Below are 113464 nucleotides of genomic sequence, written 5' to 3'. Positions count from 1 at the left end.
ACGACGGTGTCCCCTGGACCGAACTCCGTCACAGCGCTTCCGACCTCGACGACTTCGCCCACCGCCTCGTGGCCGAGCACGATCGGCGTGTCGGACTCGAAGGTTCCATCCATCTCGTGCAGGTCCGAATGACACAGACCGGCGTACGCGATCCGGACCAGCACCTCGTCGGGTTCGGGGTCGTCGATGACCAGCTCTTCGATATCCAACGTACCTGGCGCGGCGTTGAGCACTGCCGCCTTGATACGCGTGCTCATACGAGTTCGAAGTAGCGGTTGAGTTCCCAGTCGGTGATCCCGCAGTCGGGGTCGCCGCCACCCATGGTGTGGAACGCCAGCCATTCCCAGCGTCGGGTTCCGATCCAGTAGTCGACGAATTCCTGCCCGAGTACCTGGGCCAGTGCCTTGTCGGCTGCGAGCGCATCGGCGGCGCGGGTGATCGTGTGCGGCAGCGTCTCGGTGGCGGCCGGGTTGCACCAGGCCATGCCGACGAACGGGGCAGGCGGCTCGACGCCGTTGACGACACCGTGGAGTCCGGCTCCCAGCACCGCCGCAGCCACCAGGTACGCGTTGGAATCTGCTCCCGGCGTCCGGTATTCGATGCGCGAGTACTTCGGGTGACGGGTCACCGCACGGACGGCGGTGGTCTTGTTGTCGATGCCCCAGGTGACGGTCGTGGGCGGGCCTTCCAGCGGAATCTGCCGCCGGTAAGAGGTCATGAACGGCAGTGCCAGCGAGGTTGCCCCGGGCATGGTTTGCACGACGCCGCCGATGAAGTTTCGCATCACGTCGGACGGTCCGTCCTCGGCGAAGAACGCGTTGCCGTCCTCGTTCGCCAACGAGATGTTCAGATGCGAAGCCTGGCCCCACGCGTCGGACCACTTGGCGATGAACGTCACCGACCGACCCAGCTCGTTCGCGACCTCACGAACGACCTGTCGGGTCCGGGCCCAGTTGTCGGCCGTGGTGACGATGTCGGCGACGGCGACGTTGATCTCGATCTGACCGACGGCCGCCTCGTCGTTACACGCCTCCCACTCCAGTCCCAGCTCTTCCAAACGGTGCTGCACTCGGTCCAGGAACTGCCACCAATCGCCGGACTTGGCGTGCACATAGGCTGAGCCGGCCAGACCGCCGAGCGGGGTCAGATCCTTGTATCCCTTGCGGCGCGCTTCGTGAACCGACTCCTCGAAGAGGGTCGCTTCGATCTCGATCGCCGCCTTCACCGAGTAGCCCTCTTCAGCAGCCTGCCGCTCCACCTTGCGCAAGAGGTTCCGCGGACATACCGACACCGGGGCGCCGGTCTTGGTCCAGAAGTCGCCGATGACGGATGCCTTGCCAGGCTCCCATTCGATCAGCGTACTCAGGTCGGGACGCAGGAAGATGTCCAGCAGATCGCCGCGCCACTCCGGAAAGGCGAAACCGAACTGGGGAAAGTTACCGAGATCGTTGCCGAGGACGACATCGGCGAACGGAAATCCCGTCTCGAGTCCGCTCAGGAACTTCTTCGGGGAAATCGACTTTCCCACGAACGTCCCGTCGAGGTTCGTCGCCTCGATTCGAATCGACGTGATGGCCCGCTCGTCCAGCCACCGCCGGACCCGGGCACTCGTTGTTTCAGCCATTGAACCGCACCTTCCAGTGTGCACCGCACATCACAGAGACCTGCGCAGCCGAGCCGACCATCGTGACGGCACCGACACCCAGTGCGATGAGAAATGAATCGAACCAGCCGCTGAGGACTGCAGACAATGACTCAGCCGATCCGTGGATCTCGAAAGTGGCCCCGCCGTCACCGAAGACGACACGCTCGTCGTCGTCGGTGCACACGATGACCAGCTGCTCGGGGAATCCAGCCGAGTCTGCGTTGAGTTCCCAGAACTTCTGCGCAGCGACATTCCAGTCCGGCAGCGGCGGCGAGAGCAGCCGGCCGACCGCCTCCCCGAGCTCACCTCCTCCGACGACCGTGTATTCCGGGTAGAAGTGCAGTTGGAGAGGCTCGACACCGCCGGCGACTCCGTGCCTCACGTGAACGCGACCGTCGACGAAATCGAGCGTCACCGCCTGCGGATCGGCGACCGACTTCAGCGCCACCGTCCCGGTAGTGCCGCCGATCAGCGCGCGCAACTCGGGAACCTCGGCGCTGGCCCTCAGCGTCCGCGCCACCGACAACACCAGCGGCGTCGGATCCGGCTCGACCGCGACCAGCACATCTTCTGCAGTCAGAGAACTCACCTACTCGACCTCCTTTCAAAGACTGACCAAGACCTCTGCCTAAGTCATATGATCAGTAGTGTGGCGGGTGTCACCGGTGACGTCAAGGGTCATTCGCCGGGTCGCGACTCGTTCACCGACCCGGTTGCGCGACCCCGCCCACGGAAATTGCAGGTCAAATCGACGAACGGACTGTTCGCGGCGCTACGATTCGGCTCGCACTGTTGACGCGGATGCCGTTCCTACTGCAAACTAGTTAGTCAGATCATTTGATTAGGTCAATAGATTTTTGCCTCGGTTCAGATACGGGTGCTCCACGGCCGGCAGCACGCCCCGTGGCATCCGATCGAGCCCCGACAACAACCCAACTGACATCAGTAACGGCCGGCCCGTTCGGTAGGGAGTGACTTCATGGAGCCAACAAATTCGCACGTCGACGTCGTAATCGTGGGAGCGGGACTTTCCGGCATCGCCGCCGCGGTCGAACTGCGCACCACCCATCCCGAGCGGACTTTCGTCATGCTCGAGAAGCGCGACAACCTCGGTGGCACCTGGGACCTGTTCCGGTACCCGGGCATCCGGTCCGACAGCGACATGTTCACCCTCGGCTACAGCTTCAAGCCGTGGCGGGACGAGAAGACGATCGCGGCCGGGGAAACCATCCTCGCATACCTCGACGAGGCGGTCGAGGAGCATCATCTGCGTCCCTTCATTCGCGTCGATCATCGTGTGCTGAGCGCAGATTGGTCCAGCGAGAGCAGCACCTGGACGGTGCAGGTCGGGTCGTCCGCCGGATACGAAACGATCACGTGCTCGTTCCTGTACATGGCCTCGGGCTACTACGACAACGAGAACGGCTACCGACCACGATTCCCGGGCGAGGAGAACTTCGAGGGCCCGATCGTCCACCCTCAAGAATGGCCGGAGGATCTCGACTACGCCGACAAGAAAGTGGCCGTCATCGGTTCCGGTGCCACGGCCATCACGCTGATCCCGGCGATGGCCGGCACCGCCACCAAGGTCACGATGGTGCAGCGTTCGCCGTCGTACGTCGCGATCGACAGCGACGTCGACGAGGACGCCATCACGTTGCGTGCGGAAATCGGCGACGAGGCCGCGTTCGACGCGGTCCGCCTGCGCAACTTGGAACAGCAACAGATCAACTATCAGTTCGCACGCAAGCATCCTGACGAGTTCAAGAAGCCGCTGTTCGACGCGATCGACGCGATCGTCGGATCCGAGTTTCGTGAGAAGCACTTCACCCCGTCCTACGAACCGTGGGATCAGCGCCTGTGCCTGGTCCCAAACGGCGACCTCTTCGAAGCGATCAAGGCCGGCCGGGCCGACGTGGCGACCGGATCCATCGCCGAGTTCACCGAGCACGGCATCCGAATGGAGTCCGGCGAAATGGTGGAGGCCGACATCATCGTCACCGCCACCGGACTGAACCTGTGCACACTCGGCAAGGTTGCGTTCACCGTCGACGGGCACCCGGTCGACTTCAGCACTACCTACACCTACAAGGGTGTCGCGTTCAGCGGCGTCCCCAACCTGGTGCAGGCACACGGTTATCTGAACTCGTCGTGGACGCTGCGACTCGAACTGGTCAACCAGTTCTGGAGTTCACTGCTCACCACAATGGACAAGCTGGGCGCCAAGTCGGTGACCCCGGTGTTGCGTCCCGGCGAGGAGAACATGCCCCGCGATCCCTGGATGACCGGCGTGACCTCGGGATACTTCCTGCGGTACCTGGATCACATGCCGTCGCAGGGCGATCGGCTCCCGTGGCTGAACCCGCAGGTACACGAGCTCACCAAGGAGATCCTCGGCGCCGATCCCGACGATGGGGTGCTTCAGTTCGCCTAGTGCGCCCAGCGGCGCTCCGGCGACCTCCGAAGCCGGCGGGGCCGAGGCGAGTTCCCGATCGGGGCGGCTCCGCCCGCGGGACAAAGACTTGTTTCGTCTGTTCTGTTCGGTTGACAAGAGGAGTGTGCGCATGGATGTGACGAATCAACTCGATGTGGCCGTGATCGGTTGCGGAAACATGGGGTCCGCGATAGCCCGGGTTGCGCTCGCGAAGCAGTATTCGGTCGCAGTATGGAATCGCAGCCCGGAGCGCGCCATGCGACTGGTCGATGCAGGCGCCACCGTCCTCACCGAAGTCAGGTCGGCGTTCGAGAACGCCGACCTGACCATCGTCTGTGTCAGCACGACCGACGACGTCCGCGCCCTGCTCACACAGATCGACCCCGCCCGGGTCGCCGGCACGATCTTGAATCTGACGAGCGGCTTACCCGACGAGGCCAACGAACTCGCGGCGTGGACGGCCGAACACGGCGTGCCGTATCTGGACGGCGCAATCCTCTGCTTCCCCGAGCAGATCGGCAGCGCCGAGGCCCGTATCCTGGTCGCCGGCCCCGAGCAACTCTGGACGGCGCACAGCGACATCGTTCGGGGGCTGGCCGGAGGGGCACTGCATGTCGGCACCGTCCACGGCGCCGCCAACGTCATGGACGCCGGCTTGGTCGGCGCCTTCTACATGTCCAGCATGGTGGCGTTCATCGAGGCGGCCCGGTACATGGGCAACGCCGGTGTCAGCACCGACGCGCTCCGGTCCCTACTGCCACACACCCTCGATCAGTTCTCCGAGGAGATCCACGACATCCTGAACCGCTTGGACACCGGCACTTTCGCCACCGAGCGGGCGACACTCACCGTCTACCAGGAGGCGGTCAGACCTTCCTCGACACCATGGCACCGCACGGACCGGCCAACATGATTCGGGCAACCACCGGTGTGTTCGACCGGGCAGTCGCCGCCGGCCTCGCGAACGAGGACCTCGCCGCGATCGTCAAACTCTCAGCCGAATAGCACTGATGCCGTGCAGTTCCGATCGGGAACTGCACGGCATCCGCAGTGGTATCGATTCGTTCGAACTCGGGGCAGGTACTACGCCACAGCCGTGGACTGGATTCGATGGGCACCTTTCGACGCGACCGCCGCAACCGGAAGATCGGCCATGGTGCGTAGGCCCGGCGCCGCGTCGACGATCGCCGTGATCGCGTTCGACGCGACCGCGACAGTCGACTGCAGGCTGTCCAGCCCACGTGGCGCGATGAACTCGAGAGTCTGCTCCTCACCCTCGATCAGCCACCGGTCGCCGGGCACGACTGGATCGCCGTCTTCGAAGAAGCCGAAATGGACGGCGACCTCGATGAGGGGTTCGCCGTCCCGAATCCCCCGGGCGGCATGGCGGACCGCTGCAATTGTTCCCGGCGCCACAATGACATTGTCACCGATCCGCTCACTGTCGGTAAGAAATGCCGGTGCCGGACTGTCGACCTCGATCGTGTCCAGCACCCACCCCAGTCCCGCCGCCAATGCGGCGATGCTCTCGGTGAATCCGACGTGACCGATGACCCGCCCCTCGTCCTGGGCCTGCACGAACTCCAACTCGGTCAGGCCGATACCGAACTTTCCGAGGATGTGGCCGTAGTGCACCATCTGGGTGGCCCGCTCGATCTGCACGCTCTCGACGCGCTGAGTCAAACTGCTGAGCAGCAACGGCAGGGTGTCCATCAACATGCCTGGATTACATCCGGTGCCGACCACGCTGCGGCCGTTTGCGCGTGCTACCTCGTCGACCCGCGCCGAGAACTCGGGATGAGCGTGCGCCGGATACCCCAATTCCTCACATATCGACACGACGTTGTAACCATGCGAAAGCAAGTCCGTGACCAGCGGCTCGATCGGCTCGACGAACGACGTGGTCGCGACGAACGCCACGTCCGCCTTCGGCAATGCGTCGATTGAACCGACCACGACCCCTCTGGAGCTACCCACGCCGAGCAACTCGCCGACACCGCGGCCATGCAGTGCAGGCTGGATGTCCAGCGCGCCCACCACGGCGCAGTCCTCACGTCGGCTGAGCGTCCGACCAACGTCGACGCCAACGCTGCCGAGCCCCACGAGGACAACCGATACAGTTCGCATTCTCTCTCTCCCGAATCTGTGTAACCCAAGTCGATCTCACGCGCCGGGTCGCCGGACCCGGCATGTCTTCGCCGTAGCGGCCTGGTAGGTCTCCAACACGAAACGATGACCCCGCCTACTTGGCATCGGCGCCTTCCTTCAGCAAGAAGATCGGGTCGGCCATCATGCCCTCGTGGCCCACGAATCCGGTACTGGGTGGGCAGGTCGAGTAGCCCAGCAGCTTCTGAATGTCCTCGTCGAACGTCCTGGCAATCTCCGGCGGGTAGGTAAGGAAGGCGTTCTCTTCCTGACGCAGAAATCCGAGATCCAAGCCCATGGTGAATCCGATCCGGTTGCTGTCGGAGTTGTTGGTGCCGCCGCCATGATAGGTACCGCCCACCCAGATCAACGCCGATCCCGCGGCCATCTCCGTCGGCAGGGCCTCGCCGATCTTCGGCGCCCGGGTGTCGTCCCACCTGTGACTGCCCGGAACCACCATCGTTCCTCCGTTTTCTGCGGTGAAATCGGTGATGGCGACCATCAACTGGACGCGGGCCTGGTTGTACCCGTCGTGGTGGCGCCATTGCCACACACTGTCATCCCGATGCAGCGGCTGCGCGCCCTCGCCGGGGTGGATATCAATGATCGAGGTGACCCCGATCTGGTAGTTCGGCACCATCTCGACCTGATCTTCACCCAGCAGGATCGGCCGGGTGCGCTCCAGGTAGTGCGCCGCTACGCCGTTGTAGATCGGGTGACGTGCGGCCGTAGCGGCATACGTGGCGTGCTTGAAAACGCCATACAGACGCTTGGTCCGTTGTCCGGAGAAGTCGTCCTGGCCCCAGGCCGCTGTCTCCAGCGCGGCATCGGTCTCCGCTCGGGCTTCCTTCAGTGTTTCGCCGTCGAAATAGTCGCGGATGATAACGCCGCCGTCACGCTCGATGTGCGCGATCACGTCGTCCAGGGGGGCGCTTGCCTCCAGGGTGGTCAAACCTGCCACGATGGCTCCTTCAAAGATGTGCGGACGGAATTGTTCTTTCATGGGCTCGATACAAATTTCAGCCACTCGACTACTCGGAACTGAGGACCTCGAGGTGGCCGTCGACGAACTGCTGCCGAAGCCGCTTCTTGTCGAACTTGCCCACACTGGTCTTCGGCACTTCGTCGATGTAGACCCAGCTGTCGGGCAACTGCCATTTGGGTAGATTCCCACTCAGATGGTCGCGGAGCACCTTCGGATCGCGTTCCACACCCTCCTCGAGGACGACCACCGCACATGGCCTTTCGTCCCACTTCTGATCGGGGATACCGAACACGGCCGCCTCTGCGACATCCGGATGTGCCATCAGGTCGTTTTCCAGCTCGACCGACGAGATCCATTCCCCGCCGGACTTGATGACGTCTTTGGCGCGATCCACCAGAGTCAGATACCCGTCCGGCGACACCCGGCCGACGTCGCCGGTCCGCAGCCAATCACCGTCGAAACTCCCGGCGTACCGCTCCCGCTCGACGTCATCGCGCGCGTAGTACGCCGCCGTGACCCACGGACCCCGCACCTGAAGCTCACCCAGTGAAACACCGTCGTTGGCGACAACGTCACCGGCATCGTTCTTCAGCCGGTAGTCGACCAGCGACGCGAACTGGCCCTGCGTCGCGCGATACGCCCACGGATCGTCACCGGAGTGACCCGCGGGCAGTGCCGCGGTGGCAGAGACCGCCGATGTCTCGGTCATGCCCCACCCCTGGATCATCGTGACACCGAGCTCGTCCTCGTAGGTTTGCAGCAACGACAACGGTGCCGCCGATCCACCGACGAAGACCCGCTGCAGGTGTGTGAGGTCCTGCGGCGTACGCGCGAGGGTCTGCAGTATGGCGGTATAGATCGCCGGCACGGCCGCGGCGATGGTCGGGCGTTCGGCCGCCAGCATCGCCAGCAGCGGCTCCGGTTGCAGGAAGCGATCGGGCATGAGTAGCGACGCGCCGGAGAGCATCGACGCATACGGCAAGCTCCAGGCGTTGACGTGGAACATGGGCACGATGACCAGGCAGGTGTCCCGGGCGCTCAATCCCATGCCCATGGACGTGGTGACGTGCAGCGCGTGCAGGTAGAGCGAACGATGCGAGTAGACAACACCCTTCGGATCTCCGGTGGTCCCGGAGGTGTAACACATGGCGGCAGCCGATCGTTCGTCGATATCCGGCCAGCAGTAGGTCTCCGATCGGTCTGCGAGCAGCTCCTCGTAATCATGCACCGCGACGTGCGCGGGCGCCTGGAAACTCTCGGCGGGCGCGCCCACCACGACGACGTGCCGCACCGTCGTCATCATCGGCAACGCCTGTCCGAACGCGGTCAACAGCGAAGCATCGACGATCACAACCCGATCTTCGGCATGGTTTGCCACGAAGCCCACTTGACTGGGCGAGAGCCGGATGTTCAGCGGATGCACCACCGCACCCATCGCAGGCACCGCAGCATACACTTCGAGGTGCTCGCTGTTGTTCCACATGAAAGTGGCCACTCGATCCGACCGTCCCACGCCGAGGCCCTGTAACGCGTTCGCCAACTGCGCCATTCGGGGAGCCAGCTCGCCGAGGGTTCGGCGCCGACAGCCGCCGCCGGTCCAGGTCGACACTACTGCTGCGCTGTGCGCGGTGGTGGCATAGCGCAGCAAGCGTGCGAGCGATAGCGGTCCGTCATTCATTGTGCTGCGCATGATCGTCCTTCAGAATTCGTGCATCGCGGGTGCTACGACGCAGTCGCGGGCTGGATCAACCGGGCGCCCTGTCGACGTGTGTGCGTCTGCGCGCCGTTCATCACGTTTCGGGGTTTCACCTCTCGACAACGTCTGATCATTTGCCCAAGTCTTATGATCAGACGTTAAACGGCTCACAGCGATTTTGTCAACGGTCAGCCGACATTGTCGTTTCCGCCGACACGCGCTCCCCCATCGCCGCGTTGCCGTCACCCCGGAAGCCGGCTTCACCGCCTCCCCAGCAGGCAGATCGCACAGCTCACGAAGGTCGCAAATGCTCGGCCCCTCTGCCCTCATCGCACCCGACCAGCCCGTGCGGCGAGTAATATCGACTGTGGCATTGACCACAGCCGGACATGCTGCAATCATCTGGATGTCTTCCGACCGAATCGTTTGAACAGTTTGGCACCGGTCGTCGAGGATTCGCTGCACCGACCCGGAGGGCCGCCCGCGGGGCCGCCCCCATCGACGCGACGTCTGTCGCGAAACCTTCTAGGAGTAGTCGCATGGTCGATACTGCATCGCCCCATGGCAACGAGCACCCCCATCAGTCGGGAGTCGGAGATCTCGACACCGGTCATCTCGGGCGGATACCACTGGTTTCGTTGTCCCTTGCCTCGTTCGTTCCAGCGGTCGGCATGGCACTCGTACCGCTTCTGATGTTCGAGACCGCCGGCACGGCGGCGTGGCCGTCCGCCCTACTGGGTGCGCTTGCGGTGATCTTCGTCGGGCTGTCCGTGATCACCTTTGCTCGCCGATTTGTCAGCACCGGCTCGCTGTACAGCTATGTTGCCGAGGTCTTCGGACCGTGGGCCCGATATCTCACCGCAGCAGCACTCTTCGTTGGGTTCGTCCTACAGGTGGGTGGGATCGGCGGAATCGTCGGCATCTTTACCGGTAGCTTCCTCATCTCGCGGGGATTCGAGAACGCTCTCGATTTCGGCCCGCAATCGGCGATCATTCTCGGCGCGATCGTTATCGCGGCTATCGTCGCTATTCGCGGTCTGGACACGTCAGTGCGGGTTGCGGTCGGCCTCGCTGCGCTGTCGATTCCACTCGTCCTCATCATCACCATCGCGAGCGCAGTGCATACGGGACTCGACCTGTCCCACCAGTTCGACTTCGACGGCATCAGCGTCAGTGGGATCCTGCAGGGTGTGGCCGCCGGCACCACGTTCCTTGTCGGATTCGAAAGTTGCACGGCATTGGCCGCCGAAACCCGGGATGCTCGACGCAATATTCCACTTGCGGTGATGTCCGTGCCCGTGGTGCTGGGTGTCCTGTACTTGCTCTGCACCATCTTGCAAGTGCCCGGGCTCATCGCCGCTTCGTCCGATCTCGAAGCCGGAATGTCGGCGCCGGCAGCTTTGGCGCTCAATGCCGGGCTCGGATCCGCGGTCGCCACGGCAACAGACCTGGTGCTCGCCGTGGCGTGCTTCGCGGCGCTCATCGGGTTCGTCAACTACGGTGCCCGCTTCGTCATGACGCTGGGAATCGACAAGCTGCTGCCTGAACGAATCACCGCGGTGAACACCAAGTTCCAGACTCCGCATGTGGCGATCATCGTTCTGTCGGTACTCGGGTTCGCCGACATCGCCGCCGTCATGGCCGTCACCGGAACCGTGACAGAGGCGTACTACGCCGGCGCGCCACTGATCGTGTACGCATGGGTCGCCCCGTACATCCTCATCACCGTCGGCGCCATAATTCTGATGCTGCGCACCAGGACGAAACATCCCCTCATCCTCGTGTGCTCTGCACTCGGCGGCATCACGATGGCCTGGGTCTACCTCAACGGGGTGATCAATCCTCCGGCACCACCGAGCGATGCCATGTCATGGGTGATCATCGTCGTGATCGCACTCGTGCTCGCGGTCTTCGTGATTTCCGGCCGACGCCGGCGCCCCTCCACCTCCGCACCCGCCCCCATCCGAGGCGAGGAGGAAATTGCACTCTGACCCGCTGGCCACCTGAGCCAGCCCTCACAATCCGGGGTTCACAGTCGGACGGTAGCCGGAATCTTGCTGGGTTTTCAGCCGGCTGCCGTCGTCTGCGGGATTCGGTGCGCGTCGGCGAGGCGTTCCAGGGATTCGGCGATGACATCGACAGTCGTGTCACGCATGACCGGATCCTTGAAGGTCAGCCATTGTGGAACCAGACCATCTGCGACCGAAGCGAGCGCTCGAGCCAGAACCTCGACCAACTTGACGTCGTCGTCGGGCCTCAACCCCTGACGCAGCAAGCCTTCAAGCCTGTCGAGATGGACTTGATACACCTGCTTCCCCAGGTCGCTGTCTTGCCTCAAGACCCAGAAGAACAATTCCAATTGAGCCTGCGCGTATACGTCCTCCGTCGCGAACCATGCTGCGATCTGACGCAGAAGTCCAGCCGCCGCCCGGCCGAGTCCTGAGCCTTCACGTACGTGAAAACCATCCCTCATCTGCGACGCAGCCATATCGTCGTAGATGGCGAGGAACAGCTCCTCTTTCGTATGGAAGCAGTAGTGCAAGCTCGCAAGCGGTGCCTGCGCACGTTCCGCGATGCGTCGAGTGGTCGCGCCATGCACACCGCGTTCGGCAATAATCTGCACCGCCGCGGTGATGTAGTCCTCTCGGCGTTGCCCGGCCGGCAGACGTGCCATCTTCGCTCCTCGCTTCTCCGATACATCCGTAACCACCAAGGCTACCGGATAGTAGATCTATTGACTTGGTCAGTGCGATCCGCATGGCCTACTCGGCGGCACGATCGCGGTAGCCCCGCCTCCTACTGCAGGGCCGACGCGAGTTGCGGGAGTTCGCGCAGAGCGTTGGTGCGTTCGATCTGCATCCGGTCGGCGGTGTCGAAAGTCTCCGAGAGCGCGCATCAGTGGCTCGAACCGTGGGTCGCCGAGATACACACCGTCGTAGGCCGACAGCAGTACCACTCCGTCGAGGTGCAGGGTGTCGAGCGCGTACTCGACCTCACGGACGGCAGCGGCGACGTCGTGCATGGGCAGAACGGCGAGCCGCCGAAACGCATGGGGTGAGAGGTGAACAATTCAACGGCGTAGGTGTTGCAGTACCGCGCCATGCCGTTCGCCTCCGTGCCCGGCGCGGAATTCGACACCGGGGGTCGGAGATCGACAGGGCCTTGCGTTCAATCTGGTCGTCGCCACCGGCGCACGGGACCCCTTCGACGCGCTGGCCGACTTCGCGGATTTCTGTTACGAAACCGCGCTGTCCGGTAGTCCCGCGGCCCTTCCGAGCCTGCTCGCATTCGCCAATCCCGGCCACGTTCCGTACCGCAGCGACTGGCCGTTCGCCCCCGTCGCCGCGGGCGCCTACTTCAATGCCCTCCTCGACGGCAACGACACCCTGCGTGACACTGCGCGGGCGGATATCAACCACCTCGACGCCGAAGCACCGTTTCCGTCCCGCCCGCTGAGCAGAATGCTCAGCTCTCAGCCGTAAGGTCGGGCATACTGCCCTACATGACAAGACTCGACCGGACCGATGCCCGCCTGCTGATCGCCCTGTGCGACGCTCCGCGGGCCACCGGGGTGCAGTTGGCGTCCCTGCTCGGCATGGCCCGGAATACCGTGCAGGCACGGATGTCTCGCTGGGAGGAACAGCGCGTGCTCGCACCCGTCGACCGCTGCGTGTCACCCCGCGATCTGGGATACCCCCTGCAGGCGTTCGTCACCGCTGTGGTCGACCAGCATCGCCTCGAGGACGTCATCGAGCACCTGCGAGACATCGCCGAGGTCGTCGAGGTGGTCGGCATCTCTGGGGTGGCAGACCTGCACATCGGTGTGGTCGCCGTCGATGCCGACGATCTGTACCGGGTCGCCGGTCTCATCCTCGCTGTGCCCGGGATCGAGCGCACCACGGTGGCCGTCGCGATGCGGGACGCCATTCCCTACCGAACCCGCCCACTGCTCGAGCGGATCGCCGAGGAGAAATGAGGACGGGTGGACCCCACCCGCGTTCTGAGCACGAGCACCGGCATCACGGCGACGAGCATGGCCGCCCCCACGACCCACGGCCCGGCGCGCGAGTTGGCGTCGAACAGCCATCCGGTGACATACGGGCCCCGAAACCGCTCAGGTTGCCCACCGAGTTGACGACGGCGATGCCCGCCGCGGCGCCCGCACCGGTCAGAAAGTGCTGGGCAGGTACAAGAACACCGACAGCGCGCAGAACACCCCGACCGCATTGATCGTGATCGCGATATGGCTCCGATCAAGGTGGGGACGGCGACGTGCCAGATCCGCTCACCGGTGCGGTCGGAGTGCCTGCTCCACAACACCATTGCGACGGCCCCGACCGCGAACGGGACCGCGACGATCAACCCCGTGGTGAACAGGGTGAGGTCGGTGTCGAACGTCTTCTTGAAACCGGCGACGATGCTGGGCAGGGAGGCCATAGCCGCCGCGACGATTCCCCACGTGAGCATGATCCGGGCGATCCACCGGCGTGCCCCCAAACCTGTGCAGCGCGAGTTTGCTCGGCATCTCGAACAGGAGGTGCCCGATGAAGAAGACGCCGGAGGCGAGACCGAACATGGTCTCGGTGAGTCCGAGTTCCTCGCTCATGGTCAACTTCGCCAGTCCGATATTGGTTCGATCAAGGTAGTGGACGAATTACGCGAGGCCGAGGAACGGAATGAGCCGTCGAGCGACCTTCCGGACCACTGTCGCCTCGATCTCGGATTCCTGCAGTACGAATGACATGGATGACTCGACTTTCCGGTAAGGGGGTACGGGTCGGTCCGCCGTGTCGCGCAGGATGGAAAGCTCTGCGCGACAGGCATTCACGGCTTGGGATGGGTTACGAGAAGATCTTGCCGGGGTTCAGAATTCCGTGCGGGTCGAGGGCGTTCTTCACCGATCGATGCATCTCCAGCACCACCGGATCGAGTTCCCGGGACAGGCCGTCCATCTTCAGGAGACCGACTCCGTGTTCGCCGGTGACGGTGCCGCCCAGTTCCAGTGCGGCGTCGATGATCTCCGCGAAGGCGACCTGCGCCCGGGCGCGGGCTGCCTCGTCGTCGCGGGGGGTGATGAGCAGCGGGTGTAGGTTTCCGTCACCGGCGTGGGCGATGTTGGCGATGGTGGTTCCATGGGCGATGCCGATGCGTTCGATGCGTGCAAGCATCTCGGGGACAGCCCGTTTCGGGACGCACACGTCTTCGGTGAGTACCGGACCGAGCCGCTCCATCGCGGGGTAGGCCAGACGGCGTGCCGCGAACAGTGCGTCCGCCTCCTCCTGGTCGGTGGAGACGGCAGACCACGTCGCCCCGGCTTCGGCGAAGCACGACAGCATCTTCTCCGCTTCCTGATCGCCGACCACCCCAGCCGTGTCGACTCGACCGAGGAGCACGACGTTCGCCTCCACCGACAGCCCCATCTTCTTCCAGGCGTCGACGGCGACCAGGCATTGCTTGTCCACCAACTCGAGCGCCGACGGCGTGAGCCCCGCCGCAGCCACCGCGCTGACGGCCCGACCTGCGTCGACGATGGAGTCGAAGTATCCGGCGACCGTGCGCTGGGGGTCCTGGAGCGGGCGCAATTTGACGGTGATCTCGGTGATGACGCCGAGCGTTCCCTCGGAACCGACGAGGAGGCCCGCCAGATCGTAGCCGGCCACTCCCTTGGCGGTTCTGCGTCCGAGGCGCACGAGTTCACCGGTGCCGGTGACGATCTGCATGCCGAGGACGTAGTCGCGGGTGACGCCGTACTTGACGCAGCACAGACCGCCCGCGTTGGTGGCGACGTTCCCGCCGATCGTGGACCACGGCGAACTGGCCGGGTCCGGCGGATACCAGAGTCCGTACTCGGCGCACGCGGTGCGGAGATCGTCGTTCACCACACCCGGCTCGACCACGGCGTACCGCTCGAGCTGATCGATCTCCTTGATCGCGCTCATGCCCTCGAGCGCGAGGACGATGCAGCCGTCGGTCGCGTTCGCCCCGCCGGACAGGCCCGTTCCGGCACCCCGGGTCACGATCGCGGTGTCGTGGTCGAGGCACGCGCGCACCACGGCCTGGACCTCTTCGGCGGTACGCGGCCTGACGACGGCGAGCGGGGCGGAGTACGGCGCCCACTCGGCTTCGTCGTGCTGATATTTCGCGACGACGTCGGGGTCTTGGACCACGCGATCCGCCGGGAGGGATGCCAACAGTGCATCGATCAACATGGCGAAAACCAGTCCTTTGCAGGCGAGAAGGTGATGTCTCGAACATAGCTGTGATCTGAATCTCGGCCAATGTAGATTTCACCGACCGAATCCGGGAATGCATGGGCAGAGACACCAGTGAGTACTGGCGACCGCGGCTGGCTGGAACTGCTGCTCGACGACGCTCTTCGCCACCCGAACCCGGTGATGCGGCTCAGGCGCTGATGCCGCCCGTGAGAATGGCGGCGAGTTCGGCGTACGCGTGCGCGTCGTCGAGTCCGGTGCTGTCGCGGACCCCGCGTTGCTGGATGCGCACCATCATGGTGGCGGCGAGGTCGGCGGCGAACGCGGCATGCACGTCGCGGAAGTCCCCGCCGGCGACACCCTCGGTGATGAGCTCCTGCACCCGCGCCGCCGCGAACCGCGTGTTCCGTTCGTACACCTCCCGCGCCGGCGGGAAGGCGTCGAGGTCGGCCATGAACTGGTCGGATGCGGCCGCGAGGGCATTGCCGACGGCCGACAGGTAGGCGGTGATCCGCTCGCGGGCCCCGGTGATCGGCTCGATGCGCGACTCGACGTCGTCGGTCGCGCGGCGGAAGAAGTGCACCGTGGCGGCCCGGACCAGCTGTTCCTTGCTGCCGGCGAGCGTGTACAGCGTCGACTTCGAGCAGCGCAGCCGGTTCGCAATCTCGTCGAGGGTCAGGTGCGCGAACCCCTCGTCCAGGAAGAGGTCGACGAGGGCGTCGAAGAGCTGGGTGCGCCGTCGGGTGGCGAAACCGGGTCGGGTGGGCTGCTCCATGACCGAAATAGTACTGGGAGGCGCCTTGCAGTACTATTCCGTAATCAGTACTGTGGGTCGTAATCCAGTACTGCTTTCCGTAGTCCTTCTGCGAGGAGAAACCGTGGCCGTCGATCGTTTGCTGCCTACTGACGAAGCCCGTGATCTGATCCAGCTCACGCGCGACGTCGCCGACAAGGTCCTGACGCCGATCGTCGACGAGCACGAGAAGTCCGAGACCTACCCCGAGGGCGTGTTCGCCACCCTCGGCGAGGCCGGACTGCTGAGCCTGCCGTACCCGGAGGAGTGGGGCGGCGGCGCGCAGCCCTACGAGGTGTACCTGCAGGTGCTCGAGGAGATCGCCGCCCGTTGGGCCGCCGTCGCGGTCGCGGTGAGCGTCCACAGCCTCGCCTGCCACCCGTTGATGGCGTTCGGCACCGACGAGCAGAAGCAGCGGTGGCTCCCGGACATGCTCGGCGGCAACACCATCGGCGCGTACAGCCTGTCCGAGCCGCAGGCCGGATCCGACGCCGCCGCACTGGCGTGCAAGGCCGCCGCGACCGACGACGGATACGTCGTCAACGGCGCGAAGGCGTGGATCACCCACGGCGGCATCGCCGATTTCTACAACCTCTTCGCCCGCACCGGTGAGGGATCGAAGGGCATCTCCTGCTTCCTGGTCCCGAAGGACACCGAGGGGCTCACGTTCGGCAAGCCCGAGGAGAAGATGGGCCTGCACGCCGTGCCGACGACGTCCGCGCACTACGACGACGCCTTCGTGCCCTCGGAACGACGCATCGGCGCCGAGGGGCAGGGTCTGCAGATCGCTTTCAGCGCACTCGATTCCGGCCGGTTGGGCATCGCCGCGGTCGCCGTCGGTCTCGCCCAGGCCGCGCTCGACGAGGCCGTCGCCTACGCCCAGGAGCGGACCGCGTTCGGCAAGAAGATCATCGACCACCAGGGCCTCGGCTTCCTGCTCGCCGACATGGCCGCCGCCGTCGACTCCGCGCGCGCCACGTACATCGACGCCGCCCGCCGCCGCGACGCCGGACTGCCGTACTCCCGCAACGCGTCCGTCGCCAAGCTCGTCGCCACCGACGCCGCCATGAAGGTCACCACCGACGCCGTCCAGGTGCTCGGCGGCTACGGCTACACCCGCGACTTCCGCGTGGAGCGGTACATGCGCGAAGCGAAGATCACCCAGATCTTCGAGGGCACCAACCAGATTCAGCGTCTCGTCATCAGCCGCACCCTCGCCGCGAACTGACGAACCCACACCCGAAAGGCCTTTTCGCACATGACCACCTCCGTGATCGTCGCCGGCGCCCGCACTCCGATCGGCCGGCTGCAGGGCTCCCTCGCCGGGTTCTCCGGCGCCGACCTCGGCGCCATCGCCATCGAGGCGGCGCTCGGCAAGGCCGGTGTCGCCCCGGACCGCGTGCAGTACGTCATCATGGGTCAGGTGCTGACCGCCGGCGCCGGGCAGATGCCGGCCCGTCAGGCCGCCGCGAAGGCTGGGATTCCGATGAGCACGCCGTCGCTGAACATCAACAAGGTGTGTCTGTCGGGGGTCGAGTCGATCATCCTCGCCGACCAGTTCATCCGGTCCGGCGCGTTCGACGTGATCGTCGCCGGCGGCATGGAGTCGATGAGCCGGGCACCGCATCTGCTGCCCGGGTCCCGGGGCGGCTTCAAGTACGGCGACGTCACCCTCGTCGACCACATGGCCCTCGACGGTCTGCACGACGCGTTCACCGATCAGCCGATGGGCCTGCTCACCGAGGCCGGCAACGACAAGGACGTCATCGCCCGCGAGGACCAGGACGCGTTCGCGGCCCGCTCGCACCAGTTGGCGGCCAAGGCCTGGGACAACGGAATCTTCGACGACGAGGTCGTCCCCGTCGAGATCCCCGCCCGCCGGGGTGAGAGCACCTGGTTGCGCCGCGACGAGGGCATCCGCCCCGACACCACCGCCGAGACCCTGGCGCGACTGCGCGGCGCCTTCCGGGACGGCGGCACGGTGACCGCGGGCAACGCGTCGACGATCAACGACGGCGCGTGCGCCGTGGTGGTGATGAGCAAGGAACGCGCCGAGGCAGAAGGCTTGACCTGGCTGGCGGAGATCGGCGAGCACGGCATGGTCGCCGGGCCGGATTCGGGTCTGCAGTTCCAGCCGTCCGGCGCCATCTCGAAAGCCTGTGACGCAGCAGGCATCTCACCCGCCGAGCTGGATCTGATCGAGATCAACGAGGCGTTCGCCGCGGTCGGGATCGCCTCCACCCGCGAACTCGGCGTCGACCCCGACCGGGTCAACGTCAACGGCGGCGCCATCGCGCTCGGGCACCCCATCGGCATGTCCGGCGCCCGGATCACCCTGCACCTCGCCCTCGAATTGCAGCGCCGCGGCGGGGGCACCGGCGCGGTCGCGCTCTGCGGCGGCGGCGGACAGGGCGACGCGCTGATCCTGCGCGTTCCTCAGGCGTAGGGCGCTCGGTCGCAGTACTCCGCCGCGCGACGGTGCCGCCGGGTGGTCAACCGGATAGACAGGGCCAGCACCCGGGGCACCACGAGATACACCGCGGTGGGAACGACGACGCCGGTGAGCATCAACGCGCGCAACCAGGTGGGCCAGGCGGCCGCACGCGGACCCAGCAACGTCATCGCGGTCATCCCCAGCGTGACGAGCGGGAAGATGGACACCCAGGTGACCGCGACCCTGACGTGGACGGACGGGGCGGCGACCGGGACGGACTCGTGGTGACGTCCAGCCTGACTGCTGCCCCGTACCGCGGTGGGTGCGAGTAGTTCGACCACGGCAGAGGCGAGTGCGAGACATTCCATCCTGCGGCAGCCCTCCTCGAGGAAACTCCAACCATATAGTTGCGGTTTGCAGCGTAGGGGACGGACTGCCCACTTGCAACCAAACAGTTGGAGATTGCCCTAGGATCGGCCCATGGCATGGGACACCGCACGAACCAAGCGACTTCTGCTCGAGGCGGGTGTCACCGAGTTCAGCGCGTTCGGACTGTCCGGTGCGCGCGTCGACCGGATCGCCGAGAAGGCGGGCGTCAACAAGGAGCGCATCTACCAGTACTTCGGGAAGAAGGAAGCGTTCTTCAGTGCCGTTCTCGAGCGCGAACTGGCGACGTCCCTGGCCGCGGTCGCACTCTCCGGTCGCGGGGCCTCGGCCATCGCCGACTACGCCGGCCGCAGATTCGATCACCAGCGCGCGCACCCCGCCTTCTCCCGCCTGCTGTTCTGGGAGGGCCTCGAACTCGAGACACCGGTCGCGGAGGAATCACGGCGGCGGCACGCGCAGTCACTGGTATCCGCCGCCCGGGAGGCGGTGCCCGAACTTTCCGAGACCGCCGCCCAGGATCTGCTGATCAGCGTGATAACCCTCGTCGACGGATGGGTCGCGCTCCAGACCGCGGACCAGCTGTTCACGACCCCGCCGCCGGATCGGCGCGAGCGGGACGCCCGACGACGGGAGTTCGTCGTGATGACCGTCGAGGCGGCGACGCTCGCCGCACTCGATCGGCTCACCGCAATGGGATGAATCGCGGCAGCTTCCCCGTGGCCTGGTGACGTTCGAGACGGTCGACGACCCGGATCGCAATCTTCGGATCGCTCAGACCGTGCCGTCGCACCGCGGCGACTACCAACTGCGTCAACCGGTCCACGTCGGGGGCGCCGACGGCGAGGATGTCCGCGCCCGCTCCGGTCTGCCGGACCTGATATTCGGACACGTGCGGATCCGTGCCGAGGACGTGCCGGAAGACGCTCGCGGGGATCGTGCACGTCGGGAAGCGAAAATCGTCGTCGCGCCGGCCGCCGATGTCGGCCAGGCGCGCGAAGGCGCTTCCGCACGGACACGTGCCGGGCAACCAAGTGACCTGGTCCCCGAGGTCGTAGCGAATGAACGGAAACGTGCGGTTGGCGAGGCCGGTGGCCAGCGTGCGTGCGGCGGGCGCGTCGGGGGCGACCGGCGCCCCGTTCTCGTCGACACGTTCGAGGACGACCTCGTCCTCGCAGACATGGAGCCCCTCGCCGTGCCCGCACCCCACCGCCTGCACCCCGATCTCGGTCGATCCCCACAGGTTGTGCACGGGCACGTTCCACGCCTCGCGAATCGCGTTCCGATCCTCCTCGAGCAGCGGTTCGGAGTTGGTGCTCACCCGCACCGGACTGATGCGCAGTTCACCGGCCACCGCGGCGCGGGCCAGGCGCCCGATCACCGTCGCATAGCCGACGAGGTGGGTGGGTCGCGCGGCCGCCACGGTCGCGAGGACCTCGTCGAACGGTGCGCCCGCCGGAATCACGACCGTGCTCATCCCCGGCGCGGTCGGCACATCGAACAACGGTGTGCTCGCATGCGGTGGACCGCCCGCCGTCAGCACGGCGAGGCGCGCACCCGGCATCGATTGCCCGCGACGCTCCTCCCGCGCCTGCGTCCGCCAGGCCAGGCATCCGGCGGAGACGAAGAAGTCCCAATCCCACACGTACACGCCGCGCACGCCGCTGGATCCACCCGAGCTGAAGATCTGCTGCCCCCCTCGTGTGTACGAAAACCATTGCTGCTCAGCCAGTGTGCGTTCGGCGCCCTGCCGGTCCAGGTCGGCCACCGTGACGATGGCATCCCACTCGTCCTGCGCGTCGCGTTTGGTCATCATCGGTAACCGGGCGAGGTCGGCAACCGTGGCAGAGGAGGGATCGAGACCACGCAATCGGCGCGCGTGAAACGGCGACCGCTCAGCGGCGAAGGCGAGGAGGGCACGCAGCCGCTGGTCTCGGTACCGCTCGATCTGCTGACGCGTCCACTCCAGCCGCGCGACGTGGTCTTCGAGAGCTGCCTGCACCTCATGCAGGTGGGCGGCACGGATGCGCGTGTACACCTCTCGCGCGCCCTCGGCCGAATCGTCCCCGAAGACCGAACGCACCATCGTTGCCCTCCGCATCATACGGTGGTTTTCGCGCGCCAACTTACGGTGTCGAGTCTCGCACAGCTGCGTGGGCGCTGCGGCGAATCCCCGTGAGGGTCGTTCGCTCATCGACTGGAGTCGGGTTTCTTCGAGGTCGAGGGGTCGCTGTGCCGCGTTGAGAGTTTGCGAGCTGTACACGCCGCGTTCCGCGGAGATGGTGAGCAGTCGCAGGCGCAGGTATTCCTCGCGCCGGGTGTCGTGGGAGATGCTCGGCGGCGCGTCGTTCGCCACGCTCGAGCATCGCGACGAGCGGCACCACGAACAGCATCCGGACGGCGATCACCAATGCGGTTGCCGCGAGCCCGATCAGCAGGCCCTGCCCCGACGGCAGACCGGCATCCTGCACCTCGTCGAGGAGGCGCTCGAGGCTCAGACCCATGACGAGGAAGATGGCGGACTCGAGCAGGCGACGAACGGGAGGACGAACGAGACGGCGGTGTTGAGCACCGTGTCGTTGAACCAACCGCGGACCCGCACGTTGACGAGTCCGATGACGGCACCGACCGTGGTCACGACCACCAGCAGAACCGCGAGCCCGCTGATCGCCTTGAAGTTCCGGCGAAAGTCCTGAGCCGGCATGGTGACGGCAGCGGAGGGAGCACCCCGGCGAGGATCCACTCGGGCTCGATCTCGACGTCCGGAACTGCGGGCACGAATCTCAGACCGATTCCGACGACGACGAGACTCAGCGGAGCGGCCGGCCCGAGGCGCTGCGAAAAGGCTGCGACGGCAACGATGCTGGCTACGACCACGCCGCGATCAGCGTCAATTCCATCCGCCGATTGTCCCGCATCGGACGGGAGAGCGGACGACCGACGAGTCACCCGGTCTTCGTGCGGCTCGGCAGCAGTTCGTCTTTTCGCCGGAGGATTTCTTCGTGCAGCACTCGCCGCACAGCCTGCACGGCGGGGTTGGTCAAACTTTCCCGGCGCGCGGCGAGCGAGAAGGCCAGCCGGACGTCGACCGTATCGGCCATGATGCGCCGCAGGTCGGGGTGCTGGTCGGCCATGAATGCCGGCAACAGGCCGATGCCGCCGCCCGCGCGGGTGGCGGAGAGGTGCGCGAAGATATTGGTGGACATGAATTTTGCGGTCACCCCGGGCAGGTGACGCTGGAGGTCGAGGTCACCGACCTGCAACAGGGAATCGACGAAGAAGATCAGCGGATGCGCCGTCAACTCGTCCATCGTGGTCGGCTCACCGTAGTCGCGCAGGTATTCTTCGCTGCCGTACAGACCCAGCGAGTAGTAGCAGATCCGTTCGGACACGAGCCGGCTGCTGATGGGTGTTCCGACCGCGACCGCGATATCGAATCCCGCGGGCTGGAGGTTCAATTGCCTTGTTGCTGTAATTAATTCCACGACGAGGTGCGGGTGGTTCATGCGCAACTTCGCCAGCGCGGGAGCGACGAACATCGGCCCGAATCCGTCCGGAGCGGTGACCCGAATGGTTCCGCGGAGGGGGTTCTCGCTGATGCCGGAGACGACGTCTGCGGTCTCCTGGACGGCCTCCTCGATCAGTCGTGCCTTCTCCGCCACCGACCGCCCGACGTCGGTCAATTCCCAGCCGTCGGCGCTGCGTTGCAGCAGGCGGACTCCCAACGCCTTCTCCAGGGCCCGCACCCGGCGTGAGACCGTGGTGTGGTCGACGCCGAGATCCATCGCGGCCGATCTGCGTCGTCCACTGCGCGCGACCGCGAGCAGAAACCGGAGATCGTCGGACCGGATACTACGGGCATCGATGACGGCGGGCTTGACGGGCGAATTCCCGCCGTCGACTCGTGCTCCCGTGGTTCCCTCCGCGCCGATGCCGGTCATGATGCGGCGCGCTTCGCGTCACGTTGCCCGAGAGGCGAGTTCGGGGGTCTGTCACCGATCGCGGCCTCGGCTGCCGAGCAGGCAATCAACGTGCGCAGATCGACGCTCAGTCGGCGCATGAGGTCCGCGTCCGCCACGGGGACCTGATCGATGGCACGCGCCGCCGACGACGCCGTGCCGCGACCCTTGTCGGTGATCGTCACGAGCGTCTCGCGCCGGTCGGCGCGATTGGTGGCCCGGGTGACCAGACCCGCCCCCTCGAGCCGATCGACCAGCGATCCGATGGTCGTCGGATGCCGATCGAGGGTCCGCCACAGGCGGACCATCGGAACGACGCCGTCGGGAGCGGCACCCACCAGCGCGAGAACTTCGTATCGCGGGAAGGACAACCCCAGCGGGCTCAGCACGGCATCGAGTTGACGCAAGATCGTCTTCTGCGCCTGCAGCACGGCCGCGACCAACGTGGTGGCCGACAGATCCGATGCGTCATCGCACTCCAGCGTGTCGCGAGCAGTGCTCATGGGGCCTCCTCGCCGTTTCCGCCTGCATTCGATGGCAGATGAAAGTACAACTGGATTATTGCATGGATGTCCAACTATAGTACTTCCAACTTACCTGATCTGAAAGGATCGATTCGTATGTTCACGTTGTCCGATGACGAGCGGGCGATTCGCGACACTGCTCGTGATTTCGCGGCCGAGCATCTCGCGCCGTATGCGGTGGAGTGGGATCAGAAGAAGCATTTTCCGGTGGATGTGCTGCGGAAGGCGGCGTCGCTGGGGATGGGCGGGATCTATGTCCGGGAGGATGTGGGTGGGTCGGAGCTGACCCGGGTCGATGCGGCCCGCATCTTCGAGGCGTTGGCGACGGGGTGTCCGTCGATCGCCGCCTACATGTCCATCCACAACATGGTGACCTGGATGATCGACCGGTTCGGCACCGACGAGCAGCGCCGCACCTGGGTGCCGGGGTTGTGTGCGATGGATCAGCTGGGCAGCTACTGCCTGACCGAACCCGGGGCCGGGTCGGATGCGGCGGCGCTGAGCACGAAGGCGGTCCGCGACGGCGACGACTACGTGCTCACCGGGGTCAAGCAGTTCATCTCCGGGGCCGGGGCGTCGGATGTGTATGTGGTGATGGCCCGCACCGGCGACCGCGGACCGCGGGGGATCTCGGCGTTCATCGTGCCGAAGGACTCGGCGGGGCTGTCGTTCGGGCCGAACGAGGTGAAGATGGGCTGGAACGCCCAACCGACCCGGCAGGTGATCTTCGACGGCGTCCGGGTGCCGGCGGCGAATCTGCTCGGTGCGGAGGGCGGTGGGTTCCGGATCGCGATGGCCGGCCTGAACGGGGGCCGGTTGAACATCGCGGCCTGCTCGGTCGGCGGTGGGCAGGCGGCGCTGGACAAGGCGGTCGCCTATTTGGCGGACCGGAAGGCGTTCGGGGCGCCGCTGCTCGAGTCGCAGGCGTTGCAGTTCCAGTTGGCGGACATGCGCACCGAACTCGAGGCCGCGCGGACGTTGTTGTGGCGGGCGGCGGCGGCCCTCGACGAGGGCGCCCCGGAGGTGGTGGAGTTGTGTGCGATGGCGAAGCGGTTCGCCACCGACACCGGGTTCGAGGTCGCGAACCGGGCGCTGCAGCTGCACGGCGGGTACGGCTATCTTGCCGAGTACGGAATCGAGAAGATCGTCCGGGACCTGCGGGTGCACCAGATCCTCGAAGGCAGCAACGAGATCATGCGGGTGGTCATCGCCCGCAGCGTCGTCGCCGGACACGGAAAGGGAGCGGCATGACCGACACCACCACCATGCGGCCGGATGTGCTGATCGACAGCCACGACGGGCTGGGCCGGATCGTGCTGAACCGGCCGAAGGCGATCAACGCCCTCAACCACTCGATGGTCCGGCAGATCGCGGCCGCCCTGGATCGGTGGTCCGGCGATGATGCGGTGCGGGCGGTGCTGATCACCGGCGCCGGGGACCGCGGGTTGTGCGCGGGCGGGGACATCGTGTCGATCTACCACGACGCGCAGGACGGCGGCACCGGGTCCCGGGAGTTCTGGCGCGACGAGTACGTCCTCAACGCGGTGATCGCGAACTATCCGAAACCGTATGTGGCGATCATGGACGGCATCGTGATGGGCGGCGGGGTCGGGGTGTCGGCGCACGGCAGCGTCCGGATCGTGACCGAGCGGTCGATGATCGGGATGCCCGAGACCGGGATCGGGTTCGTCCCCGATGTCGGGGGCACCTTTCTGCTGGCCCGCACCCCGGGCGAGTTGGGTACCCACATCGCGTTGACGACGGCCCGGCTCAGCGCCGGCGATGCGATCGCGTGCGGGTTCGCCGACCACTTCGTCCCGTCGGGGAAGATCACCGCATTCATCGAGGCGTTGGCGTCGACGTCGGTGCAGGAGGCGCTCGACGCGTACGCCGAGCCGGCCCCGGCGTCGGAGTTGCTGGCCCAGCAGGGCTGGATCGACGCCGCGTATTCCGCCGACAGTGTCGCGGAGATCGTGTCCCGGCTCGAGAACAGTGCGGTGCCGGAGGCGGTGAAGGCGGCCGGGCAGGTGCGGTCGAAGTCGCCGACCGCGTGCGCGGTGACCCTGGCCTCGTTGCGGCGGGCGCGGCGGGCGGGCAGCCTCGAGGAGGTCCTCAACGACGAGTTCCGGGTGTCGGTGGCCTGCCTGAACTCCCCCGACCTGGTCGAGGGCATCCGGGCGCAGGTCGTCGACAAGGACCGCAACCCGCAGTGGTCACCCCCGTCCATCGACGACGTGCACGACGACGACGTCGCACAGTTCTTCACACCACTCGGAGACCTCGAACTCGGTCTCCCCCACCCCACCACGACGACCGGAGCACAGCAGTGACCGACTTCGAGACCATCCTCCTCGACCGCAAGGGACGGGTCGGGATCATCACCCTCAACCGTCCGAAAGCACTGAACGCGTTGAATTCCCAACTTCTCCGTGAACTCGTCACGGCGATCGAAGACCTCGACGGCGACAGCGAGATCGGTGCCATCCTCCTCACCGGATCCGACCGCGCCTTCGCGGCCGGCGCGGACATCAAGGAGATGCAGACCAAGACGTACATGGACGTCTACCTCTCCGACTTCTTCTCCATCGGAGATCGCATCGCCGCAGCCCGCAAACCGATCATCGCCGCGGTCGCCGGCTACGCCCTCGGCGGTGGGTGCGAACTCGCGATGATGTGCGACATCCTCCTCGCCGCCGACACGGCCAAGTTCGGTCAGCCCGAGATCAAGCTCGGTGTCATCCCCGGCATCGGTGGGTCGCAGCGCCTCACCCGCGCCGTCGGCAAGGCCAAGGCGATGGAACTGTGCCTGACCGGCCGGAACATGGACGCCGAGGAAGCCGAACGCGCCGGACTCGTCGCCCGCATCGTGCCCGCCGCCGACCTGTTCGACGACGCGCTGCAGACCGCCACGACCGTCGCCGAGATGTCGCTGCCCGTCGCGATGATGGCGAAGGAAGCAGTCAACCGCTCCTTCGAGACCACGCTCACCGAGGGAATCCGTTTCGAGCGCCGGGTGTTCCACTCCACCTTCGCCACCGAGGACCAGAAGGAAGGCATGACCGCGTTCGTCGAGAAGCGGTCGCCCGCCTTCACCCATCGGTAGTTCGGCGTCGTCACTCGTTCCGGACCAATACCCGTGTGGTCGACTGAAGTAGTCGACCTGTACCGACAGTAGGAGAAACCTCAAAGGTGAAGATCGCACATTCCGCCGCCGTGGTCACCGGGGCCGCCTCGGGCCTCGGTGCCGCCACCGCCAAGCGCCTCGCCGACGCCGGTGCCACCGTGTTCGGACTCGACCTGCCGCAGTCCATCGAGCGCGCCGGTGACAACGTCCCCGACGGCGTCACCCTCCTCGCGACCGACGTCACCAGCGGCGACGAGGTCCAGGCCGCGATCGACAAGATCGTGGAATCGGCTGTGCCGCTGCGTATCGTCGTCAACTGCGCCGGTGTCGGCTGGGCGAGCAGGATCCTGTCGAAGAAGGGTCCGCACGACCTCGAACTGTTCCGCACCGTCATTACGGTGAACCTGCTCGGCACGTTCAACGTCATGCGCCTCGCCGCCGACGCGATCGCGAAGACGGACACCGTCGACGAGTCGGGGCAGCGTGGCGTCGTCATCAACACCGCGTCCGTTGCCGCGTTCGAGGGCCAGGTCGGACAGATCGCGTATTCGGCGTCGAAGGGTGGCGTGCACGGCATGACCGTTCCCGCCGCCCGCGACCTGGCGCAGTTCGGGATCCGGGTCAACACCATCGCCCCCGGCATCGTCGACACCCCGATGCTCGCCGGCGTCACCGACGAGTACCGCCAGGGTCTCGAGGCCGGAGTGCCGTTCCCGTCGCGGCTGGCCCAGCCCGCCGAGTACGCGAAACTCGCTCAGATGATCGTCGAACACGACTATCTCAACGGTGAGACCATTCGTATGGACGGTGCCTTGCGCATGGCGCCGCGGTAGGCGGCTCCGCCGCCCGTGCGCCTTTCTGGTTGCTCCAGCTACCAAAAGGGCGCACGGGGCGCGAAGCGCCCTACCTGCGGCGATGCAAAAATGCGCCACCCCGTTGCAAAAGAGATGATTCCCCCGCCCGTACGTCCACGGCACACTGGCATTCAGCCCCGCTGCGCAACTGAGCACGGCCAATCCTGTTCTGAGACTTCTGCAATTCGTCGTTTCCCGATCACGATCCGGCTGCAGCACTCTCGGGCGCCACACTGCTAGGAGGACACGATGAGCAAGATCGCCTTTCTCGGTCTCGGGAACATGGGCTTGGGCATGGCCACGAACCTGGTGACCGGTGGTCACACGGTCACCGGCTTCGATCCCGCGCCGACCGCGGCGGAGAAGGCGGCCTCGCGCGGCATCACGCCGGCGGCGTCCGTCACCGATGCCGCGCGGGACGCCGACGTGATCATCACGATGCTGCCGAGCGGCAAGCACGTGCTCGACGTATACGCCGATCTCGTGGCCGCCGCAGCACCCGGCACCCTCTTCCTCGACTGCTCGACCATCGATGTCGCAGACGCGCGTTCGGCCGCAGATCTGGCCGTGAGCGCCAGCCATCGGGCCGTGGACGCCCCTGTCTCCGGTGGCACCGGCGCCGCCGACGGCGGAACCCTCACCTTCATGGTCGGGGGCCCGGCCGAGTCGGTCGACCACGCCACCCCCTTCCTCGAGGTCATGGGGGCCCGCATCGTCCGGTGCGGCGACTCCGGCGCCGGCCAGGCGGCGAAGATCTGCAACAACATGATCCTGGGAATCTCGATGATCGCGGTCAGCGAGGCGTTCGCGCTCGCCGAAAAGCTCGGGTTGACCGATCAGGCCCTGTTCGAGGTCTCGTCCACCGCCTCGGGTCAGTGCTGGGCGTTGAGCACGAATTGCCCCGTCCCCGGTCCGGTTCCGACGAGCCCGGCCAACCGCGACTACGCGGGTGGCTTCGCGAGCGCCCTCATGCTCAAGGATCTTCGGCTGGCACAGGCCGCGGCTTCGGACAACGGCGTAGACACCGTCCTCGGGCGGCGGGCGGCCGAACTCTACGAGCAGTTCGTCACCCACGACGGCCCCGGTCGCGACTTCTCCGCGATCGTGACGGCCATTCGCTCCGGTGCGCTCGGCTCCGAACCGGCGCAGTCGTAACCACGAAAGGAACCGCTCGTGCGCATCGTCCTCATGGGTCCTCCCGGAGCGGGTAAAGGAACTCAGGCACAACGGCTCTCGGCCGCACTCGATCTTCCGCACATCTCCACCGGCGACCTGTTCCGCCACAACATGGCCGTCGGCACCCCGCTGGGGCAGACCGCGAAGTCGTACATCGATGCCGGTGAACTCGTACCGAGCGATGTCACCGTCGACATGGTGCGCGAGCGCCTCTCCGACGGCGACGCGGCGTCAGGATTCATCCTGGACGGGTTCCCGCGGACCGTGGAGCAGGCGATCGCCCTCGACGACATCCTCAACGATCAACTGAGCCAACTCAATGCGGTCCTCGATTTCGTCGTCGAGGACGAGGAGGTGGTCACCCGGATGTTGGCACGCGGTCGTGCCGACGACAACGAAGCGGTGATCCGCAACCGTCTCCGGGTCTACCACGGCGAGAATCAGCCTCTGCTCGCCCATTACGCCCCCATCCTCGTCCAGGTGCAGGCCCACGGCACCGTCGACGACGTTCACCAGCGCGCCATCTCCGGTCTGCACCCGTGGGCGTTGTCCGACACCGGCAACGCAGACCCCCGTTCCTGACGTTCACCAGATTTTCCGTTCCGGTTCGCCCCGTGCGACGGAGCACCACAGACCGTTACCACCCGCTTTCGATTCCGCGCAGCGGATCTCAAGGAGCCCCACCATGACCTCTACCCAAACCTCCGTAACCGAACTCGGCATTCCCGAGGCCCGCGACTACCCGATGTTCGTCGACGGCGCGTGGGTGGAAGCGCAGTCCGGCGAGTGGACGGACGTGACGACCCCGGTCCTGCGTGAGCACGTCATCGGCCGGGTTCCCTCCTCCGACGCGGCGGACGTCGATCGCGCGGTGCGCGCCGCGCGTCAGGCGTTCCCGCAGTGGCGTTCGCAGCATTTCACCGCCCGTGCCCGAGTCCTGGCGCAGATCGCCGACGCCATCGACGCCCGCTCCGAGGAGCTCGCTCGCCTCACGGCGCTGGACACCGGCAACGCGCTGCGCACCCAGGCCCGCCCCGAGGTCACCACCCTGGCGAACCTGTTCCGCTACTTCTCCGGCGTCGCCGGCGAGATCAAGGGCACCGTACTGCCCGCCGGGGACGACCAGCTGCAGTACTCGCGGCAGGAGCCGCTCGGCGTGATCGGCTGCATCCTGCCGTGGAACTCCCCGCTGATGATCGCCGGCTTCAAGATTCCCGCCGCCCTTGTCGCCGGTAACACCGTTGTCGTCAAGGCCGCCGAGGCTGCCCCGCTCAGCGTCCTGCTGCTCGCCGAGATCTGCGCCGAGTACCTGCCCGCCGGTGTCCTCAACGTCATCACCGGATCCGGCCGGGTTGCCGGTGAAGCACTCGTGCAGCACCCGGCCGTCGACAAGGTTTCCTTCACCGGGTCCACCGAGGTCGGCCGCCACGTGGCCCGCGAGGCCGGCGGCCGCCTGGCGCACGTCTCCCTCGAACTCGGTGGCAAGAATCCCTCGATCGTCTTCCCCGACGTCACCGTCGACGACGATTTCATCAACCAGCTGCTGCTCTCGACGCGCGTACACCGGCAGGGCCAGAGCTGCACCGCCGGCTCCCGCCTGTTCCTGCACCAGGACATCTACGACCAGGTCCTCGACCGGCTCGTCACCACCCTGGACGGCCTGACGGTCGGCAACCCGCTGGACGAGGCCACCGACATGGGCGCGATCATCAACGACAAGCAGTTCGCGTCGGTGTGCGGATTCCTCGACGACGGACTGAGCTCGACGAAGGTCTCCACCGTCCTCGACGGCTCCCCCGGCAAGGTCGGCAACTCCGACGGCTACTACATGGGCCCGACCGTGTTCTCGGGCGCCGACAACTCCTGGCGTCTGTCGCGGGAGGAGATCTTCGGACCCGCGCTCGTCGCGATCCCGTGGACCGATCACGCCGACGTCATCGCGATGGCCAACGACTCCCACTACGGCCTCGCCGCCTACGTGTGGACGCACAACCTCGACCTCGCCCTGTCCACCGCGCACGCCCTGGAAACCGGCTGGGTGCAGGTGAACCAGGGCGGCGGCCAGATGGTCGGCCAGTCCTACGGCGGATACAAGCAGAGCGGACTCGGCCGTGAGGTCTCCCTCGAGGGCATGATCGCCGGCTTCACCCAGACCAAGCAGGTCAACGTGCGCCTGCGCACACTCTGAGAGGGCAACGCATCATGACTGTCGGACCACTCAGCGACATCCTCGTCCTCGACCTCTCCCGCGCATTGGCCGGCCCGATCGCCGCGATGATGCTCGGCGACCTCGGCGCCCGCGTGATCAAGGTCGAAGCACCCGGCACCGGCGACGACTCCCGCACCTGGGGGCCGCCGTTCGTCGGACCCGACGACGACCCCCAGTCGTCGTACTTCATGTCGGCCAACCGGAACAAGGAATCGATCGTCCTCGACCTCAAGACGGAGGACGGCAAGGACGCGCTGCGACGGCTGATCCGCCGCGCGGACGTCCTGATCGAGAACCTCCGGCCCGGCGCATTCGACCGCCTCGGGTTCCCGGCCGACGTGCTCGAAGAACTGAACCCGCGGCTGATCACGTTGTCGATCACCGGGTTCGGGCACGACGGTCCGGAAGGATCGCGGCCCGGCTACGACCAGATCGCCCAGGGCGAGGCCGGGCTGATGTCGGTCACCGGAACCCCGGACGGTGAGCCCACCCGCATCGGCGTGCCGATCGCGGACGTGCTCGCCGGCGTCCACGGGACCGCCGGCGTGTCGGCGGCGCTGGCCAACCGGGAGAAGACCGGCAAGGGCATGGTGGTGCGCACCTCGCTGCTGGCCGCGGCGGTCAGCGCCCACACCTTCCAGGGCACCAAGTGGACGGTCGGCGGCCAGGTCGCCCAGCGGTCCGGCAACCACCACCCGCAGATCGCCCCGTACGGGTCGTTCCGGTGCGGGGACGGGTTCGTGCAGATCGCGGTCGGCAGCGAGGCGATCTGGGCCAAATTCGCGCCCGTCGCCGGGTTGTCGGCGAACGATCCGCAGTTCAGCGTCAACCGGGACCGGGTTGCCAACCGCGACAAGCTGATCGCCGCCATCGAAGCGGATTTCACCAACCGCACCCGAGCCGACGTGCTCGCCGCCCTCGAATCTGCCGGCGTGCCTGCGGGATCGATCCGCACCATCGACGAGGTCTACGAGTGGGAGCAGACCCGCAGCCAGGGACTGCTGCTCGAAGTCGAGCACCCCGTCGTCGGTCCCGTGCAACTGCCCGGCCCGTCGCTGCGGATGGAGAACGCCGACGGCCAGTCACTGGTGCGGACCGAGCATGCTCCCCCGCCGGTCCTCGGGCAGCACACCGAGGAAATCCTCGACTGGATCGGCACCAGCGACACCGCGGACCCCTACGACACCCGGGTTCCCGCCCAGGCGTAGCCGGTTCGTGCCGGTGCGGGTGACGCCATCCCGCACCGGCACGTCGCGTGACCCATTTCCGAGTCGCCCCTGAGGCGAGACCCTTGCCGTATCCGCCCACGGGAATTATGGTCAGTCCAAATGCCGGAGCGGCTGTCACCGGACGGTGACGACTCGCCACCTCGGTGCGCCTGATCGGGAGAGGAGTCATGACTGCACATCTGCCGACGATCCCGCCGTATCTGCGCCTGCTCGACGAACTGCTCAGTCGCACAGCATCTCAGTCCGGGTTCGCGTCCGCGCGTGTGCTGGTGGAAGACGGGGCCCGTGGTTTGTTCATCCCCCTTCCATTCAGCGGATCCCGAGCCCCCGGACTACGGGTGCCTCCGGGCGAACCGCTCGTGTGCCGAGCGTTGAAGTCCCCCGAGCCGGTCTTCGGCGGGGGTCAGGAACTGGCAGGTAGCTGCTTTCAGGATTCCGCGCGGATCGTGGTGCTTCGGCTGTCCGATGCCCGATCGGATCCCGTCCGGATCCTTCTCCTCACCGACCCGGGGCCCGATGCCGAGTTCACCACCGTGCATTCTGCTGCGCTCGACTCGATCCGCTCGCTGGTCGATTCCGCAGCGGCTACCGTCCTCGACGCCGAGGAGCAGCGCCGTCGCAGGCGGGACCTCGAGCACGGCAGACTGCTGACCGACGAGCGTGCCGCGGTGGTCGAGCGACTCGACGATGCAGTCGCCGTTGCCGACACCATGTCCGCGATCGTGAAGGTCTGCGCGGAGTTGACGGGGAAGTCCGTGGTCCTGTTCGACCGGCGGGAGCGAACGATCGCCGCTGCCGGTCCACACTCGACTGGGCGAACGTCGATGCCCACGCTCGCAACAATTCTCCAGTCCTACCCGTCGGACGCGGCTGCGGGATCGAAACCCGTCGTGCTCGCCGCCGGAGCGTCGACCGAGATGATCCGCCGAAAGATCGTCACCCGGATTGCCGAGCGGGGTGAGCATTTCGGCTGGCTCGTGATCGATGAACATCCGACGCCGCTCCGCCCGACGGACGAGTACACCGCGGCGCGGTGTGCACGTCGTATCGGCGCCCAGTTCCTGAGCCAACGACGCATCGCCCGCGTCGCGTGGAACGCGAAGTCCGCGTTGACTCGACAACTGATCCTCGGAACGGGCGCTCACGAGGATCTCGCGGCGAGCGGTGAGTACCTCGGCGTCGATACCGAGGCACACCGCGTGCTGGTATTCGTACAGGCTCCGGACGGGGAGCGCGAGGGATTCGATCAAACGATCACCGAACACATCGAGCGTTCCCTCGGTGTCGAGGTGCTGTCGACCCGGGGGTCGGAAGGGGTGATCCTATTGGTCGAAGCCTCGAGCGATGTCGCGTCCGTGATCGTGGTATCGCACGTCAAGGATGCGCTCACTCGCGCAGCAGCGGCGGTGTGCCGGTCCCCGGGAATGATCGCCGGTGTGTCATCGGTATGCGAACCGGCCGGACTCTCGCGCGCATACCGTGAGGCCCGCGAAGTCGTCCAGTGCGCCGACCGCTTCACCCCACCCGCGACGCACCGGATCCTCGCGGTCGACGATCTGGGCCCGGCCCGGGTGTTTCTGGCCAACGGTGACCTCGACGCCCTGCGGCGGTTCGTCGGCGACCTCCTCGGACCTCTCCTCCGGGATGCGCCCGGAACGGACGATCTGCTGCGTACCGTGCAGTGCTGGTTCGACGCCGGCCGGAGTCCTCGTGGTGCCGCACGCCGTCTCGGCATCCACGAAAACACCGTGCGACTTCGCCTCTCGCGCGTACACGCCGTGACGGGCCTCGACATCGTCGGAGACGCTGCGGATCAGTTGAGCATCCAGACCGCGTTGCTGATTCTCCGCTTCCAGGGCCACCCCGCGCTCGATGTCGTCGAGGAAACGACCACGACGGCCGGCGAGGACGTCGACGTGCTCTGTCTCACCACCACGGTGCGACCGCGTTCGGCCGGGAACGCACCGGCCTCACATGCGACACCTCACCCGCATTCCGGTCCGCCGTCTTCGCCTCCAGGATCGACAGGTACGCCGCCGCCACCATCGACAGGGTGACGTGTCGATACCACGCTCTGTACCCGCGGACCTGATAGTCCGCGAGACCTGACTTCTCCCGTGCCGCGCGGAGGCACCCCTCGACTGCCCGATGCCCATCGGCTATCCGGGCGAGTTCGGACAGGATGCTGCCGACCGGCCCGAAACACAGGTGATAGGTGACGTCGGACTGATCGGTGATCAATCGTCCGGCCAGTAACCAGCTCCCGTGCCGCTGTCCGGACCTGTGCAAGTCGACGGCCGCCCAGTCCCGAACGCGATGTCCGGTGGCTCCGTCACCGTGACTGAGCCGGTGCCACACCGTCTCCGACAGTTCATCGATCACAGCATCGACATTGCGGACCTGCAGGTTCGCCGTGGTCACCCGGCAGTCGCCTGGAACTTCGACGATGTGGGGAACACCGCGCTCCTCCAGCCATCTCCGGAGAGGTTCCGACCGGCCATAGGTCGCGCCGGCCGTGACCCAGACGAACGGCACCCCCGCGTCGAGGGCCCGGTCGATCATCGCCCGCGCCAAGTCGGCCGGGCTCTCGTATTCCACCGAATCGTCGATACCCGCTGTCCGGCAACGGTTCCGGTCATCTGTCCATTCCCTCGGCAGGTACAGCTCGCGGTCGATCAGGCCCACGCCCGCCTCGGATGCGTACGCCAGGAATATGCCGGACTGGGCGTTTTCGGCCCGCCCGCTCTCCTCCGACACCCGAGGGGCCGCCCCCGCAGACCGGCTGCCTCGCTTGCGGAAACACAGGTCGCCGACGATCAGCCGACCCTGCCAGACATCGCCGACCGCCTGGACCACCACCTCGCGCGTGTCGTCGCGCACGCCGTCCTCGTCCCAGGATGCCGCGTTCAGCAACCGTTGCATGCCCTCCGGGCCGGCTTCTCCCGCCGCGTCTGCCTGCGTCCACCCGTTCTTGCGCCAGGCGCCATCCAGCAGTCCGTATACGTACGCCGTCATCCGTCGACGGGGCTCGACGCGGGGGAATCGAGCGGCGAATTGCGCACAGAAGACCGCGAACCCCCGCGGGAGGGCACGCGCCGTTCCGCCGTCGCGACTTCCGGCGTCGTGCGCCGAACTCGATTCGTTCATCACGATCTGTCGTTGTAGTGCATTCGGCGTAGTTTCGGAACACCCCGCCACTACAGGTGATGTCGAGCACTCAACAGCTCGGATGCATGCGTGAGCGCCCCACCAGCCCCACCGGCCTCACAAGTTGAGACCGAAGCGCGAATCTGCTCACCGACAGGACGGATTCGCTAGTACTGCATCCACCACTGATTGGCAAGCATCCCCGCCGGGCCGCGCTGTCGGCAACCACAGCGCCGATTCACCCGCGAAACCGGTAGGGGCCGGGCAGAGCGTTGTACTGCCATTCCCGTCGTTCTTATGGTTCGCGGTGACGTCGTCACTTCCGCTGGGATCTGCACCCAGTCCGCGATTTCCCCCTCAGAAGGTTCAGGTGACCATGGACAACCACCCTCGGCGAAACCCCGCCGAACAGACAACCGACTACGCTCCCGGTTCGAGCATTTCGCGAAAGATCTCGTTCCGGATCGTTCCGATGTTGTTTCTCGCTGCGTTGCTCAGCTATGTGGACCGCACGAACATCGGTGTGGCCAAACTGCAGATGCAGACCGATCTCGGCCTCTCCGAAGCCGCTTTCGGCCTCGGCGCCGGAGTCTTCTTCATCGCCTACGTCCTCTTCGAGGTTCCCAGTAACATCGCACTCCACCGCATCGGGGCCCGGATCTGGATTGCCCGCATCATGATCACGTGGGGCCTGGTCACAGCCTTGATGTCGCTGGTCGAGAACATCTGGATGTTCTACGGGATGCGCTTCCTCCTCGGCGCCGCAGAAGCCGGCCTGCTACCGGGAGTGGTCTACTACCTCACGCGATGGGTACCGTCGGCGAACCGGGGACGGATCCTCGGCTTGTTCTTCCTCGCCATTCCCGTCGCCTCGGCGGTCGGGTCGCCCCTGACCAGCACTCTCATGTCGCTCAACCCGTGGGGTCTGGCCGGATGGCAGTTCATGTTCATCGCCGAAGGCCTGCCCTGCCTGCTGCTCGCCGTCGTCATCGTCAAGTTCCTCCCGAACGAGCCCGGCGACGCGCGTTGGCTCACTACCTCTGAAGCGCAGTGGCTTACCGACACGATCAGCCAGGAGGATCCCACCGATACCGACGACGGCACCAGTCGTCCGCATTGGTCGGACGGGCTGAAGAACTACCGAGTCCTCATGCTCGCTGCCGTGTACTTTTCGATGGTCGTGCCCATCTATCTCATGGGCTTCTTCCTCCCGTCGATCATCAAGGAGATGACCGGCGGCACCGTCGGCACCACCGGGATCGGTTACCTGGCCGCGGTGCCGTATGTCTTCACGGGAATCGCCATGGTGCTGATCTCCCGGAGTTCGGACCGCACCCAGGAACGCATGTGGCACTTCGTCGTTCCGACCCTGGCCGGAGCCTGCGCATGGGTGATCGCTGCCGCTACGGTGTCCTCCAGCCCGTACATCGCAGCGATCGCGATCTGCGTCGGCACCATCGGTTCGATGGCCACCATCCCGACGTTCTGGACCACCGCACCGAAGATCGTCTCCGGCGCCGCCGCAGCGTCAGGGATCGCGTTGATCAGCAGCATCGGCAACATCGGCGGGTTCGTCTCGCCGTACATGTTCGGCATCATCCGCGACGCCTTCCCGGGCGAGGCCGGCAACAGGCTGTCGTTCCTCGTCGGCGCGATCGTCCTCGGCGTCGGCGGCCTGATCATGATCGCCGTCTCGAAAACCCTTCGCACGAGCACCCCAATTCACTCGAACACCAAACAGCTGCAACACGACTGAGCGCACAGACAGACCCCTACGACCACACGATTGGACAACGCAGTGATCACGCACTCCGATACCGAATTCCACTCCCGAGACCTCACCGACAAGACCTGGACCGAAACCACCGTCCTGATCATCTCCGTGCCCGAAGCACGAATCTTCGGCAACGCCTACGTACTGGCCCGGCCGAACCTCGGCGTCACCCTGTCCTCGGTCATCCTGGCCGAGGGATTCTGCCGCCAACCGTACGAAGTCGACTTCACCGACCCCCAGATGCACCTGCCCTGCCCCGACTCGTTCAGCAACTACACCCTCGACAACGGCCTCACCGTGTCCACGGACGGACCGCGGAACTACCGCATGCAGTACAAGAACGCCCTGGGGGCAGCAAGTTTCGACCTCACCTTCGAGGGACTGCACGAACCGTTCGACCCACACGACCCGAACCAGAATCCGCTCCTCGACCTGGACCGCGAAACCTCGCACGACCCACGCAAGGGCAACGAGTGGGAGAACGGGCACTTCGAAGTCAAGGGCCGCATCCGCGGCGAACTGGAACTGCGCGGCAAGACGTACCAGGTCGAATCGTACGAGGGAATGGACCACAGCTGGGGACCCCGCCCAGAGGTCGGCACACGGTCGGTCTCCTGGGTCTCGATCAACTTCGGTGAGGACTTCGCGATGCACATGGCGGTGCCGATGCGAATCGAACGAGGCCAGGTGTTCTACGACAAGATCCGGTTCGGTTACGTCGTCGAGCACGGCGAGGTCTTCGGCCTGATCGACGGAACGATCGAGGCGGAGCGCGTCGACATGCTCGCGTTCAGCAACCACGTCACGGCCACCGATGTCCGCGGCAGAAAACACGAGTTCTTCGGCAGCGCGATCGCGGGGCACCCGTGGTACACGTTCAACCCCTCCCACGTCTGCTACCAGTCGTTGTTCCGGTACGAGCGCGGTTCCGCCGTCGGCTACGGCGAGATGGGCGACATCTTCGGATTGGACTATCTGGCCGAGCGGATGTCCCGTCACGGCCGATTGAAGTAGGGGGAAATTCCGATGACCAGCACTTCTTTGTCCTTGCCCGAGAGGGACTGGGCCGACGCCCCGACCAACGCACAGATCGAGCGTCTCCGCGCGCGGTACCCCACCGAACCCGAAGTCGATCGGACATTGACCCGCAAGATGAACCGTCGCGCACTCGGTTCGTACCGGCGAATGGACCTGGACGAGTTCACCCGCTGTGTCGAGACGTTTCTGTCGGCTCACCTCGACGGCCCCTTCCGGGTGTCCGATGCCCGATGGTTCACCGGCGGTGTGTCCAAGGTCCAGATGGGATTCACGTTGCACCGCGAAGAGTCCGGATCCTGGACGAGTGAGCGATTGGTCGTTCGCATGGACCCGGCCGAGGGGTCGAACGCCACCAGTCGCCTACGCGAGTTCGAACTCGTCGGCGCGGTACGGGGCACCGTTCCCGTTCCGGAACCACGCTTCATCGACATCGACGGCGAGTATTTCCCGGAACCCGCGCTCATCTACTCCTACGTCTCGGGAGTCACCAAGCCGTCGGCGACCACCACCGGCAGGATCAGCGGCCTGGGAACGAATTTCGGTGCCGGCACACGCAGCCGTCTCGCTGATCAGTTCGTGTCCTACCTGGCCGCCCTTCACACGTTCGATCTGTCCGAGGCGGAGTTCACCAGCCTCGCCCGGCCTCGGGTCGGGACCGATGACGCGGCGCGGTGGCTGCTCAATCAGGCCCGCCGGACCTGGGTGGAGGACCGCGCGGCCGACGTGCCGCTGATGGACGTGGCCGAGCACTGGATGCTCGGTCATCTGCCCGTCCTCGATCACGTGAGCGTCGTCCACGGCGACTACCGCAGCGGTAACTTCCTCTACGACGAGGACACCCTGGCGATCACGGCCTGGCTCGACTGGGAACGCGGCCATCTCGGCGACCGGCACCGAGACCTCGCATGGACCACGCAATCCACGTTCGGCCACTACGACGAGCAGGATCGGTACCTCGTATGCGGGCTGATCCCGGAGGACGACTTCTACCGACGCTACGAGGCCGCCACCGGTTTGCCGGTGGACTCCGAGAAACTCACCTTCTACAAGATCCTCAACGCGTATCAGATCGTCGTTTCCACGATGGCCTCCGCACACCGGGTCGCGAAGCTGGGCAAGTCGCATCAGGACGTCGTCCTGTGTCGCGTCAAGGGCATGTCTGCGGTCGCAGCGGACGAACTGAACACACTCCTGGAAGAGGTGCTGTGATGGACCACTCGCGCAACACACTCGGAGCCCTGCGCAAGTCGCTTCTCGACTCGGTCGCGCCGGCCGTCGACCGGGCCGATCCGCTCGCCTCCGAGCAACTGCCCCTCGTTGCCGACTACCTGGAGTTCCTGCGCACGCGGATCTATCGGATCCACGAAAGGTCGAGATTCGAACTCGGCGAGTACCTCCGGATGGCCGACGGCGTGCTGGCGCGAGTCCCCACGCGATCGATCCCGGCAATCGGTGAGCTGACCAAACACATCGATACGGCCCGGAGCGCACGAGAATCCGCGTCCACCGGCACGACGGAGCTCATCGAGCTGGGCGCGACCCTGGCCGCCGCTGTCAGCACCGTCGTCCAGGACGAGTCACTCCCGGACGACGTCCGCCTGGCAGTGGGCAAATGGGTCACCGAGGCGTCCCGCAACCTCCTCGCGTTCGAGCGGTCCTGGTACGCACCCTTCGGATTCGAAGCCGCCCCGGAGCAACTCCGCAGTATCGACGAATTCCTGTAGGCGGGCGGTCTGGACCTCACGCCGCTGAGGACGTGAGGTCCAGACGCCGCGTCCTCACGGCGTCACCGTTACCGAGCACGCCGTCGCACCTGACAGCGACCCTTGCCGCACCCCACGCTTTGGCTTTATGATCAGTCCAAAGATGTGAGAAGGAAGCCGCGTCGATCGACCGCGCGGCCTGGAAGTTCCTGCCCGCAGGTCGCAGGACCCCGCAGGAAATGAGTATCCCGATGAACCCACCATCCGACGGCGAACTCGCTCCTCTGTTCGACCTCGCCGTCCGGAGAGGCAACTCGCAGGCCGCAGCGGAACTGGCGGTGCAATCCGGCGAAGACCCCCTCACTCTCGAATGGACCCGTCAGGCCCTGCTCTCGCGCCTGCGATCAGGGGCGAGAGATTCCGGCGAAATCCGCAATGCCGCTGAACTTCTCCAGGAGATCGAGGCGATCCAGCGTCGGCGACAGGCGCGGCGGATTGCGGACCATCGATCTCAGCTCACGGGCTTTCGCGCGTTTCTCACCAATCTCCGCGGGGTGTCGCGGGCCGAGCGTCCGTATGTCGTGACCGACCGGTTGTGCCGGGACCTGGGCTTCAAGAAGTCTGTGTACTCCCCGGCCACGACCTCCGGCTGGTCTCCCACCACGATCGCGATTCATCCCGAACTGGACGACTCGTTCGCTCCTCTGCGGCAGGCGGTGGCGGCGCTGTCACTCCCCGCTGGTGCCGCGCCGCGAGAGGAAGAGGTGTTCCGCAGCGGACGCGGAATCGCCGTGGATCCGATCGACATCTATCGGAACACCTATCGCCCGCTGGTCGAACTGTCGCGGCCACGCGGCTATCTCGCGGTACCGGTGGTTGCCGCGGGGCGAGTCACAGCACTACTTCATGCGGACCACGACGATGTCGAGGTCGACGAGTCCGACATGACCACCCTGCAGACTGCGGCCGCGGTTTGCGCGCTGACCGCGGAACAGGAAACCCTCCGATCCGCCATCGCGACCCGCCGCCACCGGATGACAGAACAGATGACGGCGATTCAGTCCGCCCTCGACGACCTCGAGCAGTCACAGCTCAGTCTCGCCGAGGCGCTCGGCGCCGAACCCGATCGCGCCGACTGCACGAGCGGCCCGGCCGGGACCTCCCACTGCGCTGCCCTCACCGTGCGAGAACACGAAGTGTTCGAGCTCGTCGCCCACGGCACACCGAACGCCGACATCGCCCGAGCACTGTTCGTCTCCGAGGGCACAGTGAAGTCCCACGTCCAGCGGATCTACCGCAAACTCGGTGTGTCCACCCGCGCCGAAGCGGCGGTCCTGCACAGGAAATTGCACCGGCCCGGGCGAGAAACGTGCTGAGGTTCGCATGACCGACCAGAATGCGCTGACCGACGAGATCGACCGTATTCTCGCCGATCTTGCGAATGATTCCGCTGCCGAACCGCACGATGCGGCGATCCGGCTCGTCGAGCTGATCGAAGCACAGGACCGGACACACGCCGACGACCTCGACCGGCTGGAAGCCGCAACGCACCTACTGCAGTCCGCAGTATCCGTCCTGCAGCGTGCCACCACGGTCGACGACATCATCCGCGCGGTGTGCCCCGGCGCGGCCGCCATAGCCACGTGCAAGGACGTGTTCTTCTCCGAACTCGACGGTCCGGAGGCCACCGGAATCCCCGAAGTCTCTGCGCACAAGAGGTATACAGCGTTCCGGGTCGATATCGGCGGCCTACCGGCCGGCGTGATCCATGTCGGCTCCACTCCCGACGACGTCGTCATGGATGCTCTGCTCGCTTACGCGGGAGTGGTCGGCACCTGTCTCGACTGTGCGGCCCTGGACCGGCGGCACCACCGTCAGCAAGACCTTCTGCACACGCTCGCGAGTCTCGGGGACTCCGCCCACACGCGGGCCACTCCTGCTCCCGCCCCGACTCCGGATCCGCACTCGTCCATCGCACTCGAACCGCTGACCACGCGAGAACGCGACGTCCTCGCACTCGCTTTGACAGGTGCCTCGAACGCCGCGATCGCCGCCAACTTGGTCGTCTCCGTGGAAACCGTGCGGTCTCACGTCAAAAGGGTTCTCCGCAAGTGCGGCGCCGCCAATCGAGCCGAACTCATCGCGCGCTTCGATGCCGGCAATTCTTAGCGGCCCCTCCGTGCCGCGGCCAGGTCCATGTCATTCGCGCCGCTGGGCCCTCAGTACCTCGCCGACGTTCGGCACGTCACCCTGGGGGAAACCCGTCATACGGCACCACGCGAGTTCCCGCTCGGTCTGCCGGGCTGCGGCCTCGGCCACGATGCGAAGAGCCGATTCGGCGCTGGGCCCTTCCGCAGCGGCGAGATCCCGATACCCGCGCGCAACGAGTTCCTTCAAGCCACGCACCTGCTGCCGCAATTCCAGGGGGTTCGTCGCGGGCGAGGCCGTCTCGTCGAGCAGCGCGCGGCACTCGACGGCGAACTCGGAGTTCAGTTCCGTGAGGGCCATGAGGGTGTGCCGAGCGTCTACGTGCTCGGCGACCTCGTACGGGTATTCGAACGCCTGAACGTCCAGTACCCAATCCAGGCAGGCGAGTACGAGTCCGGCCTGCTCCGCCGCGAACGAATCGTCCGGATCGAGAGCGGGTAACACCGACTTGCGGATCGTGTTGCGAACTGCGCTGATCTGCTGTGCCACAGTGGGAATCATGGGAAGCTCCTAGTCCTTGCCGACAATTGCGAGCAACTGGTCGAGATAGAAGGCGCCGAGTCCGCCGAGAAATGTCTGCATCGAATCCAGGTGGGTCAGGCGTTCGGCCGCGTTTCGCGGCCCCGTACCGACCAGAGCAACCGCCGCCCAATACATGTTGAGCACCGTGTAGTACTCGAGTCGCGCTGAATCCACCGGCAGACCCGAAACCTTCTCGTACTCCGCGATCATGTCGTCACGGGTCACCAGCGCCGAGCAGTAGAACTGTCCCGTCGCCGGGTCGTGCTCACCCCATCCCTCCATCATCGCGTAGGCGAGATCGTGGTGTCTGTCGCCCAGATACGTCAGTTCCCAGTCCAGCAAGGCGGTGATCGTCCCGTCATCCTCGTCGAACAGGAAGTTGCCGTTGCGGTAGTCGCCGTGAATCACCGACACGTGATCGACCGGCGGACGTCGTTCCCACAACCACCGTTGTGTCAGGGCAATCACCGGGTGCGCCTCGAACGAGTCTTCCTGCCAGGCGCGGTCGGTGGCCGCCAGTCTCCAATCGATCGCGTCAGTCGTCCCGGCCCGCGGTCGTTCGAACGAGGGGAGATCGTGGGGAGTCCAATCGAACCGATGCAGTTCGGCGAGATGACGAACGAACTGGGGTCCCAAGACCGGACGCAGCGCCGCGCCGTACACGGTTCCGAGCCCCGACGCCGTCTTCACGGCAGCCTTCGCGCTCGCCGATCCTGGAACGTAGCCGCAGATCATCGACGGCGCACCGAGTTCCGCGGGATCCTCGGTCGCCCAGAACACGCGCGGCACGGGGACCACACCGTCGAGCATCGTCAGTACTTCGAACTCGCGCAGCCGCGGAGTCTCGACCATCGACCCAGGCGGATCCATCCGCAACACCATGCGGTCCCGCCTGCGCTGCCCGTTCCGCACCCAGCCCAGATCGAAGACGAACTGCTCTTTCGACGCACCTCCCGCAAGTCGGCCGATGCCCTCGATGAGGAATTCTCCGTCGATCCGTTGGGAGAGGAACTCCCGCAGTCGTTCCGACACGGCGTCGATTGCAGGCTGCTCATGGATCATGGCCCCCCGCCGTTGCATCTTGCGACGCAGGACGGCGTCGATCGTCGACTCCACGCGCGCGGCCGCGCGGGTGGAGGGCGTTGTCATCACCATGAATCATTCTCCGTTCGAGTGGGGTGTGGGGTCGGCGCCGTCCTGGATCAGGACCACTTTTGCGACTTCGCCACGCAGCTGTGCCTGTACCGCAGCCTCGATGTCGGCGAACGGGAACGTGCCGACGAGCCGGTCGAAGGGGAATTTTCCGGCCCGATAGAGGTCGAGCAGGTAGGGGATGAACGTGCGAGGATCGCTGTCCCCCTCCGTGATGCCCCGGACGGTCAGCCCGGCCACCATCGCCGGCACGAGAGGCAGCGCGAGCGTGGCCGCCATGTCGTGCGGCACACCGACGAAACCGAGTGTGCCGAGCGGGGCGAGAGCGCCGAGTGCCTCCACCATGACGGCCGGGACTCCGGTCGTGTCGAATGCGTAGTCCACACCCGCAGGTACCGCTGCACGGACTTGGTCGACGAGCGGTCCATCGCCCGGATCCAGAGTCGCGGTGGCACCCAGGTCGGCGGCGAGCGTACGGCGGCGTCGATCCGGGTCCGAGACGATAATCGATTCGCAACCAAGCACTTTCGCCGCCATCACGGCGGACAGCCCCACCGGTCCGGCACCGAGAACCAGCAGCGACTCGCCTTCCTTGCAGTCGAGGCTGTTGAACACCGCACCGGCACCGGTCTGTATACGGCAGCCGAGCGGGCCGATGAGTTCCACCGGCACATCCACGTCGACCTTGACGACGTTGCGTGCGGAGACGAGGGCGTGGGACGCGAACGACGACTGTCCGAAGGACGCCGCGGTCACGGGGGCGCCCTGCAGGCTGATCGAGCTGGTGCCGTCCGCCTCGAGGCCACCGCCGTAGTTTCGTGCCGCGAACTCGAGGCAATAGGCGGAGTGGCCGTCGTCGCACGGGCCGCACTTCCCGCACGAAGCGAACGACAGCGCGACGTGATCGCCGGGCCGTACGGTCGTCACTCCTACACCGACCTCGACCACTATCCCGCTGCCCTCGTGCCCGAGAACCATCGGATATGTCAGGCCGAAGGGTCCGTCGCGGGCGGCGATATCGGTGTGGCACAGACCCACGCCCCGTATCTCGACGACCACCTCGTCGGGGCCGGGATCGACGAGTTCGACCTGGTGGGTAATGAATTGACCGCCGGGTTCGGTGACCACCGCGGCCGTGATTGTTCGTTGCATGGAATTGCCGGCCTTTCGTCGTCGGAGAAGACCAGGACCGTCAGGGACGGGCCCCTGCGCGCAGCCGGCCATGACTCGACAGTCGCTCGGCGAGAAACTCCAGTCCCAGCACATCCGTCGCCTCGGCGTATCCGACCCGGTTTCCGACCTGGTAACGGAACAGGCTCTGGCAACTGACGTAGGCGGGGCTGAAGCTGTACCACGGTGCGCCACCGACGGCGGTACCGAAGAATTCGTGCTTCTTGCCGCGGACGTCGACTGCGGTGATGTGATTGTTGACAGCGATCAAGTCGACTCGGGAGGCCTCGACGGTCGCGTGGGTGATCCCGAAGACTTCGCCGTCCTCGACGACATAGCCGAAGCGCAGACCCTCGTAGACCACCTCGCCGTTCCGGATGCCCAGGGCCATCCCCAGGTGCAGTCCGAAGTCGGGGCCGAGCGTCACGTGGATCCAGGCGGCACCACTGTGTCCGAGCTCCGCGCGGGGCCCCCAACTACGGTCCATGCCGTCGAAACAGTCGACCTGGTACTCCTTGCCCCGCAGTTCCAGGGTGCCGGTCACGTGCCCGATCATGTCGTAGTGCCCGTTCGCCCACACGTCACCGAGCCCGGTGTCGATGGGGCCGTCAGCACCGGCTACGAGCGGATTCTGGCTGGCGTCGTGGACGTCGAAAGGTTCGTGCAGGCCTTGGAATTGGAGGTCGAAACGACAGACCCCCAGTGCATTCTCGTACGAGACACGGAAATCGCGGGGCGCGTTCGTCGCCTCGAGACTCAGCCCGCTCTCCAGCGTGAACTTCGAGAACACCTCCGGGGCCGGTACGTGCATCTGCGGGTCCGTGAAATCGATCTGGTAGGGCTGCGTGCAGAGCCCGGAATGCACGACCACCGACGAGATGGTGGCCCCGACATTAGGCCGAGACAGAACGTAAGCGTTGCCGAGGATTCCGGCCTCCGGAACTGAAAAGACCAACACAATGGTCTCAGCCCAGGTCCGAGCCGACGGCTCACTCGGGTGGTAATCGACATCAGCAGCGGTGATCACAACGGCTCCTCAATTTCGCGGCGCAAGATCGGTCAGGGCGACCGTAAGCAACGCGATGTGATCGACGCTACAAATTCTGCCGGAAATACCCCGTAAGGAACCAGGATTATTCCCTCCGGGTGAGGGGAAGGAGTCGAGGGAACCGTTGATCGCGGCGTCACCGGCGCACTGCACCCCGACGGCCACATCCCCGGCTGCCAGACGAAGCCGACCCTCGCGGATTCAAGTGTCCACGATCTCGCTCACGAGTTGTTCGAACGCTGCCACGGCGGGGTTGGTGTCGTCTGCGCGAGCGCAGAGGAGAACGTGCGTGGGGGCGAGGTCTTCGATGGCGACGTAGCGAACGCCGGGGTGCGCGTAGAACTGGGGAACCGATTCCGCGGTCGTGGCGATGCCGCAGTAGCCGGCGGCGCATTGTTCGGGCATCCACGACGGTCGATATCGCCGGGCCGGTGCGAGCGCGTGACCCATCCGGGCGCGGGTTCACCAACCAATAGTCGGTCGGTCCACTCCGCCGGCCCGGTCGCACTGGGCAGGAAGACCTCGTGCGCGATTTCGTGGAACGCGACGGTTTTCCTGTGTCGGCACGGCAAACATCGGGGCTGTCCGATCGCTGTGACTGGGACCACTGCGCCGCCGTTACCCGCCCGATACCAGGTCGTATCGTGGGCCCGCCGGTAAGCAACACTTATCGATCGACTCCTCCTTCGTCAACGGAGCCGTCTACACCGCCGACGGCGGAATCACCGCATAACGGCCGCGGAGTTCCGGCCGTTCGGTCGATTTGCGCGTGGTCAGAGCGACTCGAGCGTCATGGCGCGCTCGGGGCACATCACGGCCGCCTCCTCGGCGGCCGTGATGTGCTGGTCGAATTCGAGTGGGTCCTGGAGGATCACCGGAAATCCGGAATCATCGCAGTCGACGACCTCGGGTGAATGGCCGTAACACACACCGTGCCCGGCGCACACCGACCGATCAACGACGAGGCGGCGCGGGCCGTTCCGCGGTGCGTTGTCGTGGGCAGTCATGACGGTCACTCCTCGCCGGTGACGATGGGGGGGAGGATTGTTGCCGTCTTCCGGGAACATCATCGCCACGCGAGATAACGTGCCACCATCGGTGGTCGGCAGAGTCACGCCCGAGATATACGCCGAATCATCGGACACCAGGAACAACGCGGCCCGCGCGTTGTCCGACAATGACGGCGGACGATTGAGCTTCAGCGGAATCGGCGACACCTCGGGATCCCAGGGGCCGGCCACCTGCTCGTAGGACTGTCCAACCACCGGCGCACCCGCAGGCGCCAGGAAGTTCGGTGACATACCGTGCGTCGGTGCGATGGCGTTGACTCGGATCCCGTACTTCCCCAGATCCAGACTCAATCCCCGAACCATCCCGTTCACACCGGCTTTCGTCGCCGAGTACGCCGCGATGCTGTGGTAGGCCACGAACGACGCCGCCGACGACGTCGCCAGAATGACACCACCACCATTGGCCCGCAGTGCCGGCACCGCGGCCTTAGCGGTGTAGAACACACCCGACAGGTTCACACCGACCACGTCCTGCCAGTCCGCATCCGTCAGATCCTGGAACTCGACCTGTTCACCGCCGGCGACCGATGGCACTCCGCCGCGTGAGACGATTCCCGCATTGGCCCAGGCGATATCGAGCTTGCCGAACGCCGCCAGCGTCGCCGCCACGGCGTCGATCACCTGCTGCTCGATCCGCACATCGGCGGTGATCGCGACAGCTGAACCACCGTTCTTTTCCACCAGCGCGACCGTGCCCTTTGCCCGCTCCGGATCGATATCGACCACCGCCACCTTCGCGCCCTCCGACGCGAACAACTGGGCCGCCTCGCGCCCCAACCCGGATCCGGCACCTGTGATCAGCGCGACCTTGCCTTCGAGTTTCATGAATACTCCTCTGTTCGAACATGTGTCGGGTCTAATACGCGATGAAGAGGATCTCGTCTCGCGAGTACTCCATTCCGGGATGCGACTCGGCCAGGTGCAACCGCGTCCTCGCAACCAGGTCGTCTTCGTCCGTGCCGGTGATCGCGGTTCCACACGGGCACGTCAGTCTTGTTTTCGTCGTCACTTCGGTGGACCTTTCTGTGTCACCACGCCTCGGATCGAACGTGGCGTTTCTGCGGGAGGAACGAGCCCGCACTCAGGCAAGTTCTGCGGCCTTCTCGACGGTGGAGGGCGTTCTGGCCGCGGTCTTGTTCGCTCGGGGTACCGACGAGACCAGCACTGCAGCAGCTACTCCGGCGAACGCGAAGGCGTAGTAGGCCCAGTTCGATCCCAACGCCGAACTCATGATCAGGCCGGCGAGAATGGGACCGCACACGCCACCCAACCGCCCGAGGCCGACCGCCAGCCCGAGCGCCGTGCCACGCGCCGCGGCCGGGAAGTAGACCCCGACGAATCCGTAGACACCCGTCGTTGACGAGGAGCAGAATCCGATCAGGAGAACCAGTCCGAAGACAACCGCCTGTGCCGGCTGCAGGGTCAGGGCAGACACTGCGAGCGCACCACCGATGAAGCTCACCGAGATCACCGGACGCGATCCCACCCGATCCGCCAGGCCCGTGATCACCACCATGCCGATCGCGCTGCCGAGGTTGAACGCGAGCAGGAACGTCAGAGCGGATCCGAGGTCGTAACCGGAAGCCCTCAGCATCTGCGGAATCCAGGTATTCATGCCGTAGGAGACGAGGAGTCCGAAGAAGGTGATGAGCGGGAACATGATCGTCGCGACCCGGTAACCCGGCGCGAACAGGAGCTTCAGTCCCGACTTCGTTTCACTGCCAGTATCTCTCGACTGCTCGAGCGCCATTCCCGATTCGGCGCTTGCGTCGATCGAGTAGCGCTGCGCCAGCGCGCCGGCCTCATCGTGCCGCCCCTTGCTCGTCAGGAAGGTAATCGATTCGGGCAGCTTCCGGTATGCCGTCACAAACAGGACGACGCCGAGAAGGCCACCCGCGGCGAACATCGATTTCCATCCGAAGGCGGGGATCACGAAGATGCCGGCAACGGCGACCAGACACCCGCCGATCGGGAAGCCGGTCTGAATGACACCGTTGTAGAACTGTCGTCGATCGACCTTGACGTATTCCTGGGTGAGCGCAATGAGGGTGGGGAGTGCTCCACCGAAACCGAGTCCGGCCAGCAACCGGAATAGTCCGAAGGCCTCGACGTTCGGCGCGAGGGCGCACAGTCCGGTGAACAGGCTGAAGCTCACGATGCAGGCGAGTACGACGGGTCGCCGGCCGATGCGATCGGTGATGTAGCCGGCCAGCATGGCACCGGCCATCATTCCGACCAGCGACAGACTTCCGATCAAACCTGCTGTTGCGGTTGTAATTCCCCACTGTTTGGTCTCCAGCAACGTCGGCAGGACGGCACCGAACATGATGAGGTCGACGCCGTCGAGGATCGTGATGGCCAAGCAGGTGAGGACCACGGATCTGGCACCCGAGGCGGTACCTTCTTTCACCGGACCGGAGTTGTGCGACATGCGATTCCTTCGGGTTTGTGAATGTTTGGGCTCGATGACGGCAGGGCGGGGGTGGCGGATATAGACGCCATATGGCGTACGTCACATGAGCGTTAATCTAATGGTTGTTGGTACTCGTGACAAGCCGGAACGAACTATTGCTTCTATCGAACCTTCTGGCGCGCTGCGCAATTACGTGCGACGTCGACCAGGGCGGCGATGGGCGGCCGACAGAGGTCGACCGCCCATCATGTCTTCGGAGCTCAGCCCCACCTACGCGGATCCTCGAACGCCCGCGCCATCCACTGATGAAAGTGCTGGTTGGCGATCTCGTTGCGTCCGAAATGGAGCGGCCCGATGTCGGTATTCGCCACGGCCCGCTGCAGGCCTTCGTTGACGACGAGGTCCTCGTCACGAAGCACGGCCATGAGAATGCTCCAGTTCTTGTCCCACCGCGCCTTCTCCTCCTCCGTCACCGCAGGTTCCCGCGTGAGGAGCCGCATCTGCATCCGAGTTCCGACGGCCGTGCCCGGAGCAGGCACGAAGTTGAGGACCTCCAGATGGTCCGGTTGCCGCAGGACCGTCATGTTCGGCATCAGGAAGTGCGCAACCGTGATGTGTCGATCGATCGGCACGGCCTCGGGCGCCGCACCACGCACGGCATCGATACTCTTGCGTGCCGTCACCATCCGCCCGTGCCTGCCCATCGGCTCCCAGGCCTGCGCGTTGTTGTAGAAGTACGGGGCCACGGTTCCGGCGTGGGTCGAGGTGATGTGGTAGCCGTCGAGGAAGGCGTCCATCAGGACTTTCCAGTTGATGTCCACATCGAAGTTCTGGGCGATGTGGCAGGTGTACTTGTCCATCTCCATGGCGGCGAGGGACTCGTCGAACTCCAGGCCGAGCCACTCCGCAATGTCGATCTTGCGATCACCCGCCGCGGAGTCGACGGCCCAGATGAAGCCGTGTCGCTCCTCGACCGGAATCTCCAGCAGGCTCATGCAGCTGCGCTCGACCGATCCGAACGTGGGTTCGTCCGCGATCGAGCGCAGGCTGCCGTCGCTTCCGTACGCCCAGCCGTGGTAGCGGCACGAGAAGATCCGCTTCGTGCCCTTGTCGTCGGGGACGAGACGCGCGCCTCGGTGTCGACAGGTATTCACGAAGCCACGAACTCCGCCGTCGGCCTGCCGAACGAGGACAACTTCGTTGTTGGGCAGTTGGACGGTCAGGAAATCGTTCTTGCCGGGAAGTTCGGTACTGTGCGCCGCGATGATCGGAACATATCCGAACAGTTCGGCGCGCTCCCGAGCCGCGAGTTCCGGATCGGTGTAGACGCGAGGATCGACCTCGAGGATCTCCGGCGCCATATCGGTGGTGCCCTCGGCGAGGTGATCGAACATGGCCCGGGCGAACCCGGTCTTCGTCACCTCGTCGTACGGCAGATCGGTATAAACCATCGTGCTCACTCCTTCGCGGAACCCGTCAGAGCCCGCACGCGCGTCGCTACAGCTGCAGACTCTTGACTTCGGTGAACTCCGCGAGACCGAACGCACCGCCCTCACGCCCATGGCCGGACTGTTTGAACCCGCCGAACGGCGCTGCACCGTTGAACTTTCCGCCGTTGACCTCGATCTGCGTGGCGCGCAGCTTCCGCCCGACCGACGTCGCACGCTCCGGGTCGGAAGACCACACAGCGCCGGCGATACCGAAGATCGTGCCGTTCGCGATCGCGATCGCGTGTTCGAGCGTGTCGTACGGGATGATCGACAGCACCGGACCGAAGATCTCCTCCTGAGCGATCGTGGCGTCTGGATCCACCTCGGAGAACACGGTCGGCTCGACGAAGAACCCCGTGCGGGCGGGTGCGTCGACGGAACCGGCGACGAGTCTCGCGCCCTCCTTGACACCGGTGCGGATGTAGCCGAGCACCCGCTCCCGCTGAGCCGCCGTGACCATGGGACCGAGCTTCGTGTCGCCGTCGGTCGGGTCGCCCGGGGTATAGGCGGCGACCGCCGCTGCGGCGAACTTCTCGGAGTCGGCGAGGCGCGAGCGCGGTACGAGCATCCGCGTCTGCGCATTGCAGGACTGTCCGCCGTTCATGAAGCAGGCGCGCACGGTGTGCTGCACCGCCTTCGCGAAGTCGTCGCCCCTCAGGTCGTCGAGCAGCACCGCCGCGCTCTTGCCGCCCAGTTCGACCGACACCCGCTTCACGGTTCCCGCGGCCAATTCGAGGACCCGCTTTCCGACCGAGTTCGATCCGGTGAAGCTGACCATGTCGATGTCCGGATGCACGGCGATGGCCTCGCCGACGATCGGTCCGTATCCGTGGACGAGGTTGAACACGCCCGGTGGGATGCCGACGGCGTCGACGGCTTCGGCCAGGGCCCGAGCGGTGAACGGGGCGACCTCGCTGGCCTTGACGACGACCGTGCACCCGGTCACGAGCGCGGCGCCGATTTTGGCGGTGATCTGGTGCAGCGGGTAGTTCCAGGGCGTGATGCACCCGACCGCACCGACCGGCTCCCTCACGATCAGTGAGTTTCGGAGCGTTTCTTCGAACGGGAAGTCCTCGGCAGCGGTGACGGCCTCCCGCAGGTCGACGATGCCCAGTCCGACCTGCGCCCAGCGCGCCACCCTGCGCGGGGTGCCGACCTCGGCGACCACGAGGTCCGTGATCTCGTCCTGCCGCCGTTCCAGTTCGTCGGCCAGACGAGACACGAACTCGGCCCGTGCGCTCGGCTCGGTCTGTGACCACGGCTCCAACGCCCGTCTCGCAGCGGCAACCGCAAGATCGACATCCTCTGCCGATCCGGCGGGGACGTCCCCGATCAGCTCCTCGGTGGTCGGATCGACCACGTCGATACGCTCGGCACTCGCGGAGGCACACCATGTGCCGTCCACATACAAATCACATTTCACGATGGCTCACTCCGCATCATCGGGTGGATCGAATTGATCGGGCAGCTCGGAAAGGGCTCCCTGGCGGGTCTCACACCCCGCACTGAAGTCACGGTTCGCACCGGACGTGATCCGCGAACTGCTTTTACCTTAAGGTTATAGATAACAGGAGTCAAGGGAGATGCAAATCAAAACTTTCGAGAATTACTCAACTGCAATATTTTTCGGAGTATCACGGTTGAGACCGCACCGAGATCCGGTGCGTCTACGTGGAAGATTCAACCGCTGGGGCCCCGCTCACCACGCCGGCCAGGAAACCGCGGATCGTGACGACGAAGAGCTCCCGCGACGACCACCGGTTCGTCGCCAGCGCGCGGGTGAGCGTGGGGTGTCTGCGCGCGTCGACGTTCGGGAAGATCTCCGTGCTTCCGACCGGCTGACGCATCAGTTCGGTGAGGGTCGTCGCGAGCGAAAGTTTCTCCAACCCATCCAATATCACCACATGCAGAGGTGCCGGCACACCCGCGTCGTCGAGGATTCGGGCGCACTTCTCGTATGTGCTCGTGAGGATGTCTCGCGGGAGGAACTGCACCAACACGAGGGCTGCGTTGGGATGGCGGAGAATGGCGTCGCGATAGTTGAGGCTGAGGTCGACGAACCACTCCACCCAGTCCTTGCCCTGTGGGTGGCCGGGGACGACCGCTTCCAACATGATCTCCTTCGCCACCTCGGTCATGAGTTCACGGCGATCGGCGAAGTGGTGATACAGCGACGACGTGCTCACGTTCAGATGCTTGGCGACGCGCGGCAGACTGAACGCATCCATTCCTTCGGTGTCGATGATCTCGATGCTTGCCGCGACCGTCGAACCCCGACTGATCAGCGGCTTTGCCGGTCGTCCCATCACTCCCACTTTCGGTCGAAAATCGACTCGCTCCGGCCGTCCCACGGCGCTCTGCCGGGATCGCCTCCACGATGATCAGCGGCTCGGATCCACGATCCCCCTGTATCGGCTCCGATGGAAGAGCAAAGGTTCCGTGGCCGGGTCTGCGTCGAAGCCGAGCATCGCGGCGACGGCAATCAGGTGATCGCCACCGTCGTGCTCCGCCTCCAGTGCCACCTCGAACCAGGCCGCCACACCGTCCAGGATCGGCGCTCCGCGCTCGGCAGGGTGCCACTGCACTCCGTCGAACTTCGGTCCACCCGATATCGCGAAGCGGTCGCTGAGGCTCTGTTGCCCCGCCGAGAGCACGTTGATACAGAACGTCTCGGCGGTGCGGATCGTGGGCCAACTCGTCGAGCGCTTGCTCGGGCACAGCAATACCCGGGGCGGATCCAGCGACAGCGCCGAGAACGACTGGCAGGTGAAACCCGCCGGTTCGCCGCCGACCATCGCCGTCACCACCGTCACACCGGAACAGAAGTGCCCCAGTACGTCACGGAGCTCCCGGGTGTTCACAGCCGAGAACTCACTGCTGTCCAATCGTGTCGTCACGTCTCGTCCTCTCATACGTTCGGTGCGATGTGAACCCTGATCTCGCCTGCGGGACTGAGCCATCCGCGACGCTCGGCGAAGTCGATCATCGCCTCGAATCCCGCCGACCACGTCGGGTCGGACGCCCGGTTCCCCGCGAGGGCACGGATCGTGGCCGGGTCGACGAACACCTGGTATGCGCCGGACGGTCGGCCGAGAGCTGAAAGGTGATCCGGCGAGACGCCGTGCCGCGGGTCGGCCGATTCGATGTGGAGGGAGCCGAACTCGCCGGCGTCTTCGAGCCGGATCTGTGACTCACCGGGGATCCTGTCGACGACGATTCGCATTGGTTCTCCGTTTCTCCGTGGCTGGGCGGGAGCTAGCCGGCGTGCCGCCGGGCCGTCACGTCCGGTGCGAGGCCGCGGGCTTCGAGGAACGCCAGCACGTCACCGAGCAGCAGCTGTGCACAGGAATCGCGTGCACGCCCCTCCGCGGCAACCGGAACGACGGTGACACCGTCGGCAACGTCGGCCGCGCGGATGTCGAGAATCAAGCTTGCGAGTCCGCTGGGTGTTCCGACGTACACCACCGTGTGGCCCTGTCCTCCGACCGCTTCGCGGCGGGCAGTGCGAGCATCCGCAGCGATGTGGACGACGACGTCGAGCAGTACGTCGACCCGGCCACCGGACGTTCCGCGTTCTTCGAACCCTGCCCTGATCGATGAGCGCTTCTTCTGCGCCTCACGAAGGTCCGGAGCGGTTATCCGCACGGTCTCGACGGCACCCGGTCGCCGGACGAGGACGATGCTCTCGACCGACGCGTTCGGTGTCGACAGGTCGACGGCAAAGGTGAAACCCCCGCCGCTCATGTCGTCACCCGCCTCGGACGCGCGGTTCGCTGCCAGACCAGCGCGGGCAACAGCGTGGTCGTGCGGAACACCAACGGATCCGACGAGAGCGTCATTCGGTCGCCGTCGAAGCGCACTTGCCGCTTCTGGTTGTCGCCGATCCAGTTCGGATACAGCGACACCGTCATCTCGTGCCACACGGCGCAGTTCGCCTCGTCGACGTGGTACGGACCCGAATACGCGAGGTAGCCGCCGGCCGCCTCGCTGCGTTCGCTCGTCTCGCCGCTGTGCACATTGACCGACCGGTAGAGGGTTCGGCCGGGGCGCATGATCTGCGCCGACATGAACCCGTCGGCCGAGTAGATGATCAGTCCGCGAGCGTCCGGCCCCAGCGGATGGCCGACGGTGCCCGCGTCGGACGTCGTCGAGTACTCGACGAGTTCCCAGGACCCGACGATTCGGTCCGCGATCGCGACACCATCGATGCCGGACCGGGGGCTCAGGACCGGCTGTTCCTCTCCTGTCACTGCCATGTCGTGCTTCCTTTCAGCTCACAGCACGTCGCGCGTGCACAGCAGGACCGAACTCGAGACTGCGGCCATCGGTCCGCCGATGAAGAGGGACACCGTCGCGTCGGGAACCTGGTTGGTGGAGGTTCCGCGCACCTGGCGAACCGCTTCGACGGCCAACCCCATGCCGTTGACGAACGAATCCGCCAGGTTGCCACCGCTGGTATTCACCGGGAGCAGCCCGTGTGGTGCGGTGAGATTCTCGACGGTCATGACCTTGCCGGCATCGGCACCGGGTGGGCACAGCGAGTGATCGATCAGTGCGGCCACTCCCGAACCGCTGAAGTTTTCGTAGACCTGGACGACATCGACCTGGTCGGGTCCGAGGCCGGCATCCGCCCAGAGGGTCTCCGCGACGCCGGCGGTGCCGCCGAATCCGGCCGAGGTGTAGTCGAGATCGTTCTCTGTGTCGACGGCATAGCCGCCCACCGCGCCCTGACTACCGGCCAGCACGTACGCCGGATTCGGGCCGAGCGCCTCGGCGCGATCCGCGGAGACCAGGATCAATGCGACCGCGCCGTCATTCTCCCGTGAGCAGTCGTACAGCCGGTACGGCTCGACGATCATCCGGGACGCGTCGTATCCAGTTTCGTCGAGTGGACGGCCGAATGCCGCGGCAGACGGATTTTGCTGGGCATGGAAGTAGTCGGCCAGAACCAGGGATCGCATCGCGGATTCCGGGACACCGTCGTGTTCGAGCATCCGCCGGGTGCGCAGCGCGCAGGCTTGGGCCGGCGATCCGACCCCGTGCGGGAGCATGTGCCCGTCGAAGTGGTGCTTGGCATATCCGAGACGACCGGAATCCTGTTGCGCCATAGCGCGATAGACGACGACGCACTGCGCCTGTCCTGCCGCGATGGCGACCGCCGCGTTCGTGATCGCCGCGGCTGCACCACCGCCGCCGCCTCCCCAGATCATGTTGGACCATCGAATCCGGTGCGACATGAGCGATGAGCCCACGACGGTCCCATCGTTCTCGCCGCCGCCGTACGACACGAAGCCGTCGATCTCGCGCGGTGACACGCCGGCGTCGGCGGCCGCCTCGACGATCGCCCGCAACGTCATCCGAAGTTCGCTGTCGGGCGATTCTCCTCGCTTGTAGTGGAACTCGCTGACGCCTACCACGGCGGCCGCCCCGCGCAGAAATGAATCGGTCATCGGTGTTCTCCCTGCTCGGTCTCGGGGGGCGTGCCCGCGCGTTGCCAGCGCAGCAGCGGCCACGGCGCATCGGCGGGCTGCTGAATGATCCCGCTGACTGCATCCCCGATGGCGATGTCGGCGTCTCCGTCTTCTGTGAGCAGGCCGAGGACCCGGCGTCCCCCGGCATGCGGCAGTTCGACGAGAACCGTGATGAACGGCAGTTCGCCTGCCAGTTCCGGGATGAAGGAGTGCCAGGTCCGGGACCACGAGAAGACCCGTCCGACCGCTTCCACGGCGACCCATTCCGGGTCGAACACCTGGCACTGCCCACACATCCAGCGTGGCCCCCAGATCCACAAGCCGCACTCGCCGCACCTCTGCAGACGGAGCTCACCTGCCCGCAGACCCTCCCAGTACGGCAGGTCCAGGCCGTCCGCATACGGGCCGGCCAGCGTCGCCGGGAATTCGCGGGCCACCTCGCTACTCGGGGTCATCGCATCTCCACTCTCGTGAATTGGCATTTCGATTCCAGCCTGTGGACCGGTGTCGCAACGGACCCGAACGGTCAGTGCTTGGTCAGGTAGCCCGCGTCGATCGGCACGTCGATCCCGGTCACGTACCTGGCGGCGTCGGACACGAGCCACAGGACGGCGTCGGAGATGTCCTGCGGTTCGAGCATCGTCACGTCCAGCAGGTTCGTGCGGTCGTTGTCCTTCCACTTCCGCACCACGTGCGGCAGCACCTGCGACAGGCCGGCCGCCATCGGCGAATTGACCCCCGTCGGGTTCACCGTGTTGACCCGGATGTTGTGTTGGCCGAGTTCGAATGCGAGTGTGTCCTTCAAGCCCTGAAGTCCGTGCTTCGCCGCTCCGTAGTGACCCCACGACGGGGCAGCGCGCAGTCCGTCGACGGACGAGGTGATCACGATCGATCCGCCTCGGCCTCCGTCGATCATCACGGGAACGACCGCTTTGCAGGCCTTCCACGCGCCGGTGAGATTGACGTCGAGCATCGTCTGCCACGCGTCGTCCTCGATCTCGAGCGTCGACTCGCAGTGATCGTGGATACCGGCGTTCGCCAGCAGGATGTCGATCCGTCCGAATTGTGACACCGCCAGGTCTGCGACGGACTTCATCTCCGCGCTGCTCCGGACGTCCGCCTGAATGCCGGCGATCTCGCCGCCGGCTTCCTTGACCAGCTGGATCGTCTCCTCGAGATCCTCCGATGTTGCGAGCGCGTACTGCACCTCCTTGATCGGCGCAGCGACGTCGCAGACCACGATCTTGGCGCCGGCGGCGGCGAGGGTGAGCGCGTGGGAACGGCCCTGCCCTCGTGCTCCGCCGGTGATGACTGCTACTTTTCCGTCGAGTGACGTCATCGATACTCCTGTTGTTCGAAAAGGTGGTCGAGGTGGGAATTACCGTGCGCTCTTCGCGCGCTCGTAGTCATGGGTCGCCTGGCTGATACCGGTCGCGAAGCGTTCGCTGAAGCCTTCCTTGCGCGCCTGCGTCCAGTGGTAGGAATTGAGCAGCGGTTCGCACGTTCCGGTGAAGCGCGGCATGACGTCACGCATGAGAATGCGGTACATGCGCGACGTGGCCTCCGTGTCGGCCCAGTCGTGGGCCGTCGCCAGGAACGTGCCGAAGCCGCCGGTGCGGTCGATGATCTTCTGGATGTACGCGATGGCGTCGTTCGCGTCGCCGATGCAGCCGTAGCCGGACTCGTTGACACGCCGGACCAGTTCCTCGTGCGTGACGTCCTCACCGGGTTCGATCATCTTCATCGGGGTGACGACGTGGCGGTAGTCCATGAAGTCGCGCAGCCCGTATCTGGTGTCCTCGACGGCCTGCTCGTAGGTGTCGGCGATGTGGATGTTGCCGACGATGGCCCAGTCCTCGCGATCCACCGACTGCCCGTACGCGTTCGCCTCGCTGGTGGTGATGTCCCACGTCTGCGCGAGCAATTCGATCGACTTCGCGCTGGTTCCCCCGATCGACAGCAGACCGAGCCCGTACTTTCCGGCAAGCTTCGGGCCCGACGGCGACATGGCGGCCGCGACCGTGATCGGCACCCCGGGATACGAGTAGGGGCCCAGCTGAACTCGGGCGTCCTCGAGCGAGAACCATTCCGTCTTGCGGTCGACGGGTCCAGGTGTGCTCAGCAGTTCCAGGACGGCGTCCAGGGATTCCTCCATCCGCGGCCGCAGCAGGTTGTAATCCATGCCCATCATCTGCGAGTCGGCCACGAGCGCACCCGGACCGACTCCGATCCGGATGCGACCGCGAGTCATGTGGTCCAAGAATGTGATTCGGTCGGCAACCATCAGTGGATGATGATAAGGAAGGGAGATGACGCCGCTGCACAGCTCGATGCGTGACGTACGCTGGGCTGCTGCCGCGATCATCAGTTCCGGTGAGGGCCCCACCTCGTACCCGCCACTGTGATGTTCCCCGAACCACACCTGATGGAATCCGAGGCGATCGAGATCCTCGACGTGGCGGAGGTCCTGTTCGATTGCCATCGTGGGGTTGCGTCGCGGGTTGTGGTACGGCGGAAGAAACACTCCGCACCGGAGCGGTGCAGTCCGCGCGGCCGGCACGCTGTTCACAACTGTAGGTTCCATGTCAGATCTCCTGTCGGTTGGTGCGTGATGCGCCGCAGATGGTGACGATGGCCCGTGCCGTCTGCTCGCCCCGGTTGTGCCATCGATGCTTGTTGCCGTTGACGACCACGGTGTCGCCGGCGCCGAGCGCGATCTCCGTGCCGTCCTCGAGTTCGAGCACGAGCGAGCCCTCGAGAAGCACGTGCACGTCTATGGAATCGGTGCGATGGAAGCCCGGCGCCTCCTCGTCCATTACCACTATTCCGTTGTCGCTGTTGCCCATCCGGCCAGGTTCGAGAATCCAACCGATGACCCATACCCCACCCGGATCGGGAAACCCGAGGGTGTCGGAAACACCGCCGGGATTGGGCACCTCGGGAACGGAGTCGGTACGCCAAATGGGGTCGATACCCTCGGCGGCCAACCTCGCGATCTCTCTGTCGGCAACGAGTGCAGCCGAGCCGTCGGGTTCGGCAACGATCACACGGCGAAAGCTCATAATTGCCCCTTCGGAGGAAACCACTGGGAGGGAAGGACAAGGGGAACGCGGCCGCGGGGCAGAGTGTTCGAATGGTTCAGCTCCGGTGAGATCCTCTGTTCCACAACGTTTTCACGCCGAGTCTGCCGCGCGGCAACGAGTCACCGCACACCTCCGTGCGACGTACCACTCGCTCACACACCACAGTGTCGCGGATCACGTCAGTTAATCTAAATGCTGTCGGTTAATTGGTCAAGGGGAGACGTCTTGTGCCGGCTGAATCCCGTGCGTCATACCGGGGTTAGAACATATTGACTGTTGACCGCGCCGAGGGCGCTGATCTACCTTCGTCGCAAGGCAGTCGCCTTTCTCACCTCAGCCCTCGCCTTGGTTCACGGCAGCGCGAGTTCATCCGACCCTCCGGGTACGTCCCCCTCGAGGCGACGCACCGGACTTCTCCCTCGCGAAGGATCCCGATGGTCACGACACAGATCGCAATTCCCGGTCACCTGATCACCGACTTCAATGTGTACGACCCGTCCCTGGCATCGCCCACGGATGTGTTCCAGGAACGTGTCGCCGCGTTGCGCACGCAGGGACCGATCCTCTGGTCGCCGCAGCACGGCGGACACTGGGTGGTCACCCGATACAAGGAAGCCCTCCAGGTCCTCCAGGATCCGGAGACCTTCTCGAGCTTCCCCAACAACCTGTTGAATGCGGCCCAGGGCAAGTTCCTTCCACTCGAACTCGACCCACCCGAGCACAGCTACTACCGGCGGGCATTGCAGCCGCTGTTCAGCCCCAAGAGCATGAAGGCGCTCGAGCCCGAGATCCGGGGGATCGTCACCGATCTCATCGACGGATTCGCTGCGGCCGGTGAGTGCGAGTTCATCTCCGAGTTCGCGCACGAATTGCCCACTCGAATCTTCCTTGCGCTCATGGGATGGTCCCTGAGCGACGCACCGCGATTCACCGAGTGGACCGACATCACACTCCAGGGCATCCCCGGCGCGAGCGAGGAGGAATCAGCCGAGGCCCGCGCGAAGGCCGCCGCCGAGATCTACGAGTACTTCGGTCGGGTCGTGGCGCGAGTGCGATCCGGCGACGACAGTTCGGAGACTCTCACGGCGCAGATCATCAACACCCCGCTCGACGTCGGAGGAGAACCCCGGCCACTCACCGACGAGGAATTGTGCCGAATGTTCTTCCTCCTCCTGGTGGCGGGGCTGCACACCGTCCAAGGCGCTCTCGCCTGGGGACTGATCCACCTGTCGCGCAATCCCGAGCAGCGCGCGGCGATCATCGACGACCCGACGCTGATCCCGTCGGCGGTGGAAGAAATTCTGCGCATCGAGACCGCGACGAGCAGCGGCCGTCGCGCAACCCGCGACGTCGAGATCGGCGGCGTCACCATCAGGGCCGGCGACCAGCTGCTGGTGGTGATGACCTCCGCCAACCGCGACGAGGACGAGTTCGACAACGCCGACGAACTGCAGATCGAACGGCATCCCAATCGCCACATCGGCTTCGGCGCCGGCCCGCACCGCTGCCTCGGCTCCCACCTCGCGCGGCTCGAGCTGAGACTGGCCCTGGAGGAAATCCACCGGAGGATTCCCGACTACACCCTCGTGCCGGACAGTCCGGCGATCTTCCATTCGTCCCAGGTCCGTGGATGCGAGAAGCTACCGATCACCTTCACCCCATCGACGCGCTGAGACCCCTCGGGATTTGCCCCGAACCGACGGAGGTCCCCGGGGAATGCTCCGGGGACCTCCGTCATGCGCCGGCCCCGGCTGGTTCGCATTTCGGGCGGATGCCCGGCAGCGGCACGCTTCCGCAGTGTTCGGCGTTTCAGCTGACAGGGCGGGCCGGGTCGGATAGAACTGAGAGGGCATCGACAGTGACGCGGGTGGGTCACTCCCCTAGACGGGGATCGGCCGGCCGGCGCGTCCAGTTGCTCGGTGCGTGCAGTGAAGGAGCAAACGTTCGTGCCCGAGAACGAATTCCCCCCTGTAGTCCGCATCCCGTCGTCGCCGGCCGATCCACCGCCGCTGCGGCGAACGATTCGTCCGGATCGATCACCGACCGTGTCGGCCAACCGGTGCGGTGCCGTCCGGCGATCCCTCCCCGACACCGATCGGGATCGAAGTTCCGAGGGCGAGGACCAAAGCGAATCCGTGTCGACACCCGAGGATCCGATCATCTGGCCCGAGCCCAGCCCTCTCGCCGACTGGTGGGACCGAGTGCTCGGCCGGGGATCGACGACCTGAGCGCTGAGTTCGCCCGACTTGTCCTATCCGGGACCTTCGGCCTCGCGCGGTAGGCCGCGCTTCCTGTACAACTAAACAGGGATGCCGGTTTGTGACATGAACCACACGCAACCGTTATCTTACGACCTGTTTACCAGGAGCTGAACGCTCGGCTCCGGAAGTACCCGTAGCGGCAGTACGGATGCTCGATTTCGTACTGCGGAAGGACGCCACACATGGTGTTGCCGATGTCGCCGACCGATTCGATGTTCCTGCTCGGTGAGTCGCGGGAGCATCCCATGCACGTCGGTGGCCTGGCGATCTTCACGCCACCGGACGGCGCCGACGCGGCCGAGGTGGGGGCGATGTTCGCGGCGGCCGCGGCCTCCGACGAGGTGGCACCACTTTTCCGCAAGCAGGCCCGCCGATCGGTCACCACCCTGGGACAGTGGGGTTGGGACACCGCGACCGACGTCGACGTCGACTATCACGTGCATCGCAATGCTCTACCCCAGCCGGGCGGCATGCTCGAACTGACGACGTTGGTGTCCCGGCTGCACGGCGCCGCACTCGACCGCACCCGCCCGCTGTGGGAGATGCACCTGATCGAGGGGCTCGCGGACGGCCGCTACGCCGTCTACACCAAGATCCACCACGCCCTCGCCGACGGTGCGTCCGCGATGAATCTGTTGCGCCGCAGCATGAGTGAGGACCCCACCCGCAGAGGCATGCCCGCTCCCTGGCAACCCGCCGCACCCGTGACCGACCCGGTCCGGACGGAACCCGCGCCGTCGACACCGGCGAGTCTCCGCGGTCTACCGGGTCAGGTCCTGCGTGGCGCCCGCAGCGCGGCCGGGGAAGTCGCCGGCCTGGCACCGGCGCTGGCCGGCACCGTGGACCGCGCATTCCGCGCCGAGGGCGGCCCGCTGTCGACGCGGGCGCCACACACCATGTTCAACGTTCCCATCGGGGGCGCCCGGCACTTCGCCGCCCGCACCTGGCCGCTCGAACGCATACGGCTGCTCGCCAAGCACGCCGACGCCACCGTCAACGACATCATCCTGACGATGTCCGCCGGAGCACTGCGCAGCTACCTGCACGACCTCGGCGCACTGCCCGCCGAGCCGCTGATCGCGATGGTCCCGGTCTCCCTGCGCCCCAACACCTCCGGCACGGATTCGGAAGCCGCCGGCGGAAACCGGATCGGGGTCCTGATGTGCAACCTCGCGACCCATCTGCCCGACCCCGCCCACCGCCTCGACACCGTGCGGACGTGCATGCGCGAAGGCAAACACGCTCTGCGCGCGATGAGCCCCACCCAAGTCCTGGCGATGAGCGCCCTGGGCGCCGCACCCCTCGGCATCGAGATGCTCCTCGGTCGCCGGGGACCGCAGCGCCCGCCGTTCAACCTGGTGATTTCCAGCGTCGCCGGACCCGGCACCCCGCTGTACTGGAACGGAGCCCGCCTCGACTCCCTCTACCCGCTGTCGATCCCGGTCACCGGACAAGCCCTGAACATCACCTGCACCAGCAGCGACGACGAACTCGTCTTCGGACTGACCGGCTGCCGGCGCACCGTCCCGAACCTGCACCCGATGCTCGACCACCTCGACACCGAACTCGACGCCCTCGAACAGGTGGTCGGCCTGTAACGGTCCCCGGGGCATGTTCCGGTGTGACAATTGCTGAGCCTCGCCGAGTACGGCCATTGGTGGGATAATCCAACCGGGAGAGTCGTCCACCCCGAAGACGATGCCCCTGCAAAGACGTCGACCCCCGGCCCAGGGCCTCAGGACCGCCCGAGTGCGCCGGGGTCGGCCCAAGTAGGACGGGGTGGTGGTGCGGCAACCGTAACAAGTCGGAGCCCGTCCCCGACATACCAGGTGTCGTAGTCACGACCCGAACAGCGGGATGTCAGCCGAGGAAACGGCCCCGGCCGTGGGTAGTACCACGGGAGCTGTCCGCGTGGCTCGACACGAGCCATCGCGGGTGACGAGGGCAGGTGAGAGGTGTGGCCAGGAGCATCAATGGCAACGGCAATCCCGATGCCGATCTCCCAGAAGACGATGCACCGGTGGACGTCGCGGCAGTACGCCGCGACGATGCGCTGATCGACGCGATCGCCGGTGGCGGTCCCGTCGCACCGGGTTCGTCGGAACAGGACCAGCTCGCGCTCCTGCTGACCAGTTGGCGCGCCGACATCGTGGCGACGCCGATGCCGACCGGTCCGCTGCTGGACGACGTGATCGCGGCGATCGACGCCTCGGACGCCCGTTCCGCACGCAGCGCTGCCCGCGGCAAGCTCCGTCTGCTGCGACCCATCGCCGGCGCTGCCGCCGCGATCGCCGTCATCGTGGGCGGCGCCACCATCTTCTCGTACAACGCCGAACCGGGCGATCCGCTGTGGAGCGTCAAGTCGGTCGTGTTCAGCCAGCAGGCCGACTCGACCGTCGCGCAGATCGACACCACCTCACAGCTGCAGGAAGCCGAGCGGCTGATCGCGGCGGGCGACGCGGAGGCGGCGCGGCACCTGCTCGACAACGCCGCCGACCGTGCCGGCGGGGTACGCGACGCCGACATGCGCAACGAACTCGACGTGTGGCGTGCAAAGCTCGCCGCGGAAATCGAGAAGCTCGCTCCCACCACCCCGCCGGCGACCACGACGCCCGGCACCACCACCACCGTCGCGCCGATACAGACCACCGAACTGCCGGCCATCGTTCCGGGCACACCCGGTTCCATGACAGCGCCGGGAGTCGAACAGTCGCCGGGAACTCTGCCCACGGATCTGCAGATTCCCGGTGTGCCGCCCACTTCACTGCCGCCGCTACCCACGACGACGCTCCCGCCCGAGACGTTGCCGTCCACCATCCCCGAACCCACCATCACAGTGGTCCCCACTCCGGAGCCGCCCCTGCCGGTGCCGTCGGACTACCCGACCACGCAACCGCCCGCGCCGGTGCCGTCGGAAAACCCGATCACGCAACCGCCCCCGCCGGTGCCGTCGGAAAACCCGATCACGCAACCACCGATCGAGCAACCACCGATCGAGCAGCCGCCGCAGGAGCCCTCGTCGGCGCCCTCGTCGGCGCCGCTCCCGCTGCCGGCTCCGACCAGCTGACGAACTCGGCGGAATTCACAACAGATGGAGTGATCGCATGACCGACCTCGACCAATCGACAGCCGGCATACGCGGGCAGCTGGGCACGCCGGCCGACGGGCAGCCGCACCTCACCGACGCCGCGGCGCTCTGGGACGTGATCGTGTGAGCAGACCCGCTGACCTCGACGAGCAGGTCACCAAGGTCCGGGACGCGCTGCACGCCCTACGTCGAACCCTCCTCGACCTCGAGCGCACCTACGCAGACCTCGATGCGCACGCGCTCGACGTGGACGCAAGCGGCGACCCGACCACGGCGCCGGAGACGTTGGAGAGCGCCGTCGACGCCCTCCGCGCCGCTCAGGACACGCTCGGAATCGCTGACTCCGACCTCGACGTAGCGAAGCGACACACCTCACGGTTGAAAACGCGCGAATGACCGCGTCCGCCGGCGGTGTCCCAACCCCTTCGACACGCCCCCACCCGGGTCGGGGCACCTCAGACGAGGGTTAGCCGAGGTCTCCGCGGGTGGTCACCGCGCGGGAACGGGTGCGGCTAGGAGTGCAGCACCGGACCATACGTCCGGAGCCCGTGATGCGGTGCACCCGCCAGAGCAGCCCCGGCCTTTGACCCCTGGTGTCAAAACCAGATCGGCTATCCCGGACCTGAAGGACCGGGTCTGCGCCGAAAGATTCACGGATCAGCAGGTCGTAACCCTCGAGGATCAAGGCCATCAGGCAAAGGCCGAGGACGGGCAGGGAGGTGGGGCGGGTAGACATGGGCACTCCGTTCGACCGGGCACCGAGACTCGACGGCGATTCGGCCGCGTGAGTCGGTGCCGGGATGGATGAAAGGGGTCAGGAGAAGCGGTCGGCGAGCCACGCGCCGATTTCGGCGGCGGCGAGGCCGGCGCCGGTGGGGGCACCGTCGGCGATCGGGCCGCCGAAGTGGGTGCCGGCGACGCGGACATGGGTCTTGTCCGTCGATCCGAGGGCGTCGACCATCGTCTTGGCGTCCTCGGGGAAGCACGCCTGGTCGCCGGTGAGTTCGACGAACAGGGTGGGTGCGGTGACGGTGGGGGCACAGCGGACGAAGTCGGCGTTGCTGCTCAGTCCCGACCAGGTCGACAGCCAGGCGTCCGGGGTGGTGAGCCGACCGAAGCCGACCAGTCCGTAGTTGGTGAGGTCCGGTCGACGGCCGAACAACGATCCGTAGGGGCGGTCGTTCGGGCTCAGCGACAGGTCGGCGAACCGCAGGTCCGCGTCGGTGCGGTAGATGGTCAGCACGCGCGGTGCGAGCGCGGTGCGGCGGTCGACCGGATCCGAGGTGCGCTTGTACCGGCGCCGGGCGGCGGCGGCCTCGTCGACTCGCCGGCGGGCAATCTCGTCGAGTCGGGCGATGCGGTCGTGCTGCGCAGCCCGATAGCGGGTGACGAAGGCCGGAGAGTAGGACGAGCTGTGCGGTGGTTGGGCGAATCCATTGGCGGGATCGAACGGATCGAGATCCGGATCGGCCGCGAGCGGGTCGGACTCGTCGACGACGGACGGGTCGATCAGCCGCAGCAACAACGCGCCCTGGCCGGGATGCGGGGCCATGAACACGGCGCCGTCGGGTAGCGGCATCTCCGCCGCCGCCAGGTCGATGGGTCTACCCGCGGGCGTCTGCGTCAACCGCTGCGCGGACGGTAAGCCGGCCTGCTCGTGGTAGAACGCAAAGAGAGCGCCCCCGCCCGAGTGCCCCAGCGTGATGACGTGGTCGAAATCCTTCTGCCGCAACAAGACCTGTCCCGCAGCGGCGTCGAGCAGTGCCTGTTCGTGCACCAGGGTGAGGTCGTTGTTGACCGAACGGGTGCCCTGCGTCCACACCGCGTATCCGCGCGCGAGCAGTTCGGGCACCAGCACGTGGTGGGTCAGGTCTTGGCGTGGATGCATCAGCGCGACCACCGTCCGCGCACCGGGGACCACGCGAAGTACGCCGGTGACCTTCGCTCCGTCGGCGGTGGCGAGTTCGTGCACCGTGGTGACCGTGTCGCGCGGTGCCTGCGCGGCGTCGATGTACCGGCCGGCGCCGAGTCTCTCGGTGTGCTCGCTCATCGCGCTTCGATTCGCATCGCGTCCTTGTCCCACTGGATGATTCGGGACCGGTGCAGGCCCGCGACACTGCTGTACCACACGGCGTGGCGGCAGCCGGTGGCGCGGCGGTCGATCACGATCGGATCTTCGGATTGAATCCGGAAGTACGGGCCGACGCGGTCGATCGTCACCGCCGGGTCCTGCCCGGCCACCGCGGCGACCGGGTTGTTCTCCGGGACATCGAGGACGAACAGCGTGGTCATCGGTTGCCCACCATCTCTTTCCGGTCCTGCGTGTGTTGCCATTGCTCGGCGCGCTCGACGATCAACTCCGCCTTGCGGCTCAGCAGAGCCGCCATACTCGGGTCGGGTCCCGAGACGACGTCGACGAGAGCGTCGATGGTCAGGTTGGCGTCGAGGTCTTCTTGCGGAGTGACCGGGCGCAGCGCCCGGGTGATCTCGATCATGTACCCGTTGGGGTCGTGGGTGTAGATCGATTCGATGGTCTCGTGCTGGATCTGCATCTCCACCGGCCACTGGCTGCCGTCGAGCCGTCTGCGGTATTCCATCAGATGGTCTTCGCTGTCGACGTGGATGGCGAGGTGCCGGGAGCGGATGAAGAAGATCGGTATGTCCTCGGCGAACCGTGAGTACGAGTCACCCTGCGGCCCACCGTCGAACGGTTCTAGGCCGAAGTAGTAGAAGAAGGCCAGCCGGTCGTCGTTGCCGATGTCGAAGAAGAAGTGGATGAAGTCCGGGTGCTTCTCGGGGCCCCAGCCGGCCGCGCAGATCGAATGCACGACGGGGAAGCCGAGGACGTCGCGGTAGAACTTCACCGTGGCGGCCGGATCGAAGGTCGGGTAGGCGACGTGATCGACGCCTTTGACCGTGTGCTGCAGGTCTGACATGGGGAACTCCCAGTGGTGGGTCGGTTACGGGTGGGTGGGGACCGGGGCGTCGGTGCGCAGCAGGCTGCCCGCGCCGGAGATGTCGACGGCGAGGTCGAGCGCACGCAGCAAGCTATATGCACCGGCGGTCGCGGCGGAGAGCACCGGCAGTCCGAATTCATCCTCGGCCGCCTGCACGAGGGGTAGCGAGGGCATCTGCACGCACGCGGAGATGACGAGCGCATCCGCGCCGGTGAGGTCGAGGGACCGGGCGGCGGCCATCACTCGTTCCCCTGGGATGCATCCGACCTCGGCATTGTCAGCGACCTCGAGTGCGCGCCAGTCGGTGACCTGAATGCCTTCCGCCTCGATGTACGCCACGACCTGCTCCGCCAGGGGGCGCATGTACGGGGTGACGAGAGCGATGCGCCCGGCGCCCAGCGCCTGCAGGGACTCCATCAGCGCGCCGGCACTCGACCGGACCGCTGCCGCGGATCCGCCGGTGGCCAGTTGCTCGGCGACCAGGCCCTCCACCCGCCGGTGCTCGCCCGGACCGGCCGACATGAGAGCCACCAGGCAGGCGTAGAGAACGGCGTCCACGCCGGCGTCCCCGAGTTCGAGGATGCACCGTTCGCGCTGAGCGTTCATCGCGCGCAGTTGTTCCGGGGAGACCGCTTGCATCCGCATCCGGCTGGAATGGAACGAGAACTGCGCGTCCGTATGCCGGCCGAGGAGCGCCGGCATTTCGGTCTCGACCGTCACGTTCGAACTCGGGACGACGAGTCCGATGCGATGAATGCCCATGTGTGTGGCCCTTCTGATGTGAGGAATGTCCGGGAGGTGCGGGGCCTCTCGCCCCGCCTCAGACCGTATTTACGCCTACGACGAGTATTCGACGGTAGTGATGAATAGTCAAGACCCGCCCCTCGCCGGGGCAAATCGTGACGGCATTCACGCCCGGGTCTTGACATGCCATCATCGACGTCGAATACTCGACATTGACGTAAGACGGTGTTGGAGGATCACCTCGCACCGCCGGTTCATCCCCTCGCATCGAAGGAGCACAGCGGCAATGGCATATGTGATCGGAGTGGACGTCGGTGGCACGTTCACAGACGCGGTATTGGATGACAATGCCGGCACTGTTCTCGCCGCGAAGGCACCCTCGACGCCGCCGGACTACTCGCAGGGCGTCCTCGACGTCCTCGAGACGCTCGCCGAGCAGCTGGGGTGTCCGGTCGAGGAGATGCTCGCCGATACCCACCACATCGCGCACGGCACGACGTCCTCACTCAATGCGCTGGTGATGGGCAACGTGCCCCCGGTCGGGTTCCTCACCACCAAGGGGCACCGCGACTCGATCTACATCATGAACGTCGAGGGCCGGTATCTCGGCAGCTCACCGGAGCAGTTGCAGAATGTGATGGGACAGAGCAAATCCCACGGCCTGGTCCCGAAAAAGCATGCCCTGGAGGTGACCGAGCGACTCGACCGTGACGGCAACATCGTGGTGTCGCTGGACGAGGACTCGGCCCGCGAGTCCATCCGGGCGCTACTGGCCGAGGGCGTGGCGGGGATCGCGGTCTCTCTGCTGTGGTCGTTCCGCAACCCGGTCCACGAGCAACGGATCCGCGAACTGGTGCACGAGATCGACCCGTCGATGTTCGTGTCGCTGTCGAGCGAAGTGAGCCCCCGCATCCGGGAATTTGCCCGCAACGCGACCACCATCATGAGCACTCAGATCGGCCCCGGACTCCGGGACTACCTCGGAAACCTGGAGTCGAAGCTGCGCGAGCGTCACCTCGCCGGACCGCTGCTGGTGATGCAGAGCAACGGCGGCGCCGTCGCCGCTGCCGAGGCCCCGAAGAACGCGATCAGCACGGTCGGATCGGTGTTGACCGGCGGTGTGGTCGGGGCGGTATCCCTCGGTCGGCAGCTCGGTCACCGCAACATCATCGCCACCGACGTCGGTGGAACCACCTTCCTCGTCGGACTCGTCGTCGACGGCGAGCCCGTCCGCGCCTCGAGCACCATCATCAACCACCATCCGATCAACGTCCCCACCCTCGAGGTTCATGCCATCGGCTCCGGTGGCGGTGCCATCGCCTGGGTGGATGCGGGCGGAAATCTGCAGATCGGACCGCACAGCGCCCAGGCGGTACCGGGCCCGGCCTGCTACGGGCAGGGCGGCACCGAACCCACCAACGCCGACGCCAACCTCGTCCTCGGAATTCTGCCCGAGCGCGGGCTGCTCGGTGGCCGCAAACCGTTGGACAAGGAACTTGCCCGCGAGGCGATCCGCAGCCGGATCGCCGCGCCGTTGGGGCTGTCGATCGAGGAGGCGGCCGCCGCGATCTACGCGGTGCAGAACGCTCAGACCGGCGACCTGCTGCGCAAGACCGTCGTCGAGGCCGGGCACGACCCGCGGAATTTCGTCCTCTACGCCTTCGGTGGATCCGGTCCGGCCCACTGCGCCGCCTACGCCGCCGAGGTCGGGGTCCGCGAGGTCATCGTCCCGCTCGGCCAGGTCGCGTCCGCGTTCTCCGCGTACGGTCTTGCCTCGTCGAACATCGTCCTCGCGGCCGAACTCTCCGACCCCGCCGCCATGCCGCTCGACCCCACCCGCGCCGAGCGGAACTTCGCTCAGCTCGAGACCCAGGTGCTCGAGCAACTCAACCGTCAGGGTCTGTCGTTCACCGAGGTCGAGATCGAACGCGAAATCGACATGCGGTACACGATGCAGCTCGCGGAGGTGGCGACACCGGTACCGACCGGAGGCCTCGACACTGCGGGGATCGCACGGGCGTCCGACGTGTTCGAGCAGCGCTACGCCGAACTCTACGGAGAGGACAGCGGCTTCCGCGAGGCCGGTATCCAGGCAATCACGTACCGCGTCCGCGCCACCGGCATCCTGCCGTTCTCGCCGACGCTGCCGGAGTTGAAGTCCGCAGACTCCAGCGATTCCGCCCACGCCCGGATCGGCACCCGCAAGGTCTGCCTCGACGGACGGCTCGGCTTCGTCGACACCGACGTCTACGACTACAGCCGGCTCGCTGCCGGTCACGTCCTGCCGGGACCGGCGATCGTCGAAGTGCCCACCACCACCGTGGTCGTCCCCCACGGAACCACCGGCACCGTCGACCGCCTCGGCAACCTCACCATCGTCGCCCAGTAGGAGCACCGAAGATGACCATGCAGATCCCCGGCTCTGAAATCTTCTCGAGCCGACCCGTCGACCCCGACGCTCTGTCCCGATCGCTTCCGCCGTCACTCCCGGTCCACACCGTGACGCAGGAGCAGATCGACAGCCTCGACCCCCTCACGTACGAGGTGATCCGGCACCGGCTGTGGTCGGTCACCGACGAAATGGGTGAGGCGCTCAAGAGAATGTCCGGCTCCCCCATCGTCACCGACGCCAACGACTTCGACTTCGCGATCAGCGACGAGATCGGTCAGGAGGTGCAGGTCGGCCTGTACAACACCATGCTCGTCGGCGCCGTCGACCTCGCGATCTACTGGACCCTGCAGCACCGCGCCACCAACCCGGGCATCACCGAAGGTGACATGTTCCTGTGCAACGACCCCTGGGTCGGAGGCGGACTGCACCAGAGCGATGTGATCGTCTACCAGCCAATCTTCCACGACGGCCAGCTGTTCGGCTGGACCAGTGCAATCTGCCACGAACCCGATCTCGGCGGGTCCGGCCTCGGTTCCTTCGACCCCGCGGCCAAGGACGTCTTCTCCGAATCGCTACCGACGCCGCCGATCAAGGTGGTCCGCGACTACGAACTCCAGCGCGACGTCGCCGACGCCTGGGTGCGGCGCTCCCGGGTGCCGATGCTCGTCGGCCTCGATCTGCGCGCGAAGATCGGTGCCAACACCGTCGGCCGCAACCGCCTGCTGGCAGTGATCGAGCAGTACGGCGCGGACACCGTCAAGGCCGTGATGAAGCGGATGATGGCCGACGCGGAGGGCCGCCTGCGGGGCAAGCTCACGTCGCTGCCGGACGGCACCTGGAAGGCCACCGGTTACCAGGACCAGGCGCAAGTCGGTGACCGCGGCATCCACAAGATCACGGTGGCCATGACCAAGACCGCCGATCACCTGACGTTCGACTTCACCGGCACCGACCCGCAGACCGGTGTCATCAACTGCACCTATGCCGGTATGCGCGGCGGGGTCATGCTCGCTCTGCTGCCGATCCTCGCCGGGGACATTCCTTGGTCGGCGGGCGGATTGATGCGTTGCTTCGACCTCGTGTCCGAGGAAGGCACGATCAACAACGCCACCTTCCCCGCAGCGGTGAGCCGTGGCCCCATCGGGCCGGCCTGGCTGACCGGCACCCTGATCGCGGAATGCCTGTCCCAGATGCTGGACCGGTCGGTCGATCTGGGCAAGAGTGTGCAAGCCGCGTGCTGCGGCACATGGGACACCGCCGTGATCGCCGGTCTCGACGAGCGCCCCGAACAGTCGGTGCCGTTCCTCAACATCATGATGGAGCCGATGGCCGGCGGCTACGGTGCCCGCCCGACCGCGGACGGCATGGACACCGGTGGCCTGTTCTGCATCCCGATGGGGCGCATCCCGGACACCGAGATGACCGAATTCCTCTACCCGCTGCTGACCTTGTGGCGACGCGAGGAGCCGGACTCCGGCGGACCGGGACGGCACCGCGGCGGTGTGAGCGCGTCCATCGCCGTCACGCCGTACGGCACCAGTCTGCCGATGGGCCTGGTGCTGGCGTCCGCGGGCAAGGCCGTCGCCCAGAACAACGGTCTCGCCGGTGGCTACCCCGGCAACACGGGCGTGGAGATCCTCGCCCGGGGCACCGACATCCGGGAACAGTTCGCGGCCGGCAGTATTCCCGGCGCCCTGGACGATCTCGGCGGCGACCGCGAATTCGGGGCCTGTTATGCCGAGAGCTACGTCGCCCCCGGCGAGGTGCTGTACATGCACTGGCAGGGCGGCGGCGGATACGGCGACCCGCTGCTGCGCGACCCGGCCGCGGTCGCCACCGATCTCCGCGAAGGCAAGGTCACCGAATCCGGTGCCGAGTCCGTCTACGGTGTCGTCCTCGTCGACGGTGAGGTCGACGAGAATCAGACGTCACGGCGACGGGAGGAGATGCGCGACGACCGCCGTGCCCGTTCCGGCGGGGACCAGCCCGATGCCCCCGTGTTCGACCTGGCCGGTGCTCGCCGGCTCGACGACAACCTCGCCGAGGTCACCGTCGGAGACACCCGGATAATCGCCTGCGCGCAGTGCGGGCGTCTGCTCGGCGACGACGAGAACAGTTCCTCGCTGGACCTCGCCCGCTTCGAGGGTCCGTCGTCGGCCGCCGGTCCCCAGGTGACGTCCGACCCGTCGGAGTACGTCGACACACCGGTCGTCTTCCGGCAGTTGTGCTGCCCGGGCTGCTGGACGGCCGTGTACTCGGGCATCGTCCCCGCCGATCACCCCGATCACGCCCTGGACATTGCCCGGCTGCTTCCGGCGATCGCGGAGCAGTGATGTCTACGCAACTTACGATGAACCTGAGCGAAGGAGAGCAGCGGTGACATTCTCGGACTGGGACGGACGCCTGGTCACCTTCCCCGAGGACCGGGCCCGCCGCTACCGCGAGAGTGGGGCGTGGAGCAGCGCCCCCACCGGGGAGCGACTGCACCAGATCGCACTCCGGTTCCCGGACCGGGCCGCCGTGATCACCGCAGACGGCTGGGTGACGTTCGCCGAACTCGATCGCCGCACCGACCTGATCGCCGCCGCCCTGTCCCGGCTCGGACTGCGCCGACTCGATCCCGTCCTGTTCCAGCTGACGAACCGGCTCGAAACGGTCCTCGCCTGGTACGGATGCATCAAAGCCGGGCTCGTCCCCGTCGCAACCCTGGCGGCGCACCGGATGCACGAGATCGGGCACATCAGCCGCAAGGTCGGTGCCGTCGCACACATCGTCGAGGCGGGCCTGCCCACCTTCGATCTGATCGAGTTCGCCCGCGAACACGCAACCGGCAGTCCGACCGTGCGGCACATCCTCAGCGTGGGCGACCGCGGCGACGCACGGCCGGGCGTCGTCGCACTGGAGGAACTCGGAAGCGATATCGACCCCGCGCGGGCACGCGCGACGGTCGAGGAGATCGCGGCCCAGACCGATCCGCTCGACGTCGTCGCCTTCCAGCTGTCGGGCGGCACTACCGGTGTCCCCAAGGTCATTCCGCGTATTCACGCCGAGTACTGGAACAACGGCCTGTTGTACGCGCAGCGACTCGGATGGGATCAGGACAGCCGGGTCGCGCACCTGATTCCGATCATCCACAACGCCGGAATCTCCTGCGGGTTGCACGCGGCGCATTCCGTCGGCGCGTGCCTGGTGCTGGCCACCGCGGACGCACCCTCGGCGTTCGCTCTGATGGAAAAGGCCACGGCAACCGAGGTCCTCATCGGCCACGGCCATTACCGAGCGGTCCTGACGCCGGACTTCGACAAGGCCCTGGCCCGACTCAACCGCGTCGTCTTGTCCGGTGCGAAGGTTCCGCCCGAGTTGTTCGCCCGGGTCGACGACGGGGCCGGGCACTGGGCCGGACAGCTCTTCGGCATGTCCGAGGGACTGTTCACGGTCACCGCCCTCGACGCTCCGGCGCAGGCGCGTCTGGCCACCGTGGGCACCCCGCTCGCCGCCGACGACGAGATCCGCATACTCGATCCCGGCACCGAATCGGAACTTCCCGACGGCACCGTCGGAGAACTGTGCTGCCGCGGCCCCTACACGATCCCCGGCTATTTCGACGCGCCCGATCACAACGTGTCCGCCTTCACCACCGACGGCTTCTACCGGACCGGCGACCTCGCCTCCGTCACCGTGATCGACGGTGTCCGCTATCTGTCGATCGAGGGTCGCATCAAGGACCTCATCAACCGGGGCGGCGAGAAGATCAACGCCGAGGAACTCGAACTACTCCTCCTCGAGCACCCGCGCGTCGTCAACGCCGCGGTCGTCGCCATGCCAGATCCCCGACTCGGCGAAAAGACGTGCGCGTACCTCGTCTCCGACGATGACGATGAGCTGTCGCTGAACGAGATTCAGGACCATCTCGCGGCGCTCGGGGTCGCCAAATTCAAGTGGCCGGAACGGCTCGAATGGGTAACCGCGTTGCCGCGCACCAACGTGAACAAGGTCGACAAGAAACGCTTGCGGGACGACGTCGCGGCGAAGGTGCACGCCGAAGCCGACGCACCACACGTCCCCGCGTAGCGCAGCGCCGCGAAAACAACATGTGGAGGAACGATTTCGGGACGCATCGTCACGAGATGCGTCCCGGAATCGAACTCCACTCATACGTCAGAAGACTGGAGTTTCCATGAACCTCGACCGAGTCGCCGTGATCGGCGGCGGACCCGGCGGCCTCTACGCCGCGAGACTGCTCAAACGAAGCCACCCCGCCGCCGAAGTCACCGTCTACGAACAGAGCTCGCCGGACACGACCTTCGGTTTCGGCGTCGGGCTCGCGTCCCGCACCCAGCGCAACCTCCGCGACGCCGATGCCGCGTCGCTGGAAGCGATCGTCGCCGCCGCCCATCCGCACGAGATGTCCATGCAGGTCGGCGACCAGGTCGCGCGACTGGCCCACGGCGACCTGCTCGCGATCGCACGCACCACCCTGCTCGCGGTGCTGCAACGACAAGCCGAGAACGCCGGCGTGCGTCTGCGCTTCGGCGAACGAGTCGACCCCTCCGCACTGGACGCCGACCTCGTCGTCGCGGCCGACGGCATCAACAGCACCACCCGCACCGCGTTCGCCGACCACTTCGAACCCCGGATCGACACCGGCGCCGGCCTCTATCTGTGGTGCGGAACCGACTTCGCGCTCCCCAGCGCCGTCTTCACACCGGTCACCACCGAGCACGGCACCTTCATCGCCCACGCGTACCCCTACGCCGCAGACCGCAGTACCTTCCTCATCGAAACCGACGAGAAGACCTGGCGACGAGCGGGATTCGACGTCTCCACGGATCGGACCGCACCACAGGACAGCGACGAGACCTCGCTGCGCTACCTTCAAGACGCGTTCGCTGACACCCTGCAACACCACCGGCTCATCGGTAACCGCACCCGGTGGATGCGTTTCCGGACCGTCAGCTGCCGACGCTGGCACACAGGCAACATCGCACTCCTCGGCGACGCCGCCCATACCGCGCACTACTCCATCGGCTCGGGCACCAAACTCGCGATGGAAGACGCCATCGCCCTCGATCACGCCGTCACCGCCGCGTCGAACCTCGAGCAAGCCCTCGTGGCGTACGAGCGCGTGCGTCGCCCCGCCGTCGACCATCTCCAGGAAATCGCACACCGCAGCGAACTCTGGTGGGAGTCCTTCCCTCAGCGGATGGACCTCCCCGTCGACCAATTGATGATCGCCTACATGACACGGGCAGGAAAGGTCGGCCTCGACCGATTCTCCGAATCCGCGCCGTGGATCGTCTGCCAGGGCCTCGCGCACTACGCGAACGAGCCCGCCCCGGCCGTGCCGCCGACCGACATCACCGAATGGATCCTCACCCAACCGCTGGTTCACGGCGACGCACAGTTCTCCGATCGGAACGCGCCGGCCGACCTGCGACGGGGACCCGCCACCGCGCTCCTGGACCTCGATCTCACGTCGGCCTGGGGCGATGAAGCCGACGGAATCGTCGACCACCCGCCGCAGGCGCCGATCATCTGGCTCACCGGGCCGGGTGACCGCGCCGCCGTCCTGAATCGCCTCGATCTGGCCGAACGCCTCCTGCAGCGAACGTCCGCGGTCGTCGTCGTCGAATCCCCGGCCGCCTACCGCACCGACGTCGCCGCCGGGTTGGCGAGCGCACGCGCGCACCTGGCGCACTTCACCGAGCCCGCGACCCCCGAACCCGCCATATCCGGGACCAGGGCACCGGCATGAATGCACGAGCGGTTCCGCGCGCCCGTTATCCTTCCGGCATGACACCTGAGGAGGCTGGGAAGGGTCGTCGCTCCCGCAGCAAGGCCGCGGCTCGGCCGCCGGTGCAGCCCGCCGACGACAGCACCGCGGGCCGCAACCCGCGTCGTGAGCTGGTGGAGAAGCAGATCCTCGAGCAAGCCACGCGCCTGTTCGCGGAGCGCGGATTCGCGAGCACCACCTTGCAGGACATCGCCGACGCCACCGGGCTGACCCGGCCCGCTCTCTATCACTACGTGGCCAACAAGGACGAACTGCTCTCCCGCCTGGTCAGTGAAAGCACCGAAGTTCCCGCCGCGTTGCTGCACGACATCAACGAGCGCACCGAGCTCGGGCCCACCGAGAAACTGCGCGAGATGGCCGTCGCCATCGCGATGCTGCAGGCGCAGAGCACGGATCGGTTCCGGTTGATCATCCGCTCCGAAGCAGAACTCCCCGAGGACATCGCGCGCACATATCAGGAAAGCCGGCGGCATGTTCTGAAGGAATTCGTCGACGTCATCGAGGCCGGAATCCGCGCAGGCGAGATGCGGCCGGTCGACCCCCGCACGGCGGCCCTCGGCATCATCGGGATGCTCAACTGGATCGCGTGGTGGCACCAACCCGGCAAGGAAGACACCGACCACGCAGTCGCCACACAACTCGCCGAAATGGCCCTACGTGCCGTCGCCCACGAAGAGTCCGCACCCACCACCCTCGAAGGACCCGCCCGCGCGATCGCACTCCTCCGGCAGGACCTCACCTACCTCGAGCGGCTACTCGACGACACAACGCGAGAGCCCGACGACGACCGAAAATAGAGGAAACCCCTCCCGGACGGTCACATGTCACCCGCCGTCGGGTGCAGTCTGCGCCGGCCGCTGCCCGCGTAGTGTTCGCCCACTTCGTGCCGTCAGCCTTGACCCTCCGGCTTCTGTGTCACCACGAAGTCATACGCGGCGAGCGGTCCGAGCAGCTTCATCTCCACCCGGCCCTCCCAGTTCTCGGCGAGTTGCCCGACGACCTTTTCGAGTTCTTCCTGACGCTCGACGTCGGCGAGCACCGCCACCTGCACGGCCTCCTCCTCGTGCGTGGGCTCGCGCATATTGACGGACTCGACGAGGTCGTCGAGCGCCTCGACGGTCGTGCGGGTGTCCTCGTCGCGTTTGGCGACAATCGCGTTGCTCACCAGTTCGCCCAGGGCCATCCGCGCGTCGCGGCCGGCGTCCTCCGACTTGTCGCGGATCGCGTCCCGCAGTTGCGCGGCCTCGTCGCTCTCGTCGATGATCTCCTGCAGAATCGCCTTCTCCACGTACCGGCCCTTGACGACGTACTGGGCCTTTCCCTCCAGTTGTTCGAGTGCGGACGCGAACTCGTCCGCATGCGCCGACAGCAGTTCCTCCTTCACAGCGTCGGCGTCGCTGAGCACGGCACCGAACCGCAGGGGCAGCACCGGCGCGACCCGGGCCGTCCCGTCCAGCACGTTCGCATGGGCCCGCAGGTCCTCGGGTTTGCCGAGGGCACGGTCCACCGACAGTTCACTCACCAGTGCCGCGATCTCACCCTGCGCGACGACGCTCACCGTGCCGTCCGCGACCCCGGTCGCGCCCTCTTCGGGTTCGACGTCCGACGGCACGATCCCGTAGACGTACACGCCGATCGTCCGCTTCTCCTCCTTGCCGGACTTGTCAGCCTTTTCGGAGTTCTCCGATTTCGTGGCTTCTTCCGATGCGGCCATCACCTGTCACCTCGAGTCGACTTGCGTGACACTCGTTCACGTTCCGGTTCTTCCTCTTCTTCCCCGCCGCCCAGCAGGCCGCCGAGTTTCTCCCCCGCCGCTTCGAGCGCACCCTTCGTCTTGTGCTTCGCGCCGCCCTCGGTCGCGCCCGACACGATTTCGGACAGCCCCTTCGGCTCGCTACCGATCTCGAGCCGGTTCACCGCCTCCGCGAACCGGAGGTAGGTGTCGACACTCGCGACCACCACCCGGGCGTCGATGGTCAGCAGTTCGATACCGACCAACGAGACCCGCACGTACGCGTCGATCACGAGGCCCTTGTCGAGAATGGTGTCGATGACGTCGGCGAGGCTGCTCGAGCTGGGGCCACCTGCCGTAGTCATGCCGACGCTCCTTCCCGGCGCCGCGTGGTCTTCGCGGCTGCCTTACCGGGACGGCGCCGCGGTCGTTCAGGCTCTTCGTGCTCGTACTCACCGTCTGCGGATTCGCTGCCACTCGCCTGGAGCCGGGTATTGAGACCCAACGTTCCGGCGGGTAATCGTCTGGTCGTTCCGGCGGCGCCCGGTATCAGCGCCAACTTCATCTTGTGCGTGCGGCCGAGCATGTATCCCTCGCCGACAGCCAACGCCACTTGAACTTTGGTTGTCATCGCCCCAACCCCTTGTCGAGTAGATGTGATGCACCTCGGCGCCGGCGGCGGTCTGTAGTCGGATCCTGCTCGGTGGGGCGCATTCCGGTGACTACCCCGAGACGGCAACCCTCAATCCGGGTGTGGGTACACCCGGCATCTCGCATGTTCGGGCGGCAATTCGGCGAGTCACCAGTGTCCGAGGTTGCCCTGCCAGACCGCCACGATGATGTACAGAGCCACAGCCAGTGGGTAGTACAGATTGATCATCACCGATCACCCTCACACGGGGCCGCTCGACATAACTCGCCCCACGAAGGGTGTACCCCAACGGCGCGAGCGCACACGCAGCAATGTGGCGGGACGCCCCCACTGTCGTCACGGCCCGTCCGCCACATTTCCCACTTGATTGCCGGTGAGGGTGACCCGAATCTGGGTACACGGTGAGAACGCGTCAGAGACGCCCCGCGTCCGCACTCCGGGGTGTTACAGATCAATGAGCCAAAGGTCGGGGCCTGAGGACATCCGCCGATGACCGACGTCGTCTCCGTCGACGAGAAGGGCCGGTACCAGCTGCGCCTGGAACGACACCTGGCGTACCAACGGGCAGACGTCTGGCAAGCTGTGCTCGAGCTACGGCGCCGGAGCGGTCGAACACACCGCTGCTCACACGCCGCACCTCCCGCACTGCTCGAGTACACGGACGAGACGAGCCTCGTGCGCTGGGAGGTAGTCGAGGACGGACCCACGCGGTCGACACTGGTCTTCACCCACCGATGCGGTACCCGTCAGGACGGCATCGACGACATGGGGTGGTGGCTCACCGAACTCGAGGTCCTCGCCGACATCCTCGACGGCCACCCCGTCTCCGACTTCCACCAGCGGGCCACAGCGATGACCAGCCGCTGCCGCTGCGCCTTCGGGGTGACACCGTGACTCGCTCGACACGACGAGCCCGAAACCCCCGGCCCGACAGCTCCGCTCACCGGAACACGAGGCCACCGTCGATGAGGCCGGCCTGCCCCGTCATGTAGTCGGAGTCGGGACCGGCCAGGTACGACACGTACGCCGCAACGTCGTCCGGGGTCTGGGCGCGGCCCAGGGCGATGCCGCCGACGAACTTCTCGAAGGTCGCACCCCTGGGCGCTCCGGTGAGCTCCGCGAACCGTTCGTCGATGGTGACCCACATGTCGGTGCCCACGACGCCGGGGCAGTAGGCGTTGACGGTGATGCCGTCGGACGCAAACTCCTTCGCGGCCGCCTGGGTGAGCGCGCGGACCGCGAACTTCGTCGCCGAGTACACGCCCAGCATGGCGAACCCCTCGTGACCGGCGATGGACGACGCGTTGATGATCTTGCCCCCGTGGCCGAGTGTCTTGAACTTCGCCGCGGCCACCTGGATACCCCACAGCACACCCTCGACGTTCACGGCGAGAATGCGCGACACCTCGTCCGGAGTCACGTCGGCGATCGGGTTGACCTGGGCGATACCGGCGTTGTTGACGATGATGTCGAAGGAGCCCAGTTCGTCGTCGGCCTGATCGACGGCGGCCTGGACCTGGTCGCGCGCCGTCACGTCGGCCACGATCGAGATCGCTTTCGCACCCCGGGACCGCACCTCGCCGGCGACGGCTTCCGTCTTGTCGCCGTTGACGTCGACGACCGCGATGTCGGCGCCATCCGACGCCAGCCGCAACGCGATCGCACGTCCGATGCCCTGACCCGCTCCGGTGATCAGCGCGACCTTGCCCTCGATGCCCATAACCGACTCCTGCCTGTAGTGATCTGCTTCACAGTCAGAGAACATCGGGCACGTAACGAGGTCGAGGGTTGCAGCGCGTTGCATCGTCGGGCGCGGTCAGCCGGGACGATGTTGCGACGTGCGAGGTGCCCCACTGCCTCACTGCGGTGGTGGGTACACATTTCGGGCGATGGTCGCCGAGGTCCACCCCGTCCACCATCCGGCAAAGAACAGCAAGACCCGGGAGCGGGCTTCCGGTCGCGTGGTGCCGATGATCAGCCACACGACGACCCAGGCGATGCCGCACCCGATGCTGTAGGTCGTGTAGGTGTGAGGCTTCATACTCCGATTGTCCTACGGAGGAATGGGACGACGGAACACAATATTCAACGTTCCCCGATGAGTCCGGCCATTCTCGCCCGCCGGTTATGCGTATCCGGCACATCTGAGCATTGAAGGAGTCGCCATGCCGCGCACCAGGATCCACAACATGAACATCTCCCTCGACGGCTACGCCGCCGGCGACCACGTGACGTTCGACGCCCCCATCGGCGGTGCCGGACGGCTTTTCGACGGATTCGACGGACGCGTCATCCACGGTGTCGACCGGGTAGACGCCCCGGTCACCCTGGACCGTGCCCTGACCAGCCTGTGGGGCCAGGGCATCGGCGCGGAGATCATGGGCCGTCGCAAGTTCGGCCCCCAAACCGGCGAATGGCCCGACGACGGGTGGCGGGGCTGGTGGGGTGACGAACCGCCATTTCACACACCGGTATTCGTCATGAGCCACCATCCGCACCCCAGCATCGACTTTCCCAACGGAACCAGCTTCCACTTCGTGGACGCCTCACCCGAGGAGGCGCTGCGCATGGCCCAGGACGCTGCCGGCGGTCAGGACGTCCGGATCGGCGGCGGTCCCTCGACCGTGCGGCAGTTTCTGCAAGCCGATCTGATCGACTTCATGCACCTGGTGGTCGTGCCGATCACGCTCGGGCGCGGCGTGTCCCTCTGGGAGGGTTTGAGCGGCATCGAAGACCGCTTCACCGTCGAGACCGTCACCTCCGCCAGCGGGCTCACTCATCAGCTCTGGAACAAGATCGGCCACGACTGAGCCCGCATCCAGGCAGAGTCCACGTCCACGACCGGCGCCAGACGATGAACCCATGTTCGTACCCCTTCCCTCGTCGTCCGTTCGCACGGGCTCCCGGACGGGTCTTGACCCCAGGACGTGATCCGCATAGCATTCCGAACTAGAACGTACTAGTAGAACGTACTAGTCCATGAACTTCCAGGTCGGAGCATCACATGACTACGAATTCCCCTGTGCGTCTGGCGTTGGTGGGAGCGGGCCGAATCGGTTCGAACCACGCCGAGCTCGTCGCCCGCCATGTCCCCGGTGCCACGCTCGTCGCCGTCGCCGATCCCACACCGAACGCGGACCGTCTCGCCGCCGACCTCGACGTTGCCGTCGTCGAGCGCTCGGCGGACGCGGTGCTCGACCGGACGGATGTCGACGCGGTCCTGATCACCACCCCCGCCCGCACGCACGCCGAGCTCGTCGTCGCGGCCGCCGCGGCCGGAAAGCATGTGTTCGTCGAGAAGCCGATGGCGGTAACCCTCCCCGAGGCCGACCGTGCGGTCGCGGCCGCCGCCGACGCCGGTGTGGTGCTGCAGGTTGGATTCAATCGACGGTTCGCACCCGGATGGGTCGCAGCTCGCGCCGCGATCGATGCAGGCCGCGTCGGCATCCCGCAGCTGCTGCGGTCGGTGACCCGCGATCCCGGACCGTTCTCGGCCGACCCGGCGCGCATTCCGCCCGGAACGATCTTCCTGGAGACGCTGATTCACGATTTCGATGCGCTGTGTTTCCTCAACCCGGGTGCACGCCCGCTCCGGGTCACCGCGCTCGCCGACGCGCTGATCCGACCGGACGCCAAGTCGGCCGGACACCTCGATACCGCCGTCGTGACGATCGAGTTCGACAACGGGGCGATCGCGACCGCCGAGGCGAGCTTCAGCGCACTGTACGGATACGACGTGCGCGCGGAGGTGTTCGGCTCCGGCGGCATGGTCACCGCCGGCGACGCGCGCGCCACCGACATGACGTACTACGGACCGAACGGGATCGGTGTCGACACCGCCCGCCGCGACACCGACCTGCTGCGCAGCGCCTACCTCGCGGAGTTCGTCGCGTTCACCGAGGCGATCCGGTCCGGGACGCCCGCCCCGGTGACCGGAACCGACGCCCGCACCGCGCTGAGCATTGCCCTCGCCGCCGTGCGTAGCGCGTCGACCCGTGGCCCCGTCGAGATCGCCGACGTTCTCGCGGAGGTGACGGCATGACCGGGATCCGCCTGGCCGCATGCGCCGAGATGCTGTACGTCGATCTGCCACTGCTCGACCGGGTCAAGCGAATTTCCGAACGCGGTCTGCTCGTGGAGATCTGGGACTGGTCGACCAAGGACATCGACGCTCTCGCCGGGTCCGGCGCCGAATTCTCCTCGATGACCGGCTATCTCACCGGAAACCTGACCGAGCCGGACGGGATCGCGGAGCTGCTGGCCACCGCGCACCAATCTCTGGAGGTGGCCGAGCGCCTGAACTGCCCGCGACTCAACCTGCACGGAACCGGACTCGGTGAGGGCGGACTTCCGGTACGGCCGGTGCAGGTGGTCACCCCTGCGATGTGGCTCAAAGCCGCGGACACCCTGCGCAAGGTGGCCGAACTCGGCGCCGCCGCGGGCCGCACATTCGTGCTCGAGAACCTCAACCGTGCCGTCGATCACCCCGGCACGCCGTTCGCCGCCGCAGCCGACACCCTCGCACTCGTCCGGGCGGTCGACCATCCGAACCTCCGGCTGAACCTCGACCTCTACCACGCACAGATCGGCGAGGGAAACCTGATCGACCTGGTCACCGAGGCCCTGCCGTACATCGGCGAAATCCAGGTCGCGGACGTGCCCGGCCGCTGCGAGCCGGGCACCGGCGAGATCAACTACGCCGGTGTCGCGGCCGCACTGAAGCGAATCGGCTACACCGGCGTCGTCGGGCTCGAAGCATGGGCGGCCGGTGACCCGGACACCGCCCTGGACGCGTTCGAGTCGGCCTTCGCCCAGGCCCGCTGACCCCCGCCCCGCTCGACGGCTCCTCAACGCCCCCGTGCCCGTACTCGCGATCAAACACCCGAGGACTAAATGACTTTCCGAGGAGCGCGGTCATTCCCGGTTCCAGTGGGCACCGGCTTCTGCCGCACCCAACACGATGCCGGCTCTGATCCCGATCGCCCCGGCCTCTCCGCGGTTGGCGACGTCGAGCTTCTTCAGCACACCGGCGACGTGAAACTTGATGGTGCTCTCGCTGATTCCGAGGTGCTCGGCGATGGCACGATTGCGTTTGCCGGCGCCGAGGTGCGCGAGGACCTCGAGTTCGCGGGGGTTCAGGGTGGACAGCAGGTGCTCGTCGGGTCTGGCGGCGGGCGGGTCCAGCGGGATGGTGAGCATGACCCGGCTGCCCCACCCTGTGATCGACTCGATATCGATCCGCCCGCGCAACGTCTGCAGACGCCCGGCCAACTGCCGCGTCAGGGCCCCCTCGTCGATCGCGCCGGGCCCCTGGTCACGGACCTCGATCAGTACGTTGTCGCCGTCGCAATCCCACGCGATCCGCAACCGAGCCAGCACGGGTTGCGCGCCGAACGCGAGGACGATGGCGCGCACCATCGCCCGCGCCGCGTGTGCGACCTCCCCAGGAAGCGGCCGCCCATCCGCGGGCGGATCGATGTACTCCAGGTCGACGTCCCGGTGCCGCAACAGTGGTCGTAGTTCGCCCTGCAGCCGGGCGAACGCAGTGGTGACCGCCTCCTCGGACAACGCCCGGTCGGCGGCCCCGGCCGACCGCAACGCGATCAGGGCCGCCGAGGCCGTTTCGCTCGCGGTGATCCGGGAGCGGCGATCGTCGAGGTCGTGCGAACGCAGCGTCCCGAGAATCGACGACAGCGTGGCCTCGTGCACCTCGGTGAGTTCGGCGATGGTGCGGGCCCGCTCACTCGATGCGGCCCGCGATTCGGCCAGATAATCGGGGCTGGCCTGCGCGACCTGCTGTTGAATGGACGTGGCCACCATCCCGAACAGCGCCGCCACCGTCCTGCCGGGCGCATCCGGCGACGATCGCTTCGGCACCAGCACCAGCAGGGTGTCGCCGGCATCGCGCACCGCCCAGATGCGGCGGCGGCCGCCCCCGAACGAGCGGATTCCGTCGAAAGTCTCGCCGAGGTCGATCGCCCGCTTGATGTCGTCGAGTTCGTCGATGGTCACGCGGTCGACGATCTCGCGGGCCCCGGCAACCTTACGGGGGCGACCGGTGCACTCGCGGGTGAAGATCACCAGCGCATCGTGCGGCCACACCCCGGCCAGAAACCGCGAAAATCGGGCCGCGATTTTCGGCAACGGTCCGGCGATCACCGACCGCATCGCGATCCACGGATCGGTCTGGAGTAGATCGGGGTCTTCGACGCTCACCACGCGTCCACGGTATGGGCTGTGGCCGCGCCGCGGCACTAGCCGATCGGCTAGCCCGCACTCGCCGGGCGACCGGGTGCCGGACGCGGCGACGGTCGGCAGCCTTGAGTGCACCAAGGGTCAGGCCATCACCGAGGAGGATCATGACTGTCACCGTCGAGCAGACACGCACACGGTTTCACGACGGGCGCCGCATCGTGCTCGACGAGAACGCGCGACTGCTCAATTCCGTCGCGGCCGAGCAGTGGGACCGCGCCGCCACCGTCATCACCGCCGCCCGCGCGGTGTTCGTGATCGGCAACGGCCGCAGCGGCCTGGCCGTGCAGATGGCCGCGATGCGGCTGATGCATCTCGGTCTGCGCGTGCACGTGGCCGGGGAGGTCACCGCCCCCGCCATCGGCGCCGGCGACGTGCTGATCGCCGTGTCCGGCTCCGGCACCACCGCGTCGGTGGTCGCTGCCGCCGACACCGCGAGGAAGGTCGACGCCGCGGTCCTTGCGGTCACCACTGCCGCCGACTCGCCGCTTGCGCGGCGCGCCGACGAGGTCCTGATCCTGCCGGCCGCGGACAAGCAGGACCACAGTGCCGCTCTCACCCGCCAGTACGCCGGCAGCCTGTTCGAGCAGTCCGTGCTCCTCGCGTTCGACGCTCTGTTCCAGTCGCTGTGGGACAACGCGGACCAGACCGCGCAGCGGTTGTGGGAGCGCCACGCCAACATCGGCTGAGCGTCCCGATCCCAAACCCCGAAAAAAAGATGACCAGGAGAAACACATGACGAAGCTGCAGGTTGCAGTCGATCTGCTCACCACCGCCGACGCACTGGCCCTGACCCACAAGGTGGCCCCGTACGTCGACATCATCGAACTCGGCACCCCGCTGATCAAGAGCGCCGGCCTCAGCGCCGTCAGCGCGATCAAGGCCGCGCACCCGGACAAGGAGGTCTTCGCCGACCTCAAGACCGCCGACGCCGGCTTCCTCGAGGCCGACCTGGCCTTCGCCGCGGGCGCGGACCTGGTCACCGTCCTCGGCGCCGCCGGCGACGCCACCATCAAGGGTGCCGTCGAGGCCGGGCAGAAGCACGGCAAGAAGGTCGTCGCCGACCTGATCGGTGTCGAGAACCGTGTCGAGCGCGCCCGCGAGATCGCCAAGCTCGGTGTCGCGTTCGTCGAGATTCACGCCGGTCTCGACGAGCAGGCCCAGCCCGGCTACTCCATCCAGACCCTGCTCGACGACGGCAAGATCGCCGGTGTCCCGTTCTCCGTCGCCGGTGGCGTCAAGGTCGACACCATCGCCGCCGTCCGCGATGCGGGTGCCGACGTCGCCGTCGCCGGTGGCGCCATCTACGGAGCCGAGGACCCGGCCGCAGCAGCGAAGGCACTCAAGGATGCTCTCGCCAAGTAGTAGGCGCCGTAAAGAGGAATGGCCCTGAACACTTTGGTGTTCAGGGCTTTCCTCATTCGCTGAGCAATCACCCGGGGTCGGCGGGTTATCCTCGGCCGACCCCTCACCACCGGGTCAGAGTGCGCGCCACGCCCGCCCCGTGCGGGCGAGCATGCCGTCCGCCGACTCCGGCCCGGTGGAGCCGGCCGGATACGCGTCGGGGCGCCCGCCACCGGCCCAATGCTCGAGCAGCGGATCGATGACCCGCCAGGACCATTCGACTTCTTCCCGGCGAGGAAACAGAGTGGCGTCGCCGCGGAGCACGTCGCAGATCAACCGCTCGTAGGCTTCCGGTGCCGGGTCGAACACGGACCGGAAGTCCATGCCGAGGCTGACCGGCTGAATGTGCATGCCACCGCCGGGCCGTTTCGCGCCGATGTGCAGTTCGATCCCGTCGTCGGGCTGCACCCGGAAAACGAGCACATTCGACACCGCCGTTGCCCGGGTCGCGGCAGAGCCGTGGGCGGGCGGGGTGAACGTCACCGCGATCTCGGTGCTCCTGCGTGCCAGTCGTTTTCCGGTGCGAATGTAGAACGGCACCCCCGCCCACCGACGGGTCGCGACCCCGACGGTCAGGGCCGCGAACGTCTCGGTCGCCGAGTCGGCGGGGAACCCGGCCTCGTCGGACAGCCCGGGCACGGGAACACCGTTCTCCACTCCCGCCGCGTACTGGCCGCGCGCCGACGTCTGCGTTAGGGGGCCGATCAGTTCCGTGGCGGAGAGGACCTTGACCTTCTCGGCAGCGATGCTGTCGGCATCGAACGCCACCGGTTCCTCCATCGCGATCAACGCCAACAGCTGCAACAGATGATTCTGGATGACATCGCGGGCGGCACCGACCCCGTCGTAATACCCGGCCCGCCCGGTCACCCCGACGGCCTCTGCCATCGTGATCTGGACGTGGTCGATGTGGCGGTTGTTCCACAACGGCTCGAACATCCCGTTCGCGAAGCGCAGCGCGAGGATGTTCTGCACCGTCTCCTTCCCCAGGTAGTGATCGATGCGGTAGATCGACGACGGCGGGAACACCCGCTCCAACGCGACGCCGAGCACCTGTGAGCTGGGCAAGTCGTGCCCGAACGGCTTCTCGACCACCACCCGCCGCCACCCACGATCCCCACGGTTCAAGCCGACGATCGCGAGACGGTCGCAGACGGTGGCGAACGCCGACGGCGGCACCGACAGGTAGAAGACGTAATTGCCGGGCTTGCCGCGACGGACGTCGATCTCAGACAGCTTCGCGGCCAGACGGGTGTACGCGTCGACGTCGCCGAACGACCCTTGGAGCAGCGTTATGCGCTCGGTCAGCGCCTTCCAGACGGCGGGGTCGAACGGGGTGCGCGCATGGGCGATCACCGCCTCCCGCAACCGGGTTTCAGCGTTCGCGCCGTCACGGTCGAACCCCACGAGGTCGAAGTCCGGCGGCAGCTGGCCACCGTGGGCGAGATCGTAGATCGCCGGGATCAGCTTCTTGCGGGACAGGTCTCCGGTGATACCGAAGATCACCAGCGTGGCAGGTTCCGTGACCTGTCCGGCCGCACCGATCAACACCTCGCCGCCGACCCGGCCGCACGATTCGCGCGCGAGGGGGTTCCGTTCCTGCACTTGCGACACAGTCACTTCTGCTGCACTCCGTCTTGTCGCTCCACCACGACCGCATTCAGACAATGCGTCGGGTCTCAGTGTCGAAGGCGGTGAGCGGGAATGCACTCGGCCGGGCGGCCAGTGTCGGCTACCCATCCGGTCAGGTGAAGCGGTCCTTTTCGCGCCGTAGACATAGACCGCGACGCGATACCGACAATCGAGAGTGGAACGGTGACGATGAAACTGGGACTGATCGGACTCGGCCGCATGGGACTGAACATGCGGGAGCGTCTGCGCGAACGCGGACAGGACGCGATCGGGTACGACCCGAAAGCCGCCGACAGCGACGTGGTCAGCCTCGAAGCGCTCGTCGAGTCGCTTCCCACCCCGCGGGCGGTGTGGGTGATGGTGCCCGCCGGTGCCCCGACCCGCCAGGTGATCGGGCAACTCTCCCGCCTGCTCGCCCCCGGCGACCTCGTCGTCGAGGGCGGCAACTCCCGGTTCACCGACGACACGATCCACGCCGGCATCCTCGCCGAACACGGCATCCGCTACCTCGACTGCGGTGTCTCCGGCGGAATCTGGGGTCGGGCAAACGGATACGCACTGATGGTCGGTGGAGACGGCACCGACGTCGACCGGATGATGCCGATCTTCGACGCCCTGCGCCCGGACGGCGACCGCGCCGACTCCTTCGTCCATGCCGGCCCGGTCGGCGCCGGCCACTACGCGAAGATGGTGCACAACGGCATCGAATACGGACTGATGCAGGCTTACGCCGAAGGATACGAACTCCTCGCCGCCGAGGATTCGATCGTCGACGTGCCCGCGGTGCTGCGGGCGTGGTCGAAGGGCACCGTCGTCCGATCCTGGTTGCTCGACCTACTCGTGCAGGCACTGTCAGACGACCCCGAACTGGCCGCCCTGTCCGGCTACACCGAAGACTCCGGCGAAGGACGCTGGACCGTCGAGGAAGCCATCGCCCACGCCGTCCCGGCCCCGGTCATCTCCGCCGCCCTGTTCGCCCGGTTCGCCTCCCGCCAGGACGACTCACCGGCAATGAAAGCCGTCTCCGCACTGCGGAACCAGTTCGGCGGCCACGCCGTCCGACCCGCAGAACCCGCTGGGATCGTCTGATGTTCTTGACGGGATACGAACCGTGGGAAAGTATTTCGCCGAGACACCCCCGGACGTGAATGCCCGGGAGGTCACCGGCGGTGTTGGTCCGCTCCGAGATACGGCCTCTTCGGGCAGTGCAGTCCGTCGCGTCGCGCTGGGCTATCGGGTCCTCGTCTGTCTACCGCCTGCTCAGGCTTTCCAGTACGGCGTTCGCCGCTCGCTCGCCCGATGTGGCTGCGTCGGCGAGTGACGGCAGATCGAGCTGGTAGTCGCCGGCGAGGTAGATGTTTCCGAGCGGATCACGGAGCGTCGGAAGCGATTTCTTCCGTCCGGGCGCCCAGAAGGGTACGACCCGGCGGTGGCGCCGCACGATGCCGTCGCCCAGTTGCCCTTCCAGCTCGGGGAACACTGCGAGCAGGTCCTTCGTGAATCGCGACACGATCTCGTCGTCGCTCAGGTCGAGCAATGCGTCGGCCTGAGCGCCGCCTGCGAAACAGGCGAGCGCGCCACCCGGCTTGCGGTCGGCGCCGTTCCGCATGGCCGCGGCGTGGTTGAACATTGCCTGGAATGACAGTTGCGGCGTCGATACACCGATGTAGTCGTCCCAGCGCTGCGGCCCGGCTTCGTCTGTGAAGAATCCGACGACTACGTACCGGCCGTAGGTGATGTCGTTGAACGCGTTCCGGTGCTGTTGCGGGAGGTCCGGGATGATCCGCTCGGCGATATCGGCGGGTGCGGTCACGATCGCGCGTTTGGCCCGCAGCCGCACGGGTCGGTCACCGTCGTGGTAGTCGACGACCACACCCTCGCCGTCCGGTCGCACCGTCTGCACGGCCGAGTTCAGCCGGATCCGACCACCGAGATCTTCCGTCAGCACGTCGGTCAACGTCTGATTGCCGCCGACCGGCAGCGAGAAGTTCGGAATCTTCTCCGGGTCGGCCAGCGCGATGCCAACCGACGTAACGAACTGGGTGGCGGCCGTCTCGTCCACCTCGCATCCCATCCACTGCGCCGACCACGACCGGACGACGGCGGCGGCCAGCTCCGACCGGACGCCTGTGAGTAGGTATGACGCCAGCTTGGTGTCGAGTTTGGCGCGCACCCGTTGCGCGATGCGGCTCTGCGACTCCAGGAACGGCATGGCCGCGAGGATGCGGGCACCGACGATGGCCATCCCGAGACGATCCATCATGGTCATTCGCGTGCGGAACATCAGCGCAACGGGATTCGAGGTGTCGACCACCCCGCCGTTCAGGTGCAGTGCGATGCTCTTGCCCGCGAGGGAACCCATCTCGATGCCGTGCCGGTCGAGGGCATCGATCAGCGTGCCGGTGCCCTCGGTGAACTGGGTGCCGACGTTGATCCAGTAGTCGCCCTGCCGGATGGTCTCGACTCGTCCACCCGTGCGATCGGTGCTTTCGAGGACAACGACGTCGGTCTCCGGCGCCAGCGTGGTGGCCGCCATCAGCCCCGACATTCCGGCGCCGACGATGACGACCTCGGTGGTTTCTTCGTGCACTTCGTGCGTTGTCATGTTCGGTTCCTGACTTTCAGATCGGTGAAAGAGACGGTCGGGCACGCTCACGCCGTGGCCGGCGCGCTGCCCTTGACCGCGTGGGCGTCGACGCGCTTGTTGTGGGCGTCGAACGCGCGGTAGGCGCGGTAGTACGTGAACATCTGCAGGCCCCACGTGGACAGCGCGAAGATGTAGAAGATCGTGTGCTCCGCGTCGTCGCCGGGGATGTGGACGAAGTCGTAGATCGAGGCGATGGCGAATCCGCACGCGGTGGCGACGGCGGCCGAGATGGCGTGCCCGCGCTCGCGAATGTCCCACAGGCGCTTGACGAAGTAGATCAGGAACAGCGTGGTGAGCACGTTGACCACGATGTAGTAGATCTTGCCGGGGGTGCCGATCGCCTCGGCGAAATGGCTGAGGAGAAAGCCCACCACGGCCGCGAGGGCGAACGCGCCGACGTCCACCGTCACGGACGGCTTGTATCGGTGGGTGACCTTCATCAGTCCGAGGACCAGGATCAGCGTGATGCCGACGGACCGGGAGAAGGCGTCGAGGAAGTAGGCGAAGGCGTACATCGGGCTGTCGTGACCAGCCTTGATGAGGCCGTAGATCAGGAAGTTCGAACCCGACGTCGCAACGATGATCCACTCGATGCCGAGCAGGTAGTTCTTGTAATTCCGGATGAACTTGATCCCGTAGGTGAATCCGACGGCGATCATCCACAGGTCCGCGACCGCGAAGAGCGATTCTTTGATGGACATGATTTTCTCCTTGGGGGGTGACATCAGCCGACCGGCGGCGAGATGGTCAATTCGTGAGGGCTGCCAGCCGGTCGGAGGCGCGGTCGGCGAGCCAGGTCGCGTGCAATGCGGGGCCGCTGACGAGGTTGGGCCAGAAGCGCTTTCGTCCGTGCCAGATCGCCGCCAGGTCGTCGTGCAGCGGCGCGCCGCCGAGCCGGTCCGCCAGCAGGTGGCCGACGTACTGCGCCTGGGCGAAGCCGTGGCCGTTGCAGGCGAGCGAGTACAGCACGTTGTCGGACGCCTCACCGGCGACGGGGAGCCACGTGGAGCTCATGCCGATCCAGCCGCCCCATGCCTGCTGCGGCTCGATGTCGCGCAGGCCCGGGAATCGCTCGCGGAATCCGCGGACGAGGTCGTCGGCGACGTTCCGCGCCGGGGTGCGGTCCGGCAGTGGGTTCCGGCCGGTCTGTACGCGGCGGGTGCCGAACACGATGGTGCCCCGTGGGGTGACGCGGTAGTTCTCGATGATCATGTGCAGCGTGACCATCGGGGCGCGGCTGGTCCAGCCGATTTCGTCGAGTCGCTCGGGTGCGACGGGTTCTGTCTCGACCAGGGACGTCCACACCGGGGTGGCGAGGTTCTTCGGCGCGAGGGACAGACCCTCGGTGTGGGCGTTGGTGGTCAGCAGCGCCTTGCGAGCCCGGACCCGTCCATGCGGGGTTTCGACGGTGACCCCGTCGCCGGAGTCGGTGACGTCGCGGGCCGGAGTGTGTTCGTACACGCGCACGCCGGACGAGATTGTCGCGGCCCGCAGGCCGAGGGCGAACTCGCCCGGGTTGAGCGTGCCCCCGACGCCCTCGCGCACTCCGCCGAGGAAGCCGTCCGGGAGGCCGGCCTCCCGGCCCTCGACGAATTCTGCCGACGATCCGGCCTCGGCCATGACCTTGGCGTTGCGGCGCGCGTGCCGCAGCTGCCCCTTGGAAACGGCGGCCATCACGATGCCCTCCGACCGGTAGCCGCAGTCGATGTCGTGGTGAGCGATGACGTCCTCGGTGAAGTGCACCGCGTTTTCGGCGTACCGGTACAGGTTGCGCAACCGCTCGCGTTTCAGCAGAAAACCCAGCAGTTCCGGATCGGCGGCGATCGAGTTCGTGATGTATCCCGCGTTGCGGGAGGTGGCGCCCCGGCCGAGGGTCTGTGCCTCGAGGAGCACCACGTCGACGCCCTTTTCGGCGAGTCGGAGCGCGGCCGACATGCCGCCCCCGCCGCCGCCGACCACGACCGTGTCGCAGTCGATGTCACCGGTCAGGGGCGGTTCGACGGCGGCGGGCGGTGCGGCCCAGCCGGTGTCGTGAATCAGCTTCATCGTCGTTACTCCGTCTCATCTAGGGGGACGACCGCGGTGCCACGAGCACGCACCGCGACCAAGGGCGACTCGAGGACCTGAGAGCGGCCGGTGTCGTCGGAGCCGCGGCAGATCACCCGGAGCTCGAAGTCGACTGTGCGACTGCGGTTGCCCTTCTTCACCAGCTCGGCCTCGGCCTCGACGACGTCGCCGCCGCGCACCGGGGCGAGAAATTCGACGGAGGAGTAGCCGGCGAACAGCCCCTCGTGGCCGTCGATCTCGATCGACAGGTTCGTGCCGACGTCTCCGAAGAGCTTGAGGGCGTAGGCGCCATCGACCAGATTGCCCGCGTAGTGCGCGTCGGAGAAGGCGACGTAACGCCGGTGGACTGCCTTACTCATGAGATCTCCCGATGGATGGGGCCGAGGTGGCGGGACTCGGTTTCGCCGTCGATCTCGATGCCGGGGTAGCCGCTCTTGGCGATCTCGGTGCACATCCGGCGGTACTTGCCGACGCCACCCACGTAGCCCATGAACGTGTTGGGCTTGCCCTCGACGTTGGAGCCGCGGTACCAGGAGTCGGTGGTGGCGTACAAGGTGGCGGCGACGGTCTCCTCCGAGATGTCCACCCAGTCGTTCTGACCCTCGACTGTGGCCTCGACAAGCGTCGCGCCGGCGTCGCGAGCGTGCTCGAGGAGGTCGGCGATCCAGTCCACCGCCTGTTCGATGGTCATTACCACGTTGCTGGCGAGCGCGGGGCTCTGTGGGCCCCCCACCATGAAGAAGTTGGGGAAGTCCGCGGTCATGATCCCGAGGTACGTGCGAACACCGTCGTGCCAGGCCTCCTGCAGCTTCGCGCCGGACGCGCCCGTGAGACCGAGCCCGTACAGCGGGCCGGTAAAGGCGTCGAACCCGATGGCGAGCACCACCGCGTCCGCCTCGTAGGTGCCCTTCGAGGTGACGATCGCGTTCTCGGTCATCGTCTCGATCGGCTCGTCGCGCAGCGACACCAACGACACGTTCGGCCGGTTGTAGGTCTCGTAGTAGTCGGTTCCGAAAACGCTGCGCTTGGCGCCCAGCGGGTGGTACCGGGGCACCAGCAACTCGGCGGTGGCCGGATCCTCGACGATCGCGCGAATCTTGTCGTGGAGGAATTCCGACGCGGTCCGGTTCGCTTCGACGTCGGTAAGGAGGTCTGCGAACTCGGCGCCGACGCCCTGGAACCCGCTGCGCTCGTAGGCCGCCTCGTAGCGTCGCTGACGCTCCTCGGCCGAGACGTCGAAGGCCTTGTCTGCCACCGGGCGGTCGGGAATGCCGCCGGGCGAGTGCCTGCATTCCTCCCGGATCGCCGAGTAGTCGCTCTTGATGGATTCGACCCGCTCCGGGGGAAGTTCGGCGTTGCGGGCCGGCATCACATAGTTCGGGGTGCGCTGGAACACCGTGACGTGCTCGGCTACCTCGGCGATCAACGGGATGGCTTGCACGCCGGACGATCCGGTGCCGATCACGGCGACGCGCTTACCTGCGAGGTCGTCGAGCGAGATGTTCCACCGGCTGGTGGACACCTGGAGTCCGGTGAAGTTCCCGAGACCCGGCACGTCGAAGTCCTTGGGGGTGGAGAGGCCGCCTGCGCCCGAGACCAGGTAGCGGCCGCGGCGCGTCTCGCCGTTGTCCAGTTTCACCTCCCACAGCCTGTCGTCCGCGTTCCACGTCGCGCTGACGACGCGAGTATCGAACGTGAAGTGCTTGCGCAGGTCGAAGCGGTCGGCGACATGGTTGATGTAGCTGAGGATCTCGGCCTGCGGCGCGAAGCGCTGGCTCCACGTCCACTCCTGCTGGAGCGCCTCGTCGAACGAGTACGAGTAGTAGATGCTCTCGACGTCGCAGCGCGCGCCCGGATAGGTGTTCCAGAACCAGGTTCCGCCGACGCTGGGTCCGGCCTCGAATCCCGCGAAGGACCACCCGGCGGTGGTGAGCCGGTGCGAGAGATAGAGACCGGAAAAGCCGGCGCCGACGCCGATGACATCGACGATCCCGGTATCGGATGTGATGGGGAAGTTCATGGGATTGCTGCTTTCGTTGAATTGATCAATGCTCGTTACAGGGGAAGGTCGGGTGAATCGACGCCGACCACGCGGTCCCCGCAGAACACCCGGACGGACTCGCCGGGAGCGTGGCCGCCGATTCCGGAAGCGCCCCAGAAGCTCTGAGCCGAACCGTCGCCGAGATCGGCGATCTTCGCGCCGTTCACGCGTACCTCGCCCGACAGCACCCGGGATCCGACCTCGACGGCGCGCTCCACGTCGCCGCCGAACACGTACGCGTCCAGACCCGACGGGTTTGCGTTGGCAACGCGCAGTGCGTCCTCGTCGGAATCCACGGCGTGCAGGCTGACAAGTGGCCCGAACAGCTCGGCGGTCGCCACCGACGCACCGACTCCCGAAGCCACTGTGGGGGACAGGAAGAACCCTTCGAGTGCGGGTAGCTGTGCGGGCTGATGGATTGTCGCGCCGTGGGCCCGCAACCCTTCGATCCGGCTCTGCAGCGTGGCGAAGTGCGGAGCGTTCGAGATCGGACCCAGCTGGGTGTTCTCGTCGAGCGAGTGCCCGATGTCGATGCGGGCGATGCGATCGAGCAGCGCGTCGAGCAGCGGCCCGACGAGGCTCTTGTGCGCCAGCACCTTTCCGGGCCCCTCACACCACTGACCGTTGAGCTTGGTCATCCCGTCGAGGATTCCGTCGGCGGCCACGTCGATGTCGGCGTCGTCCAGCACCAGGGCCGGGTTGTTGCCGCCGAGCTCGAGTTGGAGAACCTTGAAGTCTTCCGCGGCCGCGCGGGCGATCGCGCGCCCCGCGTTCGGGCCGCCGGTGAACGAGACGATCTTCACGCGGGGATCGCCGGTGATCGCGGCGCCGACGTCTCCCGCGCCGTGGACGAGTTGCAGCGCACCGTCGGGCAGCCCGGCCTTGACGAAGCACTCGACGACGATCTGGGCGCTGCTCGGCGCGTGCTCCGACGGTTTGAGGATGACCGGGCAGCCGGCGGCGAGGGCGCTCACCGTCTTCGCGGCGGGAATGAAACTCGGCCCGTTCCACGGGGTCAGGATGGCGGCGGGACCCCACGGGACCTTGTACAGCCGCACGTCGCGGCCACCGGCGTCCAGCGCCGTGCGGCGCGGGATGGCGCGCAGCTCCGCCGCCGCCGAACGGATCCGGTGCGGAAGGAACGCCGCGACCATCCGCGCCTTCGCGATCGGGACGCCGCTGGTGAGGGCATCGGTGCGGGCGATGTCCTCGATCCGGGCCTCGACGACGTCGGCCGCACGCTCGATGACCGCCGCCCGTTCCTCGTTCGCCGCGTCGTCCCAGCGTTCGAAGCCGTACGAGCGCTCGGCATGGCGCAGGGCGCGCTCGAGGTCGTCCGGGCCGGTGGTGACGGCGCGGTGGACGGGCCGGCCGGTATTGGGGTCGAGATTCCACGCGTCCGGGATCGCCGCGCACTCGGACCACTCGTCCGCGATGTAGTTGATCGGCTGGGGCAGTTGCGTATTCGACATCTGCGGCCTCCTTCGATGGGTCTTTCGGGTGTGAATGGAGTCGGCGTGATCACACGGTGAGGTCGGCGACGATGCGGGTCACCTCGCCCGACTTCATCGCCTCGAAGCCCTTGTCGACCTCGCCGAACGGGATCACGTCACTGACCATCTCGTCGAGCAGGAGGCGACCCTGCAGATACAGCCGCGCGAACTGGGTGATGTCCTCGTGCGCTTGGCCCGAGCCCATGTAAGAGCCGATGAGGCGCTTCTCACCGAAGAAGAAGTCCGACGCCGGGACGGTGAGGTCGGTGCCGTCGGGTGCGATGCCCACCAGGCAGGCGGTCCCCGTGGCGCGCAGGACCGACAGCGCGGTTGCCGCGGTGCGCGCGGAACCGACGGCCTCGAACGAATAGTCCACCCCGTCGCCGAGCACCTTCCGGATCTCGGTGGGAACGTCGGCCGCGCCGTTCACGACGTGCGTGGCACCGTATGTGCGTGCCGCCGCGAGCCGGACGTCGTCGAGATCCACGGCGACGATCGCCGAGGCACCGGCGAGCCGCGCGCCCTGGATGATGGCCGAACCGACACCGCCGCAGCCGATCACGGCCACAGTGGCACCGGGGCGTACCTGCGCACCGCGGAAGACGGCCCCGATGCCGGTGACGATGCAGCACGACAGCAGGCACCCGACGTCCAGCCCCACCTCGTCGGGCAACTTCACCAGCGAGTTCTCCCGCATCAGGGTGTGGCGTGAAAACGCGCCGATGTCGCCGAGTCGCTCGACGGCCTGGCCTCCCGGCAGCTGGAACGCCGGACGCTGCCGCTGCCGGATCCGAGAGACGTGCTGGCACTGCGTCGAGTGCCCGGCCGCGCAGTTGCGGCACAACCCGCACGAGGGCGTGAGGGCGCCGACGACGCGGTCGCCCGGACGCAACGAGGTCACCGCCGAGCCGACGGTCTCGACGATGCCCGCCACCTCGTGGCCGACCACCACCGGCAGGTCGGCGTGCACCGATCCGGTCATGTAGTGCAGGTCGCTGTGGCACAGGCCCACATTGGAGACCGCGATGCGGACCTCATTGGGTTCCGGTTCGTCGACCTGGATCTCGGCGAATTGCAGCGGCTCGTTGACCGCGGTGAGAAGTGCTGCTTCGGTGGTTATCATCATCGTCTCCGATCTCAGTTGCTCTGCGCGGGCGCTGTCGGCGCCGCGTTCTTCGATGCCCAGAAGCCCTCGATGCCCTCGGTGAAGGCACCGGACTCCCACGACTGGCGGGCGGCGTCGTCTTCACGGGCGAACGCAGCCTCGATGTCTTCGGGGCGCGGCCGCAGCAGACCCAGGTGCAGTGCGGTGGTACGGGGATCGGAGTTCCACTGTCCGATCAGCTCGACCGCGCGGTCCACGAGTGATGCCGGGGGCACGATCTCGTCGAGCAACCCGATCTGCAGGGCCTCGCCCGCGTCGATTCGGTTCGAGCCCAGAATGATTCGCATCGCGTGGTTGCGTACCAGGCGGCCCAGCAGGAAGCTTGAGGCATTCGAGACGATGATCCCGCGGTGGTTCTCCGGCTGGTAGTACTCGGCCCGGGGGGAGCCGATCCGGGAGTCGCAGCACAGCGTGATCTCCGAGGCGCCGCCGACCGCGATCCCGTTCACGGCAGCGATCACGGGGACCTTCGTCTCGAGAATCGCCCGGGTGATGTCGTGGAAGGTCGCGAAGGCCTCGCGGATCTCGTCGTAGTCGGTCGGCACGGTCTGCAGGTCCTCACCGGCGGAGAAGGCCCGTCCGGTGCCCGTGAGTACGATCCCGCGCACGATCTCGCCCGTCCCTAACCGGCGGATCGTCTGCGCGAGCAGCACCCTTGTGGCCACGTCCACCACGTTCAGCTTCGCGGGACGATTCAGCGTGAGCACCGCGACGTCGTGGTCGATGTGCACGTCCAGGTAGTTGTCGGTCATGTCGGGCTCCTCAGTTGCCGGTGCCGGTGATACGCGGCGGCTGCAGGTCGTAGGTGATGCCGGGATGCTCGGCGGAGCGCGCCTTCAGTGCCGGCTTCGACACACGCTCGGACGGGGTGCGCGGGAAATCGGCGACAAACTCGATGTAGCGCGGAACCTTGAAGCGCGCGAGCTGTTTTCGTGCTCCGTCGACGATCCGTTCGGCGGTCGCGCGGCTCTCCGGGGTACCGGAGGTCAGCTGCACGAAGGCCTTGACCTCCTCGCCGAACAGCTCGTCCGGGACGCCGACCACCGCTGTCGCGACGACGGTGTCGTCCCGCTCGAGGACGCGTTCGACCTCGGCGCTCGCGATGTTCTCCCCGCCGCGGCGGACCATGTCCTTGATCCGCCCCACCAGGCGGTAGCCGCCCGCCCCGTGGACCGCGACATCGCCGGTGTGCAGCCAGCCGTCGCGCAAGACCTGCGCGGTGTCTTCGGGGCGGTTCCAGTAGCCGAGCATCATCGGTCTGCCCGACGTGATGAGCTCGCCGGATTCGCCCTCGGCAACGTCCCCGCCCTGCGGATCGACCACCCGGACCCGCTTGGTGGGAACCGGCTGCCCCAACCGCCCGCTGCCGACGTCGGCGATGCTCTCGGGGACGCTGACCAGGTCGACCCCACTCTCGGTCATCCCGAAGATCTCCCGCCACGGTGCGCCCCAACGCTGTTCGAGCTCGGCGTGCAGCGCGACGGGGATCGCCGAGCACAGCACGAGGCGCAGGTCGTTGTCGCGGTCCTGCGGGTTCGGCGCCTGCTTGAACAGAAGCGTGGGCATCGAGCCGAGCACGTAACAGAACGTGGCCCGGTGCCGCCGGACGTCCGCCATGAAACCCGACGCGGAAAATCGGGGCAGCACCACGAGCGGCGCGCCGATCGTGAGGCACAGCGAGGTGTTCCACTGCGGGTCCATGTACGAGAACGGCTGCGACGTGAGCACCACATCGTCGAACCCGAGTCCCGCCGCGCCGGCGCAGATCCACCCCAGCCGGACCCAGTAGTCGTGGGTCAGTATGCACGCCTTCGGGAACCCCGTTGTCCCCGAGGTGTACTGAAGGTTCGCGAGTGTCTCGCCGGTGACGGCGGCCCCCGGCCTGTCCGCCGGATACCGCGCGAGCTCGCTGCGCGACCCTGCGTCGACGATGCGCACGTTCCCCAAATCGCCGTTCGCGGCACGCACCTCCTCGACGAGCGGGGTGTGACCGGCGTCGGTGAACAACACCCGGGCGCCGGAGTCCCGCAACACGAATTCGAGATCGGCGCTCTGGTACGACGAGTTCACCGGCACCGCGACGCAGCCGGCCTTGAGGATCGCGAGCCAGGCGATCGGCCACTGCACGACGTTGGGCAGCATGATCGCGACTCGGTCGCCCGCGCGGACCCCGTCCTCGGCGACCAGGCGGTGCGCCAGGCGCGAGGTCCAGTCGTCGATCTCGCCGAAGGTCCACGACCCTTCCGGAAACCTAAGAAACTCGCGGTCGGGCGAGGTTGCGACCCGGTTCGCCAGCAGGCCGACGAGGGTGTCGATCGGCGGGTCCACAGCGATGCGATCGAGTGCGATCGCGCGGTCCCGGTGAACTGATTCGACTCCGGTCATGGTCATCCTCTTCGGGCTTGTCGGTGCGAGGCGGCGCCGATGCGGTTGCAACTCGCGATCTGATGTCGTGACGGCGCATCCGCGGTGAGCTCGTGGGCCGCAGCCCTCCGATCGGCGGATGGCGCCTGACTGTGGTCTCAGCCATAGCCTAAAAGAACATAGTCAAATGATCAAGACATCTGACTGTCACGCCGTCCGGTCCGAGCGCGTGAGATCAGCACGGTCACCACGACGAGCAGGGCGAGAACTCCCGACAGCCCGTAGCCGATGCCGTAGAGGCCTCGGGCGGCGACCTCGAGACCGGTACCGGCCATCGGGACCAGGGATGCGCTGAGGTCGCCGCTGACCAGTGCGGTGCCGAGGGCGAAACCCACGGCCATGAACGTGCCGGCGATCCCGGCCGCCATCCCGGCCTTCTCCTCGGGCACCGCCATCTGCACCATCGTGAAGCCCGCGGAGTAGCCGATTCGGGTCCCGAGACCCAGGACGGCAGCACCCACGAGGTAGTGCCACTGCTGCTCGTGCGCCACGGCGAGCCAGGTCAGCCCCGAGGCGCTGACGAGCGCGCCGATGACGAAGACGGGCACACCACGGCCGTTGACCAGGGCGCGGTCGAGCACGGTTCCGCGGATCAAGAACGCCGCCGCGAACGGCACCATCAGCCAGCCGGTCTGCAGCGCGCTGAGCCCGAGCCCGTACGCGTCGCCCGGACGAAGATCCCCGGGAACGACCTGGGCATAGGTGCTCAGCAGCAGCATGAAGGCCGAGTTCACCGCCGCGAACAACGCGATGCACAGACACGACGCGGTGACCAGCGGCGCCTTCATCAGCGCGACGTCGAACACCGCCGCGGTCGACCGGCGCTCGACGCGCACCCACGCGATGCCCCCGACGATGCCGCCCACCAACGGAATCAGTGCCGCAACACCCCACACGAGGCCCTGCGTCAGAGTCAGCAGGATCGCCGCGACCCACGCGATCATCCACACCGTGCCGAGTACTCCGATCCGACCGCCCCGCTCGGCGGGCGGGGCGTGTGGAATCGAGGCATAGCACGCAATGGTCGTCGCCGCGCACACCGCGGTGAGGATGACGAAGAAGCCCCGCAGCGACAGGCTTTCGACGATGAACCCGCCGCCGATCATGCCCACGACGATCCCGACACCGGTGGCGATGACCAGAACCGCGACCCCCACCGCGATGCCCTCCTCGCCCAGATTGCGACGCAGGAAACCGAGCGGAAGCAACTGCGCCGCACCACCGAAGCCCATCAACGCGCAGCCGACCAGAAGCGTCGGATACGAGTCCCCGACGGCCGGAATGAGCGCGCCGACCGCGAGCAGTGCGGACGCCGCCACCGCGGCGTTGCGGTCGCCGTGCAGATCCGCGAGCCGCGGCAACAGGATGAAACCCGCTCCCCCGCCGAGGGTCAGCGCCGTGTAGACCCACGTCGTCGCGGCCACCGTGGCGAGGCCGTACTGCACCTGGATGGTCGGCAACAGCGGCGGCAGGATGAAGACGACGGCGTTGGTCAGGACGATCAGCAGCGTGCCGACACCGATGAGCACCCCCCTGCTCGGCGCCCGGCGGGCAGTCCCCGCACGGCCGAGTCCGGCCTGCTGATGAATCTCTGTCATGAATCTCTCCGATTGTCGTGATCAGACGCGGGCCCGAAGGCCGGCGCACATAGCGGTGTAGTCATCACGGCCGAGCAGCTCCAGCGGGTCGGACATCCGACCCCCGACCTCGACCCAACCGACGTAAGTGGGAGCGCGGCCACAACGCGGGTCGAAATGTGATTCCGGTCATACGGTAACGGTTCACAGTCATTCGATCAAGGCAAATGACTGTGAAATCTGAACGTTCAACGCGCAGCTCGAGAAATTCTCCGCTCGACGACGCGGATGTGCCTGCGGCAGTCCGCTTACCGATCCGGCTGGTAACGTGGGGGCCGACTTGATCATCTGTTCATCTCTGATTCGACAGGAGAACGCATGGCTCGCATCCCCGCCGCCGAACGTCGCGCCGAACTGGTGGCGGCGGCCGTGCGCATGATTGCCGCCCACGGAGTGGAGGGCGCCACCACCCGCCGCATCGCGCAGGAGGCGAACGCTCCGTTGGCCACGCTGCACTACTGCTTCGACTCGAAGGAGGTACTGTTCGCAGCAGTCTTCGAGCACGTCGGCCAGCAGTATCGAGAGGTATTGACGCGCAACGACGTCCATGGCGACGTGCCGACCACCGCCCGTGCCCTGTTGCGCGGCCTGCTGGAGTGGTACGTGGCGAATCCGGAATTCGGCGCGGCGACCGTCGAGCTGATCAGCTGGGCCCAGCGTCAGGAGGGCGAGCAGGGCGAGACGGTGTACAACGAGGCATTCGCGACCATGCGGTCGATCCTCGCGACCGCCACGACCGCTGCGGGCCGGCCGGTGGACGCAACAATCATCGACGAGCTGACATACATCGTGTCGGTGTTGTCCGACGGATTCGCGCTCAACTGGCTGGTGTTCACCAACCGCACAGCGGCCGAGCCTCAGATCGAACTCACCGTCGGCGTGCTCGACACGTGGATGGCCGCCCACCTCGGCGATTCCGCCGGGTCGGCGCCCCAGCCTTCGAAGGATTCCCCCGAGCCGACCCTGCGTTCTCTCGTGTCCTGGGTGAGCGTGGATTGATGCCGCATTGACCCGAAAGAGACTGTGGGCCGCTACCGTTCGGTGGCGGCCGACAGTTCTTCCCGGGTCAGACCCGCTGGTTGCCCTCGGCGACGATCCAGCTCAGCGCCGGATCGTCGCGCTCCATCCACTCGGGATGCCACTGGACGCCGAGCACCGCGGCCCCCGGCAACTCGACCGCTTCGACGACGCCGTCGGTAGCGCGCCCCGTGACCACGAGGCCGGTACCGCAGCGGTCGACCGCCTGGTGGTGCCACGAGTTGGTCACCGCGCTGGCGCCGAACAGCCGTTCCGCGATCGAACCGGGCTCGAACGTCACCTTGTGGTCGTCGGCACCGTCGGTGAGCGGAGGCGACACCGACAGGTGCTCGACGGAGCCGGGCGGGAGGTCGGCGATCAGCGTGCCGCCCAGAGCGACGTTCAGGACCTGCAGGCCGCGGCACACCCCGAGAATCGGGATGTGCCTGGCGAGCGCGGCACGCACGAGCGCGATCTCGAACTCGTCGCGATCCGGGTCGTGGACCATCGGATCGTCTCGCGGATCCACGTCGCGGACCACCGACGGGTCGCCACCCCAGCACGACGGATGGACATCCTGGCCGCCGGTGATGACCACACCGGCCAGCCAGTAGCACAGCGCATCCGGGTCGGCATCGTAGGGCAGGTTCACCGGAACCCCACCGGCCCTGGCGATTCGCTGCGAGAAGTCGGACATGAAGCTGTCGGCGTACAGGTGGCCGTAGCGCTTGTCCAGACCGTCGATCAGCCCCAGCCGGAACCGTCGTCCGGTGATGCCGATCATCGGCCGGATGAGGCCCGGCGTCGGATTGCCCGCGCTCACGGGAACTCGAAGTACCGCGCCGACTCCCATTCGGAGAGCTCGGCGAACGGATCACCGCCCGTGGTGTGGAACTGCATCCACTCCCACCGCCGCGTACCGACCCAGTAGTCGACGAACTCGTCCCCGAGCTGCTCGCGCAGGATCAGGTCTGTCTCCAATGCAGCGGCCGCCTTGGTGATCGTGTCCGGCAACCGCTCGAGGTCGGGCACACACCACGCCATGTCGGTGACCGGCTCGGGCGGCTCGATCGCGCCGTCGAGGCCGGCGATCACCCCGGCGAGGATGGTCGCGACCGCGAGGTACAGGTTCGCGTCGGCACCGGGAACTCGATACTCGAGACGGGAGTACGCCGGGTGACCGCACACCGCGCGCACCGCGGCGGTCTTGTTGCTTATGCCCCACGTGACCGTCGTCGGCGGGCCGCTCAGGTCGATCAGGCGGCGGTACGAGGTGATCTGCGGCAGCACGATCGATGTCGCGCCCCGCATCGTCGCGAGGAGTCCGCCGACCGCATGCCGCATCGTCTGCGACGGCCCGTCCGCGGCGTAGAAACTGTTGACCCCGTCACGCTGCAGGGACAAGTTGACGTGCGAGGCCTGGCCGTACCCAGCGGTCGGCTTGGCCATGAAGGTGACGGTGTGGCCGAGGTCGAAGGCCACCTCGCGCATCACCTGCCGGGTGCGAGCCCAGTTGTCGCACACCGAGATCGGGTCTCCGGGAACCAGGTTGAGTTCGACCTGGCCTGCCGCGTCCTCGTCGCTCCACGCCTCCCACTCGATGCCGATCTCGTCGAGGCGACGGGCGACCGCCGACATGTAGTCGATCCAGTCCTTCGACTTCGCGAGGTGGTACGCGGTTCCGGCGGAACCGCCGAGCGGGGTCAGGTCGCGATATCCCTTGGCACGGGCCTCGTGGATGGACTCCTGGAACAGGGTCGCCTCGATCTCGACTGCCACGGTGGCCGTGAAACCTCGTGTTTCGAGTCGGTCGACCAGCTTTCGGGCCAGGTTTCGCGGGCAGGTTCCGACCGGCGTGCCGTCCGCCTGCCAGTAGTCACCGATCACGGACTGCAGGCCGGGCTCCCACTGCACCAGCGTCGACATGTCGGGCCGGAACTGCAGGTCGGCGAGGTGCCCTCGCCACTCTGGGTAGGCGAATCCGAAGGTCGGCGCGTTACCCAGGTCGAGGCCGAACAGGAGATCGGCGAACGCGAAGCCCGAGCCCACACCCCCGGCGAACTTCCTGGGCGCCAAGTTCTTTCCGAGGAACGAGCCATCGTGATTGGTGGCCTCGAGCCGGACCGTATGGACGGCGACGTCGCGATCCGTTGCGGTGGTGGTGATTTCAGACATCGTAGCGAACCTTCCAGGATGCGGAGACCAGCACCGACAGCTGAGACAGCGTGCCGCGCACGCCGACCAGACCGGTGGACAGGGCGGCGATCAGGTCGTCGGCGCCCGAGAAGATGCCGGCCAGCAGCTCCGGAGGGCCGGCAATTACATAGTGAGTCTCGCCCTCGCCGACCACCTGCTGGGCCAGCCCGTCGGGACCGTCGGCGATCGCGACGAGCACGTCGGGGATTCCCGGCACGGACCGGGCCGCGGCCCAGAACGTCTCCGCGGCGGCCTGCCAGTCCGGCAGGGGCGGCGACAGCAGTGCGAGCGCAGCGGCGGCGAGATCGGCGTCGCCCGTGACAACAGGCTCACCAACCGGGGCGAGCCGCGCGTTCAGGTCGACGGTCAGGGTGACGTCGGGCTCGGTGAACACACCGCTCGATACGGCGACGACCCCGTTGGAGATGCTGATCGTCGCAGCCTGCGGGGTGTCGTGGGAGCGGACTGCGACGGTGCCGTCCGCTCCCACGACGGAGTCCGCATCGTTCGCGCGGACGGAGTCTGCGATGGTCCGGCCGATCAACCGGACGATCGGACTCGCATCGTGCTCGATTCGAATGTCGACCCCGTCGACCGCGTCAGTCCCGCGCGTCGCGGGACCGATCGTCGTTTCGGTCATTCTTCTGTCCTTTCGATTCGACGAGATCGTGCGCGCGGTACACCGTCAGCAGCGGATCCCCAGTGGAACGTGACTTTGCAGTCATACGTCTGAGTCATTCGACTATGATCGTGAGGCACAGATCACTTCTTGTCAATGACTGCGAGGTTTCCGAGATGAACGACGACGCACCCGCCTGGTGGGATCTGCTCGACGACGGCGCCAAGGCCGTGGCCCACATGATCACGCAGATCCTGCAGAAACCCGTCCGTGAGCTGGGACCGGAGCAGGCAAGGGCGCTTCTGAACACGGCTCCACCGGCCGAGCCGATCACCCCGCTCGACCACGTCGATCAACTGACCGTGCCGACCCGCGCGGGCGCGATCCGGGCTCGTCTGTACCGCTCGGACAGCGCCGGCTCGGACGGCCGCACTCCCGCCCTCGTCTACCTGCACGGCGGCGGTTTCGTTCTCGGAACCCTCGACGGGACCGACGAGCTGTGCCGCGCGATCGCCGCCGGATCCGGCTGGACCGTCGTGTCCCTGGATTACCGCCTGGCACCCGAGAACCCGTACCCGGCGGCACTGGAAGACTGCCTCGATGCCTACGTGTGGCTGACCCGGACGGCACCGGAGCTCGGCATCGATCCGGAACGGATCGCGATCGGGGGCGACTCCGCCGGCGGCAATCTCGCTACCGCCGTCTGCCTGCACCGACGCGACGAACGCAGCCCCCAGCCCGTCACCCAAGTGCTCGCCTACCCCGCCGTCGACGGGACGTTCACCACTGCGTCGTGGTCGGCGTTCGCCGATGCGCCACTGCTGAGCACCGAGGACGCGCGCTGGTTCTGGGAGCAATACGTCGGGCCCGGACACCGGGTGGACGACCACCTCGCGGCACCCATGCGCGCCGGATCGCTGCGCGGCCTGCCGCCTGCCCTGATCCTCACCGCGGAGGTCGACCCGATCCGGGACGACGCCGAGGCGTACGCGGCACGGCTGCGGCGCGACGGCGTCCCCGTCTCGCTGACCAGGTATGCCGGCGTATTCCACGGCTTCGTCTCCGAGGTCGGGGTGTTCGTGCAGGCAAAACAGGCGATCGACGAGGTATGCCTGCATCTGCGCGACATCGCACGGGAGAGCTCCGCAGCTGCGGCCTCCGACGAATCCGACGGCCCTACAACCCCCGAGGTGGTTCCGACGTGAGACGAACAAACACCGACGACACGGCGATACTGAATCTCGCCCAACGGTGGGCGCCCTACGGGCGCGTCCCGACCGGCGAAATATGGGTCACATTCGGAATGAACTCCACTCAGTTCTACGCGGCGCTCACGCGGATACTGGGCACGCTCACCGCGCGCGACCTCGCTCCGGACCAACGCCGTTCCCTCGAACAACTTGTCGTGCGCCACATTCGACCACCCGCCACTGGGCGACGTCCGCTCCATCCGCTCGGAACGGAGGTCGTCGAGTAGTCGGCGGGTCCGTTTTCGCGTGGCCCGGCGTTCGTGTAGCCACGCTGCGTGGCGGGTACTCGCCGCTACATGTCGCTCTCAGCCGGTGGACCTGCCGATCCGAACGCCAACGACCCTGCGGGACGCCCCCCGCAGGGCGGCGATCCGTCGGCGAGGACCAGTCCGGACCCCACCGAGTCCACACCCCCACACCCCGACATTGCCCGCGGCAAAGGCATCAGGCACACCCGCACCGGAGCGACCTGGACGGGCCTGGTCGTCGGCATCCTCCTCCTGATCCTGCTACTCGTCTTCATCCTGCAGAACCTCGACACCATCACCCTCGAACTGTTCGGGTGGGACTTCTCGTTGCCCCTCGGAGTCGCGTTACTGTTCGCCGCAGTCGCCGGTGCAGTGATCATGGCGCTCGCCGGCGGGTTGCGCATACTTCAAATCCGGCACGCCGCGAAGCGGCAGCGGACCCTCATCACCAACCCGTGACGGGATACCGCCGCGCGGATGGAGTCCGCGTGTACCGGGTCCAACGGTTCGGCGGGGCGGGCGGCGAGCTGGCGCGTACCGACCGATGACTTTCGGGGCCGTACCTGGTCGATATTCCAGAGCCGAATCCATTCCGACCCTGGAGGCACCATGACCCAGCAGACCGCCAGCGCCCTCCCCCCAGTCGTCGACCAGCAGACCTGGCAGGACGCGCTCGACGACTTGCGGAGGCGGGAGAAGGCCGCCACCCGTGAACTCGACGCCATCGCCGCGCAGCGCCGCAGGCTGCCGATGTTCGAGCTGCCCGACTACACGCTGATCGGTCCGGACGGCCCGACCCGGCTGGTCGATGTGTTCGACGGCCATTCGCAGCTCATCGTCTACAACCACATGTGGTCGGACGGAGCGGAATGGCAGTGCGGCGGATGCACCAGCCTCACGTCGCAGTGGACCCGGCTGGGCATCCTCGACAATTACGATGCCCGCTTCGTCATCGTCACCAACGGGCCCATCGAAGAAGCACTGGCCTACAAGGCCAAGGTCGGCAACAAGATGGACTGGTATTCGTCCTCGGAGAGCTCGTTTGGCGCCGACGTCGGCGCTCCGCCCGGCGCGGGCTTCGCGGTCAATGTGTTCCTCCGCGACGGCGACCGGGTCTACCGCACCTGGCACACCGACGGCCGCGGCACCGAACAGCTCAGCTACACCTTCGCGCTGATCGACCTCCTGCCGTGGGGCCGCCAGGAGCAATGGCAGGATTCACCCGAGGGTTGGCCGAAGTCGCCCACCTACTCCAAGTGGCTCGACTCTCCCGATGTCGCCCGGCTGTACGGCCCGAACTCAGACGCCCAGTGACGCCGTCCGAGGGCGGTCACCTGCCGATCAACGCGCTCAGCCTCTATCACGGGGTCGCGCTGCAGCTTGCGCTCCGTCATCACCTGGCGCTCGTCGACAAGCTGGTCTGGATGTCGGCCACCTACCGCCAAGACGGCTGGTACCCGTCGGTGCTCGCGGCCATCGAAGGTCTGGACGCCACAGCCTTTGCCGGCACGCCGTCGAGAGGGCGTTCAAGGAGCACACGCCGGACGCCGAGGCGTTCCACACCTACCTCGAGAAGATGAAGGTTCTGAACGCCGAGGACCAGGACATCAGCGAGGCACAGATGCGATCGATTTCTGCGAAGACGATGGTCAAGGCGGCCACGGTCTGATGTTTGATGTGGGCGGCCGAACCGCCGACGACGAGCACGGCACCGAGCCAGAGGGTCCAGGTTGTCGCGGCAGCGTGGGTGCACTCTCGTCGGACTGGGTGTCCTGCCGCCGCGGTCGGGGCAGACCGGCGGGATTCTCGGGGGCGGGGAGGCAAAGGGAAGCCGCCGGCACCTTCCCCGATGTCAGCGGCTCCTCATCCCTTCCGGGAACGCTACGCAATGTAGGTCTTGCCCGGTCAGGGTAACGGTGACGCCATATCGCCTCTCGGCAAGTGGTCGCTCGCGGCGACTTTTCTGGTGTGGTACCCGGGGTATGCGCGCCACCGTCAGATCCTTCAACAGAAGTCCGTCCGGAAGTATTCCGGCGCGGATGTGACGCCGCACCGAGCCAACCGCGTCACCGCGTACGTCCCCGGAGTGTCGGTGCCGGTGTCGTGGGAATGTCCGGGCACGGCCGTCTGGCGGAAAGGAGAACGTGGATTCCGGCAACGGTCATCCACCACATCACTGGATACGCGAACGGCCGCGGCCACATCGCGGCGGGTCGGGTCGGTGACCTCGGCGAACACCTGCTCCGGTGGGCGGTCGATCTCGATGCTCGCCGTGATCGGGGCCATCAGTGCTGCCCGCCGTCGACGGCGGCGAGGTAGCGCTGCAGGTAGAGCGGCCACCCGGCGTCGTGTCCGACACCGTCGCGGACCGCTTCCCAACCCGGGCCGTGGCGCTCGAGGTTGCGGTGCTCGAGTTCGACCCGGGTGCGATCGGCGGATTCGGCGATGAACCGGACCTCCACCTCGCTGGTCTTCTCCGGATCGGTCTCGATCTGCCAGTGCCCGTTGATGTCCCAACTGAACACCACCCGATTCGGCGGTTCATAGGCCAGCACCCGCGCCCACCGGCATTCGGTGCCGTCCACCCCGCGGTCGTAGATGTTGCCGCCTACCCTCGGTTCGAACACGGTCTCGGCGATCGGGACCGCCATGATGTTGTGCTCACGCGGATTGATGGCATCGAAGCGCTCGACAAATACCGCGAACGCGCGCTCCAACCCTGCGTTCACCACGACCTGCTTTCGCACCGACTCGTGTGTTTGTGTCATGACCTCTCCTACGGGTTGTTCAACCACATCCTTGAACGCGCCCAGGGCCTGTACCCAGAACCGGTCGAGCTGCGAACGCAGCACACCGATACCGGCCGGGTCGAGGCGATAGATGCGGCGTGTCCCTACCGCCCGATCACGCACCAGCCCAGCATCTTTGAGCACCTTCAGGTGCTGCGACACCGCAGGCCGGCTGATCGGCAACTCCCGGGCGAGCTCACCGACCGCACACGGCCCCTCGGCCAGGCGCTCGAGGATCGCGCGCCTCGTCCGATCAGCGAGAGCACCCCATTCGTCTCCAGCTTGGTAAGTATCTACGAACGGTAAGTCTTCGCTTACGAAGAGCCGCTGTCAATAGGAGCCCAGCGGCGCGCTCTGTCGCGGCCACCGCGGAAATCACAGTGAGCCGAGGTCCCGACTCTTGCCCCGGGCAGCCGGCGCGTCCACCAGTTCAAGGTTCCGGACGGGAGGCTGCGCATCTGCCGGCCGGACAGCCAGACCCTATTTCAGGTGCCGGGCAAAGAACCGGTTCCCGGCCTCCCCCTCGAACTGTGGGACGCCGGTGTGCCCGCCCATATTGGCGTGCAGCGTCTTCTCCTTGGAACCGAAGGCGTCGAACAGGTCCAGGGCCAGCTGTCGGTCGTTTCCCGCGTCGTCCCACTGCAACAACACCTGCAGCGGAATGGTGACCTGCCGGGCCTCCTCGAACATGGTGCGGGGCACGAAACTCCCGGCGAACAGGAGGGCGGCCGAGATGCGCGGCTCGACCACCGCGAGCCGGAGGCCGATGGCGATCACCCCTCCGGCATACCCGGCCGGGCCGCCGATCTCGGGCAGCGCAAGGAGGGCGTCCAGGGTGGCCCGCCATTCCGGGACCGCCTTGTCGACCAGCGGGAGAACGAGCCGGTCGACGATCTCGTCGTCGACCGGCTCGCCGGCCTCCAGAGCCCGGTGCAGGTCGGCGCGGGCCTGTTCGGCGGCGGCGGACCGGGGCCGGTCACCGCTCCCCGGGAGCTCGATGGTGGCCGCGGCGAAGCCCTCCGCCACGCACTGCCGGGCCCGGGCCACCAGGCGGGGGTACATCCTGTGCAGTCCGCCGGGGTGGCCGAGCAGGATCAGCGGCGCCGGTGCGGATGCGGATCCGGGCGTCCACAGGAAGCCCGGGATCTCGCCGAGGGTGAATTCGCGTTCGAGGACGCCGTCGTCGAAGCGCTGTTCAGTCGTGAAGTGCATGGTCATGCCTTTCGGGAGTGCACTCAGGCGGCGCTCCCGGACGACCTATCGCCCGACCGTGACCCGCGAGGGGAGCACCCATGTCGATACTGCGTTCACGGGTACCACCTCCTCGTTCTCTCGCACGGTCCCTGGAAAAGTAGCAGTGGTCGCCGTGCTCCGCCAACAGGTTTTTGCTGACCCCGTACCCGGCCGAGGTGAGCGCACGGTCTCCATGCAGATTCGCGACTCCGGTCGGCCTCACTTCCGATCGAACCTCGGCCTCGTCGAGCTGACCTCCGATCGTTGCGGACGACCAGGCGATTCCGGGGAGCTCAGGTAAAGGGCACCCCGCCGGTGACGCCGAGCACTTCTCCTGTGACGTAGCTGGATTCGTTGGACGCGAGGAACACATATGCGGGCGCGAGCTCCGCCGGTTGACCGGGCCGCCCCAGAGGCACGTCGTCCCCGAATTTCCGGTAGCCGTCGGCCGGCATGGTCGCGGGTATCAACGGCGTCCAGATCGGCCCGGGTGCCACGGCATTGACCCGGATGCCGCGTTTCGCTACATCGGCGGCCAGTCCCTTGGTGAAATCGATGATCCCCGCCTTTGTGGTGGCGTAGTCGAGAAGGCCGGGAGAAGGATTCATTCCCTGGATCGACGACGTATTCACGATGGTCGAACCGGGTTCCATGACTTCGAGGGACTTCTTGCACAACCAGAACAGTGCGTAGAGGTTCGTCCGCAGGACCCGATCGAACTGCTCGGTGGTGATGTCTGCGATACCACCCGTTTGCACCATCTGGAAGGCCGCGTTGTTCACCAACATGTCCAGGCCGCCGAGTTCACGGACGGTCAGGTCCACGAGGGTCTGGCAGTGCGCCTCCGAGGTGATGTCCCCGGTCGCGACGACGCCTTTCCGACCGGCTGCTTCCACCAGTCTTCGCGTCTCCTGCGCATCCGGCTCCTCGGCGTCGAGACAGCTGACGACGACATCGGCACCCTCACGCGCGAACGCGAGCGCCACCGCGCGTCCGATACCCGAATCCGCGCCCGTGATCAGGGCACGACGGCCCTCGAGCCGACCGCTTCCTCGATACGTGTCCTCACCGTGATCCGGGGCGGTCACCATCTCGGAGGTCAGTCCCGGATGCTGCAACTCGGGCTGATTTTCGCGATCGGGAGCAGGGTACTGCGTGCTGGGATCCTGCCGCGCGTACTGGTCGGCCATTCGAGTTACCCTCTCTCAATCTTTCTTTCGAATAAACTTGTCGTACTGCATGATTCGTCGAGCCTACGAATATCACTCGCTTCCGCTTACCCCTTCGTGTGCATCCGGAAACTAGTTACACCGTTCGACGGCATCAGGGTGACGAGTGTGGCTTGCTCGCGTACATCGCTCCCGCTTCCACGACAGGCTCGGCACAAGCCGTGCGCCCGTTCGGCATGCGACCCGTCTGTGCGGGAAGATCATTGCTATGCACGCCCGACGCCGCCCCGGTCACCTCGTCCACGTTCTCGCAGTCCTGCTGATCGCTCTGGTGGCCGCTGCCTGCGCCACACCATCTACGGATCACCCCGCGGGACCGACAACCCAGCCGCCGGGACCCGAGATCACCGTGGCCCCGGCCGACGGTGCGTCGGCAGTCAACCCCCTCGACCCCGTCTCGGTGAGCACCGCCGGCGGCACCCTCGAGACGGTCACCATGACCAACGAAGAGGGCCGGGCAGTCGAAGGCATCTTCACTCCCGATCGCCTGTCCTGGAAACCGGGAGTACCCCTCGGGTACGGACGCGCCTACACCGTCGCGGTCACCGCGGTCGGTGACCAGGGTGTCCGGAGCGAGAAGACCAGCATGTTCACGACAGTCACCCCGGGTAACCAGACCGAACCCACGTTCGTCACGACAGGCGGGAACCTACTCGCCGACGGTGCGACGTTCGGCGTCGGCATCGTGATCGTCACGCACTTCGACGAACCGATCACCGACAAGGTCGCCGCCGAGACAGCGCTCAGTGTGGAGACGACACCTCCGACCGCGGGCTCCTGGTACTGGGCGGACGACCAGAACGTGCACTGGCGGCCACAGACCTACTGGGCGCCGGGCACGAAGGTCACCGTCCGCGCCAGCGTGTACGGCAAGGCTCTCGGCGAAGGTCTGTTCGGACAGAACGACGCGGCGACCACGTTCACCATCGGCGACGCACACATCTCCGTCGCCGACGATGCCACGAAGGAGGTCACCGTCACCGACAACGGGCAGGTGGTCCGGACCATGCCGACGTCGATGGGAATGGGGGGCACCGAAGTCGTCGGCGGGCAGACCCTCTCGTTCTGGACCCAGCCCGGTGTCTACACCGTCCTGGACAAGGCCAACCCCGTCGTCATGGACTCCTCCACCTACGGGCTGCCGGTCAACTCCCGGCTCGGATACAAGGAGAAGATCAACTACGCCACCCGCATCAGCAACGACGGCATCTACCTCCACGAGCTCGCCGACACCATCTGGGCGCAGGGCAACACCAACGTCTCGCACGGGTGCCTGAACCTCAGCCCGGACAACGCCCGCTGGTTCTACGACTTCTCCCGACCCGGCGACGTCGTCGAGGTCCGGGGAACCGGTGGCGCACCGCTCGAACTGTGGCAGAACGGCGACTGGAGCGTCCCGTGGGATCAAT

General features: G+C 66.6%; 107 protein-coding genes and 5 pseudogenes (2 of these 112 only partly in view). 48 read left to right on the top strand and 64 right to left on the bottom strand.

Features of this window, described 5'->3' with window-relative positions; genetic code table 11:
• The 3 genes in view from H0B43_RS20340 to H0B43_RS20330 are tightly spaced (each overlapping or abutting the next) and all read right to left on the bottom strand, a layout consistent with a single transcriptional unit that may run on beyond the window.
• Positions 1–257, bottom strand: the beginning of a protein-coding gene (locus H0B43_RS20340) for a Zn-dependent alcohol dehydrogenase (RefSeq protein WP_185726299.1). 856 nt of this gene lie to the left of the window's left edge; only the first 257 of its 1113 coding nucleotides appear in the window; it begins with the start codon at positions 255–257; its stop codon lies beyond the left edge, outside the window.
• On the bottom strand, positions 254–1624 hold the full coding sequence (locus H0B43_RS20335) for a glutamine synthetase family protein (RefSeq protein WP_185726300.1): 1371 nt from the start codon (positions 1622–1624) through the stop codon (positions 254–256). The genes H0B43_RS20340 and H0B43_RS20335 overlap by 4 nt, the downstream gene beginning before the upstream one ends.
• Positions 1617–2234 carry a hypothetical protein gene (locus H0B43_RS20330; protein ID WP_185726301.1) on the bottom strand — a complete coding sequence of 206 codons (618 nt, stop codon included), beginning with the start codon at positions 2232–2234 and terminating at the stop codon, positions 1617–1619. Before H0B43_RS20330 ends, H0B43_RS20335 begins: the two co-directional genes overlap by 8 nt.
• 390 nt (positions 2235–2624) lie before the next feature.
• Here H0B43_RS20330 and H0B43_RS20325 point away from each other — a divergent pair, with 390 nt between their 5' ends.
• Positions 2625–4079 (top strand): NAD(P)/FAD-dependent oxidoreductase, encoded by a 1455-nt coding sequence (locus H0B43_RS20325; RefSeq protein WP_185726302.1) that lies wholly within the window; start codon positions 2625–2627, stop codon positions 4077–4079.
• A gap of 130 nt (positions 4080–4209) precedes the next feature.
• Positions 4210–4992, top strand: a complete 783-nt coding sequence (locus H0B43_RS20320; RefSeq protein WP_185726303.1) for an NAD(P)-dependent oxidoreductase — start codon at positions 4210–4212, stop codon at positions 4990–4992.
• A 170-nt stretch (positions 4993–5162) separates the two neighbouring features.
• On the opposite strand, the gene H0B43_RS20315 is transcribed toward H0B43_RS20320, so the two are convergent.
• The 3 genes from H0B43_RS20315 to H0B43_RS20305 form a co-directional block, all read right to left on the bottom strand.
• The gene (locus tag H0B43_RS20315; protein WP_185726304.1) at positions 5163–6206 is read right to left on the bottom strand and encodes a dihydrodipicolinate reductase; all 1044 of its coding nucleotides are present in this window, start codon (positions 6204–6206) and stop codon (positions 5163–5165) included.
• Positions 6207–6321: 115 nt separating this feature from the next.
• A complete protein-coding gene (locus H0B43_RS20310) occupies positions 6322–7227 on the bottom strand; it encodes a phytanoyl-CoA dioxygenase family protein (protein ID WP_185726305.1) in 906 nt (301 codons plus the stop codon).
• Positions 7228–7255: 28 nt separating this feature from the next.
• Positions 7256–8899, bottom strand: coding sequence for a fatty acid--CoA ligase (locus H0B43_RS20305; protein ID WP_185726306.1), 1644 nt, complete (start codon positions 8897–8899; stop codon positions 7256–7258).
• Positions 8900–9444: 545 nt separating this feature from the next.
• Here H0B43_RS20305 and H0B43_RS20300 point away from each other — a divergent pair.
• Entirely contained in the window at positions 9445–10896 is a 1452-nt protein-coding gene (locus tag H0B43_RS20300) for an APC family permease (RefSeq protein ID WP_185726307.1), read from the top strand.
• Positions 10897–10970: 74 nt separating this feature from the next.
• Here the strand turns inward: H0B43_RS20300 and H0B43_RS20295 are convergent, their stop codons facing one another.
• Positions 10971–11579: a TetR/AcrR family transcriptional regulator gene (locus H0B43_RS20295; protein WP_185726308.1), complete on the bottom strand. Its 609-nt coding sequence runs from the start codon at positions 11577–11579 to the stop codon at positions 10971–10973.
• A 195-nt stretch (positions 11580–11774) separates the two neighbouring features.
• Here H0B43_RS20295 and H0B43_RS42880 point away from each other — a divergent pair, with 195 nt between their 5' ends.
• Together H0B43_RS42880 and H0B43_RS20285 are read left to right on the top strand one after the other, a co-directional pair.
• Positions 11775–11963 (top strand): hypothetical protein, encoded by a 189-nt coding sequence (locus tag H0B43_RS42880; RefSeq protein ID WP_185726309.1) that lies wholly within the window; start codon positions 11775–11777, stop codon positions 11961–11963.
• A gap of 444 nt (positions 11964–12407) precedes the next feature.
• Positions 12408–12881, top strand: coding sequence for an Lrp/AsnC family transcriptional regulator (locus H0B43_RS20285; RefSeq protein WP_185726310.1), 474 nt, complete (start codon positions 12408–12410; stop codon positions 12879–12881).
• On the opposite strand, the pseudogene H0B43_RS41660 reads toward H0B43_RS20285, so the two are convergent.
• The 3 genes and pseudogenes from H0B43_RS41660 to H0B43_RS20270 all read right to left on the bottom strand — a co-directional run bounded on the left by H0B43_RS41660 (position 12836) and on the right by H0B43_RS20270 (position 15892).
• Positions 12836–13649: pseudogene (locus H0B43_RS41660) on the bottom strand (MFS transporter). The gene H0B43_RS20285 and the pseudogene H0B43_RS41660 sit on opposite strands and share 46 nt — an antisense overlap.
• Before the next feature lie 97 nt (positions 13650–13746).
• The gene (locus H0B43_RS20275) at positions 13747–15114 is read right to left on the bottom strand and encodes an FAD-binding oxidoreductase (protein ID WP_185726312.1); all 1368 of its coding nucleotides are present in this window, start codon (positions 15112–15114) and stop codon (positions 13747–13749) included.
• Between the two features lie 193 nt (positions 15115–15307).
• Positions 15308–15892 (bottom strand): TetR/AcrR family transcriptional regulator, encoded by a 585-nt coding sequence (locus H0B43_RS20270; protein WP_185726313.1) that lies wholly within the window; start codon positions 15890–15892, stop codon positions 15308–15310.
• A gap of 103 nt (positions 15893–15995) precedes the next feature.
• Between H0B43_RS20270 and H0B43_RS20265 the strand changes: the two genes are divergently transcribed.
• Positions 15996–17138, top strand: a complete 1143-nt coding sequence (locus H0B43_RS20265; RefSeq protein WP_185726314.1) for an acyl-CoA dehydrogenase family protein — start codon at positions 15996–15998, stop codon at positions 17136–17138.
• A 30-nt stretch (positions 17139–17168) separates the two neighbouring features.
• Positions 17169–18356, top strand: a complete 1188-nt coding sequence (locus tag H0B43_RS20260) for an acetyl-CoA C-acetyltransferase (RefSeq protein ID WP_185726315.1) — start codon at positions 17169–17171, stop codon at positions 18354–18356.
• Here H0B43_RS20260 and H0B43_RS40930 read toward each other — a convergent pair.
• Complete coding sequence (locus tag H0B43_RS40930; RefSeq protein WP_213015200.1) at positions 18347–18712, bottom strand: hypothetical protein; 366 nt, start codon at positions 18710–18712, stop codon at positions 18347–18349. The genes H0B43_RS20260 and H0B43_RS40930 overlap by 10 nt on opposite strands.
• Before the next feature lie 112 nt (positions 18713–18824).
• On the opposite strand from H0B43_RS40930, the gene H0B43_RS20250 reads away from it, so the two are divergent.
• Positions 18825–19430 (top strand): TetR/AcrR family transcriptional regulator, encoded by a 606-nt coding sequence (locus H0B43_RS20250; protein ID WP_185726316.1) that lies wholly within the window; start codon positions 18825–18827, stop codon positions 19428–19430.
• On the opposite strand, the gene H0B43_RS20245 is transcribed toward H0B43_RS20250, so the two are convergent.
• On the bottom strand, positions 19414–20814 hold the full coding sequence (locus H0B43_RS20245; RefSeq protein ID WP_185726317.1) for a phenylacetate--CoA ligase family protein: 1401 nt from the start codon (positions 20812–20814) through the stop codon (positions 19414–19416). The two genes, H0B43_RS20250 and H0B43_RS20245, sit on opposite strands and share 17 nt — an antisense overlap.
• Positions 20815–21007: 193 nt before the next feature.
• On the opposite strand from H0B43_RS20245, the gene H0B43_RS20240 reads away from it, so the two are divergent.
• Positions 21008–21424 (top strand): hypothetical protein, encoded by a 417-nt coding sequence (locus tag H0B43_RS20240; RefSeq protein ID WP_185726318.1) that lies wholly within the window; start codon positions 21008–21010, stop codon positions 21422–21424.
• Between the two features lie 249 nt (positions 21425–21673).
• Here the strand turns inward: H0B43_RS20240 and H0B43_RS20235 are convergent, their stop codons facing one another.
• Both H0B43_RS20235 and H0B43_RS20230 read right to left on the bottom strand, forming a co-directional pair.
• On the bottom strand, positions 21674–22669 hold the full coding sequence (locus tag H0B43_RS20235) for a LysR family transcriptional regulator (protein ID WP_185726319.1): 996 nt from the start codon (positions 22667–22669) through the stop codon (positions 21674–21676).
• The gene (locus tag H0B43_RS20230) at positions 22666–23190 is read right to left on the bottom strand and encodes a MarR family winged helix-turn-helix transcriptional regulator (RefSeq protein ID WP_185726320.1); all 525 of its coding nucleotides are present in this window, start codon (positions 23188–23190) and stop codon (positions 22666–22668) included. The genes H0B43_RS20235 and H0B43_RS20230 overlap by 4 nt, the downstream gene beginning before the upstream one ends.
• Positions 23191–23307: 117 nt before the next feature.
• Between H0B43_RS20230 and H0B43_RS20225 the strand changes: the two genes are divergently transcribed.
• From H0B43_RS20225 to H0B43_RS42875, 9 genes and pseudogenes are all read left to right on the top strand, one after another.
• On the top strand, positions 23308–24462 hold the full coding sequence (locus H0B43_RS20225; protein ID WP_185726321.1) for an isobutyryl-CoA dehydrogenase: 1155 nt from the start codon (positions 23308–23310) through the stop codon (positions 24460–24462).
• Positions 24459–25541, top strand: coding sequence for an enoyl-CoA hydratase/isomerase family protein (locus tag H0B43_RS20220; protein WP_252189751.1), 1083 nt, complete (start codon positions 24459–24461; stop codon positions 25539–25541). Before H0B43_RS20225 ends, H0B43_RS20220 begins: the two co-directional genes overlap by 4 nt.
• Positions 25538–26314, top strand: a complete 777-nt coding sequence (locus H0B43_RS20215) for an enoyl-CoA hydratase (protein WP_185726322.1) — start codon at positions 25538–25540, stop codon at positions 26312–26314. The genes H0B43_RS20220 and H0B43_RS20215 overlap by 4 nt, the downstream gene beginning before the upstream one ends.
• 86 nt (positions 26315–26400) lie before the next feature.
• Positions 26401–27168 carry an SDR family NAD(P)-dependent oxidoreductase gene (locus H0B43_RS20210; RefSeq protein ID WP_185726323.1) on the top strand — a complete coding sequence of 256 codons (768 nt, stop codon included), beginning with the start codon at positions 26401–26403 and terminating at the stop codon, positions 27166–27168.
• 270 nt (positions 27169–27438) lie between these two features.
• Complete coding sequence (gene mmsB / locus H0B43_RS20205; protein WP_185726324.1) at positions 27439–28344, top strand: 3-hydroxyisobutyrate dehydrogenase; 906 nt, start codon at positions 27439–27441, stop codon at positions 28342–28344.
• Positions 28345–28362: 18 nt separating this feature from the next.
• On the top strand, positions 28363–28947 hold the full coding sequence (locus tag H0B43_RS20200; RefSeq protein WP_185726325.1) for an adenylate kinase: 585 nt from the start codon (positions 28363–28365) through the stop codon (positions 28945–28947).
• Positions 28948–29050: 103 nt separating this feature from the next.
• The gene (locus tag H0B43_RS20195; RefSeq protein ID WP_185726326.1) at positions 29051–30553 is read left to right on the top strand and encodes an aldehyde dehydrogenase family protein; all 1503 of its coding nucleotides are present in this window, start codon (positions 29051–29053) and stop codon (positions 30551–30553) included.
• Positions 30554–30567: 14 nt separating this feature from the next.
• The gene (locus H0B43_RS20190; protein WP_185726327.1) at positions 30568–31782 is read left to right on the top strand and encodes a CaiB/BaiF CoA-transferase family protein; all 1215 of its coding nucleotides are present in this window, start codon (positions 30568–30570) and stop codon (positions 31780–31782) included.
• 188 nt (positions 31783–31970) lie between these two features.
• Positions 31971–33635, top strand: a pseudogene (locus tag H0B43_RS42875) (PucR family transcriptional regulator); the annotation flags it as partial.
• 94 nt (positions 33636–33729) lie between these two features.
• Here the strand turns inward: H0B43_RS42875 and H0B43_RS20180 are convergent.
• Positions 33730–34950, bottom strand: coding sequence for an IS701 family transposase (locus tag H0B43_RS20180; RefSeq protein WP_252189752.1), 1221 nt, complete (start codon positions 34948–34950; stop codon positions 33730–33732).
• A gap of 376 nt (positions 34951–35326) precedes the next feature.
• Here H0B43_RS20180 and H0B43_RS20175 point away from each other — a divergent pair, with 376 nt between their 5' ends.
• The 6 genes from H0B43_RS20175 (at position 35327) to H0B43_RS20150 (ending at position 41634) form a co-directional block, all read left to right on the top strand.
• On the top strand, positions 35327–36706 hold the full coding sequence (locus H0B43_RS20175) for an MFS transporter (protein WP_185726329.1): 1380 nt from the start codon (positions 35327–35329) through the stop codon (positions 36704–36706).
• A 30-nt stretch (positions 36707–36736) separates the two neighbouring features.
• A complete protein-coding gene (locus H0B43_RS20170; protein WP_213015199.1) occupies positions 36737–37738 on the top strand; it encodes a hypothetical protein in 1002 nt (333 codons plus the stop codon).
• Positions 37739–37750: 12 nt separating this feature from the next.
• The gene (locus H0B43_RS20165) at positions 37751–38971 is read left to right on the top strand and encodes a phosphotransferase family protein (RefSeq protein WP_185726330.1); all 1221 of its coding nucleotides are present in this window, start codon (positions 37751–37753) and stop codon (positions 38969–38971) included.
• The gene (locus tag H0B43_RS20160) at positions 38971–39486 is read left to right on the top strand and encodes a hypothetical protein (RefSeq protein ID WP_185726331.1); all 516 of its coding nucleotides are present in this window, start codon (positions 38971–38973) and stop codon (positions 39484–39486) included. The genes H0B43_RS20165 and H0B43_RS20160 overlap by 1 nt, the downstream gene beginning before the upstream one ends.
• Positions 39487–39716: 230 nt before the next feature.
• Complete coding sequence (locus H0B43_RS42550) at positions 39717–40841, top strand: helix-turn-helix transcriptional regulator (RefSeq protein WP_282555432.1); 1125 nt, start codon at positions 39717–39719, stop codon at positions 40839–40841.
• Between the two features lie 7 nt (positions 40842–40848).
• Positions 40849–41634, top strand: a complete 786-nt coding sequence (locus H0B43_RS20150) for a helix-turn-helix transcriptional regulator (RefSeq protein ID WP_185726332.1) — start codon at positions 40849–40851, stop codon at positions 41632–41634.
• Positions 41635–41664: 30 nt separating this feature from the next.
• Here the strand turns inward: H0B43_RS20150 and H0B43_RS20145 are convergent, their stop codons facing one another.
• From H0B43_RS20145 to H0B43_RS20045, 21 genes and pseudogenes are all read right to left on the bottom strand, one after another.
• Positions 41665–42174: a hypothetical protein gene (locus tag H0B43_RS20145; RefSeq protein WP_185726333.1), complete on the bottom strand. Its 510-nt coding sequence runs from the start codon at positions 42172–42174 to the stop codon at positions 41665–41667.
• A 9-nt stretch (positions 42175–42183) separates the two neighbouring features.
• The gene (locus H0B43_RS20140) at positions 42184–43350 is read right to left on the bottom strand and encodes a phosphotransferase family protein (RefSeq protein ID WP_185726334.1); all 1167 of its coding nucleotides are present in this window, start codon (positions 43348–43350) and stop codon (positions 42184–42186) included.
• 3 nt (positions 43351–43353) lie between these two features.
• The gene (locus H0B43_RS20135) at positions 43354–44499 is read right to left on the bottom strand and encodes an NAD(P)-dependent alcohol dehydrogenase (RefSeq protein ID WP_185726335.1); all 1146 of its coding nucleotides are present in this window, start codon (positions 44497–44499) and stop codon (positions 43354–43356) included.
• 40 nt (positions 44500–44539) lie between these two features.
• A complete protein-coding gene (locus tag H0B43_RS20130; protein ID WP_312033689.1) occupies positions 44540–45388 on the bottom strand; it encodes a hypothetical protein in 849 nt (282 codons plus the stop codon).
• Positions 45389–45766: 378 nt separating this feature from the next.
• Positions 45767–45970: a hypothetical protein gene (locus H0B43_RS20125; protein WP_185726337.1), complete on the bottom strand. Its 204-nt coding sequence runs from the start codon at positions 45968–45970 to the stop codon at positions 45767–45769.
• A gap of 368 nt (positions 45971–46338) precedes the next feature.
• Positions 46339–46572, bottom strand: a complete 234-nt coding sequence (locus tag H0B43_RS20120; RefSeq protein ID WP_185726338.1) for a ferredoxin — start codon at positions 46570–46572, stop codon at positions 46339–46341.
• Between the two features lie 24 nt (positions 46573–46596).
• Positions 46597–47460 (bottom strand): annotated as a pseudogene (locus tag H0B43_RS20115) (SDR family NAD(P)-dependent oxidoreductase); the annotation flags it as partial.
• 31 nt (positions 47461–47491) lie between these two features.
• The gene (locus tag H0B43_RS20110; RefSeq protein WP_185726339.1) at positions 47492–47644 is read right to left on the bottom strand and encodes a DUF1059 domain-containing protein; all 153 of its coding nucleotides are present in this window, start codon (positions 47642–47644) and stop codon (positions 47492–47494) included.
• A 72-nt stretch (positions 47645–47716) separates the two neighbouring features.
• The gene (locus tag H0B43_RS20105) at positions 47717–49066 is read right to left on the bottom strand and encodes an MFS transporter (protein ID WP_185726340.1); all 1350 of its coding nucleotides are present in this window, start codon (positions 49064–49066) and stop codon (positions 47717–47719) included.
• A gap of 242 nt (positions 49067–49308) precedes the next feature.
• Positions 49309–50499, bottom strand: a complete 1191-nt coding sequence (locus tag H0B43_RS20100; RefSeq protein ID WP_185726341.1) for an SRPBCC family protein — start codon at positions 50497–50499, stop codon at positions 49309–49311.
• Positions 50500–50545: 46 nt separating this feature from the next.
• The gene (locus tag H0B43_RS20095; protein WP_185726342.1) at positions 50546–51961 is read right to left on the bottom strand and encodes an aldehyde dehydrogenase family protein; all 1416 of its coding nucleotides are present in this window, start codon (positions 51959–51961) and stop codon (positions 50546–50548) included.
• A 244-nt stretch (positions 51962–52205) separates the two neighbouring features.
• The gene (locus tag H0B43_RS20090; RefSeq protein WP_185726343.1) at positions 52206–52844 is read right to left on the bottom strand and encodes a TetR/AcrR family transcriptional regulator; all 639 of its coding nucleotides are present in this window, start codon (positions 52842–52844) and stop codon (positions 52206–52208) included.
• 75 nt (positions 52845–52919) lie between these two features.
• The gene (locus H0B43_RS20085; RefSeq protein WP_312033690.1) at positions 52920–53435 is read right to left on the bottom strand and encodes a flavin reductase family protein; all 516 of its coding nucleotides are present in this window, start codon (positions 53433–53435) and stop codon (positions 52920–52922) included.
• 11 nt (positions 53436–53446) lie between these two features.
• Entirely contained in the window at positions 53447–53761 is a 315-nt protein-coding gene (locus tag H0B43_RS20080) for a hypothetical protein (RefSeq protein ID WP_185726345.1), read from the bottom strand.
• Positions 53762–53793: 32 nt separating this feature from the next.
• Positions 53794–54282 (bottom strand): hypothetical protein, encoded by a 489-nt coding sequence (locus tag H0B43_RS20075; RefSeq protein WP_185726346.1) that lies wholly within the window; start codon positions 54280–54282, stop codon positions 53794–53796.
• Entirely contained in the window at positions 54279–54794 is a 516-nt protein-coding gene (locus H0B43_RS20070; RefSeq protein ID WP_185726347.1) for a lipocalin-like domain-containing protein, read from the bottom strand. The genes H0B43_RS20075 and H0B43_RS20070 overlap by 4 nt, the downstream gene beginning before the upstream one ends.
• 18 nt (positions 54795–54812) lie before the next feature.
• Entirely contained in the window at positions 54813–55988 is a 1176-nt protein-coding gene (locus tag H0B43_RS20065) for a thiolase C-terminal domain-containing protein (protein ID WP_185726348.1), read from the bottom strand.
• A complete protein-coding gene (locus tag H0B43_RS20060; RefSeq protein WP_185726349.1) occupies positions 55985–56464 on the bottom strand; it encodes a Zn-ribbon domain-containing OB-fold protein in 480 nt (159 codons plus the stop codon). Before H0B43_RS20060 ends, H0B43_RS20065 begins: the two co-directional genes overlap by 4 nt.
• Before the next feature lie 71 nt (positions 56465–56535).
• Entirely contained in the window at positions 56536–57348 is an 813-nt protein-coding gene (locus H0B43_RS20055; RefSeq protein WP_185726350.1) for a mycofactocin-coupled SDR family oxidoreductase, read from the bottom strand.
• 39 nt (positions 57349–57387) lie between these two features.
• Positions 57388–58593, bottom strand: coding sequence for an LLM class flavin-dependent oxidoreductase (locus H0B43_RS20050; protein ID WP_185726351.1), 1206 nt, complete (start codon positions 58591–58593; stop codon positions 57388–57390).
• 1 nt (position 58594) lies between these two features.
• Entirely contained in the window at positions 58595–59071 is a 477-nt protein-coding gene (locus H0B43_RS20045) for a cupin domain-containing protein (RefSeq protein ID WP_185726352.1), read from the bottom strand.
• Positions 59072–59526: 455 nt separating this feature from the next.
• On the opposite strand from H0B43_RS20045, the gene H0B43_RS20040 reads away from it, so the two are divergent.
• The 5 genes and pseudogenes from H0B43_RS20040 to H0B43_RS20020 all read left to right on the top strand — a co-directional run bounded on the left by H0B43_RS20040 (position 59527) and on the right by H0B43_RS20020 (position 64837).
• On the top strand, positions 59527–60765 hold the full coding sequence (locus tag H0B43_RS20040; RefSeq protein ID WP_185726353.1) for a cytochrome P450: 1239 nt from the start codon (positions 59527–59529) through the stop codon (positions 60763–60765).
• Between the two features lie 770 nt (positions 60766–61535).
• Positions 61536–62951 carry a wax ester/triacylglycerol synthase family O-acyltransferase gene (locus H0B43_RS20035; protein WP_185950075.1) on the top strand — a complete coding sequence of 472 codons (1416 nt, stop codon included), beginning with the start codon at positions 61536–61538 and terminating at the stop codon, positions 62949–62951.
• Positions 62952–63207: 256 nt separating this feature from the next.
• Positions 63208–63315 (top strand): annotated as a pseudogene (locus tag H0B43_RS43190) (RNA polymerase subunit sigma); the annotation flags it as partial.
• A complete protein-coding gene (locus H0B43_RS20025; RefSeq protein WP_185726355.1) occupies positions 63302–64420 on the top strand; it encodes an anti-sigma-D factor RsdA in 1119 nt (372 codons plus the stop codon). The pseudogene H0B43_RS43190 and the gene H0B43_RS20025, both read left to right, overlap by 14 nt.
• 144 nt (positions 64421–64564) lie before the next feature.
• Positions 64565–64837, top strand: coding sequence for a hypothetical protein (locus H0B43_RS20020; protein ID WP_185726356.1), 273 nt, complete (start codon positions 64565–64567; stop codon positions 64835–64837).
• Positions 64838–65255: 418 nt separating this feature from the next.
• Here the strand turns inward: H0B43_RS20020 and H0B43_RS20015 are convergent, their stop codons facing one another.
• Genes H0B43_RS20015 through H0B43_RS20000 form a run of 4 tightly spaced genes read right to left on the bottom strand, consistent with a single transcriptional unit; the run spans position 65256 to position 68160 of the window.
• Complete coding sequence (locus H0B43_RS20015) at positions 65256–66491, bottom strand: alpha/beta hydrolase (protein WP_185726357.1); 1236 nt, start codon at positions 66489–66491, stop codon at positions 65256–65258.
• A complete protein-coding gene (locus H0B43_RS20010; RefSeq protein ID WP_185726358.1) occupies positions 66488–66733 on the bottom strand; it encodes a hypothetical protein in 246 nt (81 codons plus the stop codon). Before H0B43_RS20010 ends, H0B43_RS20015 begins: the two co-directional genes overlap by 4 nt.
• Entirely contained in the window at positions 66730–67377 is a 648-nt protein-coding gene (locus H0B43_RS20005; RefSeq protein WP_185726359.1) for a VOC family protein, read from the bottom strand. Before H0B43_RS20005 ends, H0B43_RS20010 begins: the two co-directional genes overlap by 4 nt.
• A gap of 24 nt (positions 67378–67401) precedes the next feature.
• On the bottom strand, positions 67402–68160 hold the full coding sequence (locus tag H0B43_RS20000; protein WP_185726360.1) for a maleate cis-trans isomerase: 759 nt from the start codon (positions 68158–68160) through the stop codon (positions 67402–67404).
• A 268-nt stretch (positions 68161–68428) separates the two neighbouring features.
• Here H0B43_RS20000 and H0B43_RS19995 point away from each other — a divergent pair, with 268 nt between their 5' ends.
• From H0B43_RS19995 to H0B43_RS19975, 5 genes are all read left to right on the top strand, one after another.
• On the top strand, positions 68429–70531 hold the full coding sequence (locus tag H0B43_RS19995; protein ID WP_185726361.1) for a hydantoinase/oxoprolinase family protein: 2103 nt from the start codon (positions 68429–68431) through the stop codon (positions 70529–70531).
• Positions 70532–70542: 11 nt separating this feature from the next.
• Positions 70543–72867 carry a hydantoinase B/oxoprolinase family protein gene (locus H0B43_RS19990; RefSeq protein ID WP_185726362.1) on the top strand — a complete coding sequence of 775 codons (2325 nt, stop codon included), beginning with the start codon at positions 70543–70545 and terminating at the stop codon, positions 72865–72867.
• Between the two features lie 43 nt (positions 72868–72910).
• Positions 72911–74605 (top strand): AMP-binding protein, encoded by a 1695-nt coding sequence (locus H0B43_RS19985; RefSeq protein WP_185726363.1) that lies wholly within the window; start codon positions 72911–72913, stop codon positions 74603–74605.
• Between the two features lie 106 nt (positions 74606–74711).
• Positions 74712–76289 (top strand): FAD-dependent monooxygenase, encoded by a 1578-nt coding sequence (locus tag H0B43_RS19980; protein WP_185726364.1) that lies wholly within the window; start codon positions 74712–74714, stop codon positions 76287–76289.
• A 38-nt stretch (positions 76290–76327) separates the two neighbouring features.
• Positions 76328–77125 carry a TetR/AcrR family transcriptional regulator gene (locus H0B43_RS19975; protein ID WP_185726365.1) on the top strand — a complete coding sequence of 266 codons (798 nt, stop codon included), beginning with the start codon at positions 76328–76330 and terminating at the stop codon, positions 77123–77125.
• Positions 77126–77217: 92 nt separating this feature from the next.
• On the opposite strand, the gene H0B43_RS19970 is transcribed toward H0B43_RS19975, so the two are convergent.
• From H0B43_RS19970 to H0B43_RS19960, 3 genes are read right to left on the bottom strand one after another with little or no spacing between them, the layout of a single operon-like run.
• A complete protein-coding gene (locus tag H0B43_RS19970) occupies positions 77218–78042 on the bottom strand; it encodes a GvpL/GvpF family gas vesicle protein (RefSeq protein WP_185726366.1) in 825 nt (274 codons plus the stop codon).
• A complete protein-coding gene (gene gvpJ, locus H0B43_RS19965) occupies positions 78042–78425 on the bottom strand; it encodes a gas vesicle protein GvpJ (protein ID WP_185726367.1) in 384 nt (127 codons plus the stop codon). Before gvpJ ends, H0B43_RS19970 begins: the two co-directional genes overlap by 1 nt.
• A complete protein-coding gene (locus H0B43_RS19960) occupies positions 78422–78691 on the bottom strand; it encodes a hypothetical protein (RefSeq protein ID WP_185730161.1) in 270 nt (89 codons plus the stop codon). The genes gvpJ and H0B43_RS19960 overlap by 4 nt, the downstream gene beginning before the upstream one ends.
• 510 nt (positions 78692–79201) lie before the next feature.
• On the opposite strand from H0B43_RS19960, the gene H0B43_RS19955 reads away from it, so the two are divergent.
• Positions 79202–79606 carry a hypothetical protein gene (locus tag H0B43_RS19955; RefSeq protein ID WP_185726368.1) on the top strand — a complete coding sequence of 135 codons (405 nt, stop codon included), beginning with the start codon at positions 79202–79204 and terminating at the stop codon, positions 79604–79606.
• Positions 79607–79652: 46 nt separating this feature from the next.
• Here the strand turns inward: H0B43_RS19955 and H0B43_RS19950 are convergent, their stop codons facing one another.
• Positions 79653–80432 carry an acetoin reductase gene (locus H0B43_RS19950; protein ID WP_185726369.1) on the bottom strand — a complete coding sequence of 260 codons (780 nt, stop codon included), beginning with the start codon at positions 80430–80432 and terminating at the stop codon, positions 79653–79655.
• A 138-nt stretch (positions 80433–80570) separates the two neighbouring features.
• Positions 80571–80753, bottom strand: coding sequence for a hypothetical protein (locus H0B43_RS19945; RefSeq protein WP_185726370.1), 183 nt, complete (start codon positions 80751–80753; stop codon positions 80571–80573).
• A gap of 124 nt (positions 80754–80877) precedes the next feature.
• Between H0B43_RS19945 and H0B43_RS19940 the strand changes: the two genes are divergently transcribed.
• The 3 genes from H0B43_RS19940 to H0B43_RS19930 all read left to right on the top strand — a co-directional run bounded on the left by H0B43_RS19940 (position 80878) and on the right by H0B43_RS19930 (position 83536).
• Positions 80878–81522 (top strand): dihydrofolate reductase family protein, encoded by a 645-nt coding sequence (locus H0B43_RS19940; RefSeq protein WP_185726371.1) that lies wholly within the window; start codon positions 80878–80880, stop codon positions 81520–81522.
• Positions 81523–81716: 194 nt separating this feature from the next.
• Positions 81717–82754 (top strand): Gfo/Idh/MocA family oxidoreductase, encoded by a 1038-nt coding sequence (locus tag H0B43_RS19935; protein ID WP_185726372.1) that lies wholly within the window; start codon positions 81717–81719, stop codon positions 82752–82754.
• Positions 82751–83536, top strand: a complete 786-nt coding sequence (locus H0B43_RS19930) for a TIM barrel protein (RefSeq protein ID WP_185726373.1) — start codon at positions 82751–82753, stop codon at positions 83534–83536. Before H0B43_RS19935 ends, H0B43_RS19930 begins: the two co-directional genes overlap by 4 nt.
• Before the next feature lie 90 nt (positions 83537–83626).
• On the opposite strand, the gene H0B43_RS19925 is transcribed toward H0B43_RS19930, so the two are convergent.
• On the bottom strand, positions 83627–84880 hold the full coding sequence (locus tag H0B43_RS19925; RefSeq protein ID WP_185729878.1) for a LuxR C-terminal-related transcriptional regulator: 1254 nt from the start codon (positions 84878–84880) through the stop codon (positions 83627–83629).
• 191 nt (positions 84881–85071) lie between these two features.
• Here H0B43_RS19925 and hxlB point away from each other — a divergent pair, with 191 nt between their 5' ends.
• Complete coding sequence (gene hxlB / locus H0B43_RS19920; RefSeq protein WP_185726374.1) at positions 85072–85653, top strand: 6-phospho-3-hexuloisomerase; 582 nt, start codon at positions 85072–85074, stop codon at positions 85651–85653.
• Positions 85654–85699: 46 nt separating this feature from the next.
• Positions 85700–86329: a 3-hexulose-6-phosphate synthase gene (gene hxlA / locus H0B43_RS19915; protein ID WP_185726375.1), complete on the top strand. Its 630-nt coding sequence runs from the start codon at positions 85700–85702 to the stop codon at positions 86327–86329.
• Positions 86330–86443: 114 nt separating this feature from the next.
• On the opposite strand, the gene zwf is transcribed toward hxlA, so the two are convergent.
• Entirely contained in the window at positions 86444–87988 is a 1545-nt protein-coding gene (gene zwf, locus H0B43_RS19910) for a glucose-6-phosphate dehydrogenase (RefSeq protein WP_312033691.1), read from the bottom strand.
• 201 nt (positions 87989–88189) lie between these two features.
• On the opposite strand from zwf, the gene gnd reads away from it, so the two are divergent.
• Positions 88190–89089, top strand: coding sequence for a phosphogluconate dehydrogenase (NAD(+)-dependent, decarboxylating) (gene gnd, locus H0B43_RS19905; RefSeq protein WP_185729880.1), 900 nt, complete (start codon positions 88190–88192; stop codon positions 89087–89089).
• A 160-nt stretch (positions 89090–89249) separates the two neighbouring features.
• Here the strand turns inward: gnd and H0B43_RS19900 are convergent, their stop codons facing one another.
• The 10 genes from H0B43_RS19900 to H0B43_RS19855 all read right to left on the bottom strand — a co-directional run bounded on the left by H0B43_RS19900 (position 89250) and on the right by H0B43_RS19855 (position 101435).
• Positions 89250–90605, bottom strand: a complete 1356-nt coding sequence (locus H0B43_RS19900; protein WP_185726376.1) for an NAD(P)/FAD-dependent oxidoreductase — start codon at positions 90603–90605, stop codon at positions 89250–89252.
• Positions 90606–90652: 47 nt separating this feature from the next.
• Complete coding sequence (locus tag H0B43_RS19895) at positions 90653–91348, bottom strand: transporter (RefSeq protein WP_185726377.1); 696 nt, start codon at positions 91346–91348, stop codon at positions 90653–90655.
• A 46-nt stretch (positions 91349–91394) separates the two neighbouring features.
• A complete protein-coding gene (locus tag H0B43_RS19890) occupies positions 91395–92693 on the bottom strand; it encodes an FAD-binding oxidoreductase (protein WP_185726378.1) in 1299 nt (432 codons plus the stop codon).
• Positions 92694–92698: 5 nt separating this feature from the next.
• A complete protein-coding gene (locus tag H0B43_RS19885) occupies positions 92699–93073 on the bottom strand; it encodes a hotdog domain-containing protein (RefSeq protein ID WP_185726379.1) in 375 nt (124 codons plus the stop codon).
• Positions 93070–94734, bottom strand: coding sequence for an NAD(P)/FAD-dependent oxidoreductase (locus H0B43_RS19880; RefSeq protein WP_185726380.1), 1665 nt, complete (start codon positions 94732–94734; stop codon positions 93070–93072). Before H0B43_RS19880 ends, H0B43_RS19885 begins: the two co-directional genes overlap by 4 nt.
• Before the next feature lie 35 nt (positions 94735–94769).
• Positions 94770–96227, bottom strand: coding sequence for an aldehyde dehydrogenase (locus H0B43_RS19875; RefSeq protein ID WP_185726381.1), 1458 nt, complete (start codon positions 96225–96227; stop codon positions 94770–94772).
• Positions 96228–96276: 49 nt separating this feature from the next.
• Positions 96277–97371: a Zn-dependent alcohol dehydrogenase gene (locus H0B43_RS19870; protein WP_185729881.1), complete on the bottom strand. Its 1095-nt coding sequence runs from the start codon at positions 97369–97371 to the stop codon at positions 96277–96279.
• Between the two features lie 14 nt (positions 97372–97385).
• Positions 97386–98165 carry an enoyl-CoA hydratase/isomerase family protein gene (locus H0B43_RS19865; RefSeq protein WP_185726382.1) on the bottom strand — a complete coding sequence of 260 codons (780 nt, stop codon included), beginning with the start codon at positions 98163–98165 and terminating at the stop codon, positions 97386–97388.
• Between the two features lie 10 nt (positions 98166–98175).
• A complete protein-coding gene (locus H0B43_RS19860) occupies positions 98176–99798 on the bottom strand; it encodes a class I adenylate-forming enzyme family protein (RefSeq protein WP_252189754.1) in 1623 nt (540 codons plus the stop codon).
• A gap of 170 nt (positions 99799–99968) precedes the next feature.
• Positions 99969–101435 (bottom strand): MFS transporter, encoded by a 1467-nt coding sequence (locus tag H0B43_RS19855; protein WP_185726384.1) that lies wholly within the window; start codon positions 101433–101435, stop codon positions 99969–99971.
• A 357-nt stretch (positions 101436–101792) separates the two neighbouring features.
• Between H0B43_RS19855 and H0B43_RS19850 the strand changes: the two genes are divergently transcribed.
• Positions 101793–102473 (top strand): TetR/AcrR family transcriptional regulator, encoded by a 681-nt coding sequence (locus H0B43_RS19850; protein ID WP_185726385.1) that lies wholly within the window; start codon positions 101793–101795, stop codon positions 102471–102473.
• A gap of 67 nt (positions 102474–102540) precedes the next feature.
• Here the strand turns inward: H0B43_RS19850 and H0B43_RS19845 are convergent, their stop codons facing one another.
• The 3 genes from H0B43_RS19845 to H0B43_RS19835 are packed head-to-tail and all read right to left on the bottom strand — an operon-like array spanning position 102541 to position 105327.
• Positions 102541–103314, bottom strand: a complete 774-nt coding sequence (locus H0B43_RS19845) for a gamma-glutamyl-gamma-aminobutyrate hydrolase family protein (protein WP_185726386.1) — start codon at positions 103312–103314, stop codon at positions 102541–102543.
• Positions 103311–104666, bottom strand: coding sequence for a glutamine synthetase family protein (locus tag H0B43_RS19840; protein ID WP_185726387.1), 1356 nt, complete (start codon positions 104664–104666; stop codon positions 103311–103313). Before H0B43_RS19840 ends, H0B43_RS19845 begins: the two co-directional genes overlap by 4 nt.
• A complete protein-coding gene (locus tag H0B43_RS19835) occupies positions 104659–105327 on the bottom strand; it encodes a hypothetical protein (RefSeq protein WP_185726388.1) in 669 nt (222 codons plus the stop codon). The genes H0B43_RS19840 and H0B43_RS19835 overlap by 8 nt, the downstream gene beginning before the upstream one ends.
• A gap of 155 nt (positions 105328–105482) precedes the next feature.
• Between H0B43_RS19835 and H0B43_RS19830 the strand changes: the two genes are divergently transcribed.
• The 5 genes from H0B43_RS19830 to H0B43_RS19810 all read left to right on the top strand — a co-directional run bounded on the left by H0B43_RS19830 (position 105483) and on the right by H0B43_RS19810 (position 108384).
• The gene (locus H0B43_RS19830) at positions 105483–106511 is read left to right on the top strand and encodes an alpha/beta hydrolase (RefSeq protein ID WP_185726389.1); all 1029 of its coding nucleotides are present in this window, start codon (positions 105483–105485) and stop codon (positions 106509–106511) included.
• The gene (locus H0B43_RS19825; RefSeq protein WP_185726390.1) at positions 106508–106783 is read left to right on the top strand and encodes a hypothetical protein; all 276 of its coding nucleotides are present in this window, start codon (positions 106508–106510) and stop codon (positions 106781–106783) included. Before H0B43_RS19830 ends, H0B43_RS19825 begins: the two co-directional genes overlap by 4 nt.
• 69 nt (positions 106784–106852) lie before the next feature.
• The gene (locus H0B43_RS19820; protein WP_185726391.1) at positions 106853–107263 is read left to right on the top strand and encodes a lipopolysaccharide assembly LapA domain-containing protein; all 411 of its coding nucleotides are present in this window, start codon (positions 106853–106855) and stop codon (positions 107261–107263) included.
• A gap of 150 nt (positions 107264–107413) precedes the next feature.
• Positions 107414–108118 carry a DUF899 family protein gene (locus H0B43_RS19815; RefSeq protein ID WP_185726392.1) on the top strand — a complete coding sequence of 235 codons (705 nt, stop codon included), beginning with the start codon at positions 107414–107416 and terminating at the stop codon, positions 108116–108118.
• Entirely contained in the window at positions 108115–108384 is a 270-nt protein-coding gene (locus H0B43_RS19810; RefSeq protein ID WP_252190300.1) for a hypothetical protein, read from the top strand. The genes H0B43_RS19815 and H0B43_RS19810 overlap by 4 nt, the downstream gene beginning before the upstream one ends.
• A 705-nt stretch (positions 108385–109089) precedes the next feature.
• On the opposite strand, the gene H0B43_RS19805 is transcribed toward H0B43_RS19810, so the two are convergent.
• The 4 genes and pseudogenes from H0B43_RS19805 to H0B43_RS19790 all read right to left on the bottom strand — a co-directional run bounded on the left by H0B43_RS19805 (position 109090) and on the right by H0B43_RS19790 (position 112016).
• Positions 109090–109572: an SRPBCC family protein gene (locus tag H0B43_RS19805; RefSeq protein WP_185726393.1), complete on the bottom strand. Its 483-nt coding sequence runs from the start codon at positions 109570–109572 to the stop codon at positions 109090–109092.
• An 18-nt stretch (positions 109573–109590) separates the two neighbouring features.
• Positions 109591–109890 (bottom strand): annotated as a pseudogene (locus H0B43_RS19800) (ArsR/SmtB family transcription factor); the annotation flags it as partial.
• A 183-nt stretch (positions 109891–110073) separates the two neighbouring features.
• Positions 110074–110805 (bottom strand): alpha/beta hydrolase, encoded by a 732-nt coding sequence (locus tag H0B43_RS19795; RefSeq protein ID WP_185726394.1) that lies wholly within the window; start codon positions 110803–110805, stop codon positions 110074–110076.
• A gap of 314 nt (positions 110806–111119) precedes the next feature.
• On the bottom strand, positions 111120–112016 hold the full coding sequence (locus H0B43_RS19790) for an SDR family oxidoreductase (RefSeq protein ID WP_185726395.1): 897 nt from the start codon (positions 112014–112016) through the stop codon (positions 111120–111122).
• 247 nt (positions 112017–112263) lie between these two features.
• Between H0B43_RS19790 and H0B43_RS19785 the strand changes: the two genes are divergently transcribed.
• Positions 112264–113464 carry the 5' portion of an Ig-like domain-containing protein gene (locus H0B43_RS19785; RefSeq protein WP_185726396.1) on the top strand. 26 nt of this gene lie beyond the right edge of the window, so only the first 1201 of its 1227 coding nucleotides appear in the window; its start codon is at positions 112264–112266; its stop codon lies beyond the right edge, outside the window.

The sequence above is a fragment of the Rhodococcus sp. 4CII genome, assembly GCF_014256275.1.
Lineage (GTDB): Bacteria > Actinomycetota > Actinomycetes > Mycobacteriales > Mycobacteriaceae > Rhodococcus_F > Rhodococcus_F wratislaviensis_A.
The sequence above is the reverse complement of the archived record's forward strand: the minus strand, read 5'-3'. Positions and strand labels throughout refer to the sequence as shown.

Excerpts from the sequence above, each read along its gene's own strand:
- H0B43_RS20335 (WP_185726300.1), bottom strand. The coding sequence starts at position 1,624 with ATGGCTGAAACAACGAGTGCCCGGGTCCGGCGGTGGCTGGACGAGCGG.
- H0B43_RS20325 (WP_185726302.1), top strand. The coding sequence starts at position 2,625 with ATGGAGCCAACAAATTCGCACGTCGACGTCGTAATCGTGGGAGCGGGA.
- H0B43_RS20320 (WP_185726303.1), top strand. The coding sequence starts at position 4,210 with ATGGATGTGACGAATCAACTCGATGTGGCCGTGATCGGTTGCGGAAAC.
- H0B43_RS20315 (WP_185726304.1), bottom strand. The coding sequence starts at position 6,206 with ATGCGAACTGTATCGGTTGTCCTCGTGGGGCTCGGCAGCGTTGGCGTC.
- H0B43_RS20310 (WP_185726305.1), bottom strand. The coding sequence starts at position 7,227 with ATGAAAGAACAATTCCGTCCGCACATCTTTGAAGGAGCCATCGTGGCA.
- H0B43_RS20305 (WP_185726306.1), bottom strand. The coding sequence starts at position 8,899 with ATGCGCAGCACAATGAATGACGGACCGCTATCGCTCGCACGCTTGCTG.
- H0B43_RS20300 (WP_185726307.1), top strand. The coding sequence starts at position 9,445 with ATGGTCGATACTGCATCGCCCCATGGCAACGAGCACCCCCATCAGTCG.
- H0B43_RS20295 (WP_185726308.1), bottom strand. The coding sequence starts at position 11,579 with ATGGCACGTCTGCCGGCCGGGCAACGCCGAGAGGACTACATCACCGCG.
- H0B43_RS20285 (WP_185726310.1), top strand. The coding sequence starts at position 12,408 with ATGACAAGACTCGACCGGACCGATGCCCGCCTGCTGATCGCCCTGTGC.
- H0B43_RS20275 (WP_185726312.1), bottom strand. The coding sequence starts at position 15,114 with ATGTTGATCGATGCACTGTTGGCATCCCTCCCGGCGGATCGCGTGGTC.
- H0B43_RS20270 (WP_185726313.1), bottom strand. The coding sequence starts at position 15,892 with ATGGAGCAGCCCACCCGACCCGGTTTCGCCACCCGACGGCGCACCCAG.
- H0B43_RS20260 (WP_185726315.1), top strand. The coding sequence starts at position 17,169 with ATGACCACCTCCGTGATCGTCGCCGGCGCCCGCACTCCGATCGGCCGG.
- H0B43_RS40930 (WP_213015200.1), bottom strand. The coding sequence starts at position 18,712 with ATGGAATGTCTCGCACTCGCCTCTGCCGTGGTCGAACTACTCGCACCC.
- H0B43_RS20250 (WP_185726316.1), top strand. The coding sequence starts at position 18,825 with ATGGCATGGGACACCGCACGAACCAAGCGACTTCTGCTCGAGGCGGGT.
- H0B43_RS20245 (WP_185726317.1), bottom strand. The coding sequence starts at position 20,814 with ATGGTGCGTTCGGTCTTCGGGGACGATTCGGCCGAGGGCGCGCGAGAG.
- H0B43_RS20240 (WP_185726318.1), top strand. The coding sequence starts at position 21,008 with ATGGTGAGCAGTCGCAGGCGCAGGTATTCCTCGCGCCGGGTGTCGTGG.
- H0B43_RS20235 (WP_185726319.1), bottom strand. The coding sequence starts at position 22,669 with ATGACCGGCATCGGCGCGGAGGGAACCACGGGAGCACGAGTCGACGGC.
- H0B43_RS20230 (WP_185726320.1), bottom strand. The coding sequence starts at position 23,190 with ATGAGCACTGCTCGCGACACGCTGGAGTGCGATGACGCATCGGATCTG.
- H0B43_RS20225 (WP_185726321.1), top strand. The coding sequence starts at position 23,308 with ATGTTCACGTTGTCCGATGACGAGCGGGCGATTCGCGACACTGCTCGT.
- H0B43_RS20220 (WP_252189751.1), top strand. The coding sequence starts at position 24,459 with ATGACCGACACCACCACCATGCGGCCGGATGTGCTGATCGACAGCCAC.
- mmsB (WP_185726324.1), top strand. The coding sequence starts at position 27,439 with ATGAGCAAGATCGCCTTTCTCGGTCTCGGGAACATGGGCTTGGGCATG.
- H0B43_RS20195 (WP_185726326.1), top strand. The coding sequence starts at position 29,051 with ATGACCTCTACCCAAACCTCCGTAACCGAACTCGGCATTCCCGAGGCC.
- H0B43_RS20190 (WP_185726327.1), top strand. The coding sequence starts at position 30,568 with ATGACTGTCGGACCACTCAGCGACATCCTCGTCCTCGACCTCTCCCGC.
- H0B43_RS20180 (WP_252189752.1), bottom strand. The coding sequence starts at position 34,950 with ATGAACGAATCGAGTTCGGCGCACGACGCCGGAAGTCGCGACGGCGGA.
- H0B43_RS20175 (WP_185726329.1), top strand. The coding sequence starts at position 35,327 with ATGGACAACCACCCTCGGCGAAACCCCGCCGAACAGACAACCGACTAC.
- H0B43_RS20165 (WP_185726330.1), top strand. The coding sequence starts at position 37,751 with ATGACCAGCACTTCTTTGTCCTTGCCCGAGAGGGACTGGGCCGACGCC.
- H0B43_RS20160 (WP_185726331.1), top strand. The coding sequence starts at position 38,971 with ATGGACCACTCGCGCAACACACTCGGAGCCCTGCGCAAGTCGCTTCTC.
- H0B43_RS42550 (WP_282555432.1), top strand. The coding sequence starts at position 39,717 with ATGAACCCACCATCCGACGGCGAACTCGCTCCTCTGTTCGACCTCGCC.
- H0B43_RS20150 (WP_185726332.1), top strand. The coding sequence starts at position 40,849 with ATGACCGACCAGAATGCGCTGACCGACGAGATCGACCGTATTCTCGCC.
- H0B43_RS20145 (WP_185726333.1), bottom strand. The coding sequence starts at position 42,174 with ATGATTCCCACTGTGGCACAGCAGATCAGCGCAGTTCGCAACACGATC.
- H0B43_RS20140 (WP_185726334.1), bottom strand. The coding sequence starts at position 43,350 with ATGGTGATGACAACGCCCTCCACCCGCGCGGCCGCGCGCGTGGAGTCG.
- H0B43_RS20135 (WP_185726335.1), bottom strand. The coding sequence starts at position 44,499 with ATGCAACGAACAATCACGGCCGCGGTGGTCACCGAACCCGGCGGTCAA.
- H0B43_RS20125 (WP_185726337.1), bottom strand. The coding sequence starts at position 45,970 with ATGCCCGAACAATGCGCCGCCGGCTACTGCGGCATCGCCACGACCGCG.
- H0B43_RS20120 (WP_185726338.1), bottom strand. The coding sequence starts at position 46,572 with ATGACTGCCCACGACAACGCACCGCGGAACGGCCCGCGCCGCCTCGTC.
- H0B43_RS20105 (WP_185726340.1), bottom strand. The coding sequence starts at position 49,066 with ATGTCGCACAACTCCGGTCCGGTGAAAGAAGGTACCGCCTCGGGTGCC.
- H0B43_RS20100 (WP_185726341.1), bottom strand. The coding sequence starts at position 50,499 with ATGGTTTATACCGATCTGCCGTACGACGAGGTGACGAAGACCGGGTTC.
- H0B43_RS20090 (WP_185726343.1), bottom strand. The coding sequence starts at position 52,844 with ATGGGACGACCGGCAAAGCCGCTGATCAGTCGGGGTTCGACGGTCGCG.
- H0B43_RS20080 (WP_185726345.1), bottom strand. The coding sequence starts at position 53,761 with ATGCGAATCGTCGTCGACAGGATCCCCGGTGAGTCACAGATCCGGCTC.
- H0B43_RS20075 (WP_185726346.1), bottom strand. The coding sequence starts at position 54,282 with ATGAGCGGCGGGGGTTTCACCTTTGCCGTCGACCTGTCGACACCGAAC.
- H0B43_RS20070 (WP_185726347.1), bottom strand. The coding sequence starts at position 54,794 with ATGGCAGTGACAGGAGAGGAACAGCCGGTCCTGAGCCCCCGGTCCGGC.
- H0B43_RS20065 (WP_185726348.1), bottom strand. The coding sequence starts at position 55,988 with ATGACCGATTCATTTCTGCGCGGGGCGGCCGCCGTGGTAGGCGTCAGC.
- H0B43_RS20060 (WP_185726349.1), bottom strand. The coding sequence starts at position 56,464 with ATGACCCCGAGTAGCGAGGTGGCCCGCGAATTCCCGGCGACGCTGGCC.
- H0B43_RS20055 (WP_185726350.1), bottom strand. The coding sequence starts at position 57,348 with ATGACGTCACTCGACGGAAAAGTAGCAGTCATCACCGGCGGAGCACGA.
- H0B43_RS20050 (WP_185726351.1), bottom strand. The coding sequence starts at position 58,593 with ATGGAACCTACAGTTGTGAACAGCGTGCCGGCCGCGCGGACTGCACCG.
- H0B43_RS20045 (WP_185726352.1), bottom strand. The coding sequence starts at position 59,071 with ATGAGCTTTCGCCGTGTGATCGTTGCCGAACCCGACGGCTCGGCTGCA.
- H0B43_RS20040 (WP_185726353.1), top strand. The coding sequence starts at position 59,527 with ATGGTCACGACACAGATCGCAATTCCCGGTCACCTGATCACCGACTTC.
- H0B43_RS20035 (WP_185950075.1), top strand. The coding sequence starts at position 61,536 with ATGGTGTTGCCGATGTCGCCGACCGATTCGATGTTCCTGCTCGGTGAG.
- H0B43_RS20015 (WP_185726357.1), bottom strand. The coding sequence starts at position 66,491 with ATGAGCGAGCACACCGAGAGACTCGGCGCCGGCCGGTACATCGACGCC.
- H0B43_RS20010 (WP_185726358.1), bottom strand. The coding sequence starts at position 66,733 with ATGACCACGCTGTTCGTCCTCGATGTCCCGGAGAACAACCCGGTCGCC.
- H0B43_RS20005 (WP_185726359.1), bottom strand. The coding sequence starts at position 67,377 with ATGTCAGACCTGCAGCACACGGTCAAAGGCGTCGATCACGTCGCCTAC.
- H0B43_RS20000 (WP_185726360.1), bottom strand. The coding sequence starts at position 68,160 with ATGGGCATTCATCGCATCGGACTCGTCGTCCCGAGTTCGAACGTGACG.
- H0B43_RS19995 (WP_185726361.1), top strand. The coding sequence starts at position 68,429 with ATGGCATATGTGATCGGAGTGGACGTCGGTGGCACGTTCACAGACGCG.
- H0B43_RS19990 (WP_185726362.1), top strand. The coding sequence starts at position 70,543 with ATGACCATGCAGATCCCCGGCTCTGAAATCTTCTCGAGCCGACCCGTC.
- H0B43_RS19980 (WP_185726364.1), top strand. The coding sequence starts at position 74,712 with ATGAACCTCGACCGAGTCGCCGTGATCGGCGGCGGACCCGGCGGCCTC.
- H0B43_RS19975 (WP_185726365.1), top strand. The coding sequence starts at position 76,328 with ATGACACCTGAGGAGGCTGGGAAGGGTCGTCGCTCCCGCAGCAAGGCC.
- H0B43_RS19970 (WP_185726366.1), bottom strand. The coding sequence starts at position 78,042 with ATGGCCGCATCGGAAGAAGCCACGAAATCGGAGAACTCCGAAAAGGCT.
- gvpJ (WP_185726367.1), bottom strand. The coding sequence starts at position 78,425 with ATGACTACGGCAGGTGGCCCCAGCTCGAGCAGCCTCGCCGACGTCATC.
- H0B43_RS19960 (WP_185730161.1), bottom strand. The coding sequence starts at position 78,691 with ATGACAACCAAAGTTCAAGTGGCGTTGGCTGTCGGCGAGGGATACATG.
- H0B43_RS19955 (WP_185726368.1), top strand. The coding sequence starts at position 79,202 with ATGACCGACGTCGTCTCCGTCGACGAGAAGGGCCGGTACCAGCTGCGC.
- H0B43_RS19950 (WP_185726369.1), bottom strand. The coding sequence starts at position 80,432 with ATGGGCATCGAGGGCAAGGTCGCGCTGATCACCGGAGCGGGTCAGGGC.
- H0B43_RS19945 (WP_185726370.1), bottom strand. The coding sequence starts at position 80,753 with ATGAAGCCTCACACCTACACGACCTACAGCATCGGGTGCGGCATCGCC.
- H0B43_RS19940 (WP_185726371.1), top strand. The coding sequence starts at position 80,878 with ATGCCGCGCACCAGGATCCACAACATGAACATCTCCCTCGACGGCTAC.
- H0B43_RS19935 (WP_185726372.1), top strand. The coding sequence starts at position 81,717 with ATGACTACGAATTCCCCTGTGCGTCTGGCGTTGGTGGGAGCGGGCCGA.
- H0B43_RS19930 (WP_185726373.1), top strand. The coding sequence starts at position 82,751 with ATGACCGGGATCCGCCTGGCCGCATGCGCCGAGATGCTGTACGTCGAT.
- H0B43_RS19925 (WP_185729878.1), bottom strand. The coding sequence starts at position 84,880 with ATGCGGTCGGTGATCGCCGGACCGTTGCCGAAAATCGCGGCCCGATTT.
- hxlB (WP_185726374.1), top strand. The coding sequence starts at position 85,072 with ATGACTGTCACCGTCGAGCAGACACGCACACGGTTTCACGACGGGCGC.
- hxlA (WP_185726375.1), top strand. The coding sequence starts at position 85,700 with ATGACGAAGCTGCAGGTTGCAGTCGATCTGCTCACCACCGCCGACGCA.
- gnd (WP_185729880.1), top strand. The coding sequence starts at position 88,190 with ATGAAACTGGGACTGATCGGACTCGGCCGCATGGGACTGAACATGCGG.
- H0B43_RS19900 (WP_185726376.1), bottom strand. The coding sequence starts at position 90,605 with ATGACAACGCACGAAGTGCACGAAGAAACCACCGAGGTCGTCATCGTC.
- H0B43_RS19895 (WP_185726377.1), bottom strand. The coding sequence starts at position 91,348 with ATGTCCATCAAAGAATCGCTCTTCGCGGTCGCGGACCTGTGGATGATC.
- H0B43_RS19890 (WP_185726378.1), bottom strand. The coding sequence starts at position 92,693 with ATGAAGCTGATTCACGACACCGGCTGGGCCGCACCGCCCGCCGCCGTC.
- H0B43_RS19885 (WP_185726379.1), bottom strand. The coding sequence starts at position 93,073 with ATGAGTAAGGCAGTCCACCGGCGTTACGTCGCCTTCTCCGACGCGCAC.
- H0B43_RS19880 (WP_185726380.1), bottom strand. The coding sequence starts at position 94,734 with ATGAACTTCCCCATCACATCCGATACCGGGATCGTCGATGTCATCGGC.
- H0B43_RS19875 (WP_185726381.1), bottom strand. The coding sequence starts at position 96,227 with ATGTCGAATACGCAACTGCCCCAGCCGATCAACTACATCGCGGACGAG.
- H0B43_RS19870 (WP_185729881.1), bottom strand. The coding sequence starts at position 97,371 with ATGATAACCACCGAAGCAGCACTTCTCACCGCGGTCAACGAGCCGCTG.
- H0B43_RS19865 (WP_185726382.1), bottom strand. The coding sequence starts at position 98,165 with ATGACCGACAACTACCTGGACGTGCACATCGACCACGACGTCGCGGTG.
- H0B43_RS19860 (WP_252189754.1), bottom strand. The coding sequence starts at position 99,798 with ATGACCGGAGTCGAATCAGTTCACCGGGACCGCGCGATCGCACTCGAT.
- H0B43_RS19855 (WP_185726384.1), bottom strand. The coding sequence starts at position 101,435 with ATGACAGAGATTCATCAGCAGGCCGGACTCGGCCGTGCGGGGACTGCC.
- H0B43_RS19850 (WP_185726385.1), top strand. The coding sequence starts at position 101,793 with ATGGCTCGCATCCCCGCCGCCGAACGTCGCGCCGAACTGGTGGCGGCG.
- H0B43_RS19840 (WP_185726387.1), bottom strand. The coding sequence starts at position 104,666 with ATGTCTGAAATCACCACCACCGCAACGGATCGCGACGTCGCCGTCCAT.
- H0B43_RS19835 (WP_185726388.1), bottom strand. The coding sequence starts at position 105,327 with ATGACCGAAACGACGATCGGTCCCGCGACGCGCGGGACTGACGCGGTC.
- H0B43_RS19830 (WP_185726389.1), top strand. The coding sequence starts at position 105,483 with ATGAACGACGACGCACCCGCCTGGTGGGATCTGCTCGACGACGGCGCC.
- H0B43_RS19820 (WP_185726391.1), top strand. The coding sequence starts at position 106,853 with ATGTCGCTCTCAGCCGGTGGACCTGCCGATCCGAACGCCAACGACCCT.
- H0B43_RS19815 (WP_185726392.1), top strand. The coding sequence starts at position 107,414 with ATGACCCAGCAGACCGCCAGCGCCCTCCCCCCAGTCGTCGACCAGCAG.
- H0B43_RS19805 (WP_185726393.1), bottom strand. The coding sequence starts at position 109,572 with ATGACACAAACACACGAGTCGGTGCGAAAGCAGGTCGTGGTGAACGCA.
- H0B43_RS19795 (WP_185726394.1), bottom strand. The coding sequence starts at position 110,805 with ATGCACTTCACGACTGAACAGCGCTTCGACGACGGCGTCCTCGAACGC.
- H0B43_RS19790 (WP_185726395.1), bottom strand. The coding sequence starts at position 112,016 with ATGGCCGACCAGTACGCGCGGCAGGATCCCAGCACGCAGTACCCTGCT.